108 protein-coding genes, 4 tRNA genes, 1 pseudogene and 1 riboswitch (2 of these 114 only partly in view) are annotated in these 114,854 nt (G+C 62.4%); of the genes and pseudogenes, 65 read left to right on the forward strand and 48 right to left on the reverse strand.

What is annotated here, in order from left to right:
• Together CPI83_RS06040 and CPI83_RS06045 are read left to right on the forward strand one after the other, a co-directional pair.
• Positions 1–125, forward strand: partial view of an acyl-CoA dehydrogenase family protein gene (locus CPI83_RS06040; protein ID WP_007733810.1) — the 3' end only. Its footprint begins 1,105 nt before the window's first position; the window shows 125 of its 1,230 coding nt (coding positions 1,106–1,230); the start codon falls outside the window, past its left edge; it ends in the stop codon at positions 123–125.
• Between the two features lie 126 nt (positions 126–251).
• The gene (locus CPI83_RS06045) at positions 252–848 is read left to right on the forward strand and encodes a CatB-related O-acetyltransferase (RefSeq protein WP_232816871.1); all 597 of its coding nucleotides are present in this window, start codon (positions 252–254) and stop codon (positions 846–848) included.
• Between the two features lie 12 nt (positions 849–860).
• On the opposite strand, the gene CPI83_RS30700 is transcribed toward CPI83_RS06045, so the two are convergent.
• Entirely contained in the window at positions 861–1,028 is a 168-nt protein-coding gene (locus CPI83_RS30700) for a hypothetical protein (protein ID WP_157920612.1), read from the reverse strand.
• A gap of 67 nt (positions 1,029–1,095) precedes the next feature.
• Between CPI83_RS30700 and CPI83_RS06050 the strand changes: the two genes are divergently transcribed.
• The gene (locus CPI83_RS06050) at positions 1,096–1,449 is read left to right on the forward strand and encodes a VOC family protein (RefSeq protein WP_020970627.1); all 354 of its coding nucleotides are present in this window, start codon (positions 1,096–1,098) and stop codon (positions 1,447–1,449) included.
• Between the two features lie 88 nt (positions 1,450–1,537).
• On the forward strand, positions 1,538–2,830 hold the full coding sequence (locus CPI83_RS06055) for a M18 family aminopeptidase (protein WP_198586337.1): 1,293 nt from the start codon (positions 1,538–1,540) through the stop codon (positions 2,828–2,830).
• 11 nt (positions 2,831–2,841) lie between these two features.
• Here the strand turns inward: CPI83_RS06055 and CPI83_RS06060 are convergent, their stop codons facing one another.
• Complete coding sequence (locus tag CPI83_RS06060; protein ID WP_097386943.1) at positions 2,842–3,819, reverse strand: Dyp-type peroxidase; 978 nt, start codon at positions 3,817–3,819, stop codon at positions 2,842–2,844.
• A 250-nt stretch (positions 3,820–4,069) separates the two neighbouring features.
• Between CPI83_RS06060 and purL the strand changes: the two genes are divergently transcribed.
• The 9 genes from purL (at position 4,070) to purM (ending at position 14,382) form a co-directional block, all read left to right on the forward strand.
• Positions 4,070–6,358: a phosphoribosylformylglycinamidine synthase subunit PurL gene (gene purL / locus CPI83_RS06065; protein WP_097386944.1), complete on the forward strand. Its 2,289-nt coding sequence runs from the start codon at positions 4,070–4,072 to the stop codon at positions 6,356–6,358.
• Positions 6,359–6,361: 3 nt separating this feature from the next.
• Complete coding sequence (locus tag CPI83_RS06070; protein ID WP_020908936.1) at positions 6,362–8,146, forward strand: alpha/beta hydrolase; 1,785 nt, start codon at positions 6,362–6,364, stop codon at positions 8,144–8,146.
• Positions 8,143–8,799, forward strand: coding sequence for a CPBP family intramembrane glutamic endopeptidase (locus CPI83_RS06075; protein WP_069145672.1), 657 nt, complete (start codon positions 8,143–8,145; stop codon positions 8,797–8,799). The genes CPI83_RS06070 and CPI83_RS06075 overlap by 4 nt, the downstream gene beginning before the upstream one ends.
• On the forward strand, positions 8,799–9,188 hold the full coding sequence (locus CPI83_RS06080; RefSeq protein ID WP_003939745.1) for a sterol carrier family protein: 390 nt from the start codon (positions 8,799–8,801) through the stop codon (positions 9,186–9,188). The genes CPI83_RS06075 and CPI83_RS06080 overlap by 1 nt, the downstream gene beginning before the upstream one ends.
• Before the next feature lie 126 nt (positions 9,189–9,314).
• A complete protein-coding gene (gene purF, locus CPI83_RS06085; RefSeq protein ID WP_003940541.1) occupies positions 9,315–10,892 on the forward strand; it encodes an amidophosphoribosyltransferase in 1,578 nt (525 codons plus the stop codon).
• Positions 10,893–11,045: 153 nt separating this feature from the next.
• A complete protein-coding gene (locus CPI83_RS06090) occupies positions 11,046–11,654 on the forward strand; it encodes an AIM24 family protein (protein WP_003940441.1) in 609 nt (202 codons plus the stop codon).
• A gap of 3 nt (positions 11,655–11,657) precedes the next feature.
• Positions 11,658–12,335, forward strand: a complete 678-nt coding sequence (locus tag CPI83_RS06095) for an AIM24 family protein (protein WP_003939918.1) — start codon at positions 11,658–11,660, stop codon at positions 12,333–12,335.
• Positions 12,336–12,348: 13 nt separating this feature from the next.
• Positions 12,349–13,095 carry an AIM24 family protein gene (locus CPI83_RS06100; protein ID WP_019745100.1) on the forward strand — a complete coding sequence of 249 codons (747 nt, stop codon included), beginning with the start codon at positions 12,349–12,351 and terminating at the stop codon, positions 13,093–13,095.
• Positions 13,096–13,302: 207 nt separating this feature from the next.
• Positions 13,303–14,382 (forward strand): phosphoribosylformylglycinamidine cyclo-ligase, encoded by a 1,080-nt coding sequence (gene purM, locus CPI83_RS06105; protein WP_003940225.1) that lies wholly within the window; start codon positions 13,303–13,305, stop codon positions 14,380–14,382.
• 150 nt (positions 14,383–14,532) lie between these two features.
• Here purM and CPI83_RS06110 read toward each other — a convergent pair whose 3' ends face one another.
• From CPI83_RS06110 to CPI83_RS06125, 4 genes are all read right to left on the reverse strand, one after another.
• Positions 14,533–14,736 (reverse strand): DUF3073 domain-containing protein, encoded by a 204-nt coding sequence (locus CPI83_RS06110; protein ID WP_003940337.1) that lies wholly within the window; start codon positions 14,734–14,736, stop codon positions 14,533–14,535.
• A gap of 202 nt (positions 14,737–14,938) precedes the next feature.
• Positions 14,939–15,892 (reverse strand): asparaginase, encoded by a 954-nt coding sequence (locus tag CPI83_RS06115; protein ID WP_003940365.1) that lies wholly within the window; start codon positions 15,890–15,892, stop codon positions 14,939–14,941.
• Entirely contained in the window at positions 15,889–16,548 is a 660-nt protein-coding gene (locus CPI83_RS06120) for an MOSC domain-containing protein (protein WP_031330855.1), read from the reverse strand. Before CPI83_RS06120 ends, CPI83_RS06115 begins: the two co-directional genes overlap by 4 nt.
• Positions 16,549–16,553: 5 nt before the next feature.
• Entirely contained in the window at positions 16,554–17,675 is a 1,122-nt protein-coding gene (locus CPI83_RS06125) for a folate-binding protein YgfZ (RefSeq protein WP_097386945.1), read from the reverse strand.
• A 79-nt stretch (positions 17,676–17,754) separates the two neighbouring features.
• Here CPI83_RS06125 and CPI83_RS06130 point away from each other — a divergent pair, with 79 nt between their 5' ends.
• The 5 genes from CPI83_RS06130 to cydC all read left to right on the forward strand — a co-directional run bounded on the left by CPI83_RS06130 (position 17,755) and on the right by cydC (position 24,750).
• A complete protein-coding gene (locus CPI83_RS06130) occupies positions 17,755–18,618 on the forward strand; it encodes an aminodeoxychorismate lyase (protein WP_019745097.1) in 864 nt (287 codons plus the stop codon).
• A 154-nt stretch (positions 18,619–18,772) separates the two neighbouring features.
• On the forward strand, positions 18,773–20,272 hold the full coding sequence (locus CPI83_RS06135; RefSeq protein WP_020970618.1) for a cytochrome ubiquinol oxidase subunit I: 1,500 nt from the start codon (positions 18,773–18,775) through the stop codon (positions 20,270–20,272).
• 9 nt (positions 20,273–20,281) lie between these two features.
• Entirely contained in the window at positions 20,282–21,325 is a 1,044-nt protein-coding gene (gene cydB, locus CPI83_RS06140) for a cytochrome d ubiquinol oxidase subunit II (protein ID WP_019745095.1), read from the forward strand.
• A 58-nt stretch (positions 21,326–21,383) separates the two neighbouring features.
• Positions 21,384–23,072, forward strand: a complete 1,689-nt coding sequence (gene cydD, locus CPI83_RS06145) for a thiol reductant ABC exporter subunit CydD (RefSeq protein ID WP_097386946.1) — start codon at positions 21,384–21,386, stop codon at positions 23,070–23,072.
• The gene (cydC, locus tag CPI83_RS06150; protein ID WP_097386947.1) at positions 23,062–24,750 is read left to right on the forward strand and encodes a thiol reductant ABC exporter subunit CydC; all 1,689 of its coding nucleotides are present in this window, start codon (positions 23,062–23,064) and stop codon (positions 24,748–24,750) included. The genes cydD and cydC overlap by 11 nt, the downstream gene beginning before the upstream one ends.
• A gap of 233 nt (positions 24,751–24,983) precedes the next feature.
• Here cydC and CPI83_RS06155 read toward each other — a convergent pair whose 3' ends face one another.
• The 7 genes from CPI83_RS06155 to CPI83_RS06190 all read right to left on the reverse strand — a co-directional run bounded on the left by CPI83_RS06155 (position 24,984) and on the right by CPI83_RS06190 (position 30,232).
• The gene (locus tag CPI83_RS06155) at positions 24,984–26,024 is read right to left on the reverse strand and encodes a type IV toxin-antitoxin system AbiEi family antitoxin domain-containing protein (protein ID WP_097386948.1); all 1,041 of its coding nucleotides are present in this window, start codon (positions 26,022–26,024) and stop codon (positions 24,984–24,986) included.
• A 144-nt stretch (positions 26,025–26,168) separates the two neighbouring features.
• Positions 26,169–26,774: an FABP family protein gene (locus CPI83_RS06160; RefSeq protein ID WP_170320401.1), complete on the reverse strand. Its 606-nt coding sequence runs from the start codon at positions 26,772–26,774 to the stop codon at positions 26,169–26,171.
• A gap of 291 nt (positions 26,775–27,065) precedes the next feature.
• Positions 27,066–27,371 carry a DUF1416 domain-containing protein gene (locus CPI83_RS06170; protein ID WP_003939797.1) on the reverse strand — a complete coding sequence of 102 codons (306 nt, stop codon included), beginning with the start codon at positions 27,369–27,371 and terminating at the stop codon, positions 27,066–27,068.
• A gap of 2 nt (positions 27,372–27,373) precedes the next feature.
• Positions 27,374–28,207, reverse strand: coding sequence for a sulfurtransferase (locus tag CPI83_RS06175; RefSeq protein WP_020908929.1), 834 nt, complete (start codon positions 28,205–28,207; stop codon positions 27,374–27,376).
• A gap of 74 nt (positions 28,208–28,281) precedes the next feature.
• On the reverse strand, positions 28,282–28,752 hold the full coding sequence (locus CPI83_RS06180; protein ID WP_097388132.1) for a DUF4395 domain-containing protein: 471 nt from the start codon (positions 28,750–28,752) through the stop codon (positions 28,282–28,284).
• Between the two features lie 227 nt (positions 28,753–28,979).
• Positions 28,980–29,456, reverse strand: a complete 477-nt coding sequence (locus CPI83_RS06185; protein WP_020970612.1) for a thioredoxin family protein — start codon at positions 29,454–29,456, stop codon at positions 28,980–28,982.
• Positions 29,453–30,232, reverse strand: coding sequence for an LmeA family phospholipid-binding protein (locus tag CPI83_RS06190; protein WP_003939847.1), 780 nt, complete (start codon positions 30,230–30,232; stop codon positions 29,453–29,455). Before CPI83_RS06190 ends, CPI83_RS06185 begins: the two co-directional genes overlap by 4 nt.
• A gap of 141 nt (positions 30,233–30,373) precedes the next feature.
• On the opposite strand from CPI83_RS06190, the gene CPI83_RS06195 reads away from it, so the two are divergent.
• The 13 genes from CPI83_RS06195 to CPI83_RS06255 all read left to right on the forward strand — a co-directional run bounded on the left by CPI83_RS06195 (position 30,374) and on the right by CPI83_RS06255 (position 42,001).
• Positions 30,374–31,126, forward strand: coding sequence for a response regulator transcription factor (locus CPI83_RS06195; protein WP_003939728.1), 753 nt, complete (start codon positions 30,374–30,376; stop codon positions 31,124–31,126).
• Between the two features lies 1 nt (position 31,127).
• Complete coding sequence (gene mshD, locus CPI83_RS06200; RefSeq protein ID WP_097386949.1) at positions 31,128–32,027, forward strand: mycothiol synthase; 900 nt, start codon at positions 31,128–31,130, stop codon at positions 32,025–32,027.
• A 193-nt stretch (positions 32,028–32,220) separates the two neighbouring features.
• Positions 32,221–33,339: a phosphate ABC transporter substrate-binding protein PstS gene (gene pstS / locus CPI83_RS06205; protein ID WP_019745088.1), complete on the forward strand. Its 1,119-nt coding sequence runs from the start codon at positions 32,221–32,223 to the stop codon at positions 33,337–33,339.
• Between the two features lie 62 nt (positions 33,340–33,401).
• A complete protein-coding gene (gene pstC, locus CPI83_RS06210; protein WP_007733846.1) occupies positions 33,402–34,493 on the forward strand; it encodes a phosphate ABC transporter permease subunit PstC in 1,092 nt (363 codons plus the stop codon).
• A gap of 3 nt (positions 34,494–34,496) precedes the next feature.
• Positions 34,497–35,405: a phosphate ABC transporter permease PstA gene (gene pstA, locus CPI83_RS06215; RefSeq protein WP_003940100.1), complete on the forward strand. Its 909-nt coding sequence runs from the start codon at positions 34,497–34,499 to the stop codon at positions 35,403–35,405.
• A 58-nt stretch (positions 35,406–35,463) separates the two neighbouring features.
• Entirely contained in the window at positions 35,464–36,240 is a 777-nt protein-coding gene (gene pstB, locus CPI83_RS06220) for a phosphate ABC transporter ATP-binding protein PstB (RefSeq protein WP_019745087.1), read from the forward strand.
• 281 nt (positions 36,241–36,521) lie between these two features.
• Positions 36,522–36,824 carry an urease subunit gamma gene (gene ureA, locus CPI83_RS06225; protein ID WP_003939800.1) on the forward strand — a complete coding sequence of 101 codons (303 nt, stop codon included), beginning with the start codon at positions 36,522–36,524 and terminating at the stop codon, positions 36,822–36,824.
• The gene (ureB, locus tag CPI83_RS31390) at positions 36,821–37,291 is read left to right on the forward strand and encodes an urease subunit beta (RefSeq protein WP_020908924.1); all 471 of its coding nucleotides are present in this window, start codon (positions 36,821–36,823) and stop codon (positions 37,289–37,291) included. The genes ureA and ureB overlap by 4 nt, the downstream gene beginning before the upstream one ends.
• Complete coding sequence (locus CPI83_RS06235) at positions 37,288–38,997, forward strand: urease subunit alpha (RefSeq protein ID WP_097386950.1); 1,710 nt, start codon at positions 37,288–37,290, stop codon at positions 38,995–38,997. Before ureB ends, CPI83_RS06235 begins: the two co-directional genes overlap by 4 nt.
• 4 nt (positions 38,998–39,001) lie before the next feature.
• Positions 39,002–39,691, forward strand: a complete 690-nt coding sequence (locus tag CPI83_RS06240; protein ID WP_024487292.1) for an urease accessory UreF family protein — start codon at positions 39,002–39,004, stop codon at positions 39,689–39,691.
• Positions 39,684–40,427, forward strand: coding sequence for an urease accessory protein UreG (ureG, locus tag CPI83_RS06245; RefSeq protein ID WP_020908922.1), 744 nt, complete (start codon positions 39,684–39,686; stop codon positions 40,425–40,427). Before CPI83_RS06240 ends, ureG begins: the two co-directional genes overlap by 8 nt.
• The gene (locus tag CPI83_RS06250; RefSeq protein ID WP_232816872.1) at positions 40,427–41,164 is read left to right on the forward strand and encodes an urease accessory protein UreD; all 738 of its coding nucleotides are present in this window, start codon (positions 40,427–40,429) and stop codon (positions 41,162–41,164) included. The genes ureG and CPI83_RS06250 overlap by 1 nt, the downstream gene beginning before the upstream one ends.
• 90 nt (positions 41,165–41,254) lie before the next feature.
• The gene (locus tag CPI83_RS06255; protein WP_097386951.1) at positions 41,255–42,001 is read left to right on the forward strand and encodes an SDR family oxidoreductase; all 747 of its coding nucleotides are present in this window, start codon (positions 41,255–41,257) and stop codon (positions 41,999–42,001) included.
• Between the two features lie 75 nt (positions 42,002–42,076).
• Here CPI83_RS06255 and phoU read toward each other — a convergent pair whose 3' ends face one another.
• The 5 genes from phoU to CPI83_RS06280 form a co-directional block, all read right to left on the reverse strand.
• Positions 42,077–42,772, reverse strand: a complete 696-nt coding sequence (gene phoU, locus CPI83_RS06260) for a phosphate signaling complex protein PhoU (protein WP_003940130.1) — start codon at positions 42,770–42,772, stop codon at positions 42,077–42,079.
• Between the two features lie 72 nt (positions 42,773–42,844).
• A complete protein-coding gene (locus tag CPI83_RS06265; protein WP_232816873.1) occupies positions 42,845–44,893 on the reverse strand; it encodes an LCP family protein in 2,049 nt (682 codons plus the stop codon).
• Between the two features lie 150 nt (positions 44,894–45,043).
• On the reverse strand, positions 45,044–46,186 hold the full coding sequence (dusB, locus tag CPI83_RS06270; protein ID WP_003939756.1) for a tRNA dihydrouridine synthase DusB: 1,143 nt from the start codon (positions 46,184–46,186) through the stop codon (positions 45,044–45,046).
• 81 nt (positions 46,187–46,267) lie between these two features.
• Positions 46,268–47,227, reverse strand: coding sequence for an acyl-ACP desaturase (locus tag CPI83_RS06275; protein ID WP_080909530.1), 960 nt, complete (start codon positions 47,225–47,227; stop codon positions 46,268–46,270).
• A 131-nt stretch (positions 47,228–47,358) separates the two neighbouring features.
• A complete protein-coding gene (locus CPI83_RS06280) occupies positions 47,359–48,234 on the reverse strand; it encodes a LysR family transcriptional regulator (RefSeq protein WP_097386952.1) in 876 nt (291 codons plus the stop codon).
• A 114-nt stretch (positions 48,235–48,348) separates the two neighbouring features.
• On the opposite strand from CPI83_RS06280, the gene CPI83_RS06285 reads away from it, so the two are divergent.
• Positions 48,349–49,566, forward strand: a complete 1,218-nt coding sequence (locus CPI83_RS06285; RefSeq protein WP_097386953.1) for an MFS transporter — start codon at positions 48,349–48,351, stop codon at positions 49,564–49,566.
• 56 nt (positions 49,567–49,622) lie between these two features.
• Here CPI83_RS06285 and CPI83_RS06290 read toward each other — a convergent pair whose 3' ends face one another.
• Positions 49,623–50,213 carry a DUF937 domain-containing protein gene (locus CPI83_RS06290; RefSeq protein ID WP_003940105.1) on the reverse strand — a complete coding sequence of 197 codons (591 nt, stop codon included), beginning with the start codon at positions 50,211–50,213 and terminating at the stop codon, positions 49,623–49,625.
• A 99-nt stretch (positions 50,214–50,312) separates the two neighbouring features.
• Positions 50,313–50,759: a hypothetical protein gene (locus CPI83_RS06295; RefSeq protein WP_020970602.1), complete on the reverse strand. Its 447-nt coding sequence runs from the start codon at positions 50,757–50,759 to the stop codon at positions 50,313–50,315.
• A gap of 99 nt (positions 50,760–50,858) precedes the next feature.
• Between CPI83_RS06295 and CPI83_RS06300 the strand changes: the two genes are divergently transcribed.
• On the forward strand, positions 50,859–51,236 hold the full coding sequence (locus CPI83_RS06300) for an MmcQ/YjbR family DNA-binding protein (protein WP_007733864.1): 378 nt from the start codon (positions 50,859–50,861) through the stop codon (positions 51,234–51,236).
• Between the two features lie 45 nt (positions 51,237–51,281).
• Entirely contained in the window at positions 51,282–51,866 is a 585-nt protein-coding gene (locus CPI83_RS06305) for a hypothetical protein (protein WP_003940111.1), read from the forward strand.
• Position 51,867: 1 nt separating this feature from the next.
• Here the strand turns inward: CPI83_RS06305 and CPI83_RS06310 are convergent, their stop codons facing one another.
• The 3 genes from CPI83_RS06310 to CPI83_RS06320 form a co-directional block, all read right to left on the reverse strand.
• Positions 51,868–53,067, reverse strand: a complete 1,200-nt coding sequence (locus tag CPI83_RS06310; protein ID WP_097386954.1) for a low temperature requirement protein A — start codon at positions 53,065–53,067, stop codon at positions 51,868–51,870.
• A gap of 84 nt (positions 53,068–53,151) precedes the next feature.
• Positions 53,152–54,240, reverse strand: a complete 1,089-nt coding sequence (locus CPI83_RS06315) for an NAD(P)-dependent alcohol dehydrogenase (RefSeq protein WP_198586361.1) — start codon at positions 54,238–54,240, stop codon at positions 53,152–53,154.
• A 29-nt stretch (positions 54,241–54,269) separates the two neighbouring features.
• A complete protein-coding gene (locus CPI83_RS06320; protein WP_019745072.1) occupies positions 54,270–54,743 on the reverse strand; it encodes a DUF4334 domain-containing protein in 474 nt (157 codons plus the stop codon).
• Positions 54,744–54,863: 120 nt separating this feature from the next.
• Here CPI83_RS06320 and CPI83_RS06325 point away from each other — a divergent pair, with 120 nt between their 5' ends.
• Positions 54,864–55,406: a TetR family transcriptional regulator gene (locus tag CPI83_RS06325; protein ID WP_029256113.1), complete on the forward strand. Its 543-nt coding sequence runs from the start codon at positions 54,864–54,866 to the stop codon at positions 55,404–55,406.
• A 94-nt stretch (positions 55,407–55,500) separates the two neighbouring features.
• On the opposite strand, the gene CPI83_RS06330 is transcribed toward CPI83_RS06325, so the two are convergent.
• Positions 55,501–56,694 carry a PrsW family intramembrane metalloprotease gene (locus CPI83_RS06330; RefSeq protein WP_097386956.1) on the reverse strand — a complete coding sequence of 398 codons (1,194 nt, stop codon included), beginning with the start codon at positions 56,692–56,694 and terminating at the stop codon, positions 55,501–55,503.
• Positions 56,694–57,365, reverse strand: coding sequence for a hypothetical protein (locus tag CPI83_RS06335; RefSeq protein WP_019745069.1), 672 nt, complete (start codon positions 57,363–57,365; stop codon positions 56,694–56,696). Before CPI83_RS06335 ends, CPI83_RS06330 begins: the two co-directional genes overlap by 1 nt.
• A 425-nt stretch (positions 57,366–57,790) precedes the next feature.
• Between CPI83_RS06335 and CPI83_RS30705 the strand changes: the two genes are divergently transcribed.
• Together CPI83_RS30705 and CPI83_RS06340 are read left to right on the forward strand one after the other, a co-directional pair.
• Positions 57,791–58,057 (forward strand): hypothetical protein, encoded by a 267-nt coding sequence (locus CPI83_RS30705; protein WP_134771706.1) that lies wholly within the window; start codon positions 57,791–57,793, stop codon positions 58,055–58,057.
• Positions 58,058–58,119: 62 nt separating this feature from the next.
• The gene (locus CPI83_RS06340) at positions 58,120–58,971 is read left to right on the forward strand and encodes an alpha/beta fold hydrolase (protein WP_097386957.1); all 852 of its coding nucleotides are present in this window, start codon (positions 58,120–58,122) and stop codon (positions 58,969–58,971) included.
• 88 nt (positions 58,972–59,059) lie between these two features.
• On the opposite strand, the gene CPI83_RS06345 is transcribed toward CPI83_RS06340, so the two are convergent.
• The 3 genes from CPI83_RS06345 to CPI83_RS06355 form a co-directional block, all read right to left on the reverse strand.
• Positions 59,060–59,132, reverse strand: a tRNA-Lys gene (locus tag CPI83_RS06345).
• A gap of 12 nt (positions 59,133–59,144) precedes the next feature.
• Positions 59,145–60,536 (reverse strand): MFS transporter, encoded by a 1,392-nt coding sequence (locus CPI83_RS06350; RefSeq protein WP_097386958.1) that lies wholly within the window; start codon positions 60,534–60,536, stop codon positions 59,145–59,147.
• Positions 60,533–61,024, reverse strand: coding sequence for a MarR family transcriptional regulator (locus tag CPI83_RS06355; protein WP_097386959.1), 492 nt, complete (start codon positions 61,022–61,024; stop codon positions 60,533–60,535). Before CPI83_RS06355 ends, CPI83_RS06350 begins: the two co-directional genes overlap by 4 nt.
• A 405-nt stretch (positions 61,025–61,429) precedes the next feature.
• Here CPI83_RS06355 and CPI83_RS06360 point away from each other — a divergent pair, with 405 nt between their 5' ends.
• The 10 genes from CPI83_RS06360 (at position 61,430) to CPI83_RS06405 (ending at position 71,055) form a co-directional block, all read left to right on the forward strand.
• Positions 61,430–62,083: a TetR family transcriptional regulator gene (locus CPI83_RS06360; RefSeq protein WP_019745065.1), complete on the forward strand. Its 654-nt coding sequence runs from the start codon at positions 61,430–61,432 to the stop codon at positions 62,081–62,083.
• A 111-nt stretch (positions 62,084–62,194) separates the two neighbouring features.
• A tRNA-Glu gene (locus tag CPI83_RS06365) sits at positions 62,195–62,267 on the forward strand.
• Between the two features lie 135 nt (positions 62,268–62,402).
• A tRNA-Asp gene (locus CPI83_RS06370) sits at positions 62,403–62,476 on the forward strand.
• A 70-nt stretch (positions 62,477–62,546) separates the two neighbouring features.
• Positions 62,547–62,623, forward strand: a tRNA-Phe gene (locus CPI83_RS06375).
• Between the two features lie 241 nt (positions 62,624–62,864).
• Complete coding sequence (locus CPI83_RS06380) at positions 62,865–64,493, forward strand: ABC transporter substrate-binding protein (RefSeq protein WP_019745064.1); 1,629 nt, start codon at positions 62,865–62,867, stop codon at positions 64,491–64,493.
• 179 nt (positions 64,494–64,672) lie between these two features.
• Positions 64,673–64,768: riboswitch (SAM riboswitch) on the forward strand.
• Between the two features lie 4 nt (positions 64,769–64,772).
• The gene (locus CPI83_RS06385) at positions 64,773–65,852 is read left to right on the forward strand and encodes an LLM class flavin-dependent oxidoreductase (protein WP_097386960.1); all 1,080 of its coding nucleotides are present in this window, start codon (positions 64,773–64,775) and stop codon (positions 65,850–65,852) included.
• Positions 65,853–65,881: 29 nt separating this feature from the next.
• Positions 65,882–67,276, forward strand: coding sequence for an NtaA/DmoA family FMN-dependent monooxygenase (locus tag CPI83_RS06390; RefSeq protein ID WP_020908902.1), 1,395 nt, complete (start codon positions 65,882–65,884; stop codon positions 67,274–67,276).
• Positions 67,277–67,345: 69 nt separating this feature from the next.
• Positions 67,346–68,707 carry an MFS transporter gene (locus tag CPI83_RS06395; protein ID WP_198586362.1) on the forward strand — a complete coding sequence of 454 codons (1,362 nt, stop codon included), beginning with the start codon at positions 67,346–67,348 and terminating at the stop codon, positions 68,705–68,707.
• A gap of 224 nt (positions 68,708–68,931) precedes the next feature.
• Positions 68,932–70,308: a putative lipid II flippase FtsW gene (gene ftsW / locus CPI83_RS06400; RefSeq protein ID WP_020908900.1), complete on the forward strand. Its 1,377-nt coding sequence runs from the start codon at positions 68,932–68,934 to the stop codon at positions 70,306–70,308.
• Positions 70,309–70,416: 108 nt separating this feature from the next.
• On the forward strand, positions 70,417–71,055 hold the full coding sequence (locus tag CPI83_RS06405; RefSeq protein WP_020723603.1) for a TetR family transcriptional regulator: 639 nt from the start codon (positions 70,417–70,419) through the stop codon (positions 71,053–71,055).
• A gap of 3 nt (positions 71,056–71,058) precedes the next feature.
• On the opposite strand, the gene CPI83_RS06410 is transcribed toward CPI83_RS06405, so the two are convergent.
• The gene (locus tag CPI83_RS06410; protein WP_021332128.1) at positions 71,059–71,817 is read right to left on the reverse strand and encodes an SDR family oxidoreductase; all 759 of its coding nucleotides are present in this window, start codon (positions 71,815–71,817) and stop codon (positions 71,059–71,061) included.
• 130 nt (positions 71,818–71,947) lie between these two features.
• On the opposite strand from CPI83_RS06410, the gene CPI83_RS06415 reads away from it, so the two are divergent.
• On the forward strand, positions 71,948–72,688 hold the full coding sequence (locus CPI83_RS06415) for a VIT family protein (RefSeq protein ID WP_019745057.1): 741 nt from the start codon (positions 71,948–71,950) through the stop codon (positions 72,686–72,688).
• 54 nt (positions 72,689–72,742) lie between these two features.
• On the opposite strand, the gene CPI83_RS06420 is transcribed toward CPI83_RS06415, so the two are convergent.
• From CPI83_RS06420 to CPI83_RS06430, 3 genes are all read right to left on the reverse strand, one after another.
• Positions 72,743–73,633, reverse strand: coding sequence for a universal stress protein (locus CPI83_RS06420; RefSeq protein WP_097386961.1), 891 nt, complete (start codon positions 73,631–73,633; stop codon positions 72,743–72,745).
• 48 nt (positions 73,634–73,681) lie between these two features.
• On the reverse strand, positions 73,682–75,217 hold the full coding sequence (locus CPI83_RS06425) for a CYTH and CHAD domain-containing protein (protein WP_097386962.1): 1,536 nt from the start codon (positions 75,215–75,217) through the stop codon (positions 73,682–73,684).
• Positions 75,218–75,292: 75 nt separating this feature from the next.
• Positions 75,293–76,216 carry a pseudouridine synthase gene (locus CPI83_RS06430; protein WP_097386963.1) on the reverse strand — a complete coding sequence of 308 codons (924 nt, stop codon included), beginning with the start codon at positions 76,214–76,216 and terminating at the stop codon, positions 75,293–75,295.
• A gap of 140 nt (positions 76,217–76,356) precedes the next feature.
• Here CPI83_RS06430 and CPI83_RS06435 point away from each other — a divergent pair, with 140 nt between their 5' ends.
• The 4 genes from CPI83_RS06435 to puuE all read left to right on the forward strand — a co-directional run bounded on the left by CPI83_RS06435 (position 76,357) and on the right by puuE (position 81,627).
• Positions 76,357–78,384: a CocE/NonD family hydrolase gene (locus CPI83_RS06435; RefSeq protein ID WP_097386964.1), complete on the forward strand. Its 2,028-nt coding sequence runs from the start codon at positions 76,357–76,359 to the stop codon at positions 78,382–78,384.
• 62 nt (positions 78,385–78,446) lie between these two features.
• Entirely contained in the window at positions 78,447–79,691 is a 1,245-nt protein-coding gene (locus CPI83_RS06440) for an aldolase/citrate lyase family protein (protein WP_069145701.1), read from the forward strand.
• A 3-nt stretch (positions 79,692–79,694) separates the two neighbouring features.
• Positions 79,695–80,681, forward strand: coding sequence for an allantoicase (gene alc / locus CPI83_RS06445; RefSeq protein ID WP_097386965.1), 987 nt, complete (start codon positions 79,695–79,697; stop codon positions 80,679–80,681).
• A 16-nt stretch (positions 80,682–80,697) separates the two neighbouring features.
• Positions 80,698–81,627 (forward strand): allantoinase PuuE, encoded by a 930-nt coding sequence (gene puuE / locus CPI83_RS06450; RefSeq protein WP_097386966.1) that lies wholly within the window; start codon positions 80,698–80,700, stop codon positions 81,625–81,627.
• Between the two features lie 7 nt (positions 81,628–81,634).
• On the opposite strand, the gene CPI83_RS06455 is transcribed toward puuE, so the two are convergent.
• Both CPI83_RS06455 and CPI83_RS06460 read right to left on the reverse strand, forming a co-directional pair.
• Complete coding sequence (locus CPI83_RS06455; protein ID WP_097386967.1) at positions 81,635–82,411, reverse strand: class I SAM-dependent methyltransferase; 777 nt, start codon at positions 82,409–82,411, stop codon at positions 81,635–81,637.
• Positions 82,412–82,457: 46 nt separating this feature from the next.
• Positions 82,458–83,705, reverse strand: coding sequence for an MlaD family protein (locus CPI83_RS06460; protein ID WP_029536948.1), 1,248 nt, complete (start codon positions 83,703–83,705; stop codon positions 82,458–82,460).
• Between the two features lie 342 nt (positions 83,706–84,047).
• On the opposite strand from CPI83_RS06460, the gene CPI83_RS06465 reads away from it, so the two are divergent.
• The gene (locus CPI83_RS06465) at positions 84,048–84,359 is read left to right on the forward strand and encodes a metalloregulator ArsR/SmtB family transcription factor (protein WP_021345375.1); all 312 of its coding nucleotides are present in this window, start codon (positions 84,048–84,050) and stop codon (positions 84,357–84,359) included.
• Positions 84,360–84,458: 99 nt separating this feature from the next.
• Positions 84,459–85,634, forward strand: coding sequence for an MFS transporter (locus tag CPI83_RS06470; RefSeq protein WP_097386968.1), 1,176 nt, complete (start codon positions 84,459–84,461; stop codon positions 85,632–85,634).
• Here the strand turns inward: CPI83_RS06470 and CPI83_RS06475 are convergent.
• From CPI83_RS06475 to CPI83_RS06485, 3 genes are all read right to left on the reverse strand, one after another.
• Positions 85,601–86,329, reverse strand: a complete 729-nt coding sequence (locus tag CPI83_RS06475; protein ID WP_019745045.1) for an aspartate/glutamate racemase family protein — start codon at positions 86,327–86,329, stop codon at positions 85,601–85,603. The genes CPI83_RS06470 and CPI83_RS06475 overlap by 34 nt on opposite strands.
• Before the next feature lie 5 nt (positions 86,330–86,334).
• Positions 86,335–87,909, reverse strand: a complete 1,575-nt coding sequence (locus CPI83_RS06480; protein ID WP_097386969.1) for an NCS1 family nucleobase:cation symporter-1 — start codon at positions 87,907–87,909, stop codon at positions 86,335–86,337.
• A gap of 107 nt (positions 87,910–88,016) precedes the next feature.
• The gene (locus CPI83_RS06485) at positions 88,017–88,742 is read right to left on the reverse strand and encodes a GntR family transcriptional regulator (protein WP_020908886.1); all 726 of its coding nucleotides are present in this window, start codon (positions 88,740–88,742) and stop codon (positions 88,017–88,019) included.
• A 197-nt stretch (positions 88,743–88,939) separates the two neighbouring features.
• On the opposite strand from CPI83_RS06485, the gene CPI83_RS06490 reads away from it, so the two are divergent.
• Both CPI83_RS06490 and CPI83_RS06495 read left to right on the forward strand, forming a co-directional pair.
• Entirely contained in the window at positions 88,940–91,273 is a 2,334-nt protein-coding gene (locus tag CPI83_RS06490; RefSeq protein ID WP_097386970.1) for a LuxR C-terminal-related transcriptional regulator, read from the forward strand.
• A gap of 88 nt (positions 91,274–91,361) precedes the next feature.
• Entirely contained in the window at positions 91,362–93,722 is a 2,361-nt protein-coding gene (locus CPI83_RS06495; protein WP_097386971.1) for a LuxR C-terminal-related transcriptional regulator, read from the forward strand.
• Here the strand turns inward: CPI83_RS06495 and CPI83_RS06500 are convergent.
• Entirely contained in the window at positions 93,697–93,933 is a 237-nt protein-coding gene (locus CPI83_RS06500) for a hypothetical protein (protein WP_020970572.1), read from the reverse strand. The two genes, CPI83_RS06495 and CPI83_RS06500, sit on opposite strands and share 26 nt — an antisense overlap.
• Positions 93,934–94,123: 190 nt before the next feature.
• Positions 94,124–94,663: a C40 family peptidase gene (locus CPI83_RS06505; protein ID WP_021332140.1), complete on the reverse strand. Its 540-nt coding sequence runs from the start codon at positions 94,661–94,663 to the stop codon at positions 94,124–94,126.
• A gap of 299 nt (positions 94,664–94,962) precedes the next feature.
• Here CPI83_RS06505 and CPI83_RS06510 point away from each other — a divergent pair, with 299 nt between their 5' ends.
• On the forward strand, positions 94,963–95,556 hold the full coding sequence (locus CPI83_RS06510) for an alpha/beta fold hydrolase (protein WP_080945764.1): 594 nt from the start codon (positions 94,963–94,965) through the stop codon (positions 95,554–95,556).
• A 141-nt stretch (positions 95,557–95,697) separates the two neighbouring features.
• Here the strand turns inward: CPI83_RS06510 and CPI83_RS06515 are convergent, their stop codons facing one another.
• Positions 95,698–97,164 carry an MFS transporter gene (locus CPI83_RS06515; protein WP_232816874.1) on the reverse strand — a complete coding sequence of 489 codons (1,467 nt, stop codon included), beginning with the start codon at positions 97,162–97,164 and terminating at the stop codon, positions 95,698–95,700.
• A 203-nt stretch (positions 97,165–97,367) separates the two neighbouring features.
• Between CPI83_RS06515 and CPI83_RS06520 the strand changes: the two genes are divergently transcribed.
• From CPI83_RS06520 to CPI83_RS06535, 4 genes are all read left to right on the forward strand, one after another.
• Positions 97,368–98,264 carry a LysR family transcriptional regulator gene (locus CPI83_RS06520; protein WP_097386972.1) on the forward strand — a complete coding sequence of 299 codons (897 nt, stop codon included), beginning with the start codon at positions 97,368–97,370 and terminating at the stop codon, positions 98,262–98,264.
• A 34-nt stretch (positions 98,265–98,298) separates the two neighbouring features.
• Entirely contained in the window at positions 98,299–98,604 is a 306-nt protein-coding gene (locus tag CPI83_RS06525; protein WP_029256089.1) for a DUF6412 domain-containing protein, read from the forward strand.
• A 113-nt stretch (positions 98,605–98,717) separates the two neighbouring features.
• Complete coding sequence (gene yidC / locus CPI83_RS06530) at positions 98,718–99,674, forward strand: membrane protein insertase YidC (protein ID WP_046379116.1); 957 nt, start codon at positions 98,718–98,720, stop codon at positions 99,672–99,674.
• A gap of 51 nt (positions 99,675–99,725) precedes the next feature.
• Complete coding sequence (locus tag CPI83_RS06535) at positions 99,726–100,601, forward strand: oxidoreductase (protein ID WP_097386973.1); 876 nt, start codon at positions 99,726–99,728, stop codon at positions 100,599–100,601.
• Between the two features lie 78 nt (positions 100,602–100,679).
• On the opposite strand, the gene CPI83_RS06540 is transcribed toward CPI83_RS06535, so the two are convergent.
• From CPI83_RS06540 to CPI83_RS06565, 6 genes are all read right to left on the reverse strand, one after another.
• Positions 100,680–101,687 carry a zinc-binding dehydrogenase gene (locus tag CPI83_RS06540; protein WP_019745038.1) on the reverse strand — a complete coding sequence of 336 codons (1,008 nt, stop codon included), beginning with the start codon at positions 101,685–101,687 and terminating at the stop codon, positions 100,680–100,682.
• Entirely contained in the window at positions 101,684–102,112 is a 429-nt protein-coding gene (locus CPI83_RS06545; RefSeq protein ID WP_003939720.1) for an organic hydroperoxide resistance protein, read from the reverse strand. The genes CPI83_RS06540 and CPI83_RS06545 overlap by 4 nt, the downstream gene beginning before the upstream one ends.
• Positions 102,109–102,570 carry a MarR family transcriptional regulator gene (locus CPI83_RS06550; RefSeq protein WP_003940568.1) on the reverse strand — a complete coding sequence of 154 codons (462 nt, stop codon included), beginning with the start codon at positions 102,568–102,570 and terminating at the stop codon, positions 102,109–102,111. Before CPI83_RS06550 ends, CPI83_RS06545 begins: the two co-directional genes overlap by 4 nt.
• Positions 102,571–102,648: 78 nt before the next feature.
• Positions 102,649–104,031 (reverse strand): condensation domain-containing protein, encoded by a 1,383-nt coding sequence (locus CPI83_RS06555; protein ID WP_046379113.1) that lies wholly within the window; start codon positions 104,029–104,031, stop codon positions 102,649–102,651.
• A complete protein-coding gene (locus CPI83_RS06560) occupies positions 104,031–105,503 on the reverse strand; it encodes a condensation domain-containing protein (RefSeq protein ID WP_097386974.1) in 1,473 nt (490 codons plus the stop codon). Before CPI83_RS06560 ends, CPI83_RS06555 begins: the two co-directional genes overlap by 1 nt.
• On the reverse strand, positions 105,436–106,950 hold the full coding sequence (locus CPI83_RS06565) for a condensation domain-containing protein (protein WP_097386975.1): 1,515 nt from the start codon (positions 106,948–106,950) through the stop codon (positions 105,436–105,438). The genes CPI83_RS06560 and CPI83_RS06565 overlap by 68 nt, the downstream gene beginning before the upstream one ends.
• Before the next feature lie 471 nt (positions 106,951–107,421).
• Here CPI83_RS06565 and sthA point away from each other — a divergent pair, with 471 nt between their 5' ends.
• From sthA to CPI83_RS06580, 3 genes and pseudogenes are all read left to right on the forward strand, one after another.
• Positions 107,422–108,834: a Si-specific NAD(P)(+) transhydrogenase gene (gene sthA, locus CPI83_RS06570; RefSeq protein WP_007733953.1), complete on the forward strand. Its 1,413-nt coding sequence runs from the start codon at positions 107,422–107,424 to the stop codon at positions 108,832–108,834.
• Between the two features lie 151 nt (positions 108,835–108,985).
• Positions 108,986–109,888 carry a hypothetical protein gene (locus CPI83_RS06575; protein WP_097386976.1) on the forward strand — a complete coding sequence of 301 codons (903 nt, stop codon included), beginning with the start codon at positions 108,986–108,988 and terminating at the stop codon, positions 109,886–109,888.
• 88 nt (positions 109,889–109,976) lie between these two features.
• A pseudogene (locus CPI83_RS06580) lies at positions 109,977–110,477 on the forward strand (class I SAM-dependent methyltransferase); the annotation flags it as partial.
• Positions 110,478–110,867: 390 nt separating this feature from the next.
• On the opposite strand, the gene CPI83_RS06590 reads toward CPI83_RS06580, so the two are convergent.
• Positions 110,868–111,869, reverse strand: coding sequence for a helix-turn-helix domain-containing protein (locus CPI83_RS06590; RefSeq protein ID WP_232816925.1), 1,002 nt, complete (start codon positions 111,867–111,869; stop codon positions 110,868–110,870).
• Between the two features lie 364 nt (positions 111,870–112,233).
• On the opposite strand from CPI83_RS06590, the gene CPI83_RS06595 reads away from it, so the two are divergent.
• A complete protein-coding gene (locus CPI83_RS06595; RefSeq protein WP_097386978.1) occupies positions 112,234–114,753 on the forward strand; it encodes a LuxR C-terminal-related transcriptional regulator in 2,520 nt (839 codons plus the stop codon).
• Between the two features lie 6 nt (positions 114,754–114,759).
• Here the strand turns inward: CPI83_RS06595 and CPI83_RS06600 are convergent, their stop codons facing one another.
• Positions 114,760–114,854: the final stretch of a MerR family transcriptional regulator gene (locus CPI83_RS06600; RefSeq protein WP_019745027.1), read on the reverse strand. The gene runs 661 nt beyond the window's last position; 95 of the gene's 756 nt are visible here — the last part of the coding sequence; the start codon falls outside the window, past its right edge; it ends in the stop codon at positions 114,760–114,762.

Below are 114,854 nucleotides of genomic sequence, written 5' to 3' on the forward strand. Positions count from 1 at the left end.
GTGGAAACGGCTACATGGCCGAATACCGAGTCGAGCAGTTGGCGCGTGATGCCAAGTCGCTCATGATCTATGCGGGCAGCAACGAAATTCAGGTCACCCATATCGCCAAGGGCCTCCTGGGCTGACACCGGAACGTTTTCGCTGGTCGGTCGACCGCAGCAGGAACCGGATAGTCTTGCTGCGGTCGGCGACACCGCGCCGGCGGATCGGAGTAAGCAGTGAACGCGCCAGATACCACAAATGTTCATCCGATGGCCGGGCAACCACGAGTGGTGTTGCTGAAGCCGTTGATCGACAACCCGTTGATCGAGGTAGGGGAGTACACCTACTACGACGATCCGGAGTTCGCCGAAGAGTTCGAGACTCGAAACGTGTTGCATCACTACGGTCCCGACAAACTGGTGATCGGAAAGTTCTGCGCCCTGGCCACCGGTGTCACCTTCATCATGAACGGCGCGAACCATCGTATGAACGGTGTCTCCACTTACCCGTTCCCGATCATGGGCGGCGATTGGGCCCGGCACATGGATTTGGTGCAGGATTTGCCGTCGCGCGGTGACACCGTCGTGGGGAACGACGTGTGGTTCGGCGGGGACGTGACAGTCATGCCCGGTGTCCGGATCGGCCACGGGTCGATCGTGTCCACCGGCGCAGTCGTAACACGCGACGTCCCGGACTACGCAATTGTCGGCGGCAACCCGGCAATGGAGATCAAGCGTCGCTTCAGCGCTGAAGACATCGAGAAGTTGGTGCGAATTGCGTGGTGGGACTGGCCGATCGAGAAGATCACCCGCCACGTCCGAGTGATCTCGGACGGAAGTGTCTCGGAACTCGAAGCGGTTGAGTGATCTACCGATCTGCTAGTTCGATCGAGTGAGCGAGTAGTTCCGGACATAAAGCAGGGCGGCCGCGAGAAGGCCGACGGCAAGACCTGTTGCGGTGAAGGTGATCAGGTTCGGCTCGAGGTCGAAGTGGATAACGGCGAAGAGTGGTTCCGCAACGCGGTCGCGCAGCGTTGTGAATCGCATTCGAGGATCGTCTCATCTCGGCCCGAGATCGAGACTCTTTGTCGGTGGCTTGTATTAGCTTGTGCGCATGACTCTCACACTCGGCATGATCACTTTCGACAGTCTCGATCCCGGTCCGCTCGCAACGTGGTGGGCGGCGCAGTTGGGCGGAAACATCGTCGAGGAGAACGACGGTTGGTTCTACATCGTCGCGGTCCCTGACAGCGCCACCAACTTCGCATTCCAGAAGGTCCCGGACCCCACTGCCGGCAAGAATCGCATCCATCTCGATTTGGGGAGTCCGGATCTCGACGCCGAGGTGGCGCGGCTCGTCGAGGCCGGAGCAACCGAGCACCACCGCGAGAACATGGACGGTTTCCGTTGGGTGACGCTCCTCGATCCTGATGGGAACCAGTTCTGCGTGTCCGGTCCTCACGCCTGAGCTGACAGGTTCTGAGCTCACCCGATTCGCGCCCACTGATTTCGTGCCCACTGATTCCGCGGGCACCGATCCGGGCATGATGAGGGGCATGACTTCTCAGACTTCTCGGACCGGGGCCGACGCAGTCGGCCTGTGCAGCTTCGTCGATTCGTCACCGTCGCCGTTCCATGTGTGCGCGACGGTGGCGACCGAGCTGACGGCCGGTGGGTTCGTCGAAGTCCACGAAACGCAGTCGTGGCCCGCCGAGCCCGGACGGTACTTCCTCGTGCGCGGTGGTTCGCTGATTGCCTGGAGCACCGAGGGCGTGGGAAACACCGCTCCGTTCCGGATCGTCGGAGGTCACACCGACAGCCCGAATCTGCGGGTCAAACAGCATCCCGACCTCACTTCGGCCGGGTGGCAGATGGTGGGCCTCGAACCGTATGGTGGTGCGTGGCTGAACTCTTGGCTCGACCGCGATCTCGGTATCTCTGGCCGATTGAGTGTCCGGGTGGGAAACACGGTGGAGCAGAAGCTGGTTCGCATCGACGACCCGATTCTGCGTGTTCCGCAGTTGGCTATCCACCTGTCCGAAGATCGCAAGGGCGTGACGCTGGATCCGCAGCGGCACGTCAACGGAATCTGGGGAGTGGGTTCGAAACCCAAGTCGTTCATCGGATTTGTCGCCGAGCGTGCGGGTGTAGCCGCGTCGTCGGTTCTCGGCTGGGAATTGATGACACACGATCTTGCGCCCAGCACAGTCGTGGGGGTGGACAAGGAATTGGTCAGCGCCCCTCGGCTGGACAATCAGGGCACGTGTTATGCAGGGACACAAGCACTTCTGACCGCAGTCGAGTCACCCGGTCAGCAGGTCCCGGTGCTCGCACTCTTCGATCATGAAGAGGTCGGCAGCATGTCCGACCGTGGAGCTTTCTCAGATCTGCTGAACACCGTGCTCGAACGGATCGTGTTGGGGCGCGGTGGTGGCCGCGAAGAATTCCTGCAGGCGATGGCGGGCTCGGTGTGTGCGTCGGGCGACATGGCTCACGCGACGCACCCCAACTACCCGGACCGCCACGAGCCCGCTCATCGGATCGAGATCAACGGTGGGCCTGTACTCAAGGTGAACCAGAACCTGCGATACGCCACCGATGCGGCCGGTGCAGGCGAATTCGCGCTCGCGTGTGATCAGGCGGGAGTGCCGATGCAGCGCTACGTCCACCGCGCCGATCTGCCGTGCGGCTCCACCATCGGACCCATCACGGCATCACGGACCGGACTGTCCACCGTCGACGTCGGCGCACCCCAGCTCGCGATGCACTCTGCCCGCGAGTTGATGGGCGCGGCAGACGTCCGCATGTATGCCGACGCGCTCGGTGCCTTCCTCACGCCTCGAAGTTAGAGGTCGCGTAGTTAAAGTGCTGAGAGCCCGGCGGGTGCGGCCGGGAGACCCTCGAAGAAGTCGGCGCTCGGTGTGAAGAACATCGAGCCCGTCACGGCCGTCGAGAAGTCGAGTAGTCGGTCGTAGTTGCCGCGGGGGTCGCCGAGAAACATGTTCTCCAGCATCCGTTCGGTGATGGCAGGCGTGCGGCAGTAGCCGATGAAAAAGGTGCCGATCTCGTCGTCACCGAGGCGCCCGTACGGCATGTTGGCACGCAGGATCTCGAGAGCCTTGCCGTTCTCGTCCTTGATCGCGTTGAGCGCGACGTGCGAGTTGGCCGGCTTCACGTCGGACGTCATCTCGATGTCCTCGAGCTTGCTGCGCCCGATCACACGCTCCTGCTCGTCGACGGTGATTGCTTCCCAATCGCGCATCCTGTGGATGTAGCGCTGGATATGGACGTAGCTGCCGCCGGTGAACGCAGGATCCTCGTCGCCGACCGTCACTGCGGCGACGGCGTCGCGGCCGACCGGATTCTCGGTGCCGTCGACGAAGCCGATGAGGTCGCGGTTCTCGAAGTACTGGAAGCCGTGAACCTCGTCGACCACCGTGGCCGCGCCGTGCATTCGCTTCGTGATCTGCCGAGCCACCTCGAAACACGCGTCCATACTCATCGCGCGGATGTGGAAGAGCAGATCACCGGGAGTCGACGGCGCCGAGTGGACGTCACCCTGCAAAGCGGTGAACGGGTGCAGCAGCGCAGGGCGCTGACCGGCGAACAGTCGATCCCAGGCCATCGAACCGATGCTCGTCACGACGTCCAAACCCGATCCAGGGACACGCAGCCCCACAGCCCGCTGCAGGCCGGCGACATCGGCGAGCAGTTCTCGTGTGGTGTTCTCGCCACCCGGATTCACGGTCGCGACCAGGAAAATTGCAGCCGGAGTGAGGGGAGTGGTCACCGACTGGGACTGTGCCGTGAGGTCGGCTTGACGAACATCCTGGGGCATGCGAGACCTTTCGAGGGAAAGAATGAACCGGCCTGACCTTAAGAAAACCGACCGGATTACCCAAACCGGGGCGGGTGTGACGGGCGATACTTCGCAGGCCTGGAGGTGTTGCGGGTGCTGCCGTCTGCGGAAGTCGTCGGCCCACACCGATAGACTGTCCCCCGGCACGTTCTTTCGTTGGGCACATTCGTGGTGTCCCGCTCCGCGCCGGCTTGCCTCTTGACTCCCGTAGGGAAGGGACCACTCTCCAGTGTCTGCTCACCAGGTCGATACCGTCACGCACGCATCGGCTGATCCCGATGCCGCTCAGCCGTTCAAGGAGCTCGGTCTCAAGGACGACGAATACGCACGCATCAAGGAGATCCTGGGCCGCCGTCCCACGGACGCCGAACTGGCGATGTACTCGGTGATGTGGAGCGAGCACTGCTCGTACAAGTCCTCGAAGGTCCACCTCGGATACTTCGGCAAGACCACCACCGACGAGATGCGCGCCAACATGCTGGCCGGAATCGGCGAGAACGCCGGCGTCGTCGACATCGGTGACGGCTGGGCAGTCACGTTCAAGGTCGAGAGCCACAACCACCCCTCGTACGTCGAGCCCTACCAGGGTGCGGCAACCGGTGTCGGTGGCATCGTCCGCGACATCATGGCCATGGGTGCTCGTCCGATCGCCGTCATGGATCAGCTTCGGTTCGGTGCTGCTGACGCCCCCGATACCCGTCGCGTCGTCGACGGTGTCGTGCGTGGTGTCGGTGGATACGGAAACTCCCTCGGCCTCCCCAACATCGGCGGCGAGACGGTCTTCGACGAGTCCTACGCAGGCAACCCGCTGGTCAACGCACTGGCAGCCGGCGTCATGCGCGTCGAGGATCTGCATCTGGCCTTCGCTTCGGGTGCAGGCAACAAGATCATCCTGTTCGGCGCACGCACCGGTCTCGACGGCATCGGCGGCGTCTCGGTCCTCGCGTCGGCGACGTTCGACGACGAGGGTGGAGACACCGGCGGACGTAAGAAGCTCCCTGCGGTTCAGGTTGGCGACCCCTTCACCGAGAAGGTGCTCATCGAGTGCTGTCTCGACCTCTACAAGGCCGGCCTCGTTGTCGGTATCCAGGACCTCGGCGGCGCCGGACTGTCCTGCGCCACCTCCGAGCTGGCTGCAGCCGGTGACGGCGGCATGCACATCAACCTCGAGAAGGTTCCGATGCGCGCCACCGGCATGACCCCCGCCGAGGTGCTCTCCAGCGAATCGCAGGAGCGCATGTGCGCCGTGGTCACGCCCGAGAACGTCGATGCGTTCATGGAGGTCTGCAAGAAGTGGGACGTCCTGGCCACCGACATCGGCGAGGTCACCGACGGTGAGCACCTCACCATCTCCTGGCACGGCGAGACCGTCGTCGACGTTCCCCCGCGCACCGTCGCTCACGAAGGCCCGGTCTACCACCGTCCCGTCGAGCGCCCGGCAAGCCAGGACGCGTTGATCGCGAATACGACCGCCGGACTGAAGCGTCCCGAAACCGACGCCGAGCTCGAAGCGACCCTGCTGAAGATGATCGCCTCGCCTGCCCTGTGCAGCCGCAAGTGGATCACCGAGCAGTACGACCGCTACGTCCGCGGTAACACCGTCCTGGCCGAGAACGCCGACGGCGGTGTCATCCGCATCGACGAGAAGACCGGACGCGGAATCGCACTGTCCACCGACGCTTCGGGCCGCTACACCGCGCTCGATCCGTACACCGGTGCGCAGCTCGCATTGGCCGAGGCTTTCCGCAACGTGGCAGTCACGGGCGCAACGCCCAAGGCCGTCTCCAACTGCCTGAACTTCGGTTCTCCCGAGGACCCGGGTGTCATGTGGCAGTTCCAGCAGGCCGTTCGCGGCCTCGCCGACGGCTGCGCCACCCTCGGCATCCCCGTCACCGGCGGCAACGTCAGCTTCTACAACCAGACCGGATCCACGGCCATCCTGCCGACGCCGGTGGTCGCCGTCCTCGGTGTGATCGACGACGTTCACCGCCGTATCCCGACGGGCCTCGGACTCGAGCCTGGCGAGACGCTGATCCTGCTCGGCGACACCCACGACGAGTTCGACGGTTCCATCTGGTCGCAGGTCGAGCACGGTCACCTCGGTGGCGTGCCGCCGAAGGTCGACCTCGCCCGTGAGCAGCTGCTTGCGGACATCCTGCTCGCCTCCTCGCGTGACGGACTGGTCACCGCAGCTCACGACCTCTCCGAGGGTGGACTGGCCCAGGCTGTCGTCGAAGCCGCGCTGGCCGGCGAAACCGGTTGCCGCATCCTGATTCCCGAGGGCGCAGATCCGTTCGTGACCCTGTTCTCGGAATCGTCCGGACGCGTCCTGGTTGCGGTTCCTCGCACCGAGGAGACCCGCTTCACCGGTATGTGCACCGCTCGCGGCTTGCCGTGGACGCGTATCGGGGTCGTCGACGAGGGCAGCGACTCCGTCGAGGTCCAGGGACACTTCTCCGTCACGATGGCCAAGCTCCGTGAGGCCTTCGAGGGAACGCTGCCCGCACTGTTCGGGTGATAGATGGTCGATTCCGGAGAACTGACTTCTTCTGACAGCCAGCCGCAGGAACACCACCTGCGGCTGGCTGTTCCCGCATCTCTCGAGAAGTTCGACAACCGCTTCACCGAGTGGGCGTGGGGGCTCCTCAAACTCGACTTCACCGGCATCGCGTTTGCCGCGTTCTTCTTCTGCTGGTCTCTGACGCCGTCGTTGCTGCCGCGCGATTGGCTCTTCCAGGGTCTGATCGGCGGCATCAACTCGGCCATCGGCTACGGCGTCGGCACCGCGATCGGTTGGGCTGTGGAGCGATACCTGCTCAGCGGTCGACGGTGGTGGCCCCTTCCCGAGCCGGTGCCTTCCGCGATCAAGGTCTTCGTACCGGTCGCATCCATCGTCGCGGCGATCATCATGTTGGTCTACGCCGCCGGGTGGCAACGCGAAATTGCGGCGCTGACCGACGCCGAAGGCACAACCACCTCCGGCTACATCCGAACCCTCGGATTGAGCCTCTTCATCGGCGGCCTGCTCATCTCGATCTGGCGGGTCCTCCACGATCTGGTGAAACTGATTGCCCGACAGCTGATGCGGCGGTTCCACTGGTCGCGGTCTGTGGCCAATGGTGTCGGCGTCCTGGTTGTCACCGTCCTGTTCTTCATGTTGGTCGACGGCGTTCTGGTCCGCGGAATCTATGCCGCGACCAACTCGATCTTCAGTCTGCAGAACTCGACCACTCGCGACGGCGTCGTCGAACCGCAGGATCCGATGAAATCGGGTAGCCCCGAATCTGCTGCTCCCTGGGACACATTGGGGTTCGAGGGGCGCAACTTCGTCTCGCGTGGACTGGACGCCCAGGAACTCGAAGCGGCAACCGGTAAGCCCGCGATGGATCCGATTCGCGTGTATGCCGGACTCGAAAGCGCCGAAGATCCCGAAGAGCGTATGGATCTGGTCATCAAGGAACTGGAGCGAACCGGCGCCTTCCAACGCAAGGTCCTCGTGGTCATTCCGACGACAGGTACAGGGTGGGTCAATCCCACTGCGGCACAGGCAATCGAACTTGTACATGGCGGCGACACTGCTCTTGTCGCCAGCCAGTACTCGTACCTGCCGAGTTGGATTTCGTTCCTCGCAGACCAGGAGAAGGCGCAAGCTGCCGGGCGCCTGTTGATCGAGCGGGTACACGAAAGATGGCTTCAGGAACCGGAAGCCACCAGACCGAAGTTCATGGTCTACGGCGAGAGCCTCGGCGTCATGGCCGGCGCGGGGGCATTCGACACACTGCAGGCGGCGCGCGATACCGCCGACGGAATTCTGTGGGTAGGTCCGCCGAACGCGACGCAGTTGTGGCGTTCGATCGAGAAGAGGCGCGATCCCGGCACTCCCGAAGTGGCGCCCGTGTACGCGGACGGTCTGGCCGGAGTCCGGTTCGCGGATCGCTCCGAAGACATCCCGACCGACGGTATGACGTGGCCGCAGCCGCGAGTTCTGTTTGTCCAGCATCCTTCCGATCCGGTGGTGTGGTGGTCACCCGACCTCATGTTCAACCGGCCCGAGTGGCTCAAGGAAGTACCGGGGTTCGACCGCTCACCGTCGATGAAATGGTTCCCGGTCGTGACGTTCTGGCAGGTGTCCGCAGACCTCGGTAACGCCGCGGGAGTTCCGGACGGTCACGGTCACAATTACGGAACCTCCGTTCTGGACGCCTGGATCAGCGTCGCCCAGCCCGAGGGATGGACGGCCGCAGAAACCGAGCGGGTGCGGTCGGCGTTGGTTGTCGCCGTGAAGTCCGAGGGCCCCGAGAAGTGAAGGGAGTCGCCTCGATCGCGCTCTCCGCCGCCGCGATCACCTGGAGCAACGTCGTGCTTCCGGCATTCGGTCTTTCGCCTCGCGCTCGCGCCGTAGTCAACACCGCGGCCGGTCTGTCGGCCATCGGAGTCTTACTCGCACGTGGTTACACCCGCGAGGAACTCGGATTGGCACACACCGGAATTCGTGGTGGTGCCCAGTTCGGCGGAGCCGCGGCCGGGGCGGTCCTCACCGGATACAGCGCCGCTCTGGTTGTCCCGTCCTTGCGTGCGACACTCGCTGCCGACGAGCGAGCAGACGGCCGTGAGGACTTCCTCGAATGGATCATCTTGCACATCCCCTTCGGCACGGTGCTTTCCGAGGAACTGTTGTTCCGTAGCGCGATGTCCGCAGTCTGGAATCGTGAGCTGAACCGTCCCACCGCGCAGGCTGTTCATGCACTGACTTTCGGGTTGTGGCACGTCGCCCCCGCCCGCGGTGCCGGCGACAACGTTCCCGCTGCAGTGGCATTCACCGGCGCGGCGGCACTGCTGTTCGAGTGGCTGCATCGCAGGGGTGGCAGCGTCCTCGCACCGGCATTGCTGCACCTCGCGACCAATGCCGGTGGCGCACTTGCCGTTCGTATCGCTACTCGAAGACAGGGAGTGAACTGATGCCGCCCCGCCGCGCCGTCGACCCCGCCGAATTCCGTGCCGCAGTCCTGGCTGTCGGCCCGTGGCTTCGCGATCCGGAACTTCCGAAGCCTTCTCGCGCTGAACTCGGCGCCGCAGTGAAGATGAGTGCGCGCACTCTCGAACAGATCGCCCCCGGATCGAGCGTCGAGGTGCGGGTGCCGCCGTTTGTCGCCGTGCAATGCATCGAAGGTCCACGTCATACGCGCGGAACCCCGCCAAACGTTGTCGAGACGGACGCTCGCACGTGGTTGCAGATGGTCACCGGACTGCTCGAGTTTTCCGAGGCCGCAGGTGACGGGCGAGTCGACGCCTCAGGGAGCCGCGCCCCCGAAATTGCGCACTGGCTCCCACTGCTCCGGTTGGCGTAGTGACAGAGACCATCCGGTTCGCTTCGGCGTGATCTGAGGCCCAAGGCTGCCCTCAGGGGAAGTGTGTCCCAAAATGGCCGTAGACTGTGGATGCCCCCCAACCCCTGCCCACAAAGGGAGCGCCCGGTGACTCGTGCCGATCTGTCGGTCAACAGTCCAAATCTCCTCGCTTCGAACCCGTCCGACGAGGACGAGAACGAGCCCCGCGAAGAATGCGGTGTATTCGGCGTCTGGGCGCCGGGAGAGGATGTGGCGAAGCTCACTTATTACGGCCTGTACGCACTTCAGCACCGTGGTCAAGAAGCTGCCGGCATTGCGGTAGCCGACGGCTCCCAGGTGTTGGTGTTCAAGGATCTCGGCCTGGTCAGCCAGGTATTCGACGAGCAGACTCTCGCAGCGATGCCAGGACATGTCGCCGTCGGACATTGCCGTTACTCCACCACCGGTTCCACGACGTGGGAGAACGCGCAGCCCATCTTCCGTACGACCACTGCCGGTACCGGCATCGCGCTCGGCCACAACGGCAACCTGGTCAACACCGCTGAACTCGCGAGCCGCACCCGTGCAGCCGGCCTGGTCAACGACAAGCGCCCCAATGCCGCGACTTCCGACTCCGACCTCATCGGTGGTCTCCTGGCACACGCTGCCGGCGACAGCACCATCGAACAGGCCGCGATGGAATTGCTTCCCACGTTGGAGGGCGCGTTCTGCCTCACCTTCATGGACGAGCACACGCTGTACGCAGCGCGCGATCCGCACGGCATCCGCCCGCTCTGCCTCGGTCGACTCGACCGCGGTTGGGTAGTCGCCAGCGAGACCGCAGCCCTCGACATCGTCGGCGCGTCGTTCGTTCGCGACATCGAACCCGGTGAGCTACTCGCGATCGACGCAGACGGCGTCCGCTCCTCGCGTTTCGCGAACCCGACTCCCAAGGGTTGTGTCTTCGAGTACGTCTACCTCGCGCGTCCCGACAGCGTCATCGGTGGCCGTTCGGTCCACTCGACCCGCGTCGAGATCGGCCGTCTGCTCGCCAGCGAGCACCCCGCCGAAGGCGATCTGGTCATCCCCGTTCCCGAGTCCGGCACCCCCGCCGCCGTCGGGTATGCCCAGGGTTCGGGCATTCCTTACGGCCAGGGTTTGATGAAGAACGCCTACGTCGGCCGTACCTTCATCCAGCCGTCGCAGACGATCCGTCAGCTCGGTATCAGGCTCAAGCTCAACCCGCTCAAGGAAGTCATCCGCGGCAAGCGGCTTGTGGTGGTGGACGATTCGATCGTCCGCGGTAACACTCAGCGTGCGCTCATCCGGATGCTCCGCGAAGCCGGCGCCCTCGAAATTCACGTCCGTATCGCCTCGCCGCCGGTCAAGTGGCCCTGCTTCTACGGCATCGACTTCGCCTCACCGGCCGAATTGATTGCCAACGGAGCAGGCGGACAGGATGCGACGTTCGAGGAAATGCTCGACGGTGTGCGTCGTTCCATCGGAGCGGACACGCTCGGATACATCTCCACCGAAGGCATGATCGCCGCGACCGAGCAGCCGGCCAGCCGTCTGTGCGCCGCATGCTTCGACGGGACCTACCCGATCGCGCTTCCCAAGGAAACGTCGATCGGCAAGAACGTCCTCGAGGGGATGCTCGAGAGCACCGCAGGTTCGACGGCCACTCGCGACAACGACAACGCGAGCGCGCTCAGCCGCCCCTGAACACCGAAAGCTGCAAAGCGCCGAAAATCGATAGCCGAGAATCTGCCGTCCACAACATGTGGGCGGCAGATTTTCTGTTCCACGACTTTCCGTTCGACGACACGGCATACGTCGTGAGCATCTGGCATAGTGCCCTCCGTGGCGCAACTGAGAATGGATGGGCACCGGGTACTGGTCGCAGACCTGGTGGGGGACACCATCAAAGCGATCAACGGTTCGATGGTGGCGTACGAGGGTGCGATCACCTTCAAGAACGCCGGTATGGGCGGTGGCGGAGGGTTACGTGCCGCGCTGAAACAGAAGGCGGCAGGTGAATCACTGTCCCTGATGGAAGTCAGCGGACAAGGCACCGTCTACTTCGCGGTCGACGCCCAGGACATCACGATCATCGAACTCAACAACGACGCTCTGCACGTGGAAGCGTCACAGTTGCTCGCACTGGTCGGACAGCTGCGAACCGATGTGAAATTTGCCGGCCTCCGCGGCGCAGGTTCCGGACAGGGCTTGTTCACGACGGTCGTCAGCGGCACCGGTCTGGTGGCCGTGCTGTCGAAGGGCGGACCGATCATCGCGCTCGAAGTCAGCCCGCAGTATCCGCTGGTTGCCGATCCCGACGCATTCGTCGCTCACCGCGGCCAGCTCAACCAGAGCTTCGTCACCGACGTCACCTGGCGCTCCGCGATCGGCGGTGGCAGCGGTGAAGCGTTCTCGCTGCGATTCGACGGATCCGGAGTCGTCTACATCCAGCCCGAGGAGCGCTGAACCATGCCGTTGGAATTGGTGAACAGCAAGGTCGTCAAGTCGACCCTCGCGCCTGGCCAGAACGTGCTCGCCCGCACCGGGTCGATGCTCTACTACACCGGTGACGTCCGCTTCATCCCGCACAGCATGGGCGGTGGGCCAGGCGCCATGCCGAACATGGGCGGTATCGCCGGGATGGCCGGCCGCATGATGTCCGGCGAGCATGCACGCATGATGGCGGCCGAGGGAAACGGTGAGGTCTTCTACGGGCACGCCGGCTTGTACGTCGAGGTCATCCACCTCGACGGTTCGTCGATGCTCACCGTCGAAGCCGACCGACTCCTCGCACATGACGGTTACCTCCAGAGTTCGATAGTCGCTCTCACGTCGCAGGGCGGTGTGCGCGGAGCGGTACGCGGAGCGATGACCGGTCAAGGGCTGTTCACGACGCAGTTGCACGGACAGGGAAGCGTCGCGGTTCTCTCGCACGGGGGCGCGATTCCGTTGCAGGTCGGTCCGAACAATCCTCAGGTCGTCGTCGACCCGCAGGCATACGTGTGCCACATCGGTCAGATCAACGTCGACATCTCCGCGAACGTCGGCTGGCGCGAAGCCGTCGGCAAGGGCTCGGGGGAGTCCATCCAGCTGAAGATGACCGGCGCCGGCACCGTCTGGGTCCAGGCGTCCGAGCAGAAGTTCTGAGAGGGCAAAGAGCATGGGTATCGAAATTCACAATCCGGCGACTCTGCCCGCCAACGACAACGTCCCGGGCAACGACTACGCCTTCTGCGTCGAGATGGCCGGACAACCGTGGTTCACGTCCAAGGGCGCGATGATCGCGTACTACGGAAACATCAACTTCGAGCCGCTCGGGCGCACGAGCATGACGGCGATCGTCGCGGCCAGGTTCTCTTCGCCGCTCTACGCGGACGACTGGGTGCTCGCCCAGGGGCAGGGCAAGTTGATCCTCGGCGACCGCGGATTCAACATCAATTCCTACGACCTCGACGACGGCAACCTCACGATTCGCGCGGCCAATCTCCTCGCCTTCGAGACGAGCCTGGACCTCAAACAGTCCATCGTCCCAGGCTTTTTGACGCTGCTGGGAACGGGCAAGTTCCTGGCGTCGTCCAACGGCCCGGTCATGTTCGCGGAGCCGCCGCTGCGCATCGACCCGCAGGCGTTGGTGGGTTGGGCCGACTGCCCGTCGCCGTCCCATCACTTCGATGCGGACTGGATGCAGAGCTTCCTGGGAGCGGTTCGGGGAAGCATGTTCGGCGCGAATACCGGTGAAGAACGCCAGTTCGATTTCACCGGAGCCGGCACGGTGCTGATCCAGTCGAGCGAGAAGGTCGTCCACGACGGGCACCTCCTCAAACACATCGAATCCGAGACCGTTGCACTCGGGCAGAACAGTCTGCGAGCGCTGCACTCCTCGATCGGTGCGCGGCTGCAGAACTGACGTCTCGGGGTACGCGAGGTCTCACCGAGGGGGCCGGTCCGGTAGCGTATGGGCGTAATCGTCGGTATTTGTGTGCGCGCTCTGGGTCTCGAGTCGAACGATCCATCTCGCGTCACGAGGATTGCAAACACTTCACATTGCAAGACCACTTACCTGTGCACGAGCAATACGTGCTCGCGAGAAATACAAGGCTGGAGTAGTAACCCGATGACCGAGGACAGTCACCGCACCGCAGGCGCCTCCTACGCGGCAGCAGGAGTCGATATCGCCGCAGGCGACCGGGCGGTGGAACTCTTCGCCCCTCTGGCCAAGAAGGCCAGCCGCCCCGAGGTCATGGGTGGCCTCGGTGGTTTCGCCGGCTTGTTCTCCCTCAAGGGTGACTACAAAGAGCCGCTGCTCGCCGCATCGACCGACGGCGTCGGAACCAAGCTCGCTGTCGCGCAGGCGATGGACAAGCACGACACGGTCGGACTCGACCTCGTCGCCATGGTTGTCGACGACCTCGTCGTCTGTGGCGCCGAGCCGCTGTTCCTTCAGGACTACATCGCTGTCGGCCGGGTCATCCCCGAGCGCGTCGCGGAATTGGTCAGCGGCATCGCCGAGGGCTGCATCCAGGCCGGTTGCGCTCTCCTCGGTGGCGAGACCGCCGAGCACCCCGGCATCATGGCTGACGGTGACTACGACCTCTCCGCCACCGGCGTCGGTGTCGTGGAGGCCGAGAAGCTGCTCGGACCGGACCGCGTTCGCCCCGGCGACGTCGTCATCGCCATGGGCTCGTCGGGACTTCACTCCAACGGTTACTCGCTGGCCCGCAAGGTCCTGCTCGAGATCGACCGCATGAACCTGAGCGCACACGTCGACGAGTTCGGCCGCACGCTCGGTGAGGAACTGCTCGAGCCCACCAAGATCTACGCCAAGGACTGCCTGGCACTCGCTGCCGAGACCGACGTGCGCACGTTCTGCCACGTCACGGGTGGCGGCCTTGCCAACAACCTCGCGCGCGTCATGCCCAAGGGCTTGGTCGCCGAACTCGATCGCGGAACCTGGAGCCCCGCTCCGGTGTTCGCGATGATCGCGCAGCGCGGACGCGTCGAGCGCGCCGAGATGGAGCAGACCTTCAACATGGGCGTCGGCATGGTTGCCGTCGTGGCGCCCGAGGACGTCGACCGCGCACTTGCCGTCCTGACTGCACGCCACATCGACTGCTGGACGCTCGGTAGCGTCAAGAAGGCGTCGGACGCCGCTGCAGAGCGTGCGTTCCTGGCCGGAGACCACCCGCGCTTCTAGACCGCAACGTCAGCTGCCCCATCGGAGAGATCCGGTGGGGCAGTTTTGTGTGTCCGTACAAGCAGGCGCGAGGCAGAAAATGGAACGCAAAAATGAGGAAGAGCGATCAGCTCTTCCTCATTTCACAGTCTGCGCGGTGGCAGTGCGCGGTCAACGCCGCCAGTCGTCGTAGTCGTCCTCTCGCGCATGCCCTTCCCTATCGGAAGTCTGGTCCGATCGGACACTGCTCCGATGCGAGTTGGTCGATCCACCTGCGAGCTCTCTTTGCAGGCTGTCGAAATCCGTGGTCGGTACGCTGTACTTCAATTCGCGTGCAACCTTGGTCTGCTTTGCCTTAGCCCGGCCGCGGCCCATGGCTGACCCCCTCGCGCTTTCGCGGGGCGGCCTGGGGAATTTGGCGGCCCCGTTTGAGTGTGTAAGTTTCCTGACACACACTCTAGCGTGGAAAAGTCGCTTCCGCTTCCACGAACGCCTCACCGCCGTGTCTGATTGCTCTCACTATGGCCGCGAGCTGCCAGGATGCTGAAAGAACTCGTCAGAACTTTGTGAGAACTGCTCAGAAGTTTCCGGGAATTGCGCGAATCGTCCCCACTCGGGCGTCCCCGCCAAAGACCGGAGCGGATGCGAGAGCCGCCAATTCCTCGGTCCACTCGGTGTTCATTCGCTTGAGCAGAGCTGCCGCCAATGGCAGGAGCGCCCGCTCGTGGCCGTCGTCGATCTTGAGGGCGAAAGCGGAACCGTCTGGAAGCGCTCCGGCGTAGATGCCGTCGTATCCGGTCTTGGAGAACAGACCCGGCACGGCGGACATCAGACGCTGATCGTTGCGGCCCGTGCCCGAGACGAGGAAGGGGTTTTCGCGGACCGCGTCGGCCACAGCCCGTTCGGGGGAGTCCGGCTCGGCCGAGGGCAGGCGTCCGAATGCCCGAGCCAGGTTCGTGAGCGAAAGCGGGACGATCGGGAGACCACAACCGTCGATGCCGAGTTCCTGCTCTTCCTCGCCGCTGAGATCGAAGATCGTCTCCTGGATCGCGAGTTGGAGGGGATGGGTCGGCTCCATGTACGTCTCGAGCGGCCAGTCGTTCACGACGCACGTCGCGAGCATCGCGGAGTGCTTGCCCGAGCAGGTCATGTAGATCGGACTGGGAAGTTCGCCCGCTGCGATCAGTTCGGCTCGGGCCAGTTCGTTGCCCGGCAGATCGGAGGGGCACTGCAACTGGTCGACACCGAGTTGGTAGCGAGCGAGAAGCGCGGCGACCAATTCGATGTGATCGGCCTCGCCCGCATGTGAGGACGACGCGACGGCCAACTCTTCCGGACTGGTGGGTGCAAAGCCGTTACGAAGCGCAGCGACGGCTTGCAGCGGCTTGTTCGCCGAGCGCGGGTAGATGGGTGTGTGAATCTCCCCGAGTCCGACAACGACCTCGCCGTCGGCGCCGAGAATGACGGCCGATCCGCGATGCACGCATTCGCGGAATCCCGAGCGGACCACTTCCACCAATTCGATACTCACGAGTGCACCTGCGCTTCTGCTTGTTCGATGAACCTCTGGACGCGCGCGGCGACGTTCGGTGCAAGATCGGTGTGTTCTGCGAGGAGCCGTCGGAGTCTCTCGGGGTCGGTTCCGGCGAAGACCTCTCGAACAGTCACGCCGTGATCCGGTACGTGGACTCGGGTGACCGAGTCGCCCGCGGCGATCGTGCCGGTCCGGTTGACGCGAAGGTATGCGCCGACGTCGGTCCGCTCGGTGAATCTTTTGACCCAGCCCTTTTCCGCGGCCCAGATGCCGAAGGTGCCGCACGGGACGCGGGGAGCGGTTACCTCGAGTTCGAGAACGTCCGACGCCTCGGCTCCGGTGATGTGCCAACGCTCGCCGATCACGGCGTCCGTGACGAGCATTCCGCTGATGTGGAGGTTCTCGCCGAACCACCCCGGGGCGAGCGGTCGGCCCAACTCGTCCGACCATCGCTGCGCTTCGTCGCGCTGATACGCGTAGACAGCTTGGAAGGCGCCGCCGTGGAATTCGGTGTCGCAGACGTAGTCGCCACCCAGGCCGAGTCGTCCCACCGCGACGCGGCCGTCGACGGGACGCTTGTCGATCGCGGTCCGGGGGACTCGCCTGACGCCACTGTCACGTTCGGTGTGGACGACGCAGACCGCGTCGACCATGCCCGTCACTTTCCGCGCAATCGGTTGACAGCCTCACGTCCGGCCTGGGGTGCGTCGTCCGCGACGATCGAATCCGGATCGATGGACGCAGCGCTGGGGCCGGCCATCAGTTCGGTGTCGACCGGAATGTTGCGCTTGATCAGAGCGAGCGCGATCGGGCCGAGTTCGTGATGATTGACGACGGTCCCGACACGTCCGACTGCTCGTCCGCCCGCCGTGATCGGATCACCCGGTTCCGGGACCGCTTCGGCGCTGCCGTCGAGGTGCAACATGACGAGATGGCGCGGGGGCTTGCCGAGATTGTGAACCCGGGCGACGGTTTCCTGACCGCGGTAGCAGCCCTTGTCGAGGTGGACGGCGCCGTGTTCGGCCGGCCCGCCGATCCAGTGGACCTCGTGCGGGATCGTCCGCTCGTCGGTGTCCAGTCCGAGGCGGGGCCTCCTCGCTTCGACGCGGAGCGCCTCGAAGGCCCAACTTCCGGCGGGCTTGGCACCGGCATCGGTCAGCGTGGTCCACAACACCGCCAGTTGCTCCCGTGGGACGAGCAGATCGAAAGAGTCCTCGGTGGGCCACGGCATGCGGCGGACGAACCCGCCGTCGGCCAGCGCGAGAGCGTCGTAGGCATCGGTTGGTGTCTGCACGCCGATCGCGGAGAGGACAGCCGGGGATTCGGGACCGACCAGGCTCAGGACCGCGAGTTCGTTGCCGTCTCGAGGTTCGGCCTTGGACCAGAACACCATCTTCTTCAAGAAGGAGAGGAGGTCGGGTCCGCGGTCGGCTTCGGTGTCGATCCAGGTGACACCGGCCAGGTCCGTCTGCACGAAGTGGTGCTCGACGCGTCCGTTGACATCCAGGCTCAGGTTCTCGGCACTCTTGCCGTCGGGGAGCGCGGCGATGTGCTGGCTCGAAATCGTGTGCAGCCACGTGAGGCGTTCGTCGCCGGGAATGGCGATCACGAATCTGTGACTGCGGTCGACCACCACTGCTGCGCGCTGCGCGGTTCGCTGTTCACCGAGGGGATCGCCGTAGTGCCATGCGACACCGATGTCGGCCGAACCGTCCGGTGCGGTGACCGCGCCGGGGGAAGTCAGAAGTGGGCTGTTGGGCACAAGAGCGTTGTCGACCACAAGACCAGTCTAGGAGTGTGGGCGGGATCGCGGTTACAGGGCGGCCCCGGCGGCTTGGCGGATCGTTAGGGTTGATGGCATGCCTGATCGCGTATTGGTGACTCTCGACCATGAGGTGCTCGATGCTGACGCACCGTTTCTGCACGCCGACGACCTGGCGGTGGTGCGCGGCGACGGAGTCTTCGAGACGCTGTTGGTACGCGACGGTAGGGCGCGGGTGGTCGAGGGACATCTGAGTCGACTGGTTCTGAGCGCGCGGGCACTGGGTCTGCCCGCCCCCGTTCTCGATGACTGGCGTCTGGCGATCGAGATGGCAGCCGAGGAGTGGGGGACAGAGAAGGAAGGCGCGCTTCGTCTCGTTCTGACTCGCGGCAGGGAGAGCGGCGACAAGCCCACAGCCTTCGTGATGGTCGGTCCGGTGGCCGATCGGGTCAGACAGGTCCGCGAATCGGGGCTGTCGGTGATGACTCTCGAGCGAGGTTTCTCGGTCGATCTCTCTGCCCGGGCACCCTGGCAGCTACTGGGCGCGAAGACGTTGTCCTACGCAACCAACATGGCAGCGCTCCGATATGCGGCGAATTTGGGTGCCGACGATGTGATCTTCGTCAGTTCCGAGGGCAATGTGTTGGAGGGGCCACGCTCGACGGTGGTGATCGTTCGGGACAGGACTTTGATCACACCGCCTCCCGCACAGGGCATTTTGATGGGTACGACGCAGCGTGCCCTCTTCGACGTTGCCGGCAGTGCTCGCTTCGATTGCCGATACGAAACCCTCCGACCTGCGGATTTGATTGCGGCCGACGGAGTGTGGATGGTTTCGAGCGTCACGCTGGCCGCACGCGTCCATACACTCGACGGGCTCGCATTGCCAGAGCCGAAGGTCTCCGAGGAATTCGCGGAATTGGTTGAACGTGCAATTGATTCGGATTCAGCAGGGCGATAGGCGAATAGGAATCGCGACAGGTCTCTACTACATTTGGTAGTAGCAAAGTCCTGCGGTCCAAACCGGACAGCAGTACCGTGTCCGCAGGGGCCGAGCGACTGCCCGCGTCTCGAACCCCGAAGCCTGTCCCAGGGCCCTACTCTCGGAGTAGCCAATGGATACTTTGGACGTCTCCAGGTGGCAGTTCGGTATCACTACCGTCTACCACTTCATCCTTGTTCCGCTGACCATCGGACTTGCACCGATGATCGCGATCATGCAGACGATGTGGGTGGTCACCAAAAAGGACCACTGGTATCGGCTCACCAAGTTTTTCGGCAAGCTCTTTCTCATCAACTTCGCACTCGGTGTAGCCACTGGCATCGTGCAGGAGTTCCAGTTCGGCATGAACTGGAGCGAGTACTCGCGATTCGTCGGCGACGTGTTCGGAGCTCCACTCGCGTTGGAAGGCCTGGTCGCTTTCTTCATGGAGTCCGTCTTCATCGGACTGTGGATCTTCGGTTGGGGCAGGCTTCCCAAACTTGTACACCTGGCGTGCATTTGGCTCGTGGCGATCGGCGTCAACGCGTCGGCGTTCTTCATCATCGCGGCCAACTCGTTCATGCAGCATCCGGTCGGTGCGACGTACAACCCTGAGACGGGTCGTGCCGAGCTCACCAGTATCTGGGAGCTGTTGACCAACAACACCGCTCTTGCTGCCTTCCCGCACGCGGTTGCCGGCGCCTTCCTGACGGCGGCGACGTTTGTTGCCGGCATCAGTGGTTGGTGGATGGTGCGGAACATGCGCCGCGCCAAGCAGGCTGAGGCCGCCGAAGCCGAGCGTCTCGAAACCGACGCGCGAACGATGTACCGCCCGGCAACACGATTCGCCTTGCTCGTCATGATCGTGGCCGGGATCGGCATCATCTACACCGGTGACGTTCAAGGCAAGCTCATGTTCCAGCAACAACCCATGAAGATGGCGTCGGCAGAATCGCTGTGCGACACCGAGATGGATCCGGATTTCTCGATTCTCACCATCGGTACACACAACAACTGTGACAGCGTGACGCACGTTCTGAAGGTGCCGTTCGTTCTACCGTGGTTGGCCGAGGGCAAGTTCACCGGCGTCGAACTGCAAGGCGTGAACCAACTGCAGGAGCAGGCGGAGCAGGACTTCGGACCGGGCAACTACCGACCGAATCTCTTTGTCACGTACTGGTCTTTCCGCGCCATGATCGGTCTCGCCGCCGGTTCGGCAGCACTGGCTCTCGCGGGACTGTGGGTCACACGTAAGGGGCGGGTCCCGGACCAGAAGTGGTTCGGAATCCTCAGTCTCGTCGCGATTCCCACTCCGTTCATGGCGAACAGCGCCGGCTGGATCTTTACCGAGATGGGCCGTCAGCCCTGGGTGGTGCATCCCAATCCGACCGGCGTCGACATGATCAGACTGACTGTCGACCAAGGTGTTTCGGACCACGCATCGGCTACCGTCTGGGCTTCGCTGATCACCTTCACCCTCCTGTATGGAGCGCTGGGTGTGGTCTGGTTCAAGCTGATCGTGCGGTACGCGAAGGAAGGTCCGTTGGAGCACGACATGCATCCACCGGGCGATACGGATCATGACGAGCCGGAAGATCCGGACAAGCCCAAACAACTGTCGTTCGCGTACTAGGAGGCGATCATGGGACTTCAAGAAGTATGGTTCGTGCTCGTCGCAGTGCTCTTCATCGGTTACTTCGTCCTCGAAGGGTTCGACTTCGGTGTCGGAATGCTCATGCCGATCGTCGGCAGAGGCAGTGACCTCCCGGCAGATACGCGTCGACGGGTGGCGCTCAACACGATCGGCCCGGTGTGGGACGGCAACGAGGTGTGGCTGATCACCGCCGGTGGCGCGATGTTCGCGGCATTCCCGGAGTGGTACGCGACATTGTTCTCCGGGTTCTATCTGCCGCTGCTGATCATCCTGGTGGCCTTGATCGTTCGAATCTGTGCCATCGAATGGCGAAGCAAGATCGACGACGACAAATGGCGTCAGCGCTGCGACTGGGGCATCATCTTCGGCTCCTGGGTCCCGGCAATTCTCTGGGGCGTGGCTTTCGCGAACATCGTTCGGGGCGTGGCGATCAACGCCGACAAGCAGGTCGAGTCGGGATTCTTCGATCTGCTCAACCCGTACGCACTGCTCGGCGGTCTGACCACCGCGCTGGTGTTCGCTCTCCACGGCGCTGTGTTCCTGGCACTCAAGAGTGCCGACGAGGTTCGTGAAGACGCAGTGAAAATTGCTGCACGACTCGCAATTCCGGCTATTCCCGTCGCCGGCGGATTCGTCCTGTGGACGCAGCTCGCCTACGGCAAGGGATGGACGTGGATTCTGGTAGCCGCCGCTGCTGCTGCACTGATCGGCGTCGTCTTCCTGACGCGGGCCGAGCGTGAAGGCTGGGCTTTCGTTCTCACCTGTGTGGCCGTCATCGCCACCGTCGTGCTGCTGTTCGCCTCGCTGTTCCCGAACGTCATGCCGTCGACGCTCGATCCGGCGTACAGCCTGACCATCGAGAACGCGTCGTCGAGTCCGTACACGCTCAAGGTGATGACGTGGGCCGCGGCATTCATGACGCCGGTGGTGATCATCTACCAGGGTTGGACGTACTGGGTGTTCCGACAGCGCATCTCCTCCAAGCAGATTCCGGCGTCGATCGGTCTGCGATTCAAGGAGAAGACGTGGTAGTCACCAACCTTGAATCACGAAACATTCGAATGCCGAAAGAACTGACGGTCGAATTCACGTGACTATCGAAGTAGGCGACGCTCCCACCACTCGGGAGCGTCGCCGGGGGCCGATCGACCCGCGACTGTGGCGCCATTCCGCCTCTGCGCGCGGCTATCTGATCCTGACGGTCGCTCTGTCGATGGTGAACGTCGTGATGGTCATCGTCGCGGCGCTCATGATCGGCCGAGTGCTGGCCGGAGTGATCACCACTCGAACTGTGGATGTTTCTTCGTGGACAACCGAATTGGTTGTTCTGTCCGCAGCTGTGGCGGTCAGGGTTCTGGGGACCTGGCTGCAGACCAGGTATGCGCACCGGGCGTCGACTCGCGTCGTTGCCGAGATCAAGAACGGCGTGCTGACGTCGGCGACGGCGATGAGTCCGCGCGATCTGGATCCTCGGCGGGACGAGATCGCGACCGTGGTCACCCGCGGTGTCGACGGCCTCGGTCCGTACCTGACTGGATACCTTCCGGCTCTGGTCCTGTCGGTGACACTGACGCCTATCACCCTGATAGTCATTGCGGTGCAGGACATGACGTCCGCGGTCATCATTTTCGTGACGCTGCCGCTGATCCCGATCTTCATGATTCTCATCGGCTTGCTGACGAAGGGTAAGTCGGAGAAGACACTGGCCGCGATGACCACGCTGTCTTCGCAACTGCTCGATCTACTTGCCGGACTGCCGACACTGCGAGCGCTCGGTCGTCAGCAAGGCCCTGCCGAGCGTGTCCGTGAACTCGGTGACGCCCATCGACGGACGACCATGTCTGCTCTGCGCGTAGCGTTCCTGTCGTCGATGGTGCTTGAACTGCTCGCAACACTCTGCGTCGCATTGGTGGCCGTGAGCATCGGCTTGCGACTCGTGTACGGGGACATGTCACTCGAGCCGGGGATAGTCGCGTTGATCCTCGCACCCGAGGTGTATCTGCCACTTCGGATGGTGGGAACCCAGTTCCACGCCGCCGAGGACGGAATGGCAGCAGCCGACAAGGCATTCGAGGTGATCGAGGCGGATTCTGCCGCACCGGAGGGTGGTAGCACGACGGTGGTCGCTTGCGGCGCCGACATCGTCTTCGACGGACTCGGCGTGACCTCTCGTGGGGGAGTCGCACCGTCTCAACTTTCCGCCGTGGCGTTGCCAGGGGCGATCACCGTGCTCACCGGTCCCAACGGCTGCGGCAAGTCGACGGCAGTGCACGCGCTACTCGGGCTGATCGAACCGAGCAGTGGCCGCGTGACGGTCGCCGGCGTCGATGTCCGAGACCTGGACGAGCACGCGTGGTGGAGTCAGTTGGCATGGCTTCCCCAGCATCCGGTCCTCCTACCTGGCACCGTTCGTGAAAATCTCGATCTCACCGGGGTCGTCGATGCGCAAGCATTGGCTCGCGCCGCTGCTGCGACGGGATTCGACGCGGTATTGGCCGAGCTGCCTGCGGGTGTCGAGACCGTTATCGGCGTCGGCGGCACAGGTTTGTCGCTGGGGCAGCGACAACGACTGGCGCTGACACGCGTGCTCGCCTCCGACCGCGCAGTTCTTGTCCTGGACGAACCCACCGCTCACCTCGACTCCGATTCGGAAGGGACAGTGTTGGCTTCTCTGAGAGCACGGGCGGAGCGCGGCGACACAGTCGTCGTGATCGGCCATCGTCCGAGTGTGCTCGCCGCAGCTGACCGGATCGTCGAGGTGCGCGCTCATGAGAAGTGACGCTCACGATCCGCTTCTGCGTGCTCTTCGGCTACTGGAACTTCGACCACGACGCGTACTGACTGCGGTGGCCGCCGGTGTGGCAACACTTGGTAGCGCACTCGCCTTGGCGGCGCTGTCCGCATGGTTGATCACGCGCGCGTGGGAGATGCCTCCCGTTCTCGATCTCAGCGTCGCCGTGGTTGCCGTACGCGCGTTGGGAATCTCGCGTGGTGTCTTCCGCTACCTCGAGCGATTGACGACGCACGACGTCGCATTGCGCGGCACCACCGCAGCGCGGTCGAGGATCTACCAGCAGTTGGCGGCGGGAGATCCCGCGGCCGCCGCCGGACTACGACGCGGTGACCTGCTCTCCCGTACGGGCTCCGACGTGGACGCGCTGGGCGACGTCGTCGTCAAAGCGCTGATCCCGATTGCTGTTTCGGTTGTCCTCGCCTTCGCCGCGGTGGGAATCCTGTTGTTCATCTCGATTCCGGCCGCACTCATTCTGGCTGTTGCGCTGGCGGTGTCCGGGATTGCGGCGCCCTGGCTGTCGGCGCGAGCTGCTCGACTTGCGGAGGCCGACAGTTCAGCTGCCGCAGCGCGATTCAGTGCGTCGGCGGTTACCGCGCTCGACCATTCCGCTGAGCTTCGAGTATCAGGTCGCTTGGATCAGGCGGTGAGCGAGGCTGTGTCCGCCGAGAACGAGGTGGTCGATGCAACCGATCGCGCGGCGGTACCGAGTGCCTTTGCCGCCGCTGCGACGCCCCTGGCAATCGGCGTGAGCGTACTCGGTGCCCTGCTGATCGGAATTACGCTGTACGGAACCACCGACATGTCACCGATGTCCATGGGAATCCTTGTACTGCTTCCGCTGTCGGCTTTCGAGGGAACCGCGATACTGCCCAGCGCGGCAGTTGCATTGACCAAGGCGCGGCTGGCGTCGGCTCGCATCATGGCGGTACTCGATCGAGCCGACGCGGAACACGTCGAAGGAAATCGTGCGTGGCCGGAGAACGGGATTCTCAGCGTGCATGCATTGCAGGCGGGTTGGCCCGGGGGAAAGGTGACCGAACCGCTCTCCGTGGATCTTCCTCGCGGTGCCCGCGTTGCCGTCGTCGGGGAGAGTGGATCCGGAAAGACCACCGCACTGATGACGACGGCGGGGTTGCTGCCGCCCGTCGCGGGAACAGTTCGCGTTGGCGCAGTGGATATTTCGGATATCGATCCGGCCGAACTGCGCAAGCACGTGGGGTACTTCGCCGAAGATGCACACCTCTTCGAGACGTCGGTACTCGAGAACCTGCGCGTTGCGCGGGGTGACCTCACCGCCGAGGACGCGGAGAAGGCACTTGCCGCAGTTGGTCTCGGCGACTGGTTGTCGGAACTGCCGGAAGGGCTCGATACCTACCTGGTCGGCGGTATGCGAGCGGTTTCGGGCGGTGAGCGTCGTCGGTTGCTGTTGGCACGCGCGATCGTCTCGCCTGCGGAGGTGCTGCTGCTCGACGAGCCGACCGAGCACATGGACGCGGATGCGGGCGCTCAGTTGCTCCGCGAGTTGCTCAGTCGCGACGCAACGCTGGTCGATTCTTCGCGAACCGTTGTTGTCGTCACCCACCAACTTCCGGACGGCACAGCAGCTGACCAGGTGATATGCGTCGGAAAAGTTTCTGTGGAAAATACGTTGCCGTCGTCGTGAAGTGGGCGTACTTTCTCCTTTACACAAGGAAGGAGGTGGTCTGAAATTGAAGTACAGACGGACGCGTGAGGTGGCTGCCAGCTAGCCGCAATCGCTGATGGAATTCACTTACCGCGTGAGCGGCCGGCGAATCCCAGGCAGCCACCCGACCCCCGAGCCCCCGATCAGTCCGACCGGGATCCGCGCGAAAGCGTGGGTGTGGCTCGGGGGTCGCTTCGTGCCGTGCGCCTTTATTAACCCCCGGCGGTTAATAAAGGCGCACAGCGCGGACAAGGATTAGGCCCCCACCATCCACCGCGCTCGAGGATCGCTCTGACCTCGGCTGCAGTTCGGCACGAGGCCCCCTCCACCTCCTCCCAACCGAAGACCAGTGTGGCGTTGCCTGACAGTTCGGATGCGTTACCTCGCCGCCGATCCCGCAGTGCAGTCGCTCGAGAAGAGTGGAAGGCAAAACCGTCGAGTCGAACGATCAGTGCGACACCGCAATTGCGGTAGTCGACGTCCTCGTAGAGAGTTCTCCCGTCGACGAGGACCGGCGATTGCCGTCGTGCTTCCGGCAAACCGTGTGCTCGCTCGACTTCGATTGCGTAGCGATGTTCGAGTACCGACTGGACGCCGCGATCCAAGAGGTCCAATGTCGAGGACAGCGCTTTGACATATCGCCTCGGCCGGCGGCACTCCATTCGGGTGCGTAGTTCCACCCGGGACACCTTGCACGCCGTGGCCGAGCGGACCAGAGAACGAGCGGCGTCGCGAGCCGACGGCTCTGCAACTGCCAGGTCAATTGCGGTGTCGGCCAGCGAAGTACGAGCAGGCTGCGTGGCAACGCCGATGTGGGCCTGAGCGCGTGAACGATGAACGATCACTCCGGGATGGGCAGTGGACCACCCCAACGGAACGGGGCGCGCCGGGGAGCGTTCGGGTCTGACCGTCGGACTCTGACAGCGTGAGGATCTGCCGTATCGGACCGTGATGTGGACCGGCAGTTCGGACTCGATGTGCGTGAGCCCCCACTCTTCAGCAGCAGTCCGGTGACTCAGGTAGGTCTCTCCGCCGCCGAACAGAAGGGCGGCCTCGAGAATCATTGCTCGGTTGAGTGGGCCGTTGGTGCTGGATTGAACGCCGTGGAGGACGGAAGTCCATTGACCCGATTCGACCAGATGTTGGATGCGCCGCGGTGAATAGCCGAAAGGGCGCAGCTGTTTATTGGTCGCGAGCCCGTGCTGGAAGTCGAAGAGTCTTCGGAGATCAGGATCGATGTAGTCGCAGTTCATGCGAATACCGTGAGATCGCGGTCCGACAGGAATCGGTCGAAACTGCCGCTCCAGAGCCCGCCTGTGGAATTTGTCGGTGCCTGTGGATGGATCTGCTGTGCGCCTTTATTAACCGCCGGGGGTTAATAAAGGCGCACAGCAGAACTAGCCGATGTAGCGGGTCAGCCGCGCCGAGAGGCGCGGTTCCAGGCCACCGTCAGACATGATCCGCTCTTCGACGTACGCGAGGTCGCCGCCTTCGACGATGCCGTAGAGGCGCTTCGCGCCGCCGTACAGTGCACCGGACTGGCTGCGGATCACCACGTCGGTGGCAAGTTCCCACGACGCCTGGGTAAGCGCACGGCCGTAGTACATTTCGACGACGCCGGAGCTGTGGCTGAGCAGGAGCTCGACGACTTCCTGGTTGACGCTGCCCGGGATGCCGTCGCCGCCCATGCGCCAGTAACCGCTCTCGCGCAGATCAGGGCTCACGTACTTGCCCTCGGCGTCGAGACGCCAAGATCGGGACTCCCAATTGAGGTAGGGGCCACCGTCGTGAGAGATGACGATCTGCTGACCGAAGGCGTAGTCGCCGGTCTCGTCGTGCCCTTCGCCTTCGCCGCGCCAGACGCCGACGAGGGGGAGCAGTGCGAGGAGTTCGGGATTGATGTCCGGGCCGAGGCGCAGGTTTGCGGTGTCCTCGGGCAACGGAAGGTCCGGCAGGGTCGGAATGTTGAGCGATGCCGTCGACTTGGAGCGCTCGACGGCGATGGCGACAGCTTCGTCCCCGCTGCCGCGCCTTACGGCACCTGCAGCGGCGGAATCGTCAGCGGTCGCGTCGGACCCTGAATCCGGAGCCTGACTCACGACTCGTCGGTGACCAAGCGGTACACGACGTACACGGAGAACCAAGCGATCATGACGGATGCGAGTGCGAGGAGTACCTCGAAGAAAATGACCACGGGTACATCTTAGACCGCGGCGACCGACCGGAAAAATCGGGAGCCGGAATGCAGAAGGCCCCGCACCGAAGGGGTGCGGGGCCGCCTGGAAAAGCAGGAATTACTTGCTGACGGTCACGTCCACGTTGTGCACGCCCGAGCCCTCGGGTGCGACGGTGGATGTGCCGTTGCCCGAGCTGGACAGTGCGCGCACGGTCCACTCGCCCGGAGCGGCGAAGAAGCGGAAATCGCCGGTTCCCGATGCCACGACCTCGGCCGTGAACTCTCCGGAGCCGTCGAGCAGGCGCACGAATGCGCCGCCGATGGGCTGGCCGTCAGCGGCGAGAACGCGGCCGGTGATGACCGTTTCCTTCTCGACGTCGACGCCGGCAGGCAGGGTCTGCCCCTGGGTAGGTGCTCCACACATGATCAGGCTCCCAATTCGATCGGTGCGCCGACGAGTGAGCCGTATTCGACCCAGCTGCCGTCGTAGTTCTTGACGTTGTTCTTGCCGAGGATCTCCTGCAGTACGAACCAGGTGTGGCTCGAGCGCTCGCCGATGCGGCAGTAGGCGATCGTTTCCTTGGTGTCGTCGAAGCCCTTCTCCGCGTACAGCTTGGTGAGGTCGTCGTCCGACTTGAAGGTGCCGTCCTCGTTGGCGGTGGTGCTCCACGGGATGTTGATGGCCCCGGGGACGTGGCCACGCTGCTGCGCCTGCTCCTGCGGAAGGTGGGCGGGAGCGAGGATCTTGCCGGAGAACTCGTCAGGGCTGCGAACGTCGACGAGGTTCTTGCTGCCGATGGCGTCGATGACCTCGTCGCGGAATGCGCGGATCGAGAAGTCGGGGGTCTCGGCCTTGTACTGCGTGGCTTCGCGGTTGACTGCGTCCTTGGAGAGCGGGCGTCCGTCGAGTTCCCACTTCTTGCGGCCGCCGTCGATCAGCTTGATGTCCTGGTGGCCGTACAGCTTGAAGTACCAGTACGCGTAAGCGGCGAACCAGTTGTTGTTGCCACCGTAGAGAACGACTGTGTCGTCGTTCGCAATACCCTTGGCGGAGAGCAGGTCCGAGAACTGCTCCTGGTTCAGGAAGTCGCGTCGGACGCCGTCCTGGAGGTCCTTGCGCCAGTCGAGCTTGACTGCACCCTCGATGTGGCCGCCGTCGTATGCGCTGGTGTCCTCGTCCACCTCGACAAAAACGGTCTTGGGGGTGTTGAGGTTCTGCTCAGCCCAGTCAGCGGAGACTAGGACGTCGGAGCGAGCCATGGTGTTCCTTTCGATGTGGTCTTGCATCGGTCGATATCTAGCAGGGGTTCAGCGGGGTTGTGTGGCAAGCGTTTTCACGCGGTGGTCGCGCGGCCGGTATTTCGCAGCCTGGCGACGAGTGGGTAGATCTGGCAGCCGAGGCAGATGCCGAACGCGGCGTTGAGCAGGGCCGCGAAGAGGGCGAAGCCGGTGGCAACGGTGCCGACGATCGTCGACCCGGCCAGGAAACCGACCGTGCCTGCCAATGCGAAGACGAAGCCGACGAACTGAGCGAAGCGCAGCGGCGCCACGGGTTCGCGTTCGCTGACCGGCGAGAGTCGCGGGGCGACGAGCTTGCCGAAGATCTGGCCGTACGGGCTGCGCTTGGGGCCGAGTACCGCTCCGACTGCGAAGACGATCGCCTGCAATGCGAGAACGACGGTGGTGGCGGGCAGAGAGAAGGTCGAGAGGATGAGCGTGAGAACGAGAACGCCGGTGGTGACCCACGCGGCGAACCGAGGTCCGCGGACGTCGACTTGCTCGAGCTGGGCTGTGGTTGTGGACATCGGGAGTGCTCCTGCGCTGGATTGCATGGTGCTTGCCTGGACCGAGAAAAGGGGACGCAAAAGTCCCACTCGGTGGATTGATCACGTGAGCGAAAGCTCGAAGGTCAGAGAGATCTGACGGATGTGGTGATCAGCAACAGGTACAGCAACAGCCCCCGAGGCGGCACAGGTCTACTGCGCGGCGTCGGGTGAGCATCAGCTCGTGGCGGGTTTGCACGTCGGCGAGTTTACCCCGAATTCTCGGATTTTGGCTCGTGGGGTCCGGATAGTGGTACGAGCGCAGCTTTCAGATCGGCTGCGGACGGAACTCCGGACACTCGGAACTGTTCCTCCAGGCCACCGTCGAGGATGAACGTGGTGGGCAGCGACAGGACGCTCATTTCGCGTGCCAGGGCCGGTTCTTTGTCGATGTCGAGCTCGATCTCCACCGGCGGACGGGGAGCGTCCGCCATCGACACCACAACCTGGCCGACGACGCGGCGTACTGCCGCGCACGGTCCGCACCAGTCGGCGGAGAAATGCAGTACGACGGGCCCGCCGTTCGGCGAAGACACTCCGGCAGAACTCAGCAGTTCGAGGCGACTGTCAGCGGCGCCGGCTGCGGCAGGCGTGGTGACTCGGACCTTCCCGTTGCGAGACTTGAGAAAGAGCCCGACCGCGACGACGGCGACGAGGGCGACCAGCAGAATTGTGATCCCGGTCATCGGTTCTGCAGCTCTGCGAGATCGATCGTCGTGTTTTCGGCGCTGCCTTCGATCACGATTCTTCCGCCTTCCGCGTAGACCAGGCTCGGCTGAATTCCGTAGGGGAGTGCCTGCGGATCGATCGTGTAGCTGAACAATCCGAGGACGACGGGTTCGAGTGCTGCGGGGATCGAGAAATCGGCTTTGCCCTCCGGACCGAAGTACAGGTTGCTTGCGACGATCTTGACCTGCCCACCTTCCAGAACCAGGTTGGCCTGGACGCTCACTGCAGTCTCGACCGGACCGACGGCAACCGTTCCGGTCAGCACGACGGCCCCCGCGGTGCTCGCGCCCGTTCCACCGCTGCCCCCGGTGCCATCCGACTTGTTGGCCGGCGGCGAAGATACCTGCAGGTCAGGGATGTTGAGCAGCTTTCCGAGGTCGGTGGCGTTGATTCCCATCCGGCCGTCGAGTTTGTCGACGGGGAGCTGGGTGACATTGCCGTTCACGATGTCGGAGAAGGGAACGGTGACCCCGCGCAGGTCGGCTTCGACGGTCACTTCGCCGACCACGTCGCTCTGGACGCCGGTAGCTCTGACGTAGACGTCCTTGTATTTCCCGCCGAGTGCTTGGGTGAGGAAGGGGAACCCGTTGAAGGTGACCTCCGGATCCGACTCGAGTGATGCGCCGGTTCGGAGCTCGCGGGAAACCCGGTACTCGGCGTACGCGGCAGCGCCGAAATCGGCCACCAGTCCGAGGCCGAGGAGAAAGACGATGCCGATGATCAGTTTGCGCACCGCACCATTGTGACGGACTCCGGTCGGGGTTCGATGCGACGGCCCCGGTACCAGGCACGCTAATGTAGGGACCGACCAAAAGCGTCGAACTACTCGAGCGTTGCCCTCACGGGTTGCGCGGGCTACTAGATAGGAGGCCGTGTGGAACTGCTCCTCCTCACCTCCGACCCCAACCCGGAAGCTGTACTACCGGCGTTGGCGTTGCTGGCGCACTCGGTTCGGCCTGCCCCCACAGAGGTTTCCTCGCTACTCGAGGCAAGTTCCGCGGACGTGGCATTGGTGGATGCGCGCACTGATCTAGCTGCCGCACGCGGGTTGTGTCGATTGCTCGGAAGCACAGGATCCGCGGTACCTGTGGTCGCCGTCCTCACCGAAGGCGGACTCGTTGCCGTCAACGCCGACTGGGGGTTGGACGACATCCTGCTTCCCGGTACCGGTCCGGCTGAGGTGGACGCCCGATTGCGGTTGTTGGTCGCCCGCAGCGGCGGTGTTGCCAGTCCGGAAGCGTCGGGAAAGATCACGCTGGGCGAACTGGTTATCGACGAGGGGACGTACACGGCACGACTGCGTGGACGGCCCCTTGATTTGACTTACAAGGAATTCGAGCTGCTCAAGTACCTCGCGCAGCATGCCGGTCGGGTATTCACCCGGGCACAGCTGTTGCAGGAAGTGTGGGGCTACGACTTCTTCGGCGGCACCAGGACGGTCGACGTCCACGTGCGTCGTCTGCGGGCGAAACTCGGCACCGAATACGAGTCCTTGATCGGTACAGTCCGAAATGTCGGATACAAGGCAGTGCGTCCGACCAGGGCCAAGGGCGGCGCAGCTGCTCCCGTTCAGTTCGAGGACGACGAAGACGTCGACTACGACGCGGCCGACGGATCGGTGGTCTGACGTGGGTTGGACAGATTCACTGCCGGCCGGATCCGCCGAGCAGGTTTCCGCGCTTCTCGATCGCGCGACCGAGTTCGACGGCAAGGCACCCGTGTCGGAACAGGGGCGCCATGCCGTTGCCGGGCGCGGCGCAGCACGACACTTTCTCGAACTCGACGGCGATACGGTCGTCGGTTATGCACAGCTGCAAGCCGGTTCGGACGAGCATCCCGACATGGCCGAGTTGGTGGTCGACCCGCAGGCGCGGCGCCGTGGTATCGGAACCAGGCTTGCCGCAGCGGTATTCGACGAAGGTCGGCCGGGCACGCGAGTCTGGGCGCACGGAAACATCGACGCCGCAGTGGAATTCGCCAAGAGCCTCGATCTGGTCAGCGTTCGTGAACTCCTCCAGCTGCGTCGACCGCTAGATGCTCCGCAGCTTCCGGAAATCGTTGTGCCCGAAGGTATAACGATGCGGACGTACCGTGGGCCCGAAGACGATTCCGAGATCCTTCGCGTCAACAATGCGGCCTTCTCCTGGCATCCCGAGCAGGGTGGCTGGACCCAGGCGGAGATCGACGAGAGAACGGCCGAAGGCTGGTTCGACCCGGCGGGTCTGTTCATGGCGTTCGCGGACACCGATCCCGATACTCTTCTCGGCTTTCACTGGACCAAGGTGCACGCACCCGAAGGTGGCGATCCGGAGTTGGGGGAGGTGTACGTCGTGGGTATCGATCCCGCGGCGCAGGGACGTGGTCTCGGCCGAGTGCTGACTCTCGCAGGCATGCATTACCTGCGAGATCGCGGCCTCGGAACGGTCCTTCTGTACGTCGAAGGTGACAACACTGCCGCCCTCCACACGTACGAGCGACTCGGCTTCGATCGGTTCCACGTGGACATGGCTTACGCTCGCGCGCTCTGACGTCACAGTCGAACACGCAGAAATGTCCAGTCTGTTCATTCTCTGTTAACCATGTGTGGTCCAACCGGACACCGCGCCCGCCTACTTTTCTCTGTGGGCAGCGCCGTGTTGCCTGATGCAGATTTCAATCATTTTGCATCTCATGTCGCCGCCCGATCGTGGGCGTGGCGGTAGCGATTTCCGGAGGATCTTGGTGAATCTCAAGCGCAGTGGTGCCCTGCTCGGTGTAGTGGCCGTGGGCGCCATGACCTTGGCCGCATGTGGCAGCGACAACAACTCGTCGTCGACGGGTGTGGACGCGTCCGCATCGAACGCAACGTGCGAAGGCAAGAGTAACCTCTCTGCCGCTGGTTCCTCGGCACAGAAGAATGCCATGGACCAGTTCGTCGCCACCTACATCTCCGTGTGCCAGGAAAAGGGCAAGACAGTCAACGTCGCCTACAACCCCAGCGGTTCGGGCGACGGTCGCACGCAGTTCATCGCCGGCCAGATCGACTTCGCCGGCTCCGACTCGGCCATCAAGGACGAGCAGGCCGACAAGGCCAAGGAGCGTTGCGTCGGCGGCGAAGCCTGGAACCTTCCCCTCGTCTTCGGCCCGATCGCAGTTGCATACAACCTCGACGGCGTCGACAAGCTCGTTCTCAACGCAGAGGTTCTCGCGAAGATCTTCAACGGTGGCATCACCAAGTGGAACGATCCGGCAATCGCCGCGCTCAACTCCGGTGCTTCGCTTCCCGACGAGAAGATCACCACCGTGATCCGCTCCGATTCCTCGGGCACCACCGACAACTTCCAGAAGTACCTCGACGCGGCATCGAACGGTGCTTGGACGTCGGGCGCAGGGTCCGACTTCACCGGTGGCGTCGGTGAGGGCGCCAAGGGTTCGGCGGGCGTTGCACAGGCAGTTGCCACGGCACCGGGTTCGATCACCTACGTCGAGAAGTCGTTCGCCGATCAGAACAAGCTCTCGGTTGCAGAAATCAACACCGGCTCCGAGGCAGTCGCACTGACCAACGACTCGGCCGCAAAGTCGATCGCAGGCGCGAAGTTCAAGTCCGACGCAACCGGCGACCTGACGCTCGACCTCGCGTCGATCTTCAAGACCAACGAAGCCGGCGCATACCCGCTGGTTCTCGCCACGTACTCGATCGTCTGCTCTAAGGGCTACGACGCGGACACCACCGCAGCAGTGAAGTCGTTCCTGACGAGCGCGGCCAACGAGGGTCAGGCCAACCTGGCCGAGCAGGGTTACGTCCCGCTGCCGGCCAACGTCCAGGATCGCCTCAACGCGTCCATCACGGCAATCAGCTGACCTAGAGACTCGTGCGGACAAGCTCATGGATCTACATTCAGACGTGAAGGAAGTGAGCGCACATGAGTGACGCGCCCATCACCTCGACATCTCGTTCTCCCGGCCCCGCAACCAGCGGGGCCGGGGTGGGCGGTCCGAACGGCACCACGGAGGACACGATTACTTCCACCAAGGCTCCAGAAACCGAGCATCCTCCGAAGGGTGACGGTCCGGGAAGCGGCAACAGCAAGACGGTGACCCGTCCGGGTGACCGCATCTTCAGCTCGCTCGCATCCGGTTCGGCAATCTTCATCACGGTTGTCATCGCAGCGATCGGCGCGTTCCTGATCTGGCGTGCTGTTCCTGCTTTGAGCCGGAACCAGGTCAACTTCCTGACCAGCCGTGAATGGGTCACGCAGAACATCAACGCGATGGCGTTCGGTGTCCTCGATCTTTTCCAGGTCACGGTGTTGGTCTCGCTGTTCGCACTGGTGCTCGCGATGCCGATCGCACTGGGTATCGCGATCTTCCTGACTTCGTACTCACCCAAGTGGCTCACGCGGCCACTGTCGTACACGATCGACCTTCTCGCGGCCGTGCCGTCCATCGTCTACGGCCTGTGGGGACTTCTCGTGTTCGCTCCGGCGATCACCCCGGTCGCGGTGTGGCTCAACGACACTCTCGGCTGGTTCCCGCTCTTCGCCGACGGCAGCGGATCGATCACCGGCGGCGGCACCATCTTCACCGCAGGCATCGTCCTCGCCGTGATGATCCTTCCGGTCATCACCGCAGTGACCCGCGAGGTGTTCATCCAGACCCCGCGCTCACAGATCGAAGCTGCACTCGCTCTCGGCGCCACGCGCTGGGAAGTTGTGCGCACCACGGTCATCCCGTTCGGTAAGTCCGGCTACATCAGCGGCTCGATGCTCGGTCTCGGACGCGCACTCGGCGAGACGATGGCGCTGTACCTGATCCTGCGCACCACCTCTCAGGCCTTCGGCTGGTCGCTGTTCGACGGCGGCTCGACCATCGCCTCCAAGATCGCCCTCGGCTACGCGGAGTTCAACAACGACATCCAGGCAGGCGCGTACATCGCGGCCGGACTGGTGCTGTTCGTACTGACCTTCGTCGTCAACGCGGCTGCCCGCGCAGTGATCGCCGGAAAGAAGGACTGACCCATGACCTCCACTCTGGACCGGCCGGTCAAGGCCCCCACTTTCCAAGGCGTCGGCGCCCGTCGTCGTGCCAAGGACGTCATCGCGACCATCCTGGTGAGCCTGGCAGTCGTCATCGCGCTCATCCCGTTGGTCTGGGTGCTCTTCACGGTCATCGCCAAGGGCCTGCCCGCTCTGACGTCGCCCACGTGGTTCACCAACTCGCTGAGCGGATTGACGGCGTCGGCCGACGGCGGCGGTATCTATCACGCATTGATCGGCACCCTGCTGCAAGGCATCGTGTGTGCGGTCTTCTCCATCCCGCTCGGTATCTTCGTCGCGATCTACCTGGTGGAGTACGCCGACCGGAAGTCGAAGCTGGGCAAGCTCACCACGTTCATGGTCGACATCCTCAGCGGTGTTCCGTCGATCGTGGCTGCGCTGTTCATCTACGCACTGTGGATCGCGACCTTCGGCTTCCCCAAGTCCGCGTTCGCCGTGTCGCTGGCTCTGGTCCTTCTCATGGTCCCGGTCGTCATCCGCTCCACCGAGGAAATGCTGCGCATCGTCCCGATGGATCTGCGCGAGGCGTCGTACGCGCTCGGTGTGCCGAAGTGGAAGACCATCTCGAAAATCGTTCTGCCGACGGCGCTTCCCGGCATCATCACCGGCGTCATGCTGGCCCTGGCCCGCGTGCTCGGTGAGACCGCGCCGCTGCTGATCCTCGTCGGCTACGCGCCGTTCATCAACTTCGACCTGTTCAACGGCGAAATGGGCACTCTGCCTTCCGTCATGGTCGCCGAGATGAACAACCCGACCGACGCCGGCACCAACCGCATCTGGGGCGCAGCACTGACCCTGATCCTGCTGATCGCGATCCTCAACATCGTCGCGAAGCTGATCGGTCACTTCTCACAGGTCAGAAGCAAGTGATGCGGCCTCGGAACATGTTCGTACTCAACAGCGTCAACAACTCAGTAGGGAGCCGGTAATGGCCAAGCGTCTGGATCTCAAGGACGTCAACATCTACTACGGCAAGTTCCACGCCGTCGCCGATGTGGGCCTGTCCGTCCCGCCCCGGAGCGTCACCGCCTTCATCGGCCCGTCCGGTTGCGGCAAGTCCACCGTTCTCCGTTCACTCAACCGCATGCACGAAGTGATTCCCGGTGCGCGCGTCGAGGGTTCGGTCCTGCTCGACGGCGAGGACATCTACGGCTCGAACGTCGATCCTGTCGGCGTCCGCAAGACCATCGGCATGGTGTTCCAGCGACCCAACCCCTTCCCGACCATGTCCATCAAGGACAACGTCGTCGCGGGCTTGAAGTTGCAGGGCGAGCGCAGCAAGAAGAAGCTCGACGAGGTGGCCGAGCGTTCGCTGCGCGGTGCCAACCTGTGGACCGAGGTCAAGGATCGCCTCGACAAGCCCGGTGGCGGCCTCTCAGGCGGTCAGCAGCAGCGTCTGTGCATCGCGCGTGCCATCGCGGTCTCGCCCGACGTTCTGCTCATGGACGAGCCGTGCTCCGCGCTCGACCCGATCTCGACTCTCGCGATCGAGGACCTGATCACCGAGCTGAAGAAGGACTTCACGATCGTCATCGTCACGCACAACATGCAGCAGGCTGCGCGTGTGAGTGACCAGACGGCATTCTTCAACCTCGAGGCAACCGGTAAGCCCGGTCAGCTCGTCGAGATCGACGACACCGAGAAGATCTTCTCGAACCCGACGCAGAAGGCCACCGAGGACTACATCTCCGGCCGCTTCGGATAGCCCCTGGGATTGCACACTGCACGATCATGTTTCACCCCCGTTTCCAACAGGAGACGGGGGTGAAACTTTTTGGTTGTGGTGATAGTTCCCACTCCGGGGCGCAGAGCTGAGCGTCGTTGGGCGCCCGAATAATTCGATGAGCAGCGCAAGTGCGCCGAGTGGGCGCTGAAGTAGCCGACGATGTGAATCTCGTGGATACTGACGACGCTTCGGGCAATGCTAATCTCGGCCCGACAGCACGCTGTCGATCGATGTCGTTTCACAACCGGAAGGGCTTGTCAGTGCACCTCACCCCTTCAGATACCGAAAAGCTCCTCCTGAGCGTTGCGGGCATGGTCGCCCGCGACCGCCGCGAGCGCGGGGTACTGCTGAACTACCCCGAAGCGATGGCCCTGATCTCGTGTTGGATTCTCGAGCGTGCGCGTGACGGAATGACGGTTGCGGAACTGATGAACGCCGGTCGGCAAGTGCTCACCCGCGACGACGTGATGGAAGGGGTACCCGAGATGATTGCAAACGTCCAGGTGGAGGCCACTTTCCCGGACGGTCGCAAGCTGGTCACCGTGACGGAGCCCATTCGATGATCCCCGGTGAGGTACGTGTGTCCACCGAACCGCTCGAGTTCGGCACTGACGCGGAAAAGATCACGATGGTCGTCGTCAACGACGGCGATCGCCCCATTCAGATCGGTTCACATCTGCACCTTCCAGCGGCCAACCCGGCGCTGACCTTCGATCGCGAAGCGGCAGACGGCTTCCGGCTCGACATCCCCTCGGGAACGTCGGTTCGGTTCGAACCCGGGGTAAGCAGGACGGTGACACTGATCGCGCTCGGCGGACTCAAAAGGGTTCCGGGCCTGCAGATCGTGCCGGACGAAGACCTACCGACGCATGCGCGTGAGCCCAAGACCGTGATGCCGTTCGGCACGCCCGGTGTCGAGGTCGAAGAACCTTTGCGAGCGTCCTCGGTGAACGTTCGTGTGAGTGATGTTCCAGTCGAAGCGGATTCACCGGATGACGCCGCGACGCCAGTTGAGAGGACAGCCGAATGAGCAGGATCGATCGACGCGGTTACGCCTCCTTGTACGGCCCGACCGCTGGCGACCAGATCCGTTTGGCCGACACAGATCTGTGGATCGAGATCGAGCACGACTACACCGCGACCGGCGACGAGATGGTCTTCGGCGGCGGCAAGAGCATCCGCGAGTCGATGGGCCAGGGCCTGACCACTCGCGATCAGGGCGCTCTCGACGTCGTCATCACCAACACGGTGATCCTCGATCACTGGGGAATCGTCCGGGCAGACGTCGGAATTCGCGACGGACGCATCGTTGCGATTGGCAAGTCCGGTAACCCCGACATCATGGATGGCGTGCACCCCAAGTTGCTCATCGGGCCGAGCACCGACGTGATCGCCGGCGAGGGGAAGATCCTCACCGCGGGTGCGATCGACACTCACGTGCACTTCCTCAGTGAAATCGAGATGATGGAAGCGCTCGCGACCGGTACGACGACGGTGGCGGGCGGCGGAACGGGCCCAACCGAGGGAAGCAAGGCAACCACCGTCACGCCCGGCGCCTGGTCGCTGACGATGATGCACCGGGCCCTCGACCACATCCCGCTCAACGTTCTTCTCCTCGGCAAGGGCAGCACCGTCAGCTATGAGGCCATGCGACAGGAAGCTCTCGCCGGCGCAGGTGGATTCAAGGTCCACGAGGACTGGGGTTCCACTCCGGCCGCAATCGACGCAGCTCTGCGAGCAGCTGACGAGTTCGGGCTCCAGGTGGCGCTGCACGCCGACAGCCTCAACGAAACCGGCTACGTACAGCACACTTTGGACGCGATCGCCGGACGCGGGATCCACGTGTTCCATGCGGAAGGCGCCGGCGGCGGGCACGCTCCGGACATCATCGTGACGGCAGGTGAGCCGAACGTTCTTCCGGCATCGACCAATCCGACGTTGCCGCACACCGTAAACACGGTTGCCGAGCACCTCGACATGCTCATCGTGTGTCATGCGCTCAATCCCCGGGTTCCGGAGGATCTTGCCTTTGCCGAGTCACGGATCCGGCCGACAACTATTGCAGCGGAAGACTTTCTGCACGACATCGGTGCCATCTCCATCACCTCGTCCGACGCCCAGGCGATGGGCCGTATCGGTGAGGTGACCCTGCGGACATGGCAGGTCGCCCACGTCATGAAGGCCCAGTACGGCAAGCTGGGTACCAGCATGCCGGCCGACAACGAGCGTGCGCGCCGTTACGTCGCCAAGTACACGATCTGCCCCGCGGTGGCTCACGGTATCGATCACGAGATCGGATCGGTCGAGGCCGGGAAGATGGCGGACCTGGTGCTGTGGGATCCCGCGTTCTTCGGTGTCCGTCCTTCTGCCGTGATCAAGGGTGGGGCGATAGTTGCTGCGCCGCTGGGTGATCCGAACGCTGCTATCCCGACCCCGCAGCCGGTGTTCGTTCGGCCGGCCATCGCGGCAACTCCGGGATCAGCCCCGCACCTGTCCACGACGTTCGTCTCGCCGATGGCGATCGAGGACGGTCTGGCCGGTCGTCTCGGTCTCACGCGCACCCTTACCGGTGTTCGTCCGACGAGGCACCTCACCAAGGCGGATATGCCGAACAACACGGCACTGCCGTCCATCGACGTCGATCCGGAGACGTTTGCCATCAAGGTCAACGGCGACCTGATCGCGCCCAACCCCGTTGACGTAGTGCCGATGGCTCAGCGCTACATGCTGTTCTGAAACCATGTCAATCGAGATGGCGTCTGCCGAGATAGCATCGATGCTCTTGGCAGACGGGCGTCTGCCTACCGGCGGTCACGCGCACTCGTCGGGGTTGGAACCGGCACTGGCGGGCGGACTCCTGCAGAGTCAGGTCCCCGACTTCATTCGCGGTCGACTCGAAACAGTGGGACTTGTCGAGGCCGCTGCAACGGTGATCGCGCGCCGCTGGGCCGTAAGTGCCGGTGGTGCAGGCGAACTCGAGGAGATCTCAAGGGAACTGCTCGCTCGGACGCCCAGCGCACCGCTGCGTGAGGCGTCTATTCAGCTCGGACGTGGACTGGCCAGGCTGGCGTCGCGATTGTGGCCGCAGCACCCCGCGGTCCAGATGCTCATGGCGCTGCCTGGGCATCCGATGCGTCCGCTCGCGTTGGGAGTCTTCACGGCGATCTCCGGGATGGACGACCTACAGGCAGCCAGATCTTGTTTGTACGACGACGCTCAAACAGTGGCGTCGGCGGCACTGAAGCTACTGCCGGTGGATCCGGCAGAACCGGTCGAATGGTTGCTCCGAGCAGCCCCGACCATCGAAACCGTCGCCGCGGCTGCCGTAGCAGTCGAGGGCGTCACAGATATACCCGCAACAACAGGACCGTTGGTCGAACAATGGTCACTCGAACACCACGCTCGATCCAGGAGGATTTTCCGTGCTTGACAACCTGAACAACACCACCACTGCTGCAAGAGGTTTGAGGCTCGGAGTTGCCGGCCCCGTCGGCACAGGCAAAAGTACCCTCATCGCCACCATCTGCCGCGAGCTCGCGTCGGAGTACGAGATCGCGGTGGTCACCAACGACATCTACACCGACGAGGACGCGCGACTGTTGCGCGCGGCCAACGTACTTCCGATCGAGCGCATCGTCGCAGTCGAGACCGGCGCGTGCCCGCACACGGCCATCCGTGACGACGTGACGCCGAACCTCATTGCGGTCGAAGACCTCGAGCGTCAGTTCCATCCCCTCGACATGGTGATCGTGGAAAGCGGCGGTGACAATCTGACCGCCACGTTCAGCCCGGCACTGGTCGACGCCCAGATCTTCTGCATCGACGTCGCGGGCGGCGGAGACGTCGCACGCAAGGGTGGTCCCGGAATCGAGCGGGCAGATCTGTTGGTGGTCAACAAGATCGACCTGGCCCCGTACGTCGACGTCGACGCGGTCCAGATGGTGGCCGATGCCACGGCCGCGCGAGACGGACTTCCCGTGCTCGCGCTCAGCCAGAAGGATCACGCGACGATCGACCAGCTCAGTGCGTGGCTTCGCCAGGTCATCGCAGCTCACCGCGCGGGTAGTCACACCCCGCAGGATCCGGGCCCGATGGCGCCGCACTTCCATGCCGATGAAGAAGACCACGGACACGGTCACGGGCACAGCCACTCTCACGCTCACTGATGCGCACCGGAGCTACGCGGGTCGTCGTCGAGAGAGTGGGTGACACCGCTGTTGCGCGAGAGCTGATCTCGGGCGACTTCCTGGCCCCGCGGTTCGTCGACGCTCGCGGGCTCACCGTGCGAATTGCCTTGGTAGGGCACAGTGCAACGCTGCTGGCCGGCGACGACCTGCGTATCGAATTCGTAGTCGCTCCGGGTACGTGCCTCGAGGTGATCGAGCCGTCGGGGACCGTCGCGTACAACGCGCGTGGCGGCCGGGCGTCGTGGTCGGCTTCGGCGAGCGTCGGCGCCGGTGCGGCGCTGATCTGGCGCGCGGCACCGTTTGTCGTCGCGGGCGGCGCGGATGTGACCAGGCGCGTGGATATTTCACTGGAATCCGATGCGGTTGCGCTGCTCGACGAGATGATCGTGTTCGGCCGGACCGGCGAAACCGGCGGTGCCCTTCGCTCGGATCAGCGCATTACCGTCGACGGTGACGCGCTGCTCGTGGAAACACTCGACCTGCGTAGCGTGCCGGGCCGTTCGCTGCCGGGAATTCTCGGTGGCCATCGCGTGCTCGGTACGACCATGCTGTTGGGGATCAAGACTTCCGACGACGTCGAAGGGCACGTGACGCCGCTGGCGGGAGCAGGGATGCTGGCGCGGGCCGTCGCCGATCACGCACACGAGGCGAGCGCAGCGTTGGATCCGATGTGGTCGCAGTGGCGTGGGCGGGTTTCGCAGAAGTACACCGACTGATTCGCCCGACCGTCACACTTCGGGAGGCTGCGTCGTCCAGTATGTGACCAGGCCGAAGAGAGCCGGGCGCACGGGTTTGACGGAGGCATCATGCGAATTGTTGTTCTGGGCGGAACCGGCCAGATGGGAAAGCTGGTCGTCGAGCAGGCGAAAATCGGGGGCCATGACGTCGTAGCCGCCGCTCGATCGACGGGAGTCGACATCTCTACGGGTGCGGGGTTGGACGAAGCATTTGTCGGTGCCGACGTTGTCATCGACGTGAGTGATCACGTCACCAACAGTGCCAAGAAGGCGATCGAGTTCTTCGAGACGGCAGCGAAGAACATCGCCGCGGCCGAAGCCAGAGCAGGCGTTAAGCATCACGTGCTGCTCTCGATCGTGAACTGCGACGATCCGCAGTTGAAGTCCTTCGGGTACTACCAGGGAAAGGCCGCGCAGGAACGCGCGGTGGAAGCGTCGGGCATTCCCTTCACGATCCTGCGATCCACTCAGTGGTTCGAGTTCGGCGAGAAGACCATCGCGCTCTTCGGACTGGGGCCGGTCGCGATGGTTCCCCGGATGCGCTCCCAACCGATAGCGGCGAAGACCGTCGCCGAGGCTCTGGTGACATGCGCTCAGAACGGTCCGACCGGGAGGGCTCCAGATCTCGCCGGGCCTGAGGTCCTCGAGATCCCGGCCATGACGCGTGAGATTTTGAAATACCGTGGCCGGCGCAAGTGGCTGATCCCGATCTCGATGCCGGGAGCGGGTAAGGCGATGAAGGGTGGGGCGCTGCTGCCCGGGCCGGGATCCACAACTGCAGGACCCACGTTGAAGACCTGGTTGCACGAGAACTGAATAGGAAAGGCGGCCGCGCAAGTGCGCGGCCGCCTTTTACTCACGTGGACGGTTAGGTTCAGAGGTCCGGGTAGTTCAGAGATCCGGGTACGAGGTGAGGTTGTCGACCTTCTCGGTGGTTTCCGGCTCTTCGGGCAGCTTGCCGGTCACCAGGAAGATGACGCGTCGGCCGACCTCGACGGCGTGGTCGGCGAACCGCTCGTAGAAGCGGCCGAGCAGCGTGACGTCGACTGCGGCGGCAACGCCGTGCTTCCACTCGCGGTCCATGAGGACGGTGAAGAGGTGGCGGTGGAGGTCGTCCATCGCTTCGTCTTCTTCGCGCAGGCGGGCAGCGCGCTCGGGGTCGCGGGTCTCGAGGACGACCTTGGCGGCCGCACCGATGGAGACAGCGATGCGTCCCATCTCGGCGAAGTAGCCGTTGACCTCTTCGGGAAGCACGTGGTTGGGATGTCGGCGGCGCGCGATCTTCGCGACGTGCAGGGCGAGTGCACCCATGCGGTCGATGTCGGCGACGATCTGGATTCCACTGACCACCGAGCGCAGATCTCCGGCAACGGGAGCCTGCAGGGCGAGCAGCGCAAACGCGCGCTCCTCGCAAATGGTGCTGAGTTCGGTGATCTTGTCGTGTTCGCCGATTACTTGTTCTGCCAGGGACAGGTCTGCCTGGAGCAGGGACTGGGTGGCGCGCTCCATAGCGGCACCTGCCAGTCCTGCCATCTCGCCGAGCGTGTCTGCAAGCTCGGTCATCTGTTCGTTGTAAGCCACGCGCATGAGGTCAGAGCCTACGTGCCGTGAAAGACCAAGTCACAAGCACCAGGTGAACGCAAGGTGAATGAACGCGTGTCAGTCGCAGGTGGTGTCGCCTGCGTTGACGCTGGCGATGTCGGCGGGCAGAGCCGTCGAGGTGCTGGTGTCGACCGATGTCGGATTTGCCGCCAGGATGGTCCCCGGGTCCGCGGGGGCGACGACGGTGCCGGCGAAATTGCTTCCGACGACGACCTCGATCATGTCTCCCATGCTCGGAGCGAGAACGAGAACCGCACCGGGAATCGACGACGCGACAGTGACCGCTTCAGCCTCGTAACCTGCTGCGTAACGCACGACGGTGGTCGAGGCTTGAGCATTCGCCAGGCCGGTGGCTGCGCTGAAGTTGCCGACCGTGGAGATCTGGAAACCGTAGGCAGCGAGGCTGTCGGCGATCGTCGCGGCCTGCCCGGCGATTCCCGACGCGTTGGAGACGTCGACCGAGATGTTGTAGGCACTCATCGCTTCGACGGAAGTGGCGGCGGGCGGCGTGCTGGACGTAGGAGGGGTTGTCGTGGAACTGGTCGACGACGGTGTGGTGTCCTCGCGCTCTTCACCCGGAAGCGGTTCGTCGTCGATGATCGCCTGGAAGAGGGACTTGATCTCGTCGGTGCGAGGAATCTCGTTGCCCCAGTCGTTGGTGCCGTCCGTGGGGACCGTCAAGAACGTGACCGCGCCCGCGTCGACGTTCTGCAGCGAACGGCCGAGGGTGACCAGCGACTTCGTGTCGATGTTCTCGACGAACGTGTCGCTGGTGAAGGCGTTGATGAATCCGTTGAGCTTGCTCGGATTCAGGAGGACCTGGTTGGACAGGGCCGAGCGGAGCAGCGCCGACAGGAACTTCTGCTGACGGGTGATGCGTCCGTAGTCGCCGTTACCCTCGGCTTCGACGTGGCGCGCACGCACATAGTTGAGGGCGGTACGGCCGTCGAGCATCTGTGTTCCGCCGGATGCGAGGACGGTTCCGAGGATGCCGTCCTCGATCGGTCCGGGGGAGCAGACGTTCACGCCGCCGACGGTGTCGACCATGCGCTCGAAGCCGGCGAAGTCCATTCCGACGAAGTGCCCGATTTTCAGGCCGGACATCTTCTGGATGACCTTGACCAGGCACTTGGGACCACCGAGTGCGTACGTCGCATTGAGCTTGTCGCCGCTGGCTGCCGGGAAGGTTTCGCTGGTGTACTTGCCGGCGTCGTTGTCCCAACCCTGGCAGATCGGACGTTCGACGTCGAGGTCACGCGGGAAGGAGACGGCGACGACGCGGCTTCGGTCGGCGGGAATGTTCACCAGCATGACCGTGTCGGCTCGGGCGCCTTCGGCGTCTTCGACGGTTCCGGCGCCGATCTCACCGCTCGCGCCGGCGCGGGTATCGGTGCCGATGATCAAGTACGTCTCGTCGCCGAGCTGGCCCCCGGCGTCGATGATGTCGTCGGACTCGGTGTCGAGTGCCGCAATCTGATCGAAACCGCCTTCGACCGACCGCAGATAACCCCAGACGACGCCGGTCAACGCGAGAGACATGACGGCCAGGAACGCTACTGCCGATCGGCCGATCACTTTTGCGCGATGGCGGCGGCGAATCTTGCTTTGCGCCAGACGAGTAGCGCCGGTGTCACCGACTACCCGCGGCACTGCGGAGGTGACGGGATGTTCTTCGGTGATCCAGTCCGCAGCGGCAGGCGGGACGGTCGGACGCGCGGGAATCGGCCGGGCCGGGGGCGGCGCGGACGCTGATGGAGGTGGAGTCCTGGGTGGCGCGGATTTGGTCGGCGCTGCCTTGGGCGGCGCAGCCGGGGCAGGTGGCGGCTTCTTGTCGCCTACCCGACGGACCAACTCGGCGACCGAAACAGAGTCGTCGGTCGGAGGCGAATCCCGGCGGCCGGTCCGTCCACTGCTGCGACGCTCCGGGGGACTGGGTGGTTGCGGTGCTGGTCGCTGGGGTGTGGCAGGACGCTGGGGTGTGGCAGGACGCTGGGGAGCTGCCGGTTGGTCCGGGCGGGCGTTGCGGAACCGCTTGTCTGCGAGCGGACGTTCCCAGGGGGCGCGGCTCTCGGGCGGAGGTGGGCCCGAATCGTGATCATCACCCACCGATGCAACCTGTCCCGTCGTCGACTGTCAGTAACTCGTCATTCAGATGCCGGCGTCAACCGGTTGTCGACGAAGCTGGAGCCATATTACTGGTGAATCCTGAGTGCTTCACTCAGAAAGTGATGAGAGTAATCCGACGGCGTGTTCTCGCTAGCCACCGGAGTGCATCATGTCAGCCCCGACCGGCACAAGATCGTCCTCGGGATCGTCGAGCCAACCTTCCGGAAGTGCTACCTGACCGGGCGAGCCTTGGCGACCCCGCGGGCCTTCGGCGTCCTTGGGGAACGGGACGTCGTGATCGAGCTGTCCGAGCAGGTCGTCCAGTTCGGACAACGTGCTGACCAACGCCATCGAGACCCGCAGATCCGATCCGACCGGGAACCCACGCATGTACCAGGAGACGTGCTTGCGAAGTTCGCGCAAGCCCTTCATCTCACCGTGGTGTGCGGCGAGCAGCTGGGCGTGACGGGCGATGATCTTGGTGACTTCGCCGAGCGTCGGCGGCGTGGCGATCTGTTGTCCGTTGAGAGCTGCGCTGAGTTCCGCGAACAGCCATGGCCGTCCAAGGCAGCCACGTCCGACGACGACGCCGTCGCAGCCGGTCTCGTTCATCATCCGGGCAGCATCCGAAGCATCGAAGATGTCACCGTTGCCGAGGATCGGAACGTCGGTGACGTGTTCCTTGAGACGCGTGATCTCGTTCCAGTCAGCAGTGCCGGAGTAGCGCTGCGACGCGGTACGTGCGTGAAGTGCGACGGCAGCAGCGCCTTCAGCTGCGGCGATCCGGCCGGCGTCGAGGTGCGTGTGATGTTCGGGGTCGATGCCGACGCGCATCTTCACGGTGACCGGAATATCGGTGCCCTCGGTCGCGCGCACAGCGGCCGCGACGATCTGTCCGAACAGCCGACGCTTGTACGGCAGCGCGGAGCCACCGCCCTTGCGGGTCACCTTCGGGACGGGGCAGCCGAAGTTCATGTCGATGTGATCGGCCATGTTCTCGTCGACGATCATCTTCGCCGCGGCGTAGGTCGTATCCGGGTCGACTGTGTACAGCTGCAGCGACCGGGGCGTTTCGGTCGGGCCGAACGTGGTCATGTGCATCGTGGCCGGCTGGCGCTCGACGAGCGCGCGTGCCGTGACCATCTCGCAGACGTAGAGGCCGGACGTGCTGCCTGCACGTTCGAGTTCGAGTTCACGGCACAGCGTGCGGAAAGCGACGTTGGTGACGCCCGCCATGGGGGCGAGGACCACGGGGCTGTGCAGCTCGAGTGAACCGATACGTAGGGATGACATGTCTACCTCTGAACAAATACTTGTGACAATTGGAAGTGCCCGGTACCGAATCCGGTACCGGGCACAGAATAGCTGGTGAAACTAAGAAGCCTGCTGTTCGCGCTTGGCGGCTTCGCGTGCGAGCATGCGATCGCGCTGTTCCTCGAACTTCGTCGCGTTGGCGGCAAGGGTCTCGAGGAAGGTCGCCAACTCTTCGCGCGTGTTCTCGCCTTCGGCGCTGAAATCGTTGCGCTCGAAGATGTTCCACTTGCGCAAGACGGGCCAGACGACCTCGTCGAGGTGCTGGCGAAGGTCGTAGATGCCGTGCTTGGCCATGAGAGCGCCGTTACGACGGAAGTTCGGCATGCCCGCGCCCGGCATCTGGAAGTTCTGGACGATGTTCGCCACAGCCTTGAGAGCCTGATCGGGAGCAAGATCGAGCGCGGCGGCGCAGATGTTGCGGTAGAAGATCATGTGCAGGTTCTCATCAGCGGCGATGCGCTGAAGCATCTTGTCGGCAATCGGCTCGTCGCAAGCCTTGCCGGTGTTGCGGTGGCTGACGCGCGTCGCGAGTTCCTGGAAGGTCACGTAGGCGACCGAGTGCAGCAGGCCGGCGTCGCCCTCGTCGATGGGTGCGCTGTAACCGTTGGTCATGTGTTCCATGCGGAAGCGCTCGAGCTCGACGGGGTCGACTGCGCGAGTGACGACGAGGTAGTCACGCATCACGATGCCGTGACGGTTCTCCTCGGCGGTCCACCGGCCGACCCACGTTCCCCAGGCGCCGTCCTGCGAAAAGTTCTCGGCGATCTCGCGGTGGTACGAGGGCAGGTTGTCCTCGGTGAGCAGGTTGGTGATCATCGCGGCGCGAGCTACCTCGCCGAGCTGTGACTGCTCGAGACTCCAGTCTTCGCCGCCCATGGCTGCGAAGTTACGACCCTCGTCCCACGGAACGTAGTCGTGTGGATGCCATTCCTTGGCCATGGAGATGTGGCGGTTGACGTTCTCCTCGGCAACCGGCTGCAGCTCTTGTAGCAGCTCCAGCTGCGTCAGAATCCTCGTCATTTCTTGCCTCCATGTTGAGTGAATGCGCGACTTCGCCCCAGCCTACGGCACCGTAGGTTTGAAAAGAATGGCATGAAAATTGCTCCCCTCGAGGGATGTTACCGATCCGTAGTTATCCGGGGGCACTTTCACTACCAAGTCGTTCTTTCGACGTAGTCGCGGAACGTCCGGGCGGGATCGGACAGCTCGCGGGTCTTCGACCAGATCAGCCCTATTTTTCGCTGTGCTCCTTCGATCGGTACGTAGACGACTCCTTCGGCCCAGATCGGTGGATCCTGCACCGGCATGACCGAGACACCGAAGGACGCGGAGACCAGTCCGCCGACCGTTGCCAGCTCGCTGCTCTCGAAGACGAAATTCGGCGTGAATCCTGCGGCCGCGCACAGTTCATCGAGAATTCTTCGCATCCCGAAGTTCGGATGCATACCGATGAACGGTTCGTCGGCCGCGTCCGCAAGCTCGACCGAATGCAACTTCGCAAAGCGATGATCAGCCGGAACAGCCAATGCCAGTGACTGCTGGGCGATCTGCATCCATGCCACCTGCGGATCACGCGGCTGCGGCGAGACGACGGCCAGGTCGGACGTGCCGGCGGCAATTCTGTCGACCAGGAACTGCGCACTGTCCTGATGCAGTTCGAATCGCACTCCGGGATGCTCGACGCGGTATCCGCGCAGCATGTGCGGCACCAACCAGGTGCCGAACGAGTGGAGGAAGTCGAGCCGGACCGTGCCGCTTTCGGGGCTCGCCAGCGACTGGATTTCGCTCTGCGCCGCGTCGAGTGAGTGAAGAGCGGTGCGAACGTGTCGGTAGAGGATCTCGCCGTACCGGTTCAGTTCGAGCCGGCGTCCCTGACGGTCGAAGAGCGTCACTCCGATCTGTCGTTCGAGGCGTGCGAGTTTGCGCGAGAGCGTCGGCTGCGACAGGTGAGTCAGATCCGCGGTAGCGGTCACCTGTTGGGTTTCGGCGAGAACGACAAACCATTCGAGGTCTTCGGTCAGCATCACGAACCCAATCTATATACCTATGACGCATATAGAACTCCAAGTTTATGCATTTTCTTTTGTCGAAGCGCGGCGGGAGGATTCTTACCGGAGGTAAGTGATGCCTGGAGGTATGTGGTGACTGTCGAGAATGTGATCGAATCCGGAGTGGTGCCGCTTCGCCGCGGAACATCGGGGTATCGCACGGTGACCGTTGCGCTGTTCGCGGCCGGGCTGTCGACTTTCATCTCGATGTACGCGGCACAGGCATTGCTGCCTGCGTTCGCCGAAGGCTTCGACGTCTCGCCCGCGGTGTCTGCACTTTCGGTCTCGGCGACGACGGGCATGTTGGCGTTGGCGATCATTCCGGCCAGTGCGCTCTCCGAGCGGTTCGGTCGCACACGGGTGATGATCGCGTCGGCGTCGGCATCCTGTGTGATCGGTTTGCTTCTGCCGCTCAGTCCGACGATCGAGGTTCTGCTGATCGGACGCGCGGCGCAAGGCTTGGCTCTGGCGGGGGTCCCGGCGGTGGCGATGGCCTATCTGGCCGAGGAGGTCGATCGCAAGGACCTCGGTGCAGCGATGGGAAGGTACGTAGCCGGCACGACGATCGGTGGGCTGATCGGACGGCTGGTTCCGTCGGCCGTCGTCGATTTCAGTACGTGGCGCTGGGCATTGGTGACTGCGGCCTTGCTGTCAGCGTTGTTCGCGCTCAACATGATCCGGAAGCTTCCCGCGTCGAAGTTCTTTCGCCCGCAGCCGGTGTCGGTGCGTGCGATCGCATCGAATCTACGACGCCACCTTGCGAACCCGTCGCTGCGCACGCTTTTCGCCTTGGGGTTCATCCTCATGGGCGGATTCGTCTCGATCTACAACTTCCTCGGGTTTCGGCTCACGGCAGCTCCTTTCGGACTTCCTGAAGCACTTGTCGGCCTGGTCTTTCTCTTCTACCTCGCCGGAACTTTCACCTCAGCGGTAGCCGGCGGGGCCTCGGACCGGCTGGGTAGGCGCAGTGTTCTGCTCGGCTCGGTTGTTGTCATCGGTATCGGTCTGGCACTGACCGTTCCGGACAATCTGGCGTTGACTCTCGTGGGGATGCTGCTCTTCACCGGAGGATTCTTCGCGGCACATTCGGTGGCCAGCGGTTGGGTGGGGCTGATCGCGACCGATCACCGGGCCGAGGCGTCGGCGTTGTATCTGTTTGCCTATTACGCGGGTTCGTCCGTGGCGGGCGCCCTCGCTGGTCTCGCGTACGCGGGCGGCGGTTGGGGTGGGGTCAGTGCCTTTGTGGGCGCGCTGCTGTTGGTTGCGTTTGCATTGTCGCTGAGGATGTTTCGATCTTCGACGGTCGAATGACAGAGCACTGCGGCGACCCCGAACGGGATCGCCGCAGTGCGAATCTGTCGAGCGTCTTACTTCTTGCCGCCGCCGAGGAGGCCGCCGAGCAGGTCTCCGAGGCCGCCGCCACCGGATCCACCCAGGATGCCGCCGAGTGCGCCGCCGATGCCGCCGCCGGAATTGCCGCCGCCGCCGAGAATTCCGCCGAGGAGATCCCCGAGCCCGCCGCCACCGGAGGCCTGAGTCTGCGCGCCGGCACCGCCACCGGTGAACTGCTTGGCGAGGTAGGCCAGGACGATGGGAGCGAGGATCGGCAGCAACTGCTTCACCAGATCGTTTCCACCGCCGCCACCGACACCGCCCAGTGCGCTGGCGACCTGATCGGTGTTGCCGCCGAAGATGTTCGAGACGATCTTCTGACCGTCAGCGGTGTCGACTTTGCTGATGTCGACGCCGTCGTCGAGAAGGCTGGTGTCAGCGTGCGACTGCAGCGCACTTTCGAGTGAGGCTGCGCCTGCGGGATCCTGAGCGTTGGCGCCGAGGCCACCGACGAGGGTCGGAAGTGCAGTCTTGACCGCCGATTCGGCAGTTGCCTGGTCCACGCCGAGTTGCTGCGCGATCTGGTCGATGGGGATCTGGGATAGAAGGTCGTCAAGCGATGCCATTGATGCCCTACCTCTTCTGGGGTACTACTCGTCAGTACCCGGCTGTTGCAGACACTAGTGAATGTCGGCGTCGACGGTAACCCTCCGGTTGCCGAGCGGTCAGGCTCGGGTCTTCTCGCGGGGGACCAGACACGCTAGGAGAGCGAGAATCAGTCCGCCGGCCGTCAAGATGAATCCTGTCTGATTTGTCAGGATCGTGGAGTAGTTTTCCCTGATGACATTGTCGAATTGATCGTTCACTCGGTAGTAGAACGTGCCCAGAGTTCCCAATCCCACGATGATTCCGATCCACGCTGAAATACGAGAACCGAACAAAGCGGCGATCAGAATCAAAACGGCTGCAGCGAGCAGAAGTATCGCCATCGAACGGTAGAAGGTCACGGACTGATCGCCGAGTTGCTCGATTGCCCACCCGGCCGGAAAACCGTCCCGCAGGTCCTCGAGGCGAACGTTGTTGGGTTTGACCCCGGCCAGTACGTACATGAACGAGCCGACGGCAACGGCGATTCCACAAATGAGCAGAACCAGATGAACTAACGTGCGCATGCCACTCTCCCTGTGTTCGGAGTTCGGTAACGCGGTCGTCGCCGAGCCTAGCGGTGTCGCGGGTGTCAAGCGCGGTATCGAGCGTGCAGAATCGTCTCCATGCCCGACAACATGCGTCGACTCGAAGAGATCTCGTTGTCCCTGCCGGAGGCGGAGCGCGTCGACATCGAAGCGTGGGACGGCCACCCGACCTTCCGGGTCCGCGGCAAGAACTTCGTGTTCTGCAACGTCGAAGCCACCTCCTTGACCGTCAAGTTGAGCAAGGAGGAAGCCGAAGCGGTAGTGGCCACCGAACCAGGCGCAAGCGCTGCCGGCTACGGTCTCGGTCGTCACGGGTGGGTTGCGCTCGACATCGGCACCGACGTTTCCGAGGAGAAATGGTCGCAACTGGAGGAGTGGATCTACACCTCGTTCACCCTCGTTGCTCCGAAGCGGCTTGCCCGGATCGTTCTCGATGCGGATGAGGAACGCCCGTAACGGATAGATTCGTCAGTACAGACGCCGACTAGACGAGGATTTGTCATGACGACACCGGAAACTTCACCGGCCACCGCAAAACCGGGTATGCCGCCGTGGGCGAAGAAGGCCATCGGGATCGCAGTGATGGCGGTGGTCCTGGTCATCGCTTACTTCATCCTTGCCGCCTTCCTTCCGCGTTGGTGGGCGCAGCGAATTGCGTCGTTGGCGAACGGCAGCTTCAGCGCCGGAATCGCGTGGGGACTGCTGTTCGGTCTCGTCTGCACCCTGGTCCCGCTCATCTTCTTCCGGGCGGTCTGGCAGGTGCGCAAGCGCAAGCATGCTCGAATCATGCAGATCACGGCTCTCGCGTTGGGTGTGATCTTCGCGCTGCCGAATCTGCTCTCTCTGACAGTTGTTCTCGGCAACAACAATGCAGCGCATGCGGGCGAGCGGATCCTCGACGTCGACGGCCCCGGTTTCCGCGGAGCCTCCGTTGTCGGTGCAGTCCTGGGCGTTGCGTTGTTCCTGGGTCTTGTCGCGCTCGGCTACATGTACAAAAAGCGTGGCAAGGATCTCGACAAGATGCGCGGTGAGCTCAAGCAACACGAGCCGCAGAGTAAGGGCGAGGCTCCAGCCCCGGAAATCTGAGTCAGCTCTTCGACCGAGTGCTCAGGCCGACACCGACTCCGACGGTTCCCGCCGCCACCAGTCCGGCGAGCGGGACCGCCCAGTGTCCGGCAAATGTGCAGCCGAGAACCAGGATTGCGCTCACCGGTAGAACAGCCTGCTCGATCCTGTCACGCTTGAAGTGTCGTGAGTGCATGAGCCACACGAAGATCAGGAACATCGCGGCGGGGATCGTGACCGCGGCAGATGCTGCGAACGTCGAAATGTGCGCCTCGCCAACTGCTTCCTCGACGGCTACTTCGATGCCGGCGCCGATGGCCGCAGCGGATCCGAATACGAAGTAGTGCCCGTATCCCCACAACAGGACGGCGCGATTGCCCTGGTCTGCGAGGTACTCGTGGATCGGGACGGCGAAGTAGATCCACAACGCGGAGAACACGATCAGAACTCCGCCGACAGCAATCGGAATCAGTAGGTCGGCGGCGTCGAAATCACGAATGCCGGATTGGACCGCGATGGTGGCGGCAGCAATGGTTTCGCCGAGCATGATGATGGTGAAGAGGCCGTAGCGTTCGGCGATGTGTTGCGGGTGCCACGGCGTCTGGTGGTTGCGCTCGGCGATTGCCGGCACCGCGAGTTCGGCGATCATGAGAACGAAGAAGCCGGGAATCCACGCAGACGCCGGCATCAGGAGCAGCACGATCCAGCCGGCCTGGACGATCACGAGCCCAGCGGCATATTGCAAAGCAGTGGTTCGCGCTGCACCGGATTCACCGCTGGCGGCTCGAAGCCATTGGCAGGTGAGCGCAATTCGCATGATGAGGTAGCCGACGATGGCCGTCGTACGGTCGGTTCCGTCGAACGCATCGGGGATTCCGGCGGCGAAGACGAGCACGCCACAAATCTGTACGAAGGTCGCGATCCGGTAGGGGACGTCGTCCGTGTCGTAGGCAGACGCGAACCAGGTGAAGTTCACCCACGCCCACCACAGCGCGAAGAAGACGAACATATAACCGGCGATGCCGTCGACGTAGTGGCCCTCGGCAACAGCATGCACCAGTTGAACTCCGGCCTGTGCGGCCGCAACCACGAAACACAGGTCGAAGAACAGTTCGAGTGGCGTCGATGCGCGATGGTTCTCGTCGCGGCTGCGTGCGCGCATCCGGATGATCGGCATAACGGCCCGGCCGTGGCCCGCGCCTGTACTGGTGTGTTCTGTCATCGTCCCCACCTTGCTCCGACGTCTAGTGCAGGAGCGCAGTCTAGGGCGAATTCCGTCGGGTCGACGAATGAGACATTTCGCCCCTCACCACACGAGAACGGGTTTGATGACGCGCCCCGACGCTTGATCTTCGACGGCTTTGTTGATGTCGGCGAATGCGTAGCGCGTCACCAAGCGGTCGATCGGAAATCGGCCACCAGTGAAGAGTTCGACGAGTTCGGGGATGAACGTCGAGACTTCCGACTCTCCTTCGATGCATCCTCGAATTGTCTTTCCGCTCAGCATGATGTCGGCCATGTTCACCTCGACCGTGGATGCTCCGAGTCCGACTACTGCCAGTGTTCCCCGTGCTCGAAGTGATGTGACGGCTTGATTGATCACGGAGCCGATTCCGGTGGTGTCGAGGGAATGTGTCGAACCTCCGTCGGTGGCGGCGCGGACCGCGTCGAGCGCATCTTCATTCGAGGGATCGACAGTGACGGCGCCGAATTCCTCGGCGAGTTCGCGCGGCTGCGCAACGGGGTCCACGGCGACCAGGGTGGAAACGCCGGCAGCCCTCGCCGCCAGCAGCGCTGCGAGTCCGACGCTGCCTGCCCCGAAAACGGCAAACGTCGAGTCGGGCTCGGGGCGAAGTAGATTCAGCACGGCACCCGCGCCGGTTTGAAACCCGCAGCCGAGCGGAGCCGCGACGGTCAGGTCCACCGCAGGATCGACGACGACGGTGTTGTCGGCAGAGGCGATGACGTATTCCGCGAAGCTGGACTGGCCGAAGAATGCGGACCGTATCGGAGTTCCGTTTCGCCGGACCGGCGTCGAGCCGTCGGTGCGTGCGCCAGAGCTGTTGAGCCCGTATGAGCTTTCGCAGTACGCCCGATGGCCGCTGAGGCATTGCCTGCAGACACCGCAACTGCGGTAGCTCAGCAATACGTGATCACCAGCCGCGATGTTGTCGATCGACGAGCCAACGGCTTGCACCACGCCGGCGCCTTCGTGTCCGAACACGCAGGGCCCGAGCTTTTCCGGTAGCACCGTCTTCGTGAACAGATCCGTGTGGCACAGGCCTGTCGCGACGATGCGAACCAGGATCTCGTCTGCGCGGGGTTCGTCGATCTCGACGGTGTCGAGTGTGAAGGGGGAGTGCGGGCCGTGTGAGAGCGCCGCTGTCATCTGCATGGCGGACGTCGAATTCTGTTCGGCGCGAATCACGCTCGCTCGAGCAGGAAGTAGTAGTGCTGTCCGCCGTCGAGAACCAACGCCGATTTTCCGTTCATGATGCCCATGAGCGTCGAATCGTCGACTTTCTTGAAATGGTCGAAGATCGGCGCGCCGTCGTAGACCATCGTCGCCGTGACTTCGCCACGAAACTCGATGTTCCACAGACTTGCCTCGCCATTGCCGCTCTTGACGTCGGAGTAGAGGTTGCCGTCTTCGTCTCGGCAGATCAATGGCTTTGCATCCTCGACGGAATTGAAAGTCTTGCCGTACCAGCGGCTCGCGAACAGCTTTTCGTGCAGACGATGACCGGTGGCGAAGTCGTCACCCTTCCATTCGCCGAGGATTTCTTCGGCGGCGACGGTTTCCAGTGCGGCCCACACTTCGTCGAGTTCTGCTGGTGAAACACCACTTTCCGATCCACGGAGCCGGGTGAATGCGGTTCGAGCGTCATCGAGATTCATGTCTCTCCTTGCGTCGGCGGGTGAGTTGGCCGAAGTTCGCGAACCAAATTGTTCGTCAACTCTGCACGCTACGCCGAACCGGATGGTTCGGCAACGGTCGATTCGTTCTAGGCTGTGAACATGCGCTCAGCAGGGGAAGCCACGAGAGACCGCATTCTGGCGGCCGCAAAGGACGAATTTGCGACGTACGGCCTGGCCGGCGCGCGGATCAATCGGATCGCCGCGCAAGCGCGTGCCAGCAAGGACCGTCTCTACGCGTACTTCGCGAGCAAGGAAGAGTTGTTTTCTGCCGTCACTGAGCAATGGACGTCCGAAACCACAGCGGAGACAGCACTACGAGGTGATGATCTGCCGGGGTATGCAGGTCGACTCTTCGACAACTACGTCGCGCATCCCGAGAACGCTCGATTGCAGCAATGGGCGGATCTCGAAGCACCGGACGTCATGAGCGAGGACGACATACGAAGCAAGACGTTCCGGCCGAAGGTAGCCGAGATTCGCAAAGGTCAACTCGAGGGACACATCGACCCCGAGTGGAATCCCGCGGAGTTGATTCTGTTGATCACCGACATCGCCCGGATGTTCGCGCTCAAGTCGTCCCGTCCCGTCGCTCAGCGTCGCGAGGCTGCGGTCGGGGCGGTTCAGCGGTTGATCGCGACGTGACGAACCGGATGTGCAACGTGATCAATGGCCAACGCCGCGTTCCCTTGTGCTCTCGCACGAGGGGACGCGGCGTTGAATTCCAGTTCGGAGCGGGTCAGAGCTTGACCGACGGCTGACCGCTCCTGATACGACTTACCTCGGATCGAGCGAATTCGACTCGGCCGGTGGTGGTTCCGTGGGAGTCTGCCAGGGCGTCGGCGAGGTCTGCCGCGGCTTCGAGGACGTATTCGGCGCGTTTACGGGCCGCGTGTCCGCCTGCAGATTTGCGGAAAGCCCTGCGTGCCTTGTGGTCGCCGCACAGAGCGACGAATTCTTCGTCCGTGATGACACCACGGTCGACTTCCGGTGCCAGGATGTCGCTCAGGAACTGGCGTTCACGTGGAACCGTCATTCGAAACACGCGGACCACGAGGGTCAATGCAGCGGCGACCATGACAAAGAAGAGCGGAAAGAGGAGTGCATTCTTGCCTTGTGTCAAGGCACCGGCGGAATCCCACAGGCCGTGGAGCAGCATCGCGGTCGCCATCAGCGCGAGTCCGCGCCCCACACGACGCGGTTCCGCCGGCCGTCCCAGTAGATAGACGAGTCCGGCACCGAAGATCGCACTGTACAGAGTGTGTGCGGCCACTCCGAATACCATGCGGAGGATGATCGTCGGCATCGCAGCGCCGACCGGATCGGCTCCGAACTGCGACGCGGCCGAGTTCAAGGCGTACAGAACGTCTTCGAAGATCTGGAAGCCGAGTCCGATGAAGGCGCCGAGGATGAATCCGTCGAATGCGGTGCGCACCAATCGAGATGCCAGTGCGATGAGCAGGAGCAACCCGATGCCCTTGGCGATTTCTTCGGTGAACGGAGCTGTCAGGCCGGGGCCCCAGTCCGATGCCCACGCCTGTCCGAATGTCTTGGCGTACAAGGACAAGATGGCGTCGTTGGCGTTTGCGGCCATCACCCATGTAGCGGCGAAGCTGCCCCACAGGAACGCAACGACGATCAGTTTGACCGGTTGGCGCGCGTACCTGTCGATGTGCTGCGTGAACCACCAGAAGATGGCGCCGTACACACCGAACAGCACCAGCGAAAGCGCGATGGCTTCTCCGTAAGCGCCGGCGGACGACGACAGCAGCGAGAAGAATTTGAAGGCGCCGCTCACCACCAAAGCGAGGTAAACCCAGAAAGCGGCGTTGCGCGGCTGGTAGAACGTGAACGACCTACCCCAACCGGAGTTCTCGATCGCACCGGCGCGGGTGAGGAGATCGTTTGCGGGTTGTGTTGTGGGAGTGCTCATCAGGAACCCTCTCCGGCTCGGTGGCTGATGCTCACGATCATGTGAGCAATGTCGTCCGTGATGGTCGGAGCCACATCGCTCGGCCCGGTGGAGACAACTTCGATGCCTTTTCCGTCGACGACAAATGCTGCGATCACGCCGTCGGCAGTCGAGTTCGAGTAGCTGGTGATGACACCACGAATGCCGCTCGCCGTGGTGATCGAGGAAGAGTCGCCGCTGACGCGCAAAGACTCTGCTGTTGCCAGGGCGTCCGAGGTCTTCTTGATCTGTTCGAGTAGAGCGTTCGCGTCACCGGCGAAGGGTGCCGTATAGACGGTGAACAGTGCACCGCTGTTCACCAGAGTTGCGCGCTGCGGGAACGAACCGGAGACGGGAGCATCAGTTTCGCGGACCCCGTCTGTGATTCCCCAGCCGACGGCGGGAACGAAGGTGATGCCGTCTTTGAGTTCCATGACATCCCCGGCCACGACTTCGTCGTCGTAGGCGACAGAGTTGTTGACGGCCGGGATGAGGATGCTCATGACTATCGCAACGGCCAGCACAATCGCTGCCGGGATGATGGTCACTCGGTCCAGGCCGAACCATCTACGGTCGACGGGAACCCAGCGATCCTCGGGTTCGAATGGCGTCCGCGGCGGGTCGTCCCGCACTGTGGTTTCCGTTTCGGTCATGTTTGCCCGGGCTTTCGTGAGTGCTTGGTAAGGCGTTCGCGGGCCGCAGTATCCGATTTGTACTGCACGCCGTTTGTGCTGGGTCGACAGCGAATCTGAGGAGTGCGCCTCAGGGGGTAAAAGTACCAAACAGAACGATTCAGGCAGGACGTGAACCTGGACATCGCTTTGGGGGATTTTCGAAAGGCGCCGGCCCCGGCGTCTGCACGATGTTTACGTGATTCTCAGTATTGGTGCGTAGCTTGGTCGTTGGCTCGTTGACGCCCTCGGGATGTTGACGTGCCGCCCAAACTTTTGTTGTCGACTGTTCAGATACTGGTGAGCTAAAGGATCGCGGCCGGCCACCCGTACTGAATATCGTCGACACTCAGCGTGTTCCTTCGGCGCGCGCACCTGTTCAGTATCTGGAGTGGAACCGTGTCTCAGTGGCCGTGCCAATGAAGATCTCGAAGAAGGTAGCCCTGGTGCTGGTGGCTGCATTCGCGTTGACGTTGGGTTCGGGGGAAGTCGGAACCGCCCGCGCAGACACGTCTGTCCGGGTGAGTGTGGCCGGTCATGTTGTGAGCGCCGGACACTTCGAGCAAGTGCGGCGCCCCAACCGGTGTGTGAAGGCTGGGCCGGGGAAGTCGAAACCGAGCGAGCAGAAGTCCACGAATCGCAGTGGGCGTCGAGGTAGCGGGGGATGCTTCTGACGGTGGTTGCGAAGTTCCGCAATCAGCCGTCCTGAATCTGTAACACGTTCTAATCTTGCGTAATGGACGTGACCTATGAGGGGACCAAACGCCAAGTCGCTACCGACAAGGGGACTTTGCGCTTTCACGAGGCGGGCGATGGTCCGCCGTTGATCCTGTTGCACGGCTCAGGGATCGGTGTGAGTGGTTGGCGGAACTATCGGGGGAACCTTGAGGTATTCGCGAAGCATTTCCACTGCTACATCCTCGAGTTCCCGGGTTTCGGCGTGAGCGATCCCGTCGACGGCCATCCGGTGATCACGGCAGCGTCGTCGGTGATCCGATTCATGGACGCGCTGGGAATCGAATCGGCTGCGATGATCGGCAATTCGATGGGTGGGGTAGTCGGCGTCAACGTCGCGATGAGGTTCCCGGAGCGTGTCTGCAGGCTGGTCACCATCGGTGGCGTCGGCCCGAACATCTTCAGTCAGAATCCAAGTGAAGGTACCCGTCTCCTGCAGGACTTCGCCGACGCTCCCAGCCGTGAGAAGTTGGTTCGATGGCTCGAATGCATGGTGTACGACAAGACTGTCGTCACCGAGGCGCGGATCGAGGAACGATGGGAAACGGCCAACGATCCGGCCTCGCACCAGGCATTGACCGCGATGTACGGATCCAAAGCCTTTGCCGCTCAGCAGCAGATGATGTCCAACTCGGATGTGCCGCCGTACTGGTCGATGATGCACAAGGTGCAATGCCCGACCTTGCTGACATGGGGGCTCGACGACAGGCAGTGTCCACCGGACATGCCGATGATTCCGATGCGACTGATTCCGAACGCCGAACTGCATGTATTCCCGAACTGCGGGCACTGGGTGATGATCGAAGCCAAGGAGGCATTCGAGCGCGTGAGCGTCGAGTTCCTGCTTCGATGACCTGCTGATGCATTGATGTGGCACGAATTGATGTGGCATGAACGCACAAGACCCGGCGCCTCTGAATGAGGCGCCGGGTCTGTGTTTGTGCCCCCAGTAGGACTCGAACCTACGACCTGCGGATTAAAAGTCCGTAGCTCTACCAACTGAGCTATAGGGGCGCGGCGCAGAGTCTAACGGGACCGCAGAGTCCGTGAAAACACCACCCCCATCAGAAGGGCGATTCCGATGACGGCGATGGTCCCGCCCGTGCGATGCAGACCCGCGTCGTCGATGGTTCCGCGCATGGTCAGCTCGATGACGACGGCCGCAAGGTTGGCGCCGATGTACTGGATTGTTCGGTACAGGCCGATCGCGGTCCCGACGTCGGCGGAGGTGGTCACCGAGTTGATCAGGTTCTGGTTTCCCATGTTGTTGAAGCCGTTGGGGATGCCCAGGATCGCCGCTATGAGCAGGAGTGCCACAAGGGGAGTCGAACTGGATTCGACAAAGGCGATCAGAATCCCGCCGACAGCCAACGCGGCGGTGCCGATCAGGAGGGTGATTCGTGCGCCGAATTTCCCGTACACCCTGGACGCGGACATGGTCGCGAAGATCCCGACCGCAGCGACGGGCAGCATGAAGAGCCCGGCGCTGATCGGTGACATTCCGCGGGCTACCTGTAGCCACTGGGGGAGTCCGAAGAAGATGCAGTAGAACGCTGTGTAAGTCAGCAGGGTCCGGCCGAGAGTCATGCTCAGTGCGCGGTTTCGGGCGACGGCACGGACGTCGATGAACGCCGAGGCGGTTCGACGTTCCCACCAGACGAACAGGAACGCGAAGAGTGCGGTCGACGGGACGAGATACCACTTCGCGTGCTCGGCGAGAGACAGGAGAAAAAGCATCGTCGACGTCGTCAGGGCCAGAAACAGCGTGATACCGAGTGGGTCGAGAGACTTGAACAACGCAGCGGCGCCGGCCCGGTCGGGCAGGGCGGAGTCGCTCGGAGCGGCGAAGAAGACCCATACGGCAGTGACGACGACAAGCGGGAGGTTCACCCACATGATCGACTGCCAACCGAGTGTGCCGACCAGCAACCCGCCGAGAGTAGGCCCCAGCGCGACGACCGATTGAGCGCAAATGGTGAGTGTTGCTATAGCTGAACGGGTTTGAGCTCGGTGACGGTCAGCGTATTCGCGGATGACGGTCATCGCATTCGGATACTGTGTCGCCGTGCCGATTCCGAGCAGAATCCGCGCCGCGATAAGCCAACCCAGTGACGGGGCGAGCGAGCCGAGGATCGATCCGGCAGCGATCAGACCCAATCCCGCCAGATAGACGCGTTTGGCGCCGAGGATCGATCCGAGTCGCCCCGCCGCCGGTGCCGTGACTGCAGTCGCGATGTAGAGAGCCGAGATGACCCACGCTGTGCCCGAACTGGAACCGAAGTATGTGGCGATCGGGACGATTGCCACCGCAATCATCGACGAGTTCAGTGCCTGAAGAACGGTTCCCGAACCGAGAGCAAGACTCAGTTTCAGGGGAATGGAGGCTTGGGGTGTCGACGTTTCGGCGACTGCGGTCACGGGTTCATCAGTGACTCCTCTGATATCGATGTCGATGCTGGGGACGCGCCCTGGCCTAGTCTGCGCAGGATGCGGCCGGCGATCAGCAGCAAGTCACGCTCGGCTTCGGTGCACTCGGCGTCGATGACCTCGGCCAGCCACTGCGTGCGTTTCGTTCGGTCTTCGTGAAGGGTCGATGTGCCTAGTTCGGTCATCGTGACCAGGGCCGCGCGGCCGTCCGATGGATCCGCCCTTCGCGTGACCATGCCCTGTTCCTCGAGCGCGGCCACGGTCTTGGCGATGGATTGCGGTGTGACGCGCTCGAATTTCGCCAACGCTTTTGCGGTCAACGGACCTTGTCGGTCGAGGTGGCCGAGAGCTTGGATCTGGCTCGGCGTGAGTTTGTGGTCGTGGCGTTTGGTGCGAAGACGCCGGACGAAGGCACCCAGATCGTCCCAAAGTACGTCGATCTCGTCCCGATTCTTGCTGCGACCCTCGCCATCGTTCATTTAGACAGTCTAACTGTGTTATTTCGATGCTGCCAGCACGGTTTCGACAAAAACTGGGGAATAAACAATCGCATTAGTTGTTTAAAACCTTGGGATTGCCGTTCATCCGTCGGCGAAGCAGTTCCGTCTGCGAGGTCGGATTATCGGAATCTCGGACACGAAAAAGCTCGGATGCGCACCCCCTGCAGCGCACCCGAGCGGCCAAAACCATACCACTTGGTGTCTTTTGGGCATAAAGTCGGTTGTTGTCCCCCGAACAGCCGATTGCCTCTAGTACTTTTGGCGGGTATCGCTCTAGTCCTTACGTAGGGTGTGTTGGAGGGGATATTGTGAGGTTTCGGGGGATGACAGGCGCCGATCACGGCGATTCTGCGTACCAACTCTGCGAGAGGCACAACACCGTAAATGGCACGTCAACAAGAGCGTGCGCGGCGTACCCGCGCCGCCCTGGTCGAAGCGGCTGCAGTCGAATTCGCCAAGCGCGGCTATGCAGCTGCGTCGGTGAACACGATCCTCGAGGGCTCCCGCGCCACCAAAGGCGCCATGTATTTCCATTTCCAGTCCAAGGAAGAGTTGGCGCGAGCGGTTCTGACCTCGGCTATCGAAACCTTCACTGGAATCACTGATCGTTGGGCCAAGAGAACAGACCTCGATCCATTCGTCGCATTGCACGGGCTCGTGCTCGACATTGCCGAGGTCTTCCGTACCGAGGTAATCGTGCAGGCGGAATTCCGGCTGATCATCGAGCCGGAGTTCTACAAGGATGTGCAATCGGGTGGCGGGCAGGTCTGGGGAAAGACCGCCTACGAGTTGGCATTGCGCGCCAAGGACGACGGTTTGCTCCGCGAAGACGTGGACCCGGAGAAATTCACGCGCGTACTGGCAGCGAGCCTTGCCGGCCAGCGGTACATGGCGGACCTGATTGCCTCGAGTGGCGATCTGGGTGTGTGGTTCGAGGAGTCCCTCGAAGTGGTGCTCGAAGCCATGGCCACACCGGAGTGGTTGGAGAAGTTTCATCGCGATGGTTGGCCACAAGTGGAGTTCCCCGACGCGGAATAGTCCACTTTTCGCCCATGACCAGGCGATTTGTGATTTCCGAACGCTGTGCCATAAGCTATCCAAGCTCCCAACGGAACGCCGTTGGGGTACTAGTTCGGAGAGATCCGGCGGGCCCCCTTCGTCTAGCGGCCTAGGACGCCGCCCTTTCAAGGCGGTAGCGCGGGTTCGAATCCCGTAGGGGGTACGTTTTGCGAAAGCGAAACGATGCAGTATGGTTTGACCCGCACGACACGCTTTGAGATGCACAAATGCCAGGCCAGGACAGTGGTTTGGGAGCGGCTCGAAGATGTAGTACGGTTTCACAGCAAGGAAAAAGCAAGGCCCTGTGGCGCAGTTGGTTAGCGCGCCGCCCTGTCACGGCGGAGGTCGCGGGTTCGAGTCCCGTCAGGGTCGCAAAGCTTTGTTCTCAATCAATTGGTTGAGAACAAAGCAATGCGATAGGCATTCGGTTCGGGTGCCGTCCGGCCAGGTAGCTCAGTTGGTACGAGCGTCCGCCTGAAAAGCGGAAGGTCGCCGGTTCGATCCCGGCCCTGGCCACCATAATTCTTATCGACAAGCTCCAATCTCATGTTCTTCGAACATAAGGTTGGAGCTTTTTCATGCTCGGATGTCAGTCGCCGTCAACCACTCGGCCTGATCATCTCAGTTGTGCGCATCCTTTGTCTCCGTGAATGTTTCCGGTCACCGGGAACGTGCTGGGCGTCACTCCACAGAGGACATCACTATTAGCCGATTGCGGCCGATCCGTGGCTGCGTCTACTGGAAGTGAGGTGGAATCTCCGTGTCGCACTCGAGATCTTGGCGCATCGGGAAAGTCAGCCGGGTCGCCGTCGCATTGCTCGGTACCGGGGTTCTGTTGGTGGGCTGCGCGAGCAACGGTGACGACAGCGGAACCGATACGACGAATACGTCGGGGGACGTCGTGACCGGCATGGTCAACGAGCAACCGGACCCAGGCGACGCGGTCGCCGGCGGGACCATGACGTACGGCGTGCAGGTTCTCGTTCCCTCACTTGACCCGACCAAGACGGCAGCGCGCGGCGGTTCCGGCGGTGAGGCCTTCGCTGCTGTGTACGACGTCCTGATGAGTTATGACACTGCGAGCGGCGAGTTCGAGCCCAAGTTGGCTGAATCGCTCGATACCAGCGACGACGGAAGCACGTGGACGTTGAAACTTCGCGACGGTGTGAAGTTCAGCGACGGTTCCGCGCTCGACGCCAACGCCGTGATTGCAAGCATCGATCGGTACAACGCGGGCAAGGGCAATGGCGCCGAGTTGTGGCTGGCTTCGGTGGAATCGGCGCAGGCAAGCGGCCCCACGACGGTCGACTTCAAGCTGAAGACGCCGTGGATGCGCTTTCCGTCGATGCTCGCTCTCGGGCACGGGATGATCGTCGCCCCGAGTTCGCAGCAAGGCGACAAGTTCACCGCCGTGGGTGCCGGACCCTTCACCGAAGATCTCTTCACGCCGAGCGTCGAGCGAATCTTCAAGGCCAACCCGTCCTACTACGGCGGTGCTCCCAAGCTGGACAAACTGCGGATGGTTGCACTTAACGGTCCGCAGGCCAATCTCGAATCATTGAACAGCGGTCAGCTCGATGTTGCCTACATTCGCGGCCTTACTTCGGCGATCAATTCCGCCAAGTCCGCTGGTTACCCCGGCTACATCGACGTGCTCAACGCCGGTAGTGCCGAGATTGTCAACAATCGTGAAGGCCGACCGGGCTCGGATGTTCGCGTTCGCCAGGCTATCGGCTACGCGCTGGACACCACGTTGATCGATCAGCGCGTGGAAAACGGTGAGGGACTGCCTGGCTCGGAGTTGTTCGGTCCGACGTCGCAATGGCACGTAGACACACCGGGTATTGCCTACGACCCCGAAAAGGCCAAGGAGCTTCTGAATCAGGCGAAGGCAGACGGATACGACGGCACTCTCGACTACGTCGTGCTCAGTGAGCCCAAGGACCACGCGATCGGCCTCGCCGTGCAGTCACTGTTGCAGGCCGTCGGGTTCGAGGTGAACTTGATCTTGGCCAACAACGCCGGCGACATCGTGCAGAACGTCTACGTCAAGCACGATTTCGACCTCGCGCACGCGGGCATCGGAATGTACGAGTCGATACTCGATCTCGGATTGTTCTCCACGACCAACAGCACCTCGATGGCGAATACTGCTGGATATGCGAACCCGGCGATGGATCAGCTGATCGCAGATCTACAACAAGCCAAGGATAATTCGTCGACCCTGGCGATCATCGGCAAGATTCAGACGCTGTGGAACGAGACGGTTCCGTCGGCGCCGATCGGCGGGCTCACGTCGTTCTGGGCTTGGCAGAAGAACGTGCACGGTGTGGTTCCGACTGCAACCGGCATCATGCTGTTCGATCAGGCATGGATGGGCGCGAAGTAGCGTTCCAGCGCACACCGAGAGCCCCGTCCGACGCGAGTCGGGCGGGGCTCTTTCGTGTCTACGTCGGCTAGCGTTGCGCAACCCTTTCGATCAGGATGATTGTATTGAAATATGTTGTAGGTCAATATGATTCGTCAAGCGCGATTTGACTTGTTCAGCGTCGCCCGCATAGATTGCATCCACCATCCAGAGTGGCTGAGAGACCTGGCTCGATGATGCCGCAGCAACCCGCTACCTAACCGCAGTGTGGGTGCTACCGCCAGGACCGATGGAGGACACATGACTGTATTTGCCGTGGGTATCGAACTGGACGGCGAGGGCACTCACCCCGCTGCCTGGCGCCGAAGCTCACATCGCCCGGATCAGTTGCTCACGGGTAAGGCTGTGCGCGATCGCGTCGCGGCTGCCGAGAATGCGGGCTTCACCTTCGCGACGTTCGACGATTCCATCCTCCCTCCGCGTGGTGACGTTGTCGGCCGCATCGATGCCGTCTCCAGGGCGTCATACGTGGCGGCGACGACCAGCACGATCGGACTGGTCCCCGTCGTCGGGACCACGTACGCCGAACCGTTCCACACCTCTTCGCAATTGGCGACATTGGACTACTCCTCGCGTGGGCGTGGCGGCTGGCTTGCTGTTCCGGTCGAAGACGATGCCGCGGCGAGGGCGTGGGGGAGGGCTCCGGTAACGACGGAGTCGGCGCGTCAGCAGGAGCAGCGGGATTCGGTTACCGTCGTGACAGATCTCTGGGATTCGTGGGAGGACGACGCCGTCGTCCGTGACTATCTCAGTGGGCGTTTCCTCGAGCGTGATCGTCTGCATTACGTCAATTTCGAGGGCGACACCTTCTCGGTGAAGGGGCCGTCAATCGTTCCGCGGCCGCCGCAAGGCCAGTTGGTGGTGTTCGGCCGCTACGGCGCCATCGAACCACACCAGGCCGATGTTGTTCTCGTTTCCGGTGATTCGGTGGAGGCCATTGCACAGTCGGCTGCCAAGGCGCGCGATGAGGGCGCGTCATTGGTGGTCGCCGAGGTCGATGTGGCATTCGATACGCCGAATCTGTCTGCGGCGCAGCGGTTGATCGAGCTGAACTCGTACGGGAATGCCGTCGTCACTGGCCGACTGCTCCTGGCTGCAGATCCGGGGGAAGCGGCCGTGGTTCTGAAGGAATTGGCCCGATACCTCGACGGTGTTCATTTCCACGCTCTCGTGATCGACGAGGACCTGCCGGTGCTGGCCAAATTCGTGCTTCCGGCGCTGTCGAAGTCCGGATTGACGCGACGCCCGGTTCCGGGATCGACTCTGAGGGGCAACCTCGGCCTGCAGCGGCCCGCAAATCGATTCGTCCACTCCTCCTGACTTGACTTCGCGCTAAGGACATTTCGGCTATGACTGCATCACGCTCCGCCGTACCTCGACCCGACGCTCACGTTCACTTCGGCGTCTTCTTCCAAGGGGTCAACCACACCACCATCTGGTCCGATTCCTCGAGCGGATCCCAGATCGACTTCGAGACGTTTCGGCGGTTGGTACTCACCGCCGAGCGAGGTCTGTTCGACGCCTTCTTCCTCGGTGAGGGCCTTCGTCTTCGCGAGCAGAACGGCAAGATTCTCGATCTGGATATCGCCGGCCGCCCCGACGCCATTGCGCAGTTGGCCGCCCTCGCCGGTATCACCGACAAGATCGGGCTGGTCGCGACACAGAACACCACGTACAACGAACCGGCCGACCTCGCCCGTCGACTCTCCGGCCTCGATCTACTTTCCGACGGACGGGCCGGCTGGAACGCGGTGACCACCGACAACGCTTGGACGGGAGAGAATTTCCGTCGCGGTGGTTTCCTCGACCACGCCCTGCGTTACGAGCGTGCCGGGCAGTTCATCGAAACTGCACGGGCACTGTGGGATTCGTGGGCCGACGACGCGATCTCGGACTCTCGCACGTCCGAGAACTGGTCGACTCCGGGAGCCGTGAGCGACGTACGCCGCCAGACTTCGCAGTTCGACATCACCGTGACGCCGACGCTTCCCCGCAGCAGACAGGGACATCCGGTCATCTTTCAAGCGGGCGATTCGCCGACTGGACGCGATTTCGCGGCGACGCACGCCGACGTCATTTTCTCGCGACACGGGACGCATTTCGACGGCGCGCTCGACTTCGCCGACGACATTCGGGCTCGGTTGCGTAGCGTCGGGCGACCGGAGGACGACGTCAAGATCCTGCCCAGCACGCAGATCGTGTTGGCGGAGAACGAGTCCGAGGTCGAGGAGAAGGCGCGGTGGGTCCTCGAAGGTCAGTTCACCGGTCAAACCGCACTGTCCCTCGTCGGATTGGTGTGGGGGAAGGACCTTTCCGACCGAGACCCGGACGGTCCACTACCGGAGGAAGATCCGGTTGCGCGCCCGGTGTCCGAGACGCGCGGTTCCGCGCGAGACGGCAACGACCCCATTGCGATTGCACGTGAATGGCGGGCTCTCGCCGAGGCAAAGAACCTGTCGCTACGTCAGGTCGCCATCGAGACCTCGCAGCGTTCGGGTTTTGCGGGCACCCCGGGGCAGGTCGCAGATCAGTTGGTCCATTGGGTGCGCAACGGAGCTTCGGACGGCTTCAATATCTCGCCGTACCTGGTGCCGACCGGGCTCGACGAGATCGTGGACTGGTTGATCCCGGAACTGCAGGAGCGTGGGGCGTACCGCACCGAGTACTCCACGTCGACGCTGCGAGAGCACTTGGGGTTGCGACCGCCGCTCACGCGTCGGGCCGCGTCTGAAGTTGCGGGGTAACGGGTCCTGTCCCACACGGTCACAGCGGCGGCCGAATCCACCAAGCTCGATTCGGCCGTCCGCTGGGAGATCATCGTCTGCGTAGCCGCGGGCTTCACCACCCTTCTCGATTCGGCGGTGCTCGGAATCGGGGTTCCGTCGATCCGGGCGTCGCTGGGCGCGTCGACCTCCGAGGTGCAGTGGATCCTTGCGAGCTATTCGCTGACTTTCGGCTTGGCCCTTGTGCCGGCGGGCCGACTCGGTGACGTCGTCGGGCGTCGACGCTTGTTCTTGGCGGGGCTGAGCATTTTCGCTGTGATGGGAATCCTCGGAGCATGTGCGTCGGATCCGTCGATGATCGTGTTGGCTCGTCTTGGGCAGGGGATCGGCGCAGGCACCATCAGTTCGCAGGTGCTCGGCATCATCACCGACCGGGTGTCCGGAAAGGCTCGGGCGAAGGCGTTAGGCGCGTACAGCACCGCGGGTGGTCTGGCCGGCGTTTCCGGACCGATCCTCGGTGGCGTTCTGCTGAAGTATTCTGACGCCGACTTCGGATGGCGGTTGCTTCTCGTTCTCAACGTGCCGTTTGCCGTGATCACTCTGATTTTGGCGTTTCGCTTTCTGCGCCGTGATCGAACTACCCGATCGGGCGCATCGATCGATCCGGTTGGGCTGTGTCTGCTGGCGACTACGACCGGGCTCCTGTTGTGGCCCATCGTGACCCGAACCAGTGTCACTGTGGCTGCGGCTTTCCTGATCGGTGCGTTCGGCGCTGCCGTCGCCTTCTGGTTCTGGGAACGTCGGTACGCCGAGCGCGGCGGGACGCCGGTACTGCTTCCGTCGTTGATCGCCTCGAGGGGCTTCCGACTGGGTACGACGGTTGCACTCTTCTGGTTCGGATCCATCCTCGCCGTCAACGCGGTGCTCAGCCTCTATCTGATCGAAGGTTTGGGCTTCGCCCCGCTGAGTGCGGCGTTGATCATGACCGGTAGCTCACTCGCGATGGCATTGACGTCGGCTCTCGGATGGCGGCTGGTTGCCAGGTTCGGCCGAAGTGCAGTGGTTTTTGCCATAGTCGGCGAGATCCTTGTCATCCTCGGGTACATCGCAGCGGTCAATCTGATTCCGCGGGAACATTTGATCCCGGTGCTGGTGGTCCTGGCGGTGTTGTCGGGAGTTGCCAGCGGTTTGGTCGACGCGCCCAATCGGGTGCTGACTCTCGAATATGCACCGCCGGGCGCGAACGGTGTTGCGGCGGGTTTCCTTCAACTGTCTCAGCGCCTGTCAGCGACCATCTCGCTGGCCGCGGTATCGGGGTTGTATCTCGGTGTACTCGGATCGTCGCCCGACGGATACGGACGTGCGTTCGGGATCGCGCTTGCCGTCTGCGTGGTCATGTTGACGCTCTCGTTGGCGGGAGCGGTGGCAGACCGACGCCGGCGAAGGACGTGACCTGGCATTTCGTGGGTCTACATGGACCTCGGGAGGCCGAGCCCGTGTGACTCATGGGACTTGTGTTACCCATGGGTTAGGAGTCGTGGGACGATACTTGTGTGGTGACCGGTCGCAGTGAAGACAAGCCCAACGGTCGCGGGAGTGGAGAGCCAGTTAACCCACCCCGTGGATCGTCGGACAAACGTGACCGCACATCGACACCCTTCCGCGCTCGAACGGCGATGTGGACGAATCGGCCACTGTTCGATTTCCATATGATCGTCGGTCTGGTCGTGCTGATCGTCGCGTTCGGACTGCTGATGGTGCTGTCGTCTTCGGGTGTCGAATCCTATGTTCTGTCCGGGACGTCCTACGCCCGCTTCTGGCCGCAGTGCATGTTCGCAGCGATCGGTTTGGTGATGTTCGTGGCGGTCGTGCGGTTGCCGACCGAAACGATGCGTAGAGCCTCACCATGGCTGCTGATCCTGTGTCTTGTTCTGCTTGTCCTGGTGCTGATTCCAGGTATCGGCTCGGAACAGATGGGTGCTCGCAGCTGGTTTGTGATCGCGGGTATTTCCTTCCAGCCGTCGGAGCTGGCCAAACTTGCTCTGGCGATCTGGTCCGCGGCGACGGTTGCGTCGTTCATGAACGCGCGGATGGATGTCAACCGTGCGCTGCCGGTGATCGGCGGTACGACGCTGCTGGTTCTGGTTCTGGTGGTGTTGGAGAAGGACCTCGGAACCACGATCACCATCGGCATCATCTTCATGTCGGTGCTGTGGTTCGGGCTGTTCCGGATGAAGACGTTCATCAGCCTCACGCTCGGTTCCGCAGTCGCATTTCTCGTGCTCGGGCTTACTGCTGGTTACCGCTCGGATCGCATCAAGGCTTTCCTCAATCCTGATCTCGACCCGCAAGGCTTGAACTTCCAGAGCACTCAGGCCAAGTACGCCTTGGCGAACGGCGGCATCTTCGGTCGCGGTCTGGGGCAGTCCGACGCCAAATGGAGTTACCTCCCGCAGGCGCACAACGACTTCATTTTTGCCGTGATCGGTGAAGAGTTGGGTCTGGTCGGTGCGCTGATCGTCGTTGCTCTCTTCGCCGCGGTTCTGATCGTCGGACTGCGAATCGCGAAGCGGTCGACCGATCCGTTCCTCAAGGTCATGACGGCGACAGCAACGACGTTGATCGTCGTGCAGGCGTTCATCAACATCGCCTACGTCGTTGGCCTGATTCCGGTGACCGGTCTGCAACTACCGCTCATCTCGGCGGGCGGAACGTCGATGATCACCACCTTGCTGATGTTCGGGCTCATCGCGCACGCAGCCTTCCGTGAGCCCGAGGCTGTCGCCTCGGCCGAGAGCAGCGGTCGCGGTTGGATTCCGCTGGTCTTCGGCAAGCCTCGGTTCGGCATTGCCAAGAAGCCACAGACTGACCGACGTCGGCCGCCTGCTCGCCGCGCCCAGCCGGCCCCTACTGGTCAACGCCGACCGGAGCGACGGGCGCCGCAACCCGACAGGCGCCGGACTCAAGCGCCGGGCCGACGCGCACCGTCGCGCGACTGGTCGGAAGATCCACGTAGACGCGGCCGATCCGATCGGCCGCGGCGCGCTTCCTGATCTCGGCCAGTCCTACTGGCGGCCAGCTCGGAAGCGGGCAGTCATGCACCCGACGATTGCGTTGGGCGGCTACATTGGGAGTCGGCAAAACGACGTCTAATTAGGGTTGTGGACATGGCAGGTGGCGACAAGGCAGACCAGTCGGTGGTCGAACGTAGCTCGGTGACCGGACGTCGTACGACGCCGTCGCAACGAGCGCGTTTTCGCCGGATTGTCGACGCCGCAATGGAATCCGCCTCCGAAGGCGGCTACGACGCGGTGCAGATGCGATCGGTCGCCGATCGCGCCGGCGTCGCGATCGGCACTGTTTACCGGTATTTCCCGTCCAAGAACCACATGCTCGTCGTCGCATTGTTGTGGATGTTCGAGGGTTTGCGTGACAGATTCCAGGACTTTGTAATCCCGGGCGAGACTCCGTCGGACCGGATTCTGTTTGTGCTGCGCAAGAATACGGAGGTCCTCGAGACCGATCACCTCCGTTACGAAGCGTTGGTTCGGGCGTACATGTTCGCGGACGCGTCGGCGACTCCGGAACTCAACGCGCTCGGTGGGGTCGTGACCGAGATGTTCGCGAAGGCGATCGGCGTCGAGGAAGTCTCGCAACAGCAGATGGATGCGGTGAAGGTCATCGACGACGTCTGGATGTCGAGTCTGGTCTCGTGGGTTGCCGGCCGGATGACGACGGACGAGGTGATGGCGCACCTCGAACTTGCCGTGCGACTGGTCTTTCGCAAGTTGGGTGGATAGCGCTCAGACGGTGTAGCCGCCGTCGACGTTGAGCTTTTGACCGCTGATGAATCCGGCCGCGTCGCTTGCGAGGAAACATACTGCTTCGGCGATGTCGGCAGCTGATCCGAAGCGCTTCAACGGAATTCGGCTCATCGTCACGTCGAGTGCGCTCTGGTCGAGTTCGGCGGAGTTGATCAGTCGCTCCGCCATTCCGTCCGTCAACATGCCTGGTCCTACCGCGTTGAACCGAACGCCGTAGCGTCCTTCCTCTGCGGCGAATCCGCGAACAAGTTGTTCGACAGCCCCTTTGGTGCCTGCGGAGAGTCCGTCGCGCACGGGAAAACGATCCGTTGCCGCGGTTGTCACCGCTACCACCGAACCCGAAGATGCACGCAGCGCAGGCAGGGCGGTGTGGACGAGTGTGAAGAATGCCGCGGCTTCCTGGTTCAGTTGTTCGGTGAAGAACGCCGGCGTCACGCGTGAGAGGTGCGTCATCGGGACGTGCGGTCCCGCAGCGTGGACGAGGGTCGTCAATGCGCCCAGATCACTGACCGCATCGCGGACGGCGGCGCTGATCGACAGCTCGTCGGTCAAGTCGAGAGAATACGAGTGGACGAGCACGCCATGCGCTCGAATCTGCTCGCTCAGTTGCTCGGCAGCGTCCTTGTTGTTTCGGTAGGTGAAGGCGACGTCGTGCCCGCGTTCGGCGAGAGTAAGGGCGATCGCCGACCCGATTCCACCGGTTCCGCCGCTGACAAAAGCGGTGCGTGCTGCGCTCACAATGCCTCCAGAGGTGTGCCGTTCATAACCTAGCAAATGCTTGGTTGGGTTCTGTCTGGGAATATATCAGTACGCGAAGGACAGGCTCAGATTGCTATCGCAACCGGACTGATCGTCCTAATCTGTTGCCATGTCCGGAGACAGTGTGCAGTTGACCGACGGGGCGCCCGGTGGGGAATCGGAACCTCACGCACCGAGTTTGAACAATCGCCTGAATTGGCTGCGTGCAGGTGTTCTGGGGGCAAACGACGGAATCGTCTCGACCGCAGGCCTCGTGGTCGGTGTTGCGGCAGCCACAACCGAGCGCTCCGCGATCTTCACGGCCGGTTTCGCTGGCCTGGTTGCCGGCGCTGTGTCCATGGCGTTGGGTGAGTACGTCTCGGTCAGCGCTCAGCGAGACACCGAACGCGCACTCCTGCAGAAGGAGAAGAAGGAACTCCTCGAGACACCGGAGGCGGAACTCCAGGAACTGACCGAGATCTACGAGAACAAGGGATTGAGTCCGGAGACGGCCCGCCGCGTCGCCGAAGAATTGACCGAGCACGATGCTTTTGCGGCACACGTCGAAGTCGAATTGGGTATCGACCCGGACGATCTCACCAATCCATGGCATGCGGCGATTTCGTCGGCAATCTCGTTCACGATCGGCGCGGCGATCCCGTTGGTCGCAATCCTGTTGCCGCCGACGGGTATCCGCGTCCCCATCGCCTTCTTCGCAGTGCTGATCGCACTTGCACTGACCGGGACGATCAGCGCGACGCTCGGCGGAGCCCGCAAGACCAGAGCGGTGCTGAGAGTGGTGATCGGCGGCGCGCTCGCGATGGCTGTGACGTACGGAGTAGGTCAGCTGGTGGGGACGGGCCTCGCCTGACCCCTGCTGTGCGCCTTTATTAACCGCGGGGGGTTAATAAAGGCGCACAGCAATTCAGGCGCGACAGATCATGACCGGCCCTGGCGCATGGTGCAGCAGATTCTGGCTGGTCGAGCCCATCACGGCGGCGGCCATCGCACTGCGACCATGGCTTCCGACAACTATCAGCTGCGCGTCGTCGGCGTACTTGAGCATGACGGGGGCGGCGGCGCCGGGTTCACTGATGCGGGTGACCGGCACGTCCGGGTACTGATCGGCCATGCCGGCCAGGTTCTCTGCCAGCAGTGCCGATTCCTCCTGCTCGACGGCCTCCCAGTCGATGAGGATTCCCGCTCCGCCTTCGCGGAAGGTGGACGAGCCCTGCCAGGTGTGGACCGCGATAAGCGGCGCGTCGAACTGATCGGCATAACGAAACGCGTACTCGACGGCCTTCTTGCTCAACGCACTTCCGTCGACTCCGACGATGACGGGACGTTGATCCGGACCGGGATTCTCCGCCGAACCACGCCAGACGGTGACCGGACAGGTTGCGTGATTTGCCACCTTCAGTGCGGTCGATCCGAGTAGCCGCGAGCGCAGTGCGCCGGATCCGGTCGACCCCATCACGATCAGGCGTGCGGTACCCGAGGATTCGAGGATGTGCGTCGACGCCGGGCCCGGTGCGATCTCGGATTCGATGGTCAGTTCCGGGAATTCAGCTGAAATCACCGCGGCGGCGGCATCGATGATCGCTTCGCCGTCTTCGCGGATCTGGCTGAGGAACTGCGACTGCAACATCACTGCAGCGGGACTGTAGATCGGGCCCTCCTGCGGCAGGGCATGCGCCAGAATCAGTCGTGAGTTCACCGCGTTCGCGACCGAGGCTGCCCACCGGGCCGCCGCCGTCGAGGACTCGGATCCGTCGATACCGGCGACGACGTCCTGGTGTCCTGCAAGTGTGTTCATGTCTACTCCTCTGAAATGATCGAGATCGGTCGACTGGTTGCAGCCTGGTCACCAGAGTGACGACGCTGATTTGACGGCTTCCTTCCACGTCTTGCGGAGCAGTGTTGATTGCCCGTGGGCGATTTCCAGTTCTCGTCGGTAGGCCATGCCCAATCCGAAACTGGTGAGCGAGGTGTGCTCCTGCTCCGCAGCAATTTCGAGCAGGTGATGTTGGGCTACAACGGAATCCTGATGCTCGCCGAGAACATCCTGGAAGTGGCTGAAATGCTTCAAGGCGCGCTTGGCCCGGCTCTTCGACACCGGTTCCATGACCTCGATCGCGTACTTCATCCGCTTGGCGCCCTTGCGTGCGCGGTGCATTCGCTCGTCACGCTCGGTGCGGGTATCGGCATCGAAGACGTGATCGACTCGCTTACCGACCTTGTGAGCTAGATGGCGCAGGGTATGCGCCAGCTCTCGTGCCGACGCCTTTTTTCCTACACGGTGGGCGGCAGTGTCGAATTCGAGGTCGCCGACGTACTCGTCGAGTCGATCGAGCAGTGTGGTGTAGCGCTCGGAATCGAGCGCTTCGAGGGCGGTTTCCTGCGCGGTTTCACCGCGGGCCGAGAAGTACTCGTCGATTCGAGCGCGCACTGCTTCTCGCTCGGGCATCTCGTCGATTTCACCGAGTCGTTCCACGAGACGCTCCCACTGGACCTCGACGTCGCGGGCGTCACCGAACTTTCCACCGATCCACCGAAGATCCGTGATGAGATCGTCGGTCTTGGGGGAGTGACCGGCGTACGACTGTAGAGCGCTGCGGATACGACGTGCTGCGACCCGGAAGTCGTGAACGGCTTCGTCGTCGGCGCGGCGCGTGCCGAGATCCGCGGCGACCAGTGCGCGCAGTTGTTCGATGAGGTAATTACGCAACAGAATTCGCGGATTCGACGCTTTGCCAGTGGTGACCTCGTGGCCGACGTATGGAGTGACCGAAGTGCCAAGTGCTCGTTTGAGTTTGGACGGACTCGCAGAACGCTCGAGCCCCGCGTCCAGTAGAACCGACTCGATTGCATCGGCCAGGGCTTGCCCGCCTGCGCCTTGTTCGACCTCGACTTCCTGCCACGTCGACTCACCGGAACCGTCTGCCTTGCAGGCGATGACGGTGTCGGAGACCACTTCGGCAAGCAGAACACCGTTTTCGCCGTTGAGTCTGGTGCGCTCCCGATCGGTGATGATCAGGGCGACCGGCACCAGATCGTGACCGCGGATGACCGCCCGGATCAGACTCGCCAGCGGCGAGGGCACATCGGTGCTCTCGTCCGGGGGAAGCTGGATTTCGGTTCTAGTGTCCTCGCCTGCGGGAAGTTTCATGTGCCACCCCGCGTCATCGCCGCCCTCACGCTTGCGCAGCGTGATCTTCTCGGCGAGCAACCGGTAGTCGGCGGTGTCGAAGTAGGTGGCAGAGAGCTGTATCGAGTCGTGGACCGGTTCGCCGACGACACCGGGAAGTCCACCCAGCGCGGGAACTTCCTGCTCGGCCGGCGCCTCGTACTTGCGCTCGATCTCCCGTACGGCTTCGGGTACGACGGCGGTCTTGCTCATCTGGTCTCCTCTTGCGGTGCGGTCTGCGCTTCCATCCTCCCGGTATCGGAGGCGCAGTGGAAGGGTCCGGGGTCCCTACGGCGAGTCGCCACGGCCTGATTCGTCCGGCCAGGACAGGGTCCGCCGACTTTCGAACCGTTGCAGCCGGCCGGTCGTGGGATCCTCGAACTCGAGAACCTTCGACAGCAGGCGCAGCGGGTTCGAATAATCCTCTGCGGCAACGTCGTAGAAGTCGGGATAGAAGTTGTCGCCGTGGATCGGGAGCCCGAGCGAGGTCATGTGCAGGCGAAGTTGATGGGTCTTGCCGGTATGGGGAATCAACCGGTACCGCGCGAAGCCCTCTCGCGTCTCGATCAGTTCGATCCGCGACTCGCTGTTGGGTTCGCCCTCGATCTCCGCGGCCTTGAGCACGCCCCTTTCTTTCACGATGCGACTGCGCACGATCGCGGGAGTGCTCACCTGCGCGTCGTAACGCGCGATGGCCTCGTATTCCTTGGTGACGCGGCGCTCGGCGAACATGGTCTGATAGCCGCGCCGGGCCGCCTGATGCACGGTGAACAGCAGCAGTCCTGCCGTGACGCGGTCGAGGCGATGCGCTGGACTCAACTCCGGCAGATCGAGATCCCGACGCAACCGCACCAAGGCCGATTCGGCGATGTATCGCCCGCGTGGCGTGCTCGCGAGAAAGTGCGGCTTGTCCACGACCAGGATGTTTTCGTCCCGGTAGAGGATGTCGATCTCGAACGGCACCCGCGCTTCGACCGGAGCGTCGCGGTACAGGTAGACGAAACGCCGGGGAGCGAAAGCGCTCGCCTCGGTGATCGCGACGCCCTTCTCGTCGACGACCTCCCTGGCTGCGACTTTCTCCCGTAGGCGGACGGAGTCCTGGGGAAACCGTTCGAGCAGATAGTCGAGCGTCGTCGCCCACATGCCGTCGTCTGGCTGACGGATGCGACTCGGGTTCAGGCCGTCGCGGACGGGAAGGGGAGATCGTGACACATCTTCAAAGCTAGCCGTCCGGGCGGCATCGAGACCTATTGACGACATATGGGACGGAAGTTACTATCCGGTAAGTTCGTGACGCCGGTCACTGTCGTGGGGGCAGGGCTGGGTCATCACAACAGAAAATTGGGGTTTTCGTGAGGACACGACTTCTACGTCGAAGGTCGACAACGATTGCGGTGGGGCTGTGCGTCGTGGGATTGACGGTGCCGAGCGCCGTCGCTTCCGCGGATCCGACGGGAGGGTCGGACGGACAGGCCTGGCTCGCGGCCACGGAGGCTGCGCCGCAGTATCCGGGCGTCTCCGTCGAGTGGGACGTACCCATCACGATGAGTGACGGCACGGTTCTGCAGGCAAATGTGTACCGACCGGCGGATGCGTCCGGGCGCGCTGTGGAATCGAAGGCGCCTTCGATTCTCAACATCACGCCGTACACGAAACTGCTGGACACGTTGGTGGATTCAGCTCTGTCGATCCCGCAAGTGGGTGAGACGTTGATGGACGTGGCGAACTCGCTCGACCTCGCGGCGCCGTTCGACGGAGTCTCGGAGTTGACGGGCGTCATAGCCGGCGGAGGCGCCAGGGTTCTCGGCGTCAACCGTGATCTGGTCCAGAACGGATACACGCAGGTAGTGGTCGACGCACGTGGAACCGGCTTCTCCCAAGGTAATTGGGACGTGCTCGGCAAGCGCGAGCAACAGGATTCGGTCGAAGTCATCGATTGGATGAGCAAGCAGGGGTGGTCCGACGGCAAAGTGGGGATGGCCGGAATCTCGTACTCCGCGATCAACTCCGTACAGGCCGCGAGTAACAATCCGCCTGCGTTGAAGGCAATCTTCCCGGTCGAACCAGGCAACGATCTGCTACGCGACATCGTAGGAACCGGTGGAGGACTCGGAGTCGGGTTCATGCCGTTGTGGCTGACCGCGGTCAACGGGCTCAAACTCATTCCGAACGTTCAGGACATCCTGCAAGGCAACTTCGATCCACTGTGGTTGGCGAGCCGCCTCGAGGATCCCGGCACCCTGATTCCTGAACTGGTACAAGCGATGACGGCCCAGAGAATCGAGGACGTGTCACCGTCGACTCTGCAAGTCGCACAGGACAGTCAGTTCTATCAGGACCGATCCGCTGACGTCGGCAACATCACTGTTCCGACGATGGTCTACGGCGGTTGGCACGACATCTTCGCCAACAGCGAGCCGCGGATCTACAACGGAATCGATCTGCCGGCCGGGCAGAAGCAGTTGATCATGGGCAACGGCTATCACGTCACTCCCGGTGGAGGATTCGGCAAGGACGGTGCGCCGCCGCGCCTCGACGTACTCGAACGCGCGTGGTTCGACAAGTGGCTCAAGGGCATCGACAACGGAATCGAGCGATACGGTCCGGTGACGATGTTCCAGCAAGGTGGCGGATGGATCACGGATGATCAGTTCCCGCGAGCGGGCGCGACGTACGAACGTATGTATCTGAACTCCGCGCCCAGCGGAACTGCCGCTCATGCGGCCTACGACGGTTCACTGACCAGTGACCAGCCCAGTGCCGCAGCGCGATTGACAGTCGCACCCGGACTGCGAGGCTTCTGCTCCGGTGACGGAACTCAGGGCACTGCCGGGATCTCCGTGGTGCTCGGTGCGTCGTGTTCCAAGGATTCCCGATTCCAGGAAGCGGAGGGTCTGACGTTCACCGGTGAGGCAGTCACGGAGCCGACCTCACTCTCGGGCCCGATCAACGTCCACCTCGAGACAGTCCTGGACGCGACGGACGGATTCTGGGCAGCGACGGTCAACGACGTAGCGCCGGACGGAACATCGACACCGATCACGAACGGCGCTCTGACTGCGTCGCTCCGGGCGGTCGACGATTCCAAGAGCACTCGCTCGGCCAACGGTGACTACAGTGAACCGCACCACTATCTGACGATCGACACGCGTCAGCCGGTGGTTCCCGGTGAGGTCACCGCCGTCGACATCAACATGCTCCCGACGGACGCAGTGCTACAACCCGGTCACCGGCTCCGCGTCGACGTCTACGCTGCCAGCGTGCCGCGATACCTGGCGCTCGGGCCGATGCTTGCCGACAGCCAACTGAAGCCGCAGCACATCGAATTGGCTGCGGATCGGCCGAGCTTCGTCAACGTTCCGTTCGTCGGGGGTCGCTGACCCGGACTGGATCGGCGGCGTGAGAACCTGCGGGCTCGCGGACGTTCTGCGAAGATCGTCCGATGACAGAATCCCGACTCTCCGCCGCCGTCCACGATCGTCTGGACGGACTTCTGGATCCGGTGGACGAGCGGCTCGCGGCCCAGTTCCCGGGAAACCGTGACGAGATCCAGCCCGTGCACACGATTTACGTCAGTGCCGCGGATGCAACCGTCGACACCCCTCGTCTCTGGGGTGAGCAGGCGATCGCGCTTCTCGATTCCCATGCGCATGTGTTCGCCGATCTCGACACGGAGAATGCGCTCGCAGATGTGCGAGTTCAACTCGGCCGCAAGCCGGTCCAAGACTTTCGGATCGATTTCGAGGACGGGTACGGACGCCGCAGCGACGAAGAAGAAGACGCAGCAGCGACGTCGGCCGGGCGGACGCTTGCGGCGTTGAGCGCTGATCCTGCCGGGCCGAACTGGGGCGGCATCAGGTTCAAAGGGCTGCCGGCCGGTGAGCGTCGGCGCTCGATCAGGACGCTCGAGCTTGTGCTCGACGCGGCCGGCGGAGTGCCGGACGGATTTGTCTTCACCGTTCCCAAACTGCGCGCGGTGGAGCAGGTCACGGCGACGGTGGTGCTCTGCGAAGAACTGGAGAAGGCGCACGGACTCGAGACCGGGTCGCTTCGGTTCGAGCTGCAGATCGAGAGCCCGCAGGCGGTCATCGCTGCCGACGGAACTGTGGCAGTTGCTCAGGCCATCCATCGCGGTGCCGGCCGTCTGACCGGTTTGCATTACGGCACTTACGATTACAGTGCGGCTTGCGGAATTGCATCGCGTCATCAGTCGCTCGAACATCCGGTGGCAGACCACGCAAAGGCTCTCATGTTGGTTGCTGCCGCGCAGACCGGCGTCTGGGTGTGCGACGGGTCAACTCAGGTCGCGCCCGTCGGGAGCGCCACGGCGATCCGCGACGCGATCACTCGGCACCATCGTCTCGTCACGCGGTCCCTTGAACGCGGTTACTACCAGGGGTGGGACATGCACCCCGGGCATCTGGTCACCCGCTGGCTCGCCACGTTCGGCTTCTACCGCAACGCACTCGGCGCCGCTGCCCCGCGCATCCAGTCGTACCTGGGGCGCCAAGGTGGCGACGTGATGGACGAACCTGCAACTGCCCAGGCGCTGGCAGCGGTGGTACTGCGTGGGCTCGACGCGGGGGCTTATCCAGAATCCGAAGTTCTCCGGCTCGCCCCGAGCGCGGACACCAACGCACTCCACCACCTCGTAGGACGCACCACACCGATCACAGGAGAACACTGACCGATGAGCACCACCGAATTCACCTTGCTGCCCGACCTGGCACTGCGCACCCTCGGCGGAGCCGTCATCTGGGCGAACGACGAGGCATTCGCCGAGCGCGAGGCCCTGATCCGACCAGGTAAAGCCGGATACCAGCCGGCGACGTTCGGACACAAGGGGCAGGTGTACGACGGTTGGGAGACGCGTCGTCGCCGTGTGGCAGGTCATGACGAGGCGATCGTGCGCCTCGGTGTTCCTGGAGTGGTGCGAGGCGTCGTGGTCGACACCGCGTGGTTCAAGGGCAATTACCCGCCCGAGATCTCGGTGGAAGCAATCTCCGTCGACGGGTATCCGGATCCCGTCGACCTGGCCGGATCCGGCGAGTGGACAACCATCGTCGAACGCTCGACCGTGCACGGTGACTCGGAGAATCCGTTCTCCGTGGTTTCGGAGGATCGATGGACGCACGTCAAGCTGACCATTTATCCGGACGGCGGCGTTGCGAGATTCCGTGTTCACGGTGAAGCGCGGCCAGACCCGCGTTTCCTCGATGCCGGGCCGTTGGACCTCGCAGCACTCGAAAACGGTGGCCGCGTGACCGATTGCTCCAACATGTTCTACAGCTCACCGCAGAACATTCTGTTCCCCGGACGCGCTGCTTCGATGGGGGACGGGTGGGAGACCGCCAGGCGCCGCGACGACGGAAACGACTGGGTGCAAGTACAACTCGCGGGTGAAGGCGTGTTGAGTTTCGTCGAGATCGACACCTCGTACTTCCTCGGAAACAGTCCAGGTGAGGGCGCTCTGACCGGCCGAACTCCGGAAGGGGAGTGGTTCGAACTGTTGCCGCGTACGACGCTGCGTCCGGACACGCGCCATCGCTTTCCGATCGATTCCGAAATTCCGGTCACCGATGTCCGTCTGGACATCTTCCCGGACGGTGGCCTGGCGCGGCTGAGAGTATTCGGCGTACTCACCGACGCTGCTCGCGCTGTGATCTCCGGGCGCTGACGGTAAAGTTGTTGGCATGAGCGACTATCCGCGCGACGACTATCCCCGGGACATGGTGGGGTACGGCCCTCATCCGCCGCATCCGCACTGGCCCGGCGACGCGCGGATAGCGGTTCAGTTCGTACTCAACTACGAAGAGGGAGCCGAGAACAACGTCCTCGACGGGGACGCGGCTTCGGAGACTTTTCTGTCGGAAATGACTCCGGCGGAGGCATTTCCGAATCGACACATGAGCATGGAATCGCTGTACGAGTACGGCTCCCGGGCCGGGTTGTGGCGTGTCCTGCGGACCTTCGAGCGGCGAAACCTGCCTCTCACGGTCTTTGCGGTGGCGCGGGCAATGCAGCGTAACCCGGAAGCAGTCAGTGCTTTTCAGGAGTTGGGTCACGAGATCGCGTGTCACGGATTACGTTGGAAGTCTTACCAATCCGTGGACATCGAGCGTGAACGCGCCGACATGACCGAGGCAGTCCAGATTCTGCAAGATCTGACGGGTTCGGCGCCTCTCGGTTGGTATACCGGACGCGATTCACCGAACACCCGCGAATTGGTGGTCGAGCACGGCGGCTTCGTCTACGACTCCGATTCGTACGCCGACGATCTGCCGTACTGGGTAGACGTTCCGCGTGGCACAGAGTCGGTGAAGCACTTGGTCGTTCCGTACACGCTCGATACCAACGACATGCGTTTCGCCTCTCCAGCAGGATTTCCCAGCGGCGATCAGTTCTTTGCGCACCTACGTGACGCCTTCGACGTGCTGTATGCGGAGGGAACGGCCGGATCACCGAAGATGCTCTCCGTCGGGTTGCACTGCCGCATAATCGGACGCCCTGCCCGAGCTGCCGCCCTCGAGCGTTTCCTGGACCATGTGCAGTCACACGAAAAGGTCTGGATCACGCGGCGAATCGACATCGCCGAGCACTGGAAGACCATTCACCCCGCGTAATGCGGGGCTATTTGCGCGCCTCGATCAGAAATCGACTCGAGTACGCGACAAAAGATCCGTCGCGACGGATCTGCTGATCGAGTTCCCGGAGCCGGTCCAGATACTGCGCGACGGTGAATCCCGGAACCATCCAGATCACCTTGCGTAAGAAGTAGACAACGGCGCCGATATCGAAGAATTCCATGCGCAGTCGCTCGAAACGAAGGTCGACGACGGTGAGCCCGGCCGCAATCGCGTCGGCGCTTTCGTCCACGTAGTGCCGTCCGCGACGAGCCTGCGGCTGAGGACCGAGGAAGAACTCGACGAGCTCGAACACGCTGGCGTGACCCACATGTTGAGCGAAGTACGTTCCTCCAGGTTCGAGTACCCGAGCGATCTCGGCCCACCACACCGTCGCAGGGTGTCGACTGGTCACCAGATCGAAAGCCGAATCGGCAAACGGTAGCGGTGGCTCGTCCGGATCCGCGACCACCACCACACCTCGGGGACGCAGAAGGGCGGTGGCCTTGGTTACGTTCGGTGGCCAGGATTCGGTTGCTGCCATCACCGGCGGGAGTGTCGGTGCAGCGGCGAGGACTTCGCCGCCGCCGGTCTGGATGTCCAGCGCAGCGCCGGCGACACCGAGATGTTCACCCATCAACCTCTGATACCCCCACGACGGACGCTGCTCCGTGGCGCGCCCGTCGAGCCACGAGAAGTCCCACCCGTCGACGGAGGCGGATTCGGCTTCGGCGACAAGTTCCTCGAAACTTCGTGACGTCCTCTCAGGCGTTCCTTGCGACATCACATCATCATCGTCGCGGAGGGTCGACGGTGCCAGTTGTTTACGGCTACTTCGGGGTGGCACCGAGCATCGGTGCGAGTTGAGTGGCAATCGGGTTCAGGTTCAGCTTGTCCGGGTCCACCTTGGGCTTGCTGTCCCACGGTTGCGAGGTGTTCGGGTCGGCGAACGCGATGCGGTTGGCGCTCCGAACTCCCGTTTCGCTGCCCTGGGGTGCCTGGCAGTTGGCGGCAGTGTTCAACGGGAAGTTCTGCGTCGTGTCGTCGAAGTTCGGGTCTTTGCGCTTCATCTCGTCGAGGATCGCCATGGTCCCTTCGTAACCGACGGTGCACGAGAGCGGGTTGTTGGTCTCGAGTACCAAGCCGAGATGTACCGTGCCGTCTCCCGGTGCAACGGTGGGCGCCGCCCCGGCGAGCGCAGGCAGGAAGAGCAGGAAGGGCTGCAGCGAGGGCAGTGTCGGTGCGGCTGCCGCTGCAACGGCGGAGAGGTTGGAGAGGTTGGTCGTGAGCGCGGGGCCGGCTTCGGTGACGAGAGAGCCGACTTGTTCGCTGGCCGGTATGCCGTTGTCGATCACGCGTCGGATGTCGGGGTCGCTGGTGCGCAATTGCGCAGTCAGTGCGTCGAGGTCGGTGCTGAACTGCTTGATCGCCGACGATTGATCGGATTGCGTCGTGAGTACCGTCTGGCTGTCGCGGATCAGTCCGAGGGTCTGGGGAAGGGTGTCGAGGCCCGACTGGGAAATCCCCGACAGCGAGTCGGCAAGGACTTGCAGATCTTCGCCCTTGCCGTTGAATGCCGCGCCGAGTTCCTTCGCGACGGTGTGGAGTGCGTCGACCGGAACGGAGTGCACCAGACCGTTGGCGCTGGTCAAGACGTTCTCGATGGGAATCGGCGTGGTGGTGTCGCCCACGGCGATCACCGAGCCGTCTTCGAGGAACGGGCCCTGGTCGGTATCGGGCTGAAGGTCGACGTACTGTTCACCGATGGCTGAGCGATTGGCCACCACGGCTCGCGCGGATGCGGGAATCTGTGGAGCATTGCTGTCGATCAACAGGTCGACTTCGATTCCGTCGGACGTGAGCGACATGTCGCCGACGCGTCCGACGGGTACACCGCGATAGGTCACTTCGGCGTTGGTGAAGATGCCACCGGACGTCGCCAGTTCGGTTTTGACCGTGTATTGGCCGAATCCCAGAAGATTGTCCAGCCGTACGTATTTCGCTCCGACATAGATCAAACCCAGGAGTGCAACCACGACGAGGGCGACCAGCTGCCACTTGGCGAGCTTCGACATCACCATGTGGGGACGGCCCTGAACTGATGCGGTGTGTTCATGGTTCGACTCCCGAATGACTAGCCGGGTACGGCTGGTGTTGAGCGAATTGTGTTCACCCGCGAGCATTCTCGGGCGAACCGGAAACTTCCGGCAATTCGTTGTTGGCGATAACTATAAACAAGTCGTCACAGATAGAAAGTCGGCGCTGAGATTTCCGCAGGTCGTCGAAACGTAAGTGGCACAGCTCACTTCGAATGCGTCGATGTGACGTACGTAGCTTTGCGTCCGAATCGGGCTTGACTTCGCCAAACATATCCATAAAAGTAGATGCGTTCCGGTTGGCGAGGAGAAGGGGTGCGGTCCATGGATGCTTTGGCGATCTTCAAGGCGCTGTCCAACCCGACTCGTCTGCAGATCTTGGAGTGGCTCGCGCATCCGGCGAAGTATTTCGACGAGGACTCGTACACGCAACAGGATCTCGGGTTTCACATCGGAGTCTGTGTCGGTGACATTCAGGGGCGATCGGGACTTGCCCAGTCGGTGATCTCGGGGTACCTGCAGGGCATGAAAGATGTGGGTCTGCTCGAGTCCGAGCGCATCGGGAAGTGGACGTACTACCGACGAAACGAAACCGTGATCGGCGAGTTCAGGGAATTCGTTCGCGAAAAGCTGTAGCGGTCGGATTGCCCTCGTCGGCCGGTTTTGCTCAATCAAACATATCTATATATCTAGATATGTATCTGTCTTGTGTGGCGTAGTAGTAAGGAGTGTGTCGTGAAGTCGAAATTGTTGATACCGGTTCTGGCGTTGGGTGTATTCGGAATCATCACTACGGAGATGGGCATTATCGGGGTTCTGCCTCAGGTCAGCGAAAAGTTCGGTATCACCGCGTCCACTGCCGGATGGTTGGTCGGTGTGTTTGCGCTCGTCGTGGCGGTGACCGGTCCGTTCACGACGCTGATCACCTCGGGAATCAACAGGAAAACCGTTCTGTTGGTGGCGATTGCAGTCTTTGCGGTCTCCAACATGGTGTACGCGAGCACGTCGAGTTTCGAGGTGATGTTTGTATTTCGGATCATTCCCGCCGTGGTTCACCCGGTCTTCTTCGCGCTCGCACTCGCGAGTGCAGTTCGACTGGTGCCACCGGAGGAAGCAACTGCAGCTGTGACGAAAGTATTTGCGGGTGTCACAGTAGGATTCGCATTCGGTGTACCGCTGACGTCGTATCTGGCCGAGAACTTCTCGGTGTCCACGGCTTTCGTTTTCGGTGCCGTGGTCAACGTTCTCGCGTTTCTCGGGATTGTCGTACTTCTGCCCTCGGCTCCGGTGACACAACGCCTGTCGTACGGCGCACAGGTCGGGATCCTTCGCCGGCCGCGCGTGTGGTTGACCATCCTTTCCGTCACCTTCGTCTTCGCAGCCATGTTCTCGGTGTACGGATACTTCGCCGAATACCTCGGCGGAGTGACGGGCATGAGCGGATCGTGGATCAGCGCGATGCTCTTGGCTTTCGGTGTCGTGATGATCTTCGGCAACTTCGTCTTCGGGGCGGTGCTCGCCAAGAGTGTGGTGCGCACGGTTGTGGCTTTTCCCTTGCTGTACATCGTCGTCTACGTGATGCTCTATCTGGCAGGCCCGTACTTCGGTGCGATGGTTGTAGCCGTGTTGGTTTGGGGTGTAGTGCATTCCGGTGGTCTGGTGGTTTCGCAGAGTTGGATGGGGCGAGACGCAGTCGACGCGCCTGAATTCGGCAACAGCCTTTTCATCTCGTTCTCCAACTTGGGGATCACGCTCGGAACTGCGGTCGGTGGACTGTTTCTCGCGCATTTCGAAAACCGTCAATTAGTCTGGGCCGGAGTATTGTTCGCGGTCCTGGCACTGGTGACGATCGGTGCTCGACTCTCGCTCGGGCACGTTCACAGCGAGAACGGTGTCAGTGTGCCGGTGTAGATTTTGGGCAGTGGCCGTGTGAACTCGCCGCGCGCACTGGTCGACAGTCCGAGGGTGACCAACGATTGAACCATCGTGACCCCAGCGGCAACGCCGTCGACTACCGGGACACCGAGTTCGTCGGACAAGTCCTGGCACAGGTCCGCCATACCGGCGCAACCCAGCACGAGGACGTCCGAGTCGTCTTGCTCCAATGCGTCGAAACAGGCTTCCAAGATCACCTTTCGCGCGTCGGGATCACGATCGAGTTCCAGAACCGGAATCTCGCAGGAGTGGATACCCCGGCACCGAGCCTGCATGCCGTACCGGTCCACCAGATCGGCTGCGCGGCCGCGGGTTCGACCGAGGGTGGTCACGATGCTGAATCCGCGTCCCAGGAAACTTGCGTAATTCATTGCCGCTTCGGCAACAGCTACGACGGGGCCCTTGGCCAGCTCTCTGGCTGCATCTAGGCCTGGGTCACCGAAGCAAGCAATGACGTAGCCGTCGACTTCGTTCTTTTCTCCGGCGGCGATCTCGGCCAGGATTCCGGGGATGCTGAGAGCTTCGTCGTAGTGGCTTTCGATCGACGCGGGACCCATCGCAGGGCTGACGGCCTCGACGAATGTGCCCGAGCCCGCGACGGCCCGGGCACATTCCTCGATCTTGGCGGTCATCGCCCACGTGGTGTTGGGGTTGATCACCTTGATTCTCATGACGATCAGTCGACCGTCACAGTGTCGGGAGAAGAAGCATTCCGGACAGCCAGGGAAGTGCGCGTGGCGAGTAGGTAGTAGACGGCAAATCCGAGCCCGCAACCGATGAACCAGCTGTACTGCGCTGCGGTGTACATCCCGGTGAGGTCCTTGCCCAGGACCGGGACCATTGCGACGACGGCTCCCACCACGGTGGCGATCACTGCAGCAGGATTGTATCCCTTGCTGTACCAGTAGGTTCCGGTCGGCGACATGCTGAACAGTTCGTCGACGATCACCTTCTGCTTGCGCACGAGGTAGTAGTCGGCAATCAGGATTCCGAACAGCGGACCGATGAAGGCTCCGAGGGTTTCGAGCGTGTAGTGGATGACGTCGGGATTGTTGTAGAGGTTCCACGGGGTGATGAGGATCGAGCCGATCGCCGCGATCATCCCGCCGGCGCGCCAGCTGATCTTCTGCGGGCTCACGTTGGAGAAGTCGAAGGCGGGGGAAATGAAGTTGGCCACGATGTTGATGCCGATCGTGGCGATGGTGAAGGTGAGTGCGCCGAGGACGATGGCGAAGGTGCTGTCGATTCGTGCCACTGTTGCGACGGGATCGGTGATCAGTTCGCCGTACACCGGCAGTGTCAACGACGCCGTGACGACGACCAACACCGAGAATACGAGGAAGTTCAACGGCAAACCGAGGAAGTTGCCCTTCTTGACTGCAGTGAACGACTTCCCGTAGCGGGAGAAGTCACCGAAGTTGAGCATCGGTCCGGAGAAGTACGAGACAACCAGAGCGATCGCACCGAGCATGACCGGCACGGCGTCGAAACCGGAGTACTGGACGTCGCCGAGTGTGAGATCGACAGCGCTCCAGCCTGCCTGGTAGATGAGGTACCCGCACAGCATGAACATCACGACGTACACAGCCGGCCCGCAGAAGTCGATGAAGCGGCGGATCGATTCCATGCCTCGCCAGAAGACACAGGCCTGAAGTACCCACAGGAGCATGAAACTTCCCCAGCCCAGTGCGGAGAGTCCGGCGAATCCGTAATCTTCGACGACGGCATACGGTGCGAGTGACGGAAAGAGTTTGATCAGTACGACATCGAGGGCTGCCGAAGCGAGAAAGGTTTGAATCCCGTACCAGGCCACGGCAATCAGGCCACGAATGATTGCCGGGATGTTCGCGCCGAGGACACCGAACACGCTGCGGCAGATCACCGGATACGGTACGCCGGTAACTTGGCTGGGCTTGGCGACGAGATTGCAGAAGAAGTAAACGATCGTGATACCGACCAGCAGGGCGACGAGTACTTGCCAGCTGGCCAATCCCAGTGCGAAAAGACTACCGGCAGTGACATATCCGCCGACGCTGTGTACGTCGGACATCCAGAAGGCGAAGATGTTGTACGACGACCAGGTCTGCTTGCGAAGCGGCGCCAGATCCTCGTTGGTCAAACGAGGGTCGTAGCCCGGTTTGATCAGTCCGCCGCCGACCGGGAGGCCCGCGGCTTCGACGAGGTCGGCCGAGCCGGTTTCCTTTGGGGGAGTTGGGGTAGTGGTCGTTCGGGACGGAAGAATGTCGGTCATGACAGCTCCTGTGCATCAGTGCAGGAAATCAGCGGACAGTGCACGAGCTCTCAGCGTCAGTGATGAAAACTGTGTTGAGAGAAAGGTATCGACGCTGTGTTGCACAGCTATTGCGCAATCGGTATATCTTTCTCGGCCAGTAGGCCGGTGTCTGTCGGCAGAGTCGCGATCACGGTGTTGAGTCGGCGATGATGGATTTCGGAAGCACTCAGAAGAGCGGCTGCGTCCCGACGCAGGAATGCGTCCAGCATCGCGGTGTGATCGGAGTGCAGAACCTGGCGATCGACGCCGGCAACATGGACCATCGGCTGTACCGGTTCGGTGATGTTCCAGGCAGCTTCGAACATGTGCAGAAGTCGAAGCATTTGCGACGGTCGGGTCAGTGCGAGGTGAAAGTTTCGGCTCTCACAGTGATAGGACTGAGAGTCGTCGTAGCGCAACGCGATCTCCAGACGGGAATTCACCTCGACGGCGTGTTCGTGATCCTCTTCGGTGGCCTGCTCGACGGCGACGGCCAATGCAGCTGATTCGAGAGTTTCGCGGACGATGTACATCTCGCGCAGTTCTGCCGGCGTCAACTGAGCAACGGTGTAGCCGAATTGGTGGCGGTGGTCGACCAACGACTCTCCGACCAGGGTCTTCAGCGATTCCCGCACTGGTATTCGGCTGACCCCGAACACATCAGCCACGTCGCCGAGAGGGATCGGGGTACCCGGAGGCGCCGAACCCGACAGAATCACTCGGCGCAGTTCGTCGAGGATCGTTTGTTGTGGACTGCCGGGAGCATCGATTACCAGTTGCGTCAGTAGTACCGATCTACGGCGCGGTGGCATGTCGGTCTCCCTTCTCGTCGCTGCCAGGGTAGAAATCCGTTGTTTCGGGCGCGTGACACCGGCATGGCCGTCGTGAATCGCATGCGTGAGGGGCCGTCATTTCGACTGCGATGACGAAGCACAAGTGAGCGCTGCTCAGGGCGACGAACACGGGGGTAGCGTTGATTTGTAGTGGTTGGCAGAAAGCGAGTCGGTCGATGGCATCCGTTGTGCGATCAGAAGCCGACCAGCGAGTTGTCGGCAACTTGCCCTTGGAGCTGACGAGTTTTGTCGGCCGACGGCGTGAGTTGGCCGAAGCCAGAAGATTGTTCGAGTCGTCCCGTTTATTGACGCTCACCGGTATCGGAGGTGTCGGCAAGACGCGGCTCGCGATCCGGCTTGCGAGCGCGCTCCAGCGGGTGTTCCGAGACGGCGCGTGGTTGGTGGAGTTGGGGGAGCAGACGGATCCAGAACTCCTCGAGGATTACGTCGCCGTGATTTTGGGGGTGCGGCCGGTGTCCTCGTCGGACCCGCTGCACACTGTGATCGACTACTGCTCCGATCGCAGTCTGCTGTTGGTACTCGACAACTGCGAACATCTGGTCGATGCCGTCGCTCTGTTTGCCGGTGCGATCCTACGGCGATGTGCCGGTGTCAAGATCTTGGCGACGAGCAGAGAATCGCTGGGAATGGGCGGTGAGGTGACGATGCGCGTTCCCTCGCTCACCACGCCGCAGCAACAGCCGCGCGAATTCGAGGGACTTGCCCAGTACGAATCCGTGTCGTTGTTCACCGAGCGTGCGGCTTCAGTCGTCCCCGGTTTCACCCTCACTGAGGAGAACAAGCGCGCCGTTGCTCATATCTGTCACGACCTGGATGGACTCCCGCTTCCGATCGAGTTGGCGGCCGCTCGCCTGCGCGGTATGTCGGCGGAGCAGATCATGGATCGGCTCTCGGATCGTTACCGCCTTTTGACTTCTGGTGGACGCGACGTACCGAGTCGTCAGCAGACTCTCCGATTGTCGATCGATTGGAGTTACGACTTGTGCTCGCCTCCGGAGCAGCAGCTGTGGGGTCGGCTGACCGTGTTTTCCGGCGGGTTCGAGCTTGACGCAGCCGAGGGAGTGTGCGGGCAGGAATCGAGTTCGACGGAAGTGCTCGATCTCGTCACTGCGTTGGTCGAGAAATCCATCCTCATTCGTGAGGAGATCGACGGCACCGTTCGCTATCACCTGCTCGACCTCCTGCGGGAGTACGGACGAGAGAAGGCCGAGTTCTCGAACGACTACGTGGAACTTCGACGGCGCCAACGTGATTGGTTCGAAGCGCTGGTCGTTCGTGCGGAAGCCGAGTGGATCAGTGACCGGCAAGCTGCGTGGATCGCACGGCTGGGTCGTGAACAGCACAACGTCTACGACGCGCTGGAGTTTTCGATTTCCACTGCCGGGGAGGCGCGATCTGCAACGCGAATGGTCGGTGCGTTGTACAGATTCTGGCTTTCTGGTGGATTGCTTGTGCAGGCACGGTATTGGACGGATCGAGCTCTGAATACAGAGGATCGGGAGCTCGACCCGTTCCGCGTTGATGTCTTGGCCATCGACGCTGTGAATCACGCGATGCAGGGGGAGCTCGAACGGGCACAAGCGCTGGTCGACGAGAGCTGGCTCCTGGCGAATGCCTTGGCGGACGTACGCTCACGCGGTCTGGCGGCATGGGGTGACGGATACGTCGATACCTTCAGAGGCAACTTCGATACCGCAACGGCCAAGTTGGAATCCGCGTTGACGCTGTTTCGATTGGACGAAAATCTGCTGCATGTGGTGATCGGCCTGGACACCCTGGGGATTGCGTACTTTCTTTCCGGGGCCCTCGATCGCTCGGTGGAGTGCAACGAAGAGACTCTCGCGATCACCGTGCCCGCCAACGAAGTGATGTTCCAGGCTTTTGCGTTGGGAACCCTCGGGCTGGTGGGCTGGCTCCGAGGTCAATTAGATGACGCACGTGATTATTTGACGCGGAGTCTGAGAATTCTCGATGCCCCGATGAACTCGGCGTGGTGTATCGAACCACTAGCGTGGATTGCTGCAGCGCAACGTGATTGGAAGAATTCCGCGGTTCTGCTCGGCGCGGCAGCCATGTATTGGCAGAAGGTCGGGGGTCGGCTGGCGGGCCTGCCGGGTTTGTCGCCGCATCACGACACTGCGGCAGAGACTGCTCGTAGGGCTATGGGTAAGAGTGCTTTCGACAAGTCGTTTCGCAACGGATTTGTGATGTCCGAGAGTGAAGCTGTCGCGTATGCGCTCGACGAGCGTCGCAGTGTTCCGGGTTCATCGTCAACTGAGGCACCTCACCTGACTCGTCGTGAGCAGCAAGTTGCGGAACTCGTTGCGCGGGGCCTGACCAATCGCGCTATCGCGGAACATCTCGTGATCTCGCTTCGTACGGCTCAGGGTCATGTGGAGCATGTGCTGACCAAATTGGGTTTCACCTCCAGAGCGCAGATCGCGGCGTGGTTCGTGTCGACCGAGCAGGAGACCGACTCCCGAGGCTGAGATCGCGGGCAGTGGTGAGCGCTTCTCGGGTGCAGTTCGCGGGGGTAGCGTTGGTTTTGGAGTGGAATCGCAGAAAGCGAGTCGGTCGATGGCATCCGCTGTGCGTGCAGAAGCCGATCATCGGGTTGTCGGTAACTTGCCGTTGGAGTTGACGAGTTTTGTCGGTCGGCGGCGTGAGTTGGCCGATGCCAGAAGATTGTTCGAGTCGTCCCGTTTGTTGACGCTGACCGGCGTCGGGGGCGTGGGCAAGACACGTCTCGCGATTCGGCTTGCGGGTGCGCTGCAGCGGGTGTTCAGCGACGGTACCTGGTTGGTGGAGTTGGGGGAGTTGTCGGATCCGGATCTGCTCGCGGATTATGTCGCCGTGACGTTGGGGGTGCGGCCGGTTTCGTCGTCTGATCCGCTGCGCGCTTTGATCGACTTTTGCGCCGATCGGAGTCTGCTGTTGGTGTTCGACAACTGTGAACACCTGGTGGATTCGGTTGCCCGGCTTGCCGGGGCGATCTTGCGTCGGTGTGCTGGTGTGAAGATTCTGGCGACGTCGCGAGAGTCTCTGGGTGTGGGCGGTGAGGTGGTGATGCGGGTTCCTTCTCTCACTACGCCGGAACTGCGGGGGCCGCGCGCTTTCGATGGGCTGGCTCGGTACGAGTCTGTTTTGTTGTTCGCAGAAAGAGCTGCGACTGTGGTGCCGGGTTTCGTGTTGACCGAAGGGAACCGGAATGCCGTTGCCCGTATCTGCCACGATCTGGACGGATTGCCGTTGCCGATCGAGTTGGCTGCTGCTCGGCTGCGATCTATGTCGGCGGAGCAGATCATGTATCGGCTTTCTGATCGTTACAGCCTTTTGACTTCCGGTGGGCGTGATGTTCCCAGTCGTCAGCAGACCCTGCGATTGTCGATCGATTGGAGTTACGACTTGTGCTCACCGCGTGAACAACGGTTGTGGGCGAGGCTGTCGGTGTTCTCGGGTGGGTTCGATCTCGATGCTGCCGAGGGTGTTTGCGGGCAGGATTCGAGTTCGACGGAAGTGCTCGATCTCGTCACTGCGTTGGTCGAGAAGTCCATCCTCATTCGTGAGGAGATCGACGGCACCGTTCGCTATCACCTGCTCGACCTCCTGCGGGAGTACGGACGTGAGAAGGCCGAGTTCTCGAACGACTACGTGGAACTTCGATGGCGCCACCGTGATTGGTTCGAAGCGCTGGTCGTTCGTGCGGAAGCCGAGTGGATCAGCGACCAGCAAGCTGCGTGGATCGCAAGGCTGGGTCGTGAACTGCACAACGTCTACGACGCGCTGGAGTTTTCGATCTCGACGCCGGGTCAGACGCGATCAGCGACGCGAATGGTCGCGGCGCTGTACCGATTCTGGGTTCTCGGCGGTCGGATCGCTTCGGCGCGGCACTGGGCGGATCGAACCCTGAGAGCTTCCGATAGGGAGCCGGACACTTATCGCGTGGAAATTCTGTGTATCGACGCCGTAGCGCATGGGATGCAGGGTGACCTCGTCCGGGCGCGCGGACAGGTAGCGGAGAGTTGGCGCCTTGCCGAGGTCGTGGGAGATGTACGCTCTCGAGGCCTGGCTGGATGGGCGGACGGATATGTCGACACGTTCAACGGCGAATTTGACACTGCCGCCAGGAAGTTGGAGGCTGCCGTATCGCTTTTCCAATCAGCTGAGAATCTGGAGCACAAAGTGGCCGGCTTGATTACCCTCGGGCTCGCTTGCATCTTTACCGGCGCGCTGGAGCGGTCGGTGGAGTGTTTCGACGAGTCCCTTGCCATCACCGGACCGCCGCACGAAGTGATGTATCAGGCGTCGGCGCTTAGCAATCTAGGGCTTGTGGACTGGTTTCGAGGTGACCTCGAGCGCGCACGTGACCATTTGGCGCGAAGTCTGCGGGCCACGGCCGCTTCAATGAACTCGGCGTGGTGTATCGAACAGTTGGCGTGGATTGCTGCAGCGCAACGTGATTGGAAGCAATCGGCGGTTCTGCTCGGCGCTGCGGCGATGTACTGGCAGAAGGTCGGGAGTCGGCTCGCGGGGCTTCCGATCTTGTCACCCCACCATGACAAGGCGGCAAACGATGCTCAAAAGGCATTGGGTAAGAGTGCTTTCGACAAGGAGTTTCACCGGGGAATTGTGATGACCGAGGGTGAAGCTGTCGCGTACGCGCTCGACGAGCATCGCAGAGTCCCGGAAACATCGTCGACCGAGGCGATTCGACTTACTCGTCGTGAACTGCAGGTTGCGGAACTGGTTGCGCAGGGCCTGACCAACCGCGCTGTCGCAGAGCATCTCGTCATTTCGCCGCGGACAGCACAGGGGCACGTGGAGCACGTGCTGACGAAATTGGGTTTCACCTCCAGAGTGCAGATCGCGGCGTGGGTGGTATCGACTGCGCAGGAGCGTGACTCGCGCGAGGTCAATGGTTCAGCAGATCGGAGCTGAAGTCCGATTGCAGTTCTCCCCTATCGTCGCCGCACAGGCAGAACACCGGGTACCGCTTACCTAGTTCTCGCCGTTGAAACAATACTCGCAGCGGTCCGGACGCATCCGCGCGCGGGGATTCCGTGAGCAACGTGTACAGCCACGGCCCCTCGTCCAATTCGACGATGGCGAGAACGGTCGTGGGGTCGCCGTGAACCGTTCGCCAGGACACGACAGTGCCGTCTCCGCAACACCGCGTTACGTCCAACCGCGCTCCGCGACACCTGGTGCAGACCGCGCTCGCGGGGGAGAGGATGGCATCACATTCCGCGCATTGGGGGAGTGTCAAGCATTCGGATCGTGATGAACGGCCCGAATATCGTTGCGATACACGACTTTTTGTCAAGTTGACGTGATACATGTCAGTAGCGCCGGGCGAGATAGTATGGCATCGAGTCCACGGGTGCGCGTTTGACCGACTCCCCGGACGTCGGGGCGTGAAGGACCTCACCGCCTCCGGCATAGATCCCCACATGTTCCCCGCCGTAGTACAGGACTACGTCACCTGGCTGGAGATCGTCCCGGGAAATCGGAGCTCCGCCGACCGCCTGGTCGTAGGTAGTTCGCGGAATTGAAACGCCCGCTTGTGCATAGGCCCATTGAACGAGGCCGGAGCAGTCGAACGAGTCCGGTCCGGTCGCGCCCCAGACGTACGGTGCGCCGATCTTGGACTCTGCGGCTGCCAATGCGCGGCCTCCATCCGAGGAAGCGAAAGCTGACACTTTCGCCGGATTCGTGACGACGGAAACTCCGGCGGTGTTCCAGTCCGGAAGCAAGGGGGCCTGAGCGTTCGCGGTGTCGATACTGACGGCAAGGGTTGTCAGTGAAAGAGCGCCGATGACAAGCGCCCTTCCGAGTGCGTTCTTCGTCGTGCTGGGGCTGGTGAATCGGTGGTGCGACATTTCTCGTGTTGCCTTCGCGTCGGTGCGTCCCGAAGCAGGTATCCGGCTGGGCGTGATCGGGCTTCGGCTTGTGACACACAGCCTGGTTTCGCCTCGACGTGTTCGCGCCGGTCAGTTGGACGGGATGCATACCTGTTTTCGAGTGGCGTGTCGGCAATCGTGACGTCTCGCGAAGTGGCAGAAGAAAGAAGTAGGTACCGATGCAGGTACTACGGTCGTCGCCGCGCCGATGCGTGCGCGGCAACATCGAGTTCGATACTTCACCCGGAGAAAAACCTCACCTGAACTGGGATTTGATCATGATTGTCTCCGCAAGTCGAACCGATGCATTCATCGAGTGGCGCACCGCCGTGGTCGATTCTCGACCTGTCGACTTCGGCGTCGGTGGGCACGGCGAGACAGTGCTGTTTCTGCACGGTTGGGGGTTGTCCCCTCGCGCCTATGGATCTGCGCTTGCTGCCGTCGTTCACCGGGGATCCAGGGTGATTGCGCCTGCGCTTCCGGGACTTGGCGGTACGGCTGAACTAGACCGAGCCGATCGCAACTTCGAAGGTTATGCGGCGTGGGTGACGCGGTTTCTCGACGCGGCCGGAGTTACCGGTCCGGTGACCGTCGTCGGGCATTCGTTCGGCGGCGGTGTAGCGACAGCAGTGGCGCGGGACTTCCCCACGCGAGTCTCGCGCTTGGTTCTGGTGAACTCGGTTGGTGGTGGCGTGTGGTCGAGTGCTGGTGGTCAGGAGCGCCCGATTCGTGAACGTCCGTGGTGGAACTGGTGTGGGTCGGCGATGGTCGAGGCTGCCGAGTCGGTACACGCTCGCAGAATCCCACAGTTTCGACTCGACGAGTCCGCGCGATGCCTGTTGTCGTGTTGTGGGGAGCCGATGATCATGTGATTCCGCGAACGAGTTTTCATGCTGTCTGCGCCGCCTTGGGTGATCCCGAGGTTCGCGAGGTTCCGGGCAATCACAATTGGCTTATCGACGATGCGGAATTGTTCGGCCAGGTGCTGACGGAATCACTGGCCGGACGCGCTGTCAGTGCGCCTGTTCTGTCTCCTTCGTTCGCGTTCTGTTCGACCACGCGGATTGCGCAGTGACCAGGCAGCCGGCGATCAGGGTGATGACCGCGATGACGCGCACGGCGCTGTCCGCGCCGGTGGTGAAGGCACTCAGGACGGCGTCGTGAGCGAGGGGAGTGTCGGCCATCTCGAGTCCGTCTGCGACCGTGCGTGGCGCGGCGCCGTCTCCGTCGCGCATCGCGTCGGGCAATGCGCTGACGAAACGGCTGGTCAAGATGGTGCCGATGACGGCGACGCCCAAGGCGCTGCCGAATTCTCGTGCCGTCGCCTGCAGTCCTGAACCGACGCCTGCCTGTTCGAGGGGCAGCGAGTCCGCGATGTCGTGAGTCAATACGGGGAGCGCGGCTGCCGCGCCGATGCCGATGACGACGAGCCACAACGCGTAGGCGAAATAGGGAGTGTGGGCTGTGCTGGTCGACAGCCCGAACATGCCGACCCCGATGAACGCGAACGCTGCCGCCACGGTGATGGTGGAACCCAGACGAGCCGAGATCAGCGGCACGAAGCGAGCACCGAACAGCAGTGGAATGGTCAGCGGTATCACCGCCAGGCCGGTGGTGAGAACGCTGAATCCCTTGGCGTACTGCAGAAATGATGCGTTGACGTAGAACAGTGCGAACAGACCGAAGAACGCGACGGTCATTCCCAGGCATCCCGCGCGAAGCAGAGGAAGGCGGAACAACCGCGGATCCAGCAAGGGTTGCTCGACGCGGAGCTCGACGATGATCCATGCCGCATAAAGCGACGCCGACGCGACGAACGCTGTGATCACCGTGGTACTGCCCCAACCACTTTCGGGTCCTTCGATGATGCCGACCAGCAACCCGAACGTCGCCGCCGTCAGCAAGACGGTTCCGACAGGGTCGAGACCGCGGTGATTTCGAGGGGTGCGAGGAGCAAGGTTGGCGACTGCGGCACCACCTGCCAACGCGATGGGTACGACGGCGACGAACAACCAGCGCCAGGACCCGGTCTGCAGAAGCGCGCCACCACCGACATTCCCTGCCACGCCGCCGAATCCGGTCGACGATGCCCAAATGGCAATTGCGCGAGGACGCTTCTGTGGGGGAGTCGCGTGCATGAGGATTGCGAGGCTGTTCGACAGAACACAGGCGGCTCCGACTCCGGTGACGCAGCGGCCGATCAGCATCACCGCCACTGTGGGGGAACTCGCGGACACGGCGGCGCCTGCTGCGAAGAGGATCAACCCGATGGTCAGCACCCCTTTGCGTCCGAAGCGATCACCGAGTGCCCCGCAGGGGATCACCAGACAGGCGAAGACCGTGACGTAGGAATCGACGATCCATAGAAGCTGCGTCGAGGAAGGATGCAGAGACCCGGACGTCAGGAGCGGAACTGCCAGGTTGATGGCCGCGACGAACGCAATAACGAGGACGGTGACCGCGCACAACGTTGCGAGCACCAATCCTTGTCGCGCGTCCGAGTTCGCCCGACCCTCCGTCGGTATCGAAGTATTTGTGGACAAGACGCACCTCTTTGCGGGAATTTGTTCTATTGCGGGAGTTGTTGATCGACAGCCAATTCGGCTACTGAAACGACAGTAGGGATCTCGGTAACGTGCGTCTACTGCAAAGATTGCAGTAGATAGTTGCGTATGGTGCAACTATGGCGATGGATATGGACCTCAATCTTTTGAGAGTGTTCGACGCTCTGGTAGCGGAGGGCAGTGTCACCGGCGCGGCCGAGCGATTGAACTTGTCGACACCGGCAACCAGTAGGGCTTTGGGGCGTCTCCGGCGTGCGATGGATGACCCGATCTTTGTTCGTGCCGGGCGTGGGTTGGTACCGACGCCGTTTGCGTTGCGTGCAGCACCTCAGGTCCGATCGCTCCTGGAAGGGGCGCAAGGCCTGTTGATCGACCGCAAGAACTTCGAACCAGCAGAACTCGAGCGGACTTTCGTGATCCGAATCAACGAGGGCACGGCGGCCAGCCTCACCCCGGCTCTGGTCCGGCGTTTCGCGGCGGAAGCGCCGAACGCTGTAATCCGTTGTGTCGGAGAGGGAAACGAGGACGTCGACTCGCTGCGGAACGGTTCGATCGATCTCGATATCGGCGCTGATCCGTTGCCGTCCTCTGATGTGTGCAGTGAGATTCTCTACCGAGAGGGTCATGTGGGCTTGGTATCGAAGTCGTCGCCGTTGGCCCGCACGGCTCAGCCGACACTCGCGCAGTTGTGTGAGCATCCACATGTCTCGACATCCAGACGTGGCCGGACACACGGACCGATCGACGACGCGTTGTCCGCAGTCGGAATGCGCCGGCGGGTGATCGCGGTGGTTGCCTCGCCCGTTGCGGCGGCGCTCATGGCGGCCGACAGCGATCTCGTTGCACTGGTGCCGGAAAGGCTTGCCCGATACTTTGCCGCTCGCCTCGATGTCGCCTGGTTTGCGGTGCCGACCGAACTACCGGCCGTCACCATCCACCAACAGTGGCACGGTCGGCTGGACCACGATCCAGCACACAAATGGCTGCGCGAACAAGTACGTGAGGCAAGCGTCTAGCTGGATTCGGCAGACGTTCTGTACTCTCGCAGTCATGCAACAGCGGAGCACGGGAACGGTGACACGGTCACTGTTGCTGCTTCTGCTGCCGTTCATCGCTCTTCTCGCCGTGCCTCCGCTTGGATCGTCGGGTAGCGCCGCGGTGCTGGGAACTGCGATTGCCGTCTTCGTGGTCGCAGCCCTCGCAACGTCGTCGAAGTACGAACTTCTGCAGCTATGCGCGGTTTCGGCCACTGGCCCCTCTGATGACGAACGCTGCCTGCGTGGCGCTTTCCGCAGGCAGAGCAGCCCGGACGCGCCCGGCCGTCCACAGCCTCGAGCTCCGGGAATCGGTCTGTAGATCGGCCGTCGGCGGGAGTGAACTCGTCGTAGGTCGGTCAGACGTCTTGCGTCCACGACCATTCCCGCGCTCTCATCTCCGGTGAGCGTGCCTCTCGGTGAGGTTCATTCGTCATGCTCGATTTTGTCTACTACCCCGTGTCCGGAATCCTCTGGTTCTGGCACAAGGTCTTTTCACTCATCTCCGGATCACCCGACAACGGCGTCGTATGGGCGTTGTCGGTCGTATTTCTGGTCTTCACGCTCAAGGCTTTGCTGTTCAAACCCTTCGTCAAGCAGGTCCGCACCCAACTGGTGATGCAGAAGCTGCAACCTCAGATCAAGGCGTTGCAGAAGAAGTATTCGGGTGACCGGCAGAAACTCACTGTCGAGATGGCCAAGCTGCAGAAGGAACACAACTACAGTCCGTTGCTCGGCTGTCTGCCGATGCTCGTTCAGGCACCGGTGTTCATCGGCCTTTATCACGTCCTGCGATCGTTCAATCGGACTGGAGCGGCATCGCACGTCCCGTTTCTGAGCCCGACCGAACCGATGTCGGTGGCGGACAACGCGAATACGGCCAACTACTTCTTCAGTGCCTCGGACGTGCAGTCGTTTCTCGACGCCAAACTGTTCGGCGCGCCGTTGTCCGCCATGATTTCGAGTCCGGCAGCGCAACTGGAAGCGTTCGGCGACGTCAGCCGTATCTCCATCATTCTGGTTGCCGTACCGCTGATGATCTTCGCCGCCGTCGCTACACATTTCACGTCGCGGGCGTCCATCGCGCGCCAAGTGGACACCGGAACCGTCAACCCTCAAACAGCGATCATGAACAAGCTCGCATTGTGGGTGTTTCCGGTGGGTGTGATCGCTTTCGGTGCTTTCGCGCCCGTGGCGATCCTGCTGTATTTCGTGAGTAACAACTGCTGGACGCTGGGACAACAGCATTTGGTCTACGGCCGGATCGCGGCGGAGCAGAAGGAAGATGAATCGTCGCCGACACCCGGAGTGACTGCGCCCCCGTCGCCCAGGGTGGCTGCAGCACCGCCGCTGCCGGGTGCAAAGCCGATCCGCGCCAAACGCAAGCGATAACAGAAAAGCGACCCCTCCCTACCGGCGGGTAAGGCACGTACGCTGGAATGCATGACCAAATGGACCGCAGAAGACGTAGTCGATCAGACCGGCCGCACATTTGTCGTCACGGGGGCGAACAGCGGACTGGGTGAGGTAGTCGCACGGGCGCTTGGCAAAGCCGGGGCCGACGTCGTCCTCGCCTGTCGTGACACCACGAAGGCCGACGCCGTGGCCGCCGAGATCGGACCCAACGCGGTTGTCCGCAAATTGGACCTCTCGGATCTGTCGTCGGTACGAGCCTTTGCCGACGCAACGGAGAAGGTCGACGTCCTGGTGAACAACGCCGGCGTGATGGCGGTTCCGTTTCGCCGGACTGTCGATGGATTCGAAATGCAGATCGGCACAAACCATCTCGGGCACTTCGCGTTGACCGGATTGCTGAAGGGCAAGCTCACCGACCGTGTCGTGACGATGTCCAGTGCCCTGCATCAGCTCGGAACTGTCGATCTGGACGATCTCAATTTCGAGCGTCGGAAGTACAACCGCTGGTTGGCCTACGGGCAGTCCAAGCTTGCCAATTTGTTGTTCACGTACGAACTTCAACGCAGGCTCGCGGCCTCGGGATCTTCGCTCAAAGCGCTCGCTTCGCATCCGGGGTACGCGTCGACGAACCTGCAGGGGCACACCGAGTCGATCCAGGACAAGCTGATGGGAATCGGCAATTCGATCTTCGCGCAGTCCGCGGAGATGGGTGCCCTTCCCGAACTGTGGGCGGCAACCGCGCCGGATGCCTTCGGCGGCAGTTACATCGGACCGGACGGTCCGTTCGAGCAGCGAGGCTATCCGAAGGTCGTGGGGTCGAACAAGAAGTCACACGACACTAAGACAGCCTCGGGTTTGTGGACACTGTCGGAGAAGTTGACCGGAGTCTCGTTCGGGATTTGATTCAGATATGAAGGTGGCCGCGAACTTCGAGAAGTTCGCGGCCACCTTCATATCCGTTCGAGCCAGATGTTGTTCGGGTTACAGCGTGACAACCATCTTGCCGGTGTTCGCACCGCGCATCAGGTCGATGAAAGCCTGCGGTGCATTCTCCAGGCCTTCGACGATGGTCTCGTCCCACTGAATCTTGTTGTCGGCGAGCCACCCTGCCATGTGGGTGCGGAATTCGCCACCGAGGTGACGGTAGCCGCCTACGAGGAATCCGCGCAGTGTGAGCTGCTTGCCGATCACCAGTGCCAGGTTGTGGGGAGCGGTGGGCTTCTCGGTGGTGTTGTACTGAGCGATGGCTCCGCACAGGGCAATCCGGCCACCCTGGTTCATGGCATCGATGGCGGCTTCGAGATGCTCGCCACCGACGTTGTCGAAGTACACGTCGATGCCGTCAGGGGCGGCAGCGGCGAGCAGTTCGGTGATCGGGCCGTCGTGGTAGTCGAATGCCGCATCGAATCCGAGTTCGAGAAGTCGGGCAACCTTCGCCGGTGAACCGGCGCTACCGATTACTCGCTTCGCTCCGAGCAACTTGGCGATCTGACCGACGAGCGATCCGACGGCACCGGCTGCGCCGGAGACGAACACGGTATCGCCTTCCTTGAACTCCGCAACCGCGGTGAGGCCGGCATACGCGGTGAGGCCAGTCATGCCGAGGGCACCCAGGTAGGCCGTCGCCGGCGCGATGGACGTGTCGGCCGGAGTCACTGCGGATCCGTCGAGGATGGCGTATTCACGCCATCCGAGGCCGTGGACGACAACGTCGCCCACAGCGCGATCAGCCGACTTGGATTCGACGACCTCGCCGACAGCACCACCGTCGAGCGGCGCACCGACCTGGAACGGCGGAAGGTAGGACTTCACGTCGTTCATTCGGCCGCGCATGTACGGGTCGACGGAGATGGCGATGTTGCGGACCAGGATCTGGCCGTCTTCGAGTTCGGGGAGTTCTACTTCGGCGGTGGCGAAGTTCTCCGAGGTGGGCCAACCGTTCGGGCGTGAAGCGAGACGGATTTCCCGGCTGACAGTGGTGGTGCTCATTCGTCGTCCTTACTTACTTCGAGGGTGACCTCGATGTTGCCGCGAGTTGCATTGGAGTACGGGCACACCTGGTGCGCCTTCTCCGTCAACTCGACGGCCTGATCATGGGGCAGATGGGGGAGTGAAACCTCCAGCGTCACAGCGAGTCCGAAGCCTCCTGCACCGTTGGGGCCGATGCCGACCCGCGCGCCGACTGCGGAATCAGCCACGTTGGCCTTCTCGGCGCGGGCGACCATCTGCAGAGCGGAGTGGAAGCATGCTGCGTATCCGGCGGCAAAGAGCTGCTCGGGGTTGGTGCCTTCGCCACTGCCACCCATTTCCTTGGGAATGGCGAGGCCGAGATCGAGGCGTCCGTCCGAAGTGCGAGCGTGACCGTTGCGGCCTTCGCCGGTGGCAAGTGCTTCTGCGGTGTAGACGATATTCATGACTTCTTCTTTCCGTCGGAGTGGGCGTTGGATGCTTGAAGTGACTCACCGAGACGAGTGAGAACGTCTCGGAGTTCGGTGAGTTCGTCGTTACTCAGACCAGTGGCGCCTGCGAGCTTGGCCGGGATGTCCTCGGCCTTGCTGCGCAAGGTGGAACCCGCCTCGGTCAGGTGAATCTCGACGCGACGCTCGTCCGTGGTGAGGCGTCGGCGCTCGATGAATCCCAGACCCTCCAGCCTCTTGAGCAGCGGCGACAGAGTTCCGGTATCGAGATCGAGTGCCTCACAGATCTCACGCACGCCCCGGCCGTCTCGTTCCCAGAGTGTCAACAGGACGAGGTACTGGGGATACGTTATTCCCAGGTCGTCGAGCATTGCCCGGTACGCGGCCGTAGTGGCCCGCGACGCCGAATAGAGGGCGAAGCAGACCTGGCGTTCGAGAGCGAGTGGGTTGGTCACGAGAACAACTGTAGCGCACAGTTAAGTTGTGCACAACAAAGAAGTGTCAAATAGATCTGCGGATGCACAGCCGTCTGGTTACGGCGTCGACAGAATCTCGGATACGCACTCGAGGAAGGTAAGCACTGCCTGGGCCGCGGGTGCCGGAAATCGGGTGCGCACTGCCAGCCCGTCGTGGGTGCGCGAAAACCAGAACTGAACGTCGTCGGCGCTCGACACGCGACTGAGTTGCTGCGGATTGATCGGCGCAGGTTGTGAGTCGCCGGGCCGTGATTCGCGGGGGCGAGATCCACCGGGCATGGTCCGGTAGTCGGCGTAGGACACCGAGAAGATGTCTCGGCGAGTGGGCGAAACCTCGGGTCCCAAGCTCCTCAACACTTGTCTCGACGACACGGACGACAGTGAAAGTGACTCGTGGAAAGCGAGATTGACTGCCCGAGCCGTGCTGTGAAGATCATCCATGCTCGTCACGGTGATGGGTGCATTGGCCACCAGCCAGCCGAAGGTGTGGTTGTGCCGCGGTTCCCGACGTGTGTGAACAGGGAACAGAAGGCGTGTGTCTCTCTTGTCGGTCAATTGTGTTGTGGCCAAACCGATCGACGCAAGAATCGCACCGAACGACGAGTGTCGATGATCGGCGCAGTTCTGGTCGAACAGCTCTGCTTCGTCGGCGTCGAGGAGCATTCGGGTGTCTGTGCCCTGGGGCGACATGGTCCCGGCGGGCAGCCCCAGATCTACGGGAAAATGGGGAGTGTCACCCCCGCAAGATCGAAGGAAAGACCGCCACCCCGAAATGCGGTGGTCGCCGGGCTCTGGATCCGCGGTTGCCGATTCACGGAAGCAGTAGTTGAGGAAACTCCCGGGCTCGGGCAAGAGATCTGACGCGATCGGATTACGGTCCGCCCGCGTGTATTCACGATACAGAGTGCTGATCTCGGTAATTGCGATGCTCATGGACCAGCCGTCGCAGATGGCATGGTCGAATCCGCAGATCACTGTCGACTGGTCCTCGCGGGTGATGGCCCCGAGAAAGTAGGCGGGAAACGCAAAAGGATTGCACCATCGATCCAAGCGCTCGCCCAAGAGTTCTCGCACCTGTTCCGGCGTTCGCGCGTCCGCCACTGTTTCCTCACGGAGGCGCAGATCGACGACATCGGCGACGTCGACGAACAGCGCCGAGGATTCATCCGCTTCTTCGGCCTGGGAGAACGAGCACGACAGGGCGTCGTGACGGGACGTCCATTCCTCGAAGCTGGCCCGGAGTGCGTCCGTGTCGATCGGGCCGGGAACGTCGAAAGTGGCAGCGAGCCAAGTCGTATCGCCGCGGCTCCCGGCAAGATGCAGCTGCTGATTCGAGGTCGGAGGAACCGGATATGTCGATCCGGTGGAGATTTCGCTCGGCGTCCACTGCAGGATGCGGCCCGGCCGTGCCTCGAACCTGTCGAGAAAGGTGATGTGCATCAGGCGGTCTCCACTTCCTGACGTGCATCCGCCTGACGAACAACACGGTAGTCGCCGGTATCGGCGACCGTTCTCAGGACGTTGCGGAGGTGTCGAAGGTACCGATCCACCGATGTGTGCGCTTGCTCGGTATCGGGAAAACTGACCATCACGTACGTACGGTCTTCCTTCCGGTTGATCCACATCGACAGATCACCCGTCGTTCCTGGCCCACCGAGTGCGCGCGCTTCGAGTTCGTCGTGGTGCTCGGCACCTGGAATCAGGCGCATGTCGATGTACGACACCATCGGCGGGACCGAGGTTCCGCCGATGTCGGATCCGGTCAACTTCGACACCTGGGCGATCACCGAGTGAATGGACACGTCCGCGAGTCCCTTCACGGCTGCGCGAGCAGCGTGAGCAAGGGGGAGTGCATCGGTGAAGGTGGTGACACCACTCAGCGTGAACGAGACCGGGACGAGATTGATGAACCAGCCTTGAGAAAACAGGTATCTCGGATCGGAACGAGTACCGACTGCGTTGAGCGCGAAGTAGTTCGCTCTGTCAGAAACTTCGATCTCGGTGAGGGCGAGGGCTGCGAAGATCCCCGTGGAGAATCCGACGCCATTGGACTTGCACAGCGCTGCGAACGCGGCTGACTCGTCGCTGTCGAGAACGTCGATATGTGTGCGGGTCGACCGGGTCTGTTCGCCCTGCGCGACGCCGAGGTCGAGGGGGAACGTCGGGAGTTGTCCGGCGTTGGCGGCGAGAATCGAAATCCATTGCTGCACAGGTTCTGCGGATAGGTCGAGGTTCTTCGCCGCTGCCCGTTCTTCGCCGCTGTACTCGACGTAGCTGCCGGGAGAGGGAAGTTGAGCGTCGATGCCGGCGCTTTCGGCGATGTACAGCGCACGAAGTTCTTCGACGCCCAGCATCAGCGACAGGCCGTCGGTGTGCGAGTGATCGACGCCGTAGTAGATGGTGAAACCGGCGCCGGTGCCGTGCTCGACGGCGCCACTGGTGAACGAAGGCCATTGCAGTGGGCTGGTATCGCCTGCGAAACTTCGGCTGACATGCTCGCGAACCGCATCGGTCGTGTTCAGGGAACCGACGCTGTGCGGCGCGAGTTCGATCGTCGATTCATCCACCACATGACGGTCGATGACCCCGCTGCCGCCAGGATCTTCGGATGGTCTCACCTCGAACCAACTGTGAAGTGTGTTGTGCCGCAAGACAAACGCCTGGACCGCCCGACGCAGTGCCTCCCGATCGAGATCACCGGGCAGAGTGAACGTGAATCCGATCCACGGTGACCAGTCGACGCCTTGTGCGCGCTTGTGATCGGCGGTACGAATGTGTCCCTCTTGGAGGAACGAGAGAGGTTGGTCGCTCAGTGGTGCTCGAGATGCTGCCGTCAGGGACTGCTCAGTAGGCCTGAACTCGGTGAGCGTCCCGGCTTTCGGTGCCCAGAGATCGATGGGTGTCATTTCCATGAGAGTTCTCCTCGATCGGTGCAGCGGTATTGATCGGTACAGCGGTGTTGGTCGGAGGTGAGCATGTGTCGGTCGAGAAGGCAAAGTCCTCCATTTCGCGGCGTAGGAGTCCCGCGAACTGATGGATGTGGCGGCTTGTGCGCGCGTTGCCTGGGTGGCGTATGGCCAGATTGAGCCCTTCGGGAGTCCGTGTGAGCCAGATGTAGACGTCGGTTCCCGAATGATCGCGACTACGAAGGCCTCTGGTCTGCCAGCTCGTCCATTGCTCGGCACCAGGAACGTGACGAACGTCCATGTACGAGAGCACGAACGGCAGGTGCTGCGGGGAGTCGATCAGCTCGCACACTTTCGAGTACGGCAGGGCCGCTGCGGGGCGGACGCGTCGCATCTCCGTGCCGGCAACCTTGGCCAGATCGCTCACGGTTGCTGCGGGAGCAATCGGGATCCTCACCGGCACAACACCGATGAACCATCCCAGCGACGCGGCCCATCGAAGCTCCGAACGGGTGTGTTGCGGCACCACGACGCGGAATTCGTCTGCACCGGTGAGATCACCGGTCACCTTGGCCGCGCACGCGAGTATCGCGGCCAGGAATCCTTGGTTGCTGCGCTTGCTCGCTTCTGCCAGGCGTTCGGCTCCCCGGGCGCTCAGAAGCCAGGCGGACAGGCTCTGCTGAGGGCCTCGGCGTCCGGCGACCGGTTCGGGCAGCGCTGGAAAGAGCGGAGCCTCGCCCTGCGCGTAGAACTCGCGCCACGTCTGCACCGCCGGGTGAGAGCAGTCCGCGTGTCCCACGAGATCTCGTTCCCTGGTGCCGAAGTCGATGTAGCTTCCGGTCTCCGGCGGCGAGGGAGGGCTTCCCTCGCTCGACGAACGGTAGATCGTCTGCAGTTCGTGCGCGGTCAACGCCACCGAATATCCGTCCAGCAGAGCATGATCAGCGGCAAAGACCACGGTGAAATGGTTGGGACCTTCAATTGTCGCGAACTGGTACGCAGGCCACACAAGTGGATCGGTCGACCGGTCGAGCAGTTGCTGCAGATGCGTGAAGACGGACATCGAGGACGCAAGATGTCCGACTTCGTTACCCAGAATTCGGACATCTCCAGGACCCGCGGTGCGTCGGACTATCGCTTCGCCCTCCATGGCGACTCGTGTTCGGAGCACTTCGTGGCGATCGATCCAATGATCGAGAGTGGCCGCCCAGATCCTTCGGTCGAGTCGGTCGTGGATACGAAACGAGGTACCCAGCCACGACGGAGTGCATCCGTCGTTGTGATGGTGCGCCTGCCGTTTCGCCTGCTCGGCATGTTTCAAGTGTGCCTCGTGTATGTAGCTGGCGGGACGCTGGTCGACAGGCCACAGTTCGGGCGGATTCACTGCGGCAGGAGTCCACTCGGTGACGGTCCCAGGAGGTAGGGGATAGTCGGCAAGTTCCGTGAATTCCATTGGGAAACCTGATCTCTCGAGATGGCGAAAGGTGGGGATCGTGAACGGGGCGGATGTTTGTAACCGAGAGTGACAGATGATTAGTCAAGGCAAGTAGAACGCGACCTGAGGCTCCGCGCAACTGCTTCGGTCCGGGATGTGACGAGGAACATTCTGCTCGTTATTTCGGACAATTCGAATACTGGACATCCGGTTTACTGCCCTGGTCACCTGTCAGTTGATCGATCAATCACTCTGGGGTGAAACAAATTTCAACAGACCGTTGTGAACTCCGTCGGACGGCGAAGAATGTGCGCATGCGAATGTCGGAATATGTTTGTGTGTAGCAATTTTCGTAAGGGTTTGACTGTATATCTTTTAATTGCAACAGGGTTCGTGTACAGCCGTCGTGCCCGTTCGGCGCGCGGATTGTTCACCGAGTATTGACATGCTCGGCATCTGCCGGTCGTATGCAGACGGTATTTGTAAGCGATGACTGATCCGATGGAATACGACCTGGTTGTGATCGGCTCCGGCCCGGGTGGTCAGAAGGCTGCCATCGCGGCGGCCAAGCTGGGTAAACGGGTAGCGATGGTCGAGAAGGGCAACATGCTCGGGGGAGTGTGCGTCAACACCGGCACCATTCCGTCGAAGACGTTGCGCGAGGCGGTTCTCTACCTCACCGGGATGAACCAACGCGAACTGTACGGCGCAAGTTACCGCGTCAAGGAGAACATCACTCCGGCCGACCTGCTGGCGCGAACCCAGCATGTCATCACCAAAGAAATCGAAGTCGTGCGATCTCAGCTCCTGCGTAACCGCGTCGAATTGTTGGTAGGGGTCGGCTCGTTCGTCGACGAGCACACCATCCTCGTCGAGGACGCCTCGCGCGGAGACAAGATGACGATCACGGCAAAATTCGTTGTGATCGCGACCGGAACGTTGCCTGCCCGCCCGGCGGGGGTGTCCTTCGACAGTCACCGGGTGCTCGACTCCGACGGAATCCTCGATCTGACCTCCATCCCGACCACCATGGTCGTGGTGGGCGCGGGAGTGATCGGTATCGAGTACGCGTCGATGTTCGCGGCACTCGGCACCAAGGTCACCGTCGTCGAGAAGAGAACGTCGATGCTGGACTTCTGTGACCCCGAGGTCATCGAGTCGCTTCGGTTCCATTTACGCGATCTGGCGGTCACTTTCCGATTCGGTGAAGAAGTGACGGCCGTCGACGTCGGAGCGAACGGAACGCTTACGACGCTGCGCAGCGGCAAGCAGATTCCCGCCGAGACCGTGATGTACTCGGCGGGACGGCAAGGCCTCACGGCGCCACTCGCGCTGGAGAACGCCGGGCTCGAAGCCGACGAACGTGGCCGCATCTACGTCGACGACAATTTCCGCACCAAGGTCGAACACATCTACGCCGTCGGTGACGTCATCGGCTTCCCGGCGTTGGCGGCGACGTCGATGGATCAAGGTCGACTCGCGGCCTACCACGCCTTCGACGAACCAGGCGCGAAGCTGATGGATCTGCAGCCGATCGGCATCTACTCGATTCCCGAGGTGTCGTACGTAGGCGCCACCGAGGTCGATTTGACCAAGGAATCGGTGCCGTACGAGGTCGGGGTTTCCCGATACCGTGAACTCGCGCGCGGGCAGATCGCAGGCGACACCTACGGGATGCTCAAGATCCTGGTGTCGACGGATGACCTGAAACTGCTCGGCGTTCATATCTTCGGCTCGGGTGCAACGGATCTCGTGCATATCGGCCAAGCGGTGATGGGGTGCGGCGGGACCGTCGAATACCTTGTCGACGCCGTCTTCAACTATCCGACACTGTCCGAGGCGTACAAGGTGGCGGCGCTCGACGTCATGAACAAGATCAGGGCTCTCAAGCAATTCCACTAGGGGTCGGGGTGTCCCCAGGTACCGGTCAGGGTCGGTCGGTGTACTTCTCGGGTAGCACTTGTTCGAATACCTGAGGGTGATGTCAGGCCTGGGAAAATAGGGCAGGGTCTATCTCTATGACCATTGCCCATGAACTTCGTGTGGAATTTCGATGCTGATCGGACTGATTGCCGCGATTGTGGCGTGCGTCGGATACGGCGTGGCGTCGGTGTTGCAGGCGTACGGCGCGCGCAAGTCGGCAGCGGCCGCCGAGCAGCGAGGCGAGGCCGGACACGTGACGGCGACGGGTGGCCCGACCTTGCGTTCGACGTTCGCCGCAGCGCTGACGGCGTCGTTCATCCTGGGCACCGTGCTCGATGCGGTCGGATTCGCCGGTAGTGCCATCTCCGCGCGGCTCATTCCACTGTTCTTGTCGCAGACAGTGGTCAGTGCCAATCTCGTCATCACGGCAGTGCTGGGGACCGTGGTCCTGGGCATCCAGTTGCATCGTCGCGACTGGTTCGCGATCGCCACGGTGATCGGATCGCTCCTGCTGCTCGGTTTGTCTTCGGGTCACGCGGGCGGCGGGAGTTCCAACGACGTCGTCCACTGGGGTGTCCTGGTGGGCTCGGCGTTGATCTTGTCGATCGGTATCGGTTTGATCCGATGGTTGGGCTCACGCGCAGCAGTTGTCGCCGGGTTGATCTCGGGTGTGTTGTTCGGCTGTCTGGCCATTGCCGTACGCGTGGTCTACGGAATCGATCCGTTCGAAATCGGCACGATGCTCCGCGATCCGGCCGGCTGGGCAATCCTCGTCTCGGGCCTGGGCGGTTTCTATCTGCACACGGTGGCGTTGCAACTGGGATCCGTCAACGGAGCGACAGCGGCACTGGTTGTAGGCGAGACGGTCGTTCCGGGAATCGTCGGCGTCGTGGTGCTCGGCGATGCGTCGCGACCGGGCCTGGAATGGCTTGCCATCGTCGGATTCGTCGGAGCGATCGCGGGCGCCGTCGCCGTAGCCGTCTTCGGCGCGGCGAGCCACGAGGGGAAACCTGCCGAAGAAGTGACCGTCTGATTCGAAAACCACAGCCCTTCGAAAACTGGAACGCGAACACGACCACAGACGTGTTAAAAAGACACTTCAAGTCGATGGCGGAGGGTCAATGGTGCACGAGGGCCAAGCGAAGCACGAGGCAGAAGCCATCGCCGGCAACCGGTCGAATTGGGACGATCGCGCCGAGGTGCATGTGCGCTCCGAAATGTATGACGTCGGAGGGTTTCTCGCCGACAGAGCGGCCATTTCTAGAGTCGTGCAGAACGATCTGTCGAGTCTGTCTACGCATCTGCCGGCGTCGGGAGTGCGGGATCGCTCGCTCCTGCACTTGCAGTGTCACATTGGTATCGACACCATTTCCTGGGCGCGCCTTGGTGCGGTGGAGGTGCACGGGCTCGATCTTTCGCCCAACTCTCTGCGCCACGCAGCGCGTATCGCGAAGGCCGACGACCGCGAGATCACGTGGGTGGAAGGTGATGCGCGATTCGCCTCGACGCTGATCGACCGACGTTTCGACACGATCGTCACCAGCGCCGGGACAATCGTCTGGTTGCCGGAACTCGCCACCTGGGCCCAGTCGATCCACGACCTCCTCGAGCCGGGTGGGGTGCGGTCACAGGCGCCGGGTCGTAGACCGGAGGAAAGTAATGAGCAGCTTGGATATTCAACGTTGGTCGAACGACTTCACTGCGCTGACCAAAGTCATTTCGGAAGGCATCGAGCAGTTTGTTCTCCGGTTCATTTCCAGCTGAAGTGATCTGAGCTCGCTGCCTGGCAAGGAGTTATTGATCTCCACCGCGGTTCGGAGGCCGAATCGTGATGAAGCAGAGGTTCTTACGGGGTCTGGGAGGCCTGGGCGGGGGCGAGCAGGTAGGAGAACACGTACGTAACTGCGGCGATGACCGCCAGTACGATCAAGGACGTCGGAAATCCTTGTCGACCCAGCTCATGGATCAACTAGAACACAGGCGCGATCCCGAGGCTGTGGAGTATTTCGGATTCAGGGGCTGAAGAACGCGAGTCGACGGTGCAGCCGTGCGATCGACGGGTCCCCGATCGTGCGCCTGCCATCGGTACGAGCTTGGCTCGGAGTCATCCCGTAGAAGTCTTTGAACGCGCGCGCCAATTGGGATTTCGAGGTGAAGCCACATCGCAGGGCCAACGCGTCGGTCGTTTCGTTCGACATCTCGGCTCTGGTCAACTCGCGGTAGACGAGTTCGAGGCGCTTGCGCCGTATGACAAGAGCAATTCCGCCGTCGGATGCGAATGCGCGGTAGAGCTGTGCTCGGGAGACCGACAATGCTGCGCACATGCTCGTCGGGCCGAGCCAGGTCTCCGAGAGATGCTCGGCGATGTAGGCGTACGCACGATCGCGGAGAGAGTGATCGGGCCGCGGCGACAGATCAGGTTCGGCGATACCCAAACTGACACGCAGGAGGGAAGCGACGACGTCCTCGTAGCCGGCCGCAGCATCGGGATCGAGATGCGGTAGCGCGAGTACGACCGATTGCATGCACTGAGCGAGCACGACGGCAGGAACTCCGCGCAGTACCTTCCCGTGTAGAGAACGACCCTTCGACTCCGCTTCGACGAGGGAGCGCGGTGCCAGGAGTGTGATGGTGCGTCCGGTCGCCTCGGTTTCGACGTCAGCAGTCCAGGTTCGCCCGAGGTCGAAGAACGCGATGTCCCCCGGGCGGGCGACAAAATCCACTCCGTCGGCGTCACCACTGACCTGTCCGCCGAGAACGACCTGGATCATGTACTGATCGTCGAGTCCGCTCTCGGCGATCACAACTTTGCTGCGGTGGTACTTCTGCGCGTTGAAGGTCGTTTCACCGATCAGCGAGGTCCCGATAGGCAGGGCGGAGATCGAGCCTTGGAGGGGCGTGTCGGCGCCTATCGGCTCGGTGACGAAGAACGGACGCGTGACGACACGCCAGAAGTCGTTGGCGTCCGCAGGGTCCACCGATCGAGTCGACACGCGAATGCGGGCGGAATTCATCGGCACGCGGGCATGATATGTCAGATCCCGCAGGTCGCAGTCACTCTCCCGCAAATAAATGTCAATAGTGACCGAGCCCACATAATGAGACAAATCGGGCGTATTTGTGAGACGGCCAGTGCTCGCGTGTCGCGGTGATTCTGTCTATGTTGTTCGTTATGGGTGGACAGGTTGGGAGTTCGATGCTCGAACGAAATCTCGAGTTCGGCGGGGATCGACTGCTCGTTTGTCGGCCATCATGACATCCACTTCAAATCGGTCGCAGCTATCTCGAGCAAAGCGAAATCCTCGAGGAAGGGGCACGCTGCAAAGACGGCTCGCCGGGCGTGGAGCCACGGCGATTCGTCCTCGTCTGCTCGGGTTGATGGAACGCTCGGCGGGCTTGACGGTCATCGATTCGCCGCGGGGGTTCGGGAAGACGGACCTCGCCGCGTTGTGGCTCACGACTCTCGGGCACATGCCCATCAGACCAGTTGTCTGGGTGCCGGCGCCATCGAATCGGATGACCCCCCTCGAGTACTGGAACACTGCGCTCGCAGTGATTCAAGATTCTCTGGAATCACTCGAGGCCCCGCCACGAATGCGCGAGGATCCGGTGGGGGCAATCGAATCACTACTCGACTCGTCGCCCACTCCATTCGTGTTGGTGTTCAACCGCATCGACCTGGTTGAGGGTGACGAGGTGGGACGCCGAATCGTGGATCTGATCGTGCGGCTTCCCGGATTGAAAGTAATCGTCACGCTGCAGGATCGGTCTGCGACGGACTTACTCGAGGACGTCCGCGTGGACGAGTACCTGTGCGCGAACGACCTCAGGTACACGCTCGACGAGTCCACAGTTCTGTTCGCGGAGGCAGGGATCCACCTTCCCTCGGGCATCGTCCATTCGATCTGCGAGCGTGTTGCCGGCGTTCCTGTGCTGATGAAGGTTGCTCTGAGTGCGGTTGCGGGGCTGAGTGAACCGAGTCGTGGGCGCGAACGCGTTCAGCAGCGAGTGGACCAGGCGATCCACGCGTACGTCAGTCGGACCGCTCCTCGATCGGGCAAGTCGCTCGAGTTGTTCGACTTCGCGACTACGATCGCCGCCGCCCGCACCGTCACACCAGAGATCGCTCGTGTCTTGTCCGACGATCTTGACGTGGAGGGCAAACTGGACTTGCTCGAGTCTTTCGGTCTGATCTTTCGGGACGGTCCCGAGGGAGAAGCATCCTGGTACTTTGCGCCGTCAGTTCGACTGGCATTCATGCAGATACGGACCGAACAAGGGGATGGATTCGACGATCCCTTCCAGGTTCTCGTCGATCACGCTCTCGGGACTTCGGATATAGCCGGTGCCGTTCACTACGCCTTGGACGGACGCCATTGGACCAGGGTGCTCGACATACTCGAGCGTCACTGGGCCGATCTTCTGGTCGATCACACCGGATTGGTCCGGACTGCGTTGCAATCCATACCCGGCGACGTACTCAGTTCGAACTCTTCGATTCTGGTGGGCCGTGACCTGCTCGAATCACGCCTACGGCCGCAGTTGGTCAACGGCGATTCGTTGCCGACGGAACCGGCGGAATTGCGTGCGATAGGTGGTAGTTCGCATGCGCACAGCTTGTTGAACGTCGGGACGGTCCAATCGGTTGTGCTGAGAACATCCGGTAAGTACCAACGCTCTACCGAGATCACGCGCAAGTTGGCTCACGTCGTGTACGGACTCGGTGACGAGTCGTTGGGCGCGTTGGGGTCTCAACTGCCCGCCCTGCGCCTGATCTGGGGTGTTTCGCATCAACTGACCGGTGACCTCGGTGATGCCGCGGTGGAATTGCGACTCGCCTATCAGGGTGCGATGGAACACGGTCCGGAGTTCGTCCTGCGGCACGCCGCTGGCAATGCCGCGCTCAACTCCGCGCTGATCGGGGATGTCGCGCACGCGACAGACTGGCTTCACCTCGAAAGCACACACCCGGACGTTTCGGGATGGTTGGGACCGCCCTCGCACATGGGGGGAGCGATCGCGCGGGCACTGGTGGCGTGCGATCGCGTGGACCTGAATGCCGGCGCTGCCGCGATGGACGCGCTCGCCGAGATCACACCGCCGGGCGACCTGTGGGCGTTCGCGGCCTACACGTACACCAGATTCGCACTGCTGCAATCGGATCCGTTCTCGGGGCTGATTTCGCTCCAGCGCGCAGTGGCAACGCACGGGCATGTGAATCCGTGTGAACGATCACTCGGTGACGCACTTCTCGCCGCGGCGCGTATCGATCTTCTGTTGGCGTCCGGGGAGGGTACCAAGGCGCTGGAGGAATCAGTCGCTGCGTCACATACGTTTGCTGTTGTCACGGTTTCTGTCGCTCGTGCGCATCTCCTGACGGGGGCTCCGTCACAGGCATTGGAATTGTGTCGCGAAATTGACTGGAGCGAGCAGTATCTCACGAGGTTTCGGCTCGAGTCCCTGCTGATCGAATGCGCTGCGCTGTGCGAACTGGGGAGAATCCCCGCTGCCGCCAGTCCGTGGGAGGAGGCTCGCGGACTGCTCGAAACCTCAGGTGTCCTGTCGGCGCTGGCGACCATACCGCGTGATCTGATCAGGCAACTGGAAGAGCGGGCCGAGGGCCCGAGCAGTGCCGTCGCAAGCTTTCTCGAATCCGAAGTGCCGCAGATGTATCCGGCGGCTATCGTTCAAGTCCAATTGACGAAGCGGGAGATGGACGTTCTCGTGGAACTGGGTCTCGGCATTCCGATCGGCGAGATAGCGCGAAAGTTGTTCGTATCCAACAACACATTGAAGAGTCACCTGCGAGCCCTGTATCGCAAACTCGGTGCGCATTCCCGCGAAGAGGCCGTCGCGGCAGCGCACCGACACAACCTCCTCGGCAGTGGGCAGGACTGATCGACGTCAGTGCAAATTGCGCTCGGAGTAGATCTTCATCGCGTCACGGACCAGCGAAGCGGTGCCTTCTCCGTACTTGTCGTAGTTTGCAGTGAAGCGGG

It is taken from the genome of Rhodococcus sp. H-CA8f (assembly GCF_002501585.1).
Lineage (GTDB): Bacteria > Actinomycetota > Actinomycetes > Mycobacteriales > Mycobacteriaceae > Rhodococcus_F > Rhodococcus_F erythropolis.

What these genes read in the sequence shown, in the direction of transcription:
- CPI83_RS06045 (WP_232816871.1), top strand. Translation starts at nt 252, where the DNA reads ATGGCCGGGCAACCACGAGTGGTGTTGCTGAAGCCGTTGATCGACAAC.
- CPI83_RS30700 (WP_157920612.1), bottom strand. Translation starts at nt 1,028, where the DNA reads ATGCGATTCACAACGCTGCGCGACCGCGTTGCGGAACCACTCTTCGCC.
- CPI83_RS06050 (WP_020970627.1), top strand. Translation starts at nt 1,096, where the DNA reads ATGACTCTCACACTCGGCATGATCACTTTCGACAGTCTCGATCCCGGT.
- CPI83_RS06055 (WP_198586337.1), top strand. Translation starts at nt 1,538, where the DNA reads ATGACTTCTCAGACTTCTCGGACCGGGGCCGACGCAGTCGGCCTGTGC.
- CPI83_RS06060 (WP_097386943.1), bottom strand. Translation starts at nt 3,819, where the DNA reads ATGCCCCAGGATGTTCGTCAAGCCGACCTCACGGCACAGTCCCAGTCG.
- CPI83_RS06070 (WP_020908936.1), top strand. Translation starts at nt 6,362, where the DNA reads ATGGTCGATTCCGGAGAACTGACTTCTTCTGACAGCCAGCCGCAGGAA.
- CPI83_RS06080 (WP_003939745.1), top strand. Translation starts at nt 8,799, where the DNA reads ATGCCGCCCCGCCGCGCCGTCGACCCCGCCGAATTCCGTGCCGCAGTC.
- CPI83_RS06090 (WP_003940441.1), top strand. Translation starts at nt 11,046, where the DNA reads ATGGATGGGCACCGGGTACTGGTCGCAGACCTGGTGGGGGACACCATC.
- CPI83_RS06095 (WP_003939918.1), top strand. Translation starts at nt 11,658, where the DNA reads ATGCCGTTGGAATTGGTGAACAGCAAGGTCGTCAAGTCGACCCTCGCG.
- CPI83_RS06100 (WP_019745100.1), top strand. Translation starts at nt 12,349, where the DNA reads ATGGGTATCGAAATTCACAATCCGGCGACTCTGCCCGCCAACGACAAC.
- purM (WP_003940225.1), top strand. Translation starts at nt 13,303, where the DNA reads ATGACCGAGGACAGTCACCGCACCGCAGGCGCCTCCTACGCGGCAGCA.
- CPI83_RS06110 (WP_003940337.1), bottom strand. Translation starts at nt 14,736, where the DNA reads ATGGGCCGCGGCCGGGCTAAGGCAAAGCAGACCAAGGTTGCACGCGAA.
- CPI83_RS06120 (WP_031330855.1), bottom strand. Translation starts at nt 16,548, where the DNA reads ATGGTCGACGCGGTCTGCGTCGTCCACACCGAACGTGACAGTGGCGTC.
- CPI83_RS06130 (WP_019745097.1), top strand. Translation starts at nt 17,755, where the DNA reads ATGCCTGATCGCGTATTGGTGACTCTCGACCATGAGGTGCTCGATGCT.
- CPI83_RS06135 (WP_020970618.1), top strand. Translation starts at nt 18,773, where the DNA reads ATGGATACTTTGGACGTCTCCAGGTGGCAGTTCGGTATCACTACCGTC.
- cydB (WP_019745095.1), top strand. Translation starts at nt 20,282, where the DNA reads ATGGGACTTCAAGAAGTATGGTTCGTGCTCGTCGCAGTGCTCTTCATC.
- cydC (WP_097386947.1), top strand. Translation starts at nt 23,062, where the DNA reads ATGAGAAGTGACGCTCACGATCCGCTTCTGCGTGCTCTTCGGCTACTG.
- CPI83_RS06155 (WP_097386948.1), bottom strand. Translation starts at nt 26,024, where the DNA reads ATGAACTGCGACTACATCGATCCTGATCTCCGAAGACTCTTCGACTTC.
- CPI83_RS06170 (WP_003939797.1), bottom strand. Translation starts at nt 27,371, where the DNA reads ATGTGTGGAGCACCTACCCAGGGGCAGACCCTGCCTGCCGGCGTCGAC.
- CPI83_RS06175 (WP_020908929.1), bottom strand. Translation starts at nt 28,207, where the DNA reads ATGGCTCGCTCCGACGTCCTAGTCTCCGCTGACTGGGCTGAGCAGAAC.
- CPI83_RS06180 (WP_097388132.1), bottom strand. Translation starts at nt 28,752, where the DNA reads ATGTCCACAACCACAGCCCAGCTCGAGCAAGTCGACGTCCGCGGACCT.
- CPI83_RS06185 (WP_020970612.1), bottom strand. Translation starts at nt 29,456, where the DNA reads ATGACCGGGATCACAATTCTGCTGGTCGCCCTCGTCGCCGTCGTCGCG.
- pstC (WP_007733846.1), top strand. Translation starts at nt 33,402, where the DNA reads ATGAGTGACGCGCCCATCACCTCGACATCTCGTTCTCCCGGCCCCGCA.
- pstA (WP_003940100.1), top strand. Translation starts at nt 34,497, where the DNA reads ATGACCTCCACTCTGGACCGGCCGGTCAAGGCCCCCACTTTCCAAGGC.
- pstB (WP_019745087.1), top strand. Translation starts at nt 35,464, where the DNA reads ATGGCCAAGCGTCTGGATCTCAAGGACGTCAACATCTACTACGGCAAG.
- ureB (WP_020908924.1), top strand. Translation starts at nt 36,821, where the DNA reads ATGATCCCCGGTGAGGTACGTGTGTCCACCGAACCGCTCGAGTTCGGC.
- CPI83_RS06235 (WP_097386950.1), top strand. Translation starts at nt 37,288, where the DNA reads ATGAGCAGGATCGATCGACGCGGTTACGCCTCCTTGTACGGCCCGACC.
- CPI83_RS06240 (WP_024487292.1), top strand. Translation starts at nt 39,002, where the DNA reads ATGTCAATCGAGATGGCGTCTGCCGAGATAGCATCGATGCTCTTGGCA.
- CPI83_RS06250 (WP_232816872.1), top strand. Translation starts at nt 40,427, where the DNA reads ATGCGCACCGGAGCTACGCGGGTCGTCGTCGAGAGAGTGGGTGACACC.
- CPI83_RS06255 (WP_097386951.1), top strand. Translation starts at nt 41,255, where the DNA reads ATGCGAATTGTTGTTCTGGGCGGAACCGGCCAGATGGGAAAGCTGGTC.
- phoU (WP_003940130.1), bottom strand. Translation starts at nt 42,772, where the DNA reads ATGCGCGTGGCTTACAACGAACAGATGACCGAGCTTGCAGACACGCTC.
- dusB (WP_003939756.1), bottom strand. Translation starts at nt 46,186, where the DNA reads ATGTCATCCCTACGTATCGGTTCACTCGAGCTGCACAGCCCCGTGGTC.
- CPI83_RS06275 (WP_080909530.1), bottom strand. Translation starts at nt 47,227, where the DNA reads ATGACGAGGATTCTGACGCAGCTGGAGCTGCTACAAGAGCTGCAGCCG.
- CPI83_RS06290 (WP_003940105.1), bottom strand. Translation starts at nt 50,213, where the DNA reads ATGGCATCGCTTGACGACCTTCTATCCCAGATCCCCATCGACCAGATC.
- CPI83_RS06295 (WP_020970602.1), bottom strand. Translation starts at nt 50,759, where the DNA reads ATGCGCACGTTAGTTCATCTGGTTCTGCTCATTTGTGGAATCGCCGTT.
- CPI83_RS06300 (WP_007733864.1), top strand. Translation starts at nt 50,859, where the DNA reads ATGCCCGACAACATGCGTCGACTCGAAGAGATCTCGTTGTCCCTGCCG.
- CPI83_RS06305 (WP_003940111.1), top strand. Translation starts at nt 51,282, where the DNA reads ATGACGACACCGGAAACTTCACCGGCCACCGCAAAACCGGGTATGCCG.
- CPI83_RS06310 (WP_097386954.1), bottom strand. Translation starts at nt 53,067, where the DNA reads ATGACAGAACACACCAGTACAGGCGCGGGCCACGGCCGGGCCGTTATG.
- CPI83_RS06315 (WP_198586361.1), bottom strand. Translation starts at nt 54,240, where the DNA reads ATGCAGATGACAGCGGCGCTCTCACACGGCCCGCACTCCCCCTTCACA.
- CPI83_RS06320 (WP_019745072.1), bottom strand. Translation starts at nt 54,743, where the DNA reads ATGAATCTCGATGACGCTCGAACCGCATTCACCCGGCTCCGTGGATCG.
- CPI83_RS06325 (WP_029256113.1), top strand. Translation starts at nt 54,864, where the DNA reads ATGCGCTCAGCAGGGGAAGCCACGAGAGACCGCATTCTGGCGGCCGCA.
- CPI83_RS06330 (WP_097386956.1), bottom strand. Translation starts at nt 56,694, where the DNA reads ATGAGCACTCCCACAACACAACCCGCAAACGATCTCCTCACCCGCGCC.
- CPI83_RS06335 (WP_019745069.1), bottom strand. Translation starts at nt 57,365, where the DNA reads ATGACCGAAACGGAAACCACAGTGCGGGACGACCCGCCGCGGACGCCA.
- CPI83_RS06340 (WP_097386957.1), top strand. Translation starts at nt 58,120, where the DNA reads ATGGACGTGACCTATGAGGGGACCAAACGCCAAGTCGCTACCGACAAG.
- CPI83_RS06355 (WP_097386959.1), bottom strand. Translation starts at nt 61,024, where the DNA reads ATGAACGATGGCGAGGGTCGCAGCAAGAATCGGGACGAGATCGACGTA.
- CPI83_RS06360 (WP_019745065.1), top strand. Translation starts at nt 61,430, where the DNA reads ATGGCACGTCAACAAGAGCGTGCGCGGCGTACCCGCGCCGCCCTGGTC.
- CPI83_RS06385 (WP_097386960.1), top strand. Translation starts at nt 64,773, where the DNA reads ATGACTGTATTTGCCGTGGGTATCGAACTGGACGGCGAGGGCACTCAC.
- CPI83_RS06390 (WP_020908902.1), top strand. Translation starts at nt 65,882, where the DNA reads ATGACTGCATCACGCTCCGCCGTACCTCGACCCGACGCTCACGTTCAC.
- ftsW (WP_020908900.1), top strand. Translation starts at nt 68,932, where the DNA reads ATGTGGACGAATCGGCCACTGTTCGATTTCCATATGATCGTCGGTCTG.
- CPI83_RS06415 (WP_019745057.1), top strand. Translation starts at nt 71,948, where the DNA reads ATGTCCGGAGACAGTGTGCAGTTGACCGACGGGGCGCCCGGTGGGGAA.
- CPI83_RS06420 (WP_097386961.1), bottom strand. Translation starts at nt 73,633, where the DNA reads ATGAACACACTTGCAGGACACCAGGACGTCGTCGCCGGTATCGACGGA.
- CPI83_RS06425 (WP_097386962.1), bottom strand. Translation starts at nt 75,217, where the DNA reads ATGAGCAAGACCGCCGTCGTACCCGAAGCCGTACGGGAGATCGAGCGC.
- CPI83_RS06440 (WP_069145701.1), top strand. Translation starts at nt 78,447, where the DNA reads ATGACAGAATCCCGACTCTCCGCCGCCGTCCACGATCGTCTGGACGGA.
- alc (WP_097386965.1), top strand. Translation starts at nt 79,695, where the DNA reads ATGAGCACCACCGAATTCACCTTGCTGCCCGACCTGGCACTGCGCACC.
- puuE (WP_097386966.1), top strand. Translation starts at nt 80,698, where the DNA reads ATGAGCGACTATCCGCGCGACGACTATCCCCGGGACATGGTGGGGTAC.
- CPI83_RS06455 (WP_097386967.1), bottom strand. Translation starts at nt 82,411, where the DNA reads ATGTCGCAAGGAACGCCTGAGAGGACGTCACGAAGTTTCGAGGAACTT.
- CPI83_RS06465 (WP_021345375.1), top strand. Translation starts at nt 84,048, where the DNA reads ATGGATGCTTTGGCGATCTTCAAGGCGCTGTCCAACCCGACTCGTCTG.
- CPI83_RS06475 (WP_019745045.1), bottom strand. Translation starts at nt 86,329, where the DNA reads ATGAGAATCAAGGTGATCAACCCCAACACCACGTGGGCGATGACCGCC.
- CPI83_RS06480 (WP_097386969.1), bottom strand. Translation starts at nt 87,909, where the DNA reads ATGACCGACATTCTTCCGTCCCGAACGACCACTACCCCAACTCCCCCA.
- CPI83_RS06485 (WP_020908886.1), bottom strand. Translation starts at nt 88,742, where the DNA reads ATGCCACCGCGCCGTAGATCGGTACTACTGACGCAACTGGTAATCGAT.
- CPI83_RS06490 (WP_097386970.1), top strand. Translation starts at nt 88,940, where the DNA reads ATGGCATCCGTTGTGCGATCAGAAGCCGACCAGCGAGTTGTCGGCAAC.
- CPI83_RS06495 (WP_097386971.1), top strand. Translation starts at nt 91,362, where the DNA reads ATGGCATCCGCTGTGCGTGCAGAAGCCGATCATCGGGTTGTCGGTAAC.
- CPI83_RS06505 (WP_021332140.1), bottom strand. Translation starts at nt 94,663, where the DNA reads ATGTCGCACCACCGATTCACCAGCCCCAGCACGACGAAGAACGCACTC.
- CPI83_RS06510 (WP_080945764.1), top strand. Translation starts at nt 94,963, where the DNA reads ATGATTGTCTCCGCAAGTCGAACCGATGCATTCATCGAGTGGCGCACC.
- CPI83_RS06520 (WP_097386972.1), top strand. Translation starts at nt 97,368, where the DNA reads ATGGCGATGGATATGGACCTCAATCTTTTGAGAGTGTTCGACGCTCTG.
- CPI83_RS06525 (WP_029256089.1), top strand. Translation starts at nt 98,299, where the DNA reads ATGCAACAGCGGAGCACGGGAACGGTGACACGGTCACTGTTGCTGCTT.
- yidC (WP_046379116.1), top strand. Translation starts at nt 98,718, where the DNA reads ATGCTCGATTTTGTCTACTACCCCGTGTCCGGAATCCTCTGGTTCTGG.
- CPI83_RS06535 (WP_097386973.1), top strand. Translation starts at nt 99,726, where the DNA reads ATGACCAAATGGACCGCAGAAGACGTAGTCGATCAGACCGGCCGCACA.
- CPI83_RS06540 (WP_019745038.1), bottom strand. Translation starts at nt 101,687, where the DNA reads ATGAGCACCACCACTGTCAGCCGGGAAATCCGTCTCGCTTCACGCCCG.
- CPI83_RS06545 (WP_003939720.1), bottom strand. Translation starts at nt 102,112, where the DNA reads ATGAATATCGTCTACACCGCAGAAGCACTTGCCACCGGCGAAGGCCGC.
- CPI83_RS06555 (WP_046379113.1), bottom strand. Translation starts at nt 104,031, where the DNA reads ATGCACATCACCTTTCTCGACAGGTTCGAGGCACGGCCGGGCCGCATC.
- CPI83_RS06560 (WP_097386974.1), bottom strand. Translation starts at nt 105,503, where the DNA reads ATGGAAATGACACCCATCGATCTCTGGGCACCGAAAGCCGGGACGCTC.
- CPI83_RS06565 (WP_097386975.1), bottom strand. Translation starts at nt 106,950, where the DNA reads ATGGAATTCACGGAACTTGCCGACTATCCCCTACCTCCTGGGACCGTC.
- sthA (WP_007733953.1), top strand. Translation starts at nt 107,422, where the DNA reads ATGACTGATCCGATGGAATACGACCTGGTTGTGATCGGCTCCGGCCCG.
- CPI83_RS06575 (WP_097386976.1), top strand. Translation starts at nt 108,986, where the DNA reads ATGCTGATCGGACTGATTGCCGCGATTGTGGCGTGCGTCGGATACGGC.
- CPI83_RS06590 (WP_232816925.1), bottom strand. Translation starts at nt 111,869, where the DNA reads ATGAATTCCGCCCGCATTCGCGTGTCGACTCGATCGGTGGACCCTGCG.
- CPI83_RS06595 (WP_097386978.1), top strand. Translation starts at nt 112,234, where the DNA reads ATGGAACGCTCGGCGGGCTTGACGGTCATCGATTCGCCGCGGGGGTTC.